Raw genomic sequence first — 112,133 nt, 5'->3', positions numbered from 1 at the left:
TCGTCCGCACGCGCGTCGACGGCGCGTGGCGGACCGTTCTCCTGGGCCGTGGGGAGTCGTCACAAAGGTGAGTACTTCTCATGTTTGGCCGGATGCGGCCAATCTGGGCTCGCCTCCGGCGCTGGACACCTGGACGTCCCCGCCGCCCACCACCGGGTCGTGACGGACCTGAGCGGAAGGTGTCCTCCACCGCCTGGGCGGAGGGGCGCGACAGTGGAGGCCCTGGAGCACACGGACGGTGTCCGGCGGCACCAGGAGACGGGGAACGACCCCAGTCCGCACGGCTGGCTGCCCGCACCTGCCGCCGAGCTCCGACCACCCGCCCTGGCCCGCGAGGGACGAACCCGTCCGCCCGTGCTGGCACACTGTGCGGGCGCCCGTGGCCCGGGGCGACGGATCCCGGCCGGGTTGGACACGAACGGGGAGAGCATGCGCGGGACCATGTGGACGGGGCGGATCCGGGGGGTGCGGCCGTGAGCTGGCCAGCGCGGAACGAGGGCGGGAACGGCGGGTACCCGCCCCAGGGGCACCCCGGCCAGTACGGTCACCAGCAGCCGCCGAGGCCTCCGTACCAGCAGCCGTACCAGGGCCACCCGCAGCACTTCCAGCAGCAACCCCAGGCCCATCACCCCCACGGATACCAGGGACACCACCCGCGTCCGGGCCACCAGCAGCACGTTCCGGTGGAGGGTCTGCCCCACGGGTGGACGCGCGCGCCGGGATGGGCCCTGCCGGGGGAGCCCGGGACCCTCACGGCCCGCCCTGTGGGCGACGTGGGCACCTACCTGCGCTACCTGCTGGCGTTCAGTCCGCTCCTGGGGGTGTTCTTCCTCGTCGTCCTGATCCTGGCGTCCATCTTCTTCGAGACGGCCAGCCCCGGGACCGGAGTGACCGGCGGCATCGTCGTCGGCGCCCTCGCCACGCTCTGCCTCGCCGTCCTCCCCGTCGTCAGGACCCGGCGCATGCTCGGGGGAACCGTCGTGGTGATCTCCCCGGCGGGCGTCGAGCTGCGCGACCACATCGGCTTCGAGGTGCGGCTGCGCTGGCGGGACGCCACCCAGGTCGGCAGGACCGTCGACCGCGTCGCCGCCGGTCCGGGCGTCGAGGTCGGCGGCCAGCAGGTGCAGGTCCGGGACCTGGAGTCTCGCGGCCTGGTGGGGTGGGGAGAACGCGTCATCCCCGACCAGGCCGCGCGTATGCGGTCCGTCCTGGCCTCGCAGCCCCGCCACCCCCGGACCGGCGCCGAACTGGTCGCCGTCTCCTTCCAGGCCGCCGGGGCCAGCGGCTGGGACAACCCGCTCGTCACCGAGGCCCGCCGCCACCGCCCCGACCTCTTCGGCTGACCCTCGATCACGCGTCCCCGGATCCGGCTCGGAAGGGATCTCGTCGGCGGCGGGCCCTGGCGCCGGGGGCGGTCGTGGTGTCCGGCCTCGCGGTGGGGGAGCGGGCTCACATTGTCGGTGTGGGCCCAGGGCCCCTGGACTGACTGGTTCGAGCGCCCTCCCAGATGGGGTAAAGTTTCACCTGTTGGCGGGGCGGAGACGCACCGCCCAGCGGCCGGGACGTAGCGCAGTTTGGTAGCGCACTTGACTGGGGGTCAAGGGGTCGTGGGTTCAAATCCCGCCGTCCCGACAGAGATGTGCAGGTCATAGAGGGGCCCACCTATGGTGGGCCCTTTTTGTGTCTCGGGTGGGGTGGGACCGGGGGTCGTGGGGACTTCCGGGTGTGTGGATGCCACGACGCGAGCACGAGACGTCGCCCACCCAGGGTCTTCGAGACGACTCGGAAGCATGATGCTGGTGTTTCTGCAGAGGCGGATGTAATCCCGAGTTGACCCACATCGAATATGGTCCAGTTATTACAATAGTTACGTTCCTGGGCTGCTCTTGTGGATCCCTGATGTCAATCGCATAATCACTCTGGAGCTGATCAACGGATAGCGCGTCAGGAGACTCTTTGTCTGATCTGGAAGCGACCCTGCGAAGTCTTGTGGATTCGTCGTCCGTGGTGGTGAGTTCGGGTGACCGTCTCGCTGGAAAAGTCGGATCAGCGATCACCCGGGGAGATCAACGCTACAAGGAAAAGCAAGAGGAACCACCGCGCCGGAAACCAGGACTCGCCCCCGTCTCTCAGATGAAGAACACATCCGTTGGTGTGGCTCCTCTGAGCGTCCTCCATGCGTTGGGAAGGGCGATCTCCCTGGACAGGCAGGGGTCGGTTCGAGGACTTGCCGAGCACTGGGGTTGTCTCAAGTACACGCTGGCACTGGATGGGAGCCAGCAGAAGGATATGAGTCTTTCCGAGGAGGGGCGTTCCACCCAGCACCAGCACAAGAATGTCCAGGCTCGTGAACTCGGCGTCGGCTTCGGGGTGGCGGCCGTCGAGCATCTCCTCCGCGAGCGCTATCCGGAGCACCGTGTCTCGATTATCCCAGCGGACCTCGTACTACGTGCCGGATGGCCCAAGACGCGCCTGTGGTATCGCCCTCGCTTCTTCGCCGAGGTTTGGCGGCCGGGAGAGCGGGCCGTGGTCTTGCCCGTCGTCTGCAAGGGACACCACGGTCGTCGGAGCTCTTCCTATCCGCAACTGGCCTCCGCCTCGGCCCACGTGGAGGCGGTGCACATCGGCCCCTGGAACAGGACACCCGCACTGGTTCTCAGTACGGAACTGAGCATGAAGGGGCCGATCGTCGTACACGCGCTCGCGGCCGACGGCGACGGCGGAGTCCTCCCGGCTCAGGAGGAGGAGTTGAACTCCGCGTCGCGTGACGTCTCCAGGTACCCGAAGATCATCAAACCCGCCCAGGGTGCCAGCCCAGAAGAAGGCCTGTCCGGCTTTCACGTGCTCCCGCGGCACGCCGGATGGTTCAGGACGGTCCTCGCGCGTACGGACGTCGCTGGACTTGTGGCTTTCACCGGTGACGGTAGCGTCACCGCGCCCTATCTGACCAATCAGCAGGGGCGTCGGTACTACACACAGCAGTCGCATGCCGCCGTCAGCAGTGTCCGCAACATAGAGGAGACTGTTCTCGGTACCCCCTGCGTCGGGACCGAACACGTGTTTCGCCTCAGCGGTGATCGTGTCGAGGCCTTTTCCGGTCTTGCTGAAGACCTGTTCGACATTCTCAAGCAGGGGAAAGTGGACAAGTACCGTCGTGAAGTCGATGCCCGGTACGCTCGCCTCCCCAAAGCGCAGTGGGACCGTTCATGGGGAGGTGCGGTCTCCGTTCGGCCGGACGGGTCCGTGCTGGCGATTCGGCGACTCAAAGCCCAGTGTTGTTGGTGACTGGGCAGCGAGGCTTGTAAAGGGGCTCTCGCTGTGGGGCGGTGGGCCGACCGTGACCGGCTTGGTTGCCCGTACCGCCTGATGCATGCCGCGCTCACCATCAGAGGTCCTACTCGCCAAGAGCAGACGCTCGCCGGGTGGGATGGACGTGGTGCGGGACCGAGGGCCCCGGGGTGGCCCTCAGCGACCGCCTCCTCCGTAGGGGGTTACGCTCCGCCGTCCCGACTGGCGAAGGGCGTTCACTCAGGTGGACGCCCTTTCTCATGTTCGAGAGCGGCCGGTGTGGGCGGCCACGAGCTCGGGTGTCCACTGGACGTACTCGACGGCGATGCCGTCCGCGTGGCGGGCGTACGCGAACCGGCCGGTGGGGCCGGTCGTCGGCGGGACCGTGACCACGGCTCCCGCCCGGTCCAGGTCCGCCAGGACGGCGTCCAGGTCGGACACGACGACGGTGGTGCTCGCGTGGGCGTAGCGCTCGCGCTCCTCGGCGGGACCGGCGATCACCAGGAAGTCACCGATCGCCGCCAGTTCCACGGACTCGAAGGCCAACCGCAGGTGCGGCCGTTCCCCGGTGATCCGCTCCAGGAGGGGGAGGGCCGCCTCGGCGTCGTCGCTCCACACACGGGCGTAGGTCCTCAGGACGGTCATGGCGCTCCCTCTGCTCGGGCGTTCCCGCTGGTCGGTCGCGGACGACGCTAGGGCACTAGGGTGACGCGCGACAGTACGCACCTTCTGTTGACTGGGGCACCGTATGGAAAGCGAACAGGTCAGGGGTTCGATCGACCAGGGGGATGTGACGCGCGCCAACTCGCTGGCTCGCAGTGTCTTCTCCGACATCGCGGACAAGTGGTCCCTGTTGGTGGTGAACGTGCTGGGCGACCGCACCCTGCGTTTCACCGAGCTGCACCGGTCGATCGAGGGTGTCAGCCTCAAGATGCTGACCCAGACCCTGCGACGCCTGGAGCGCAACGGGCTGGTCGAGCGGACGGTCCACCCGGTCGTGCCACCACAGGTCGACTACCGGCTGACGGAGGCCGGGCGGGACCTCAGGGACACCGTCAACGGCCTGTGCGGGTGGGCCCGCCGCCACCTCGACGTGATCGAGGAGGCGCGACGACTCCACGGGTGAGGCGGAGCGGATCGGCGGGCGGTGGGACCCTCCCGGCCTGGTGGCCCTTGGCCGCGCACGCTACCGTGAGCCGATGCCCTCATCGACACCCGCACCGTTCTCCGCCTTCACCGACATCGACGCCTTCACGCGGATCCCCAGGGTCACCGCCCTGGCGGCCGGGCCCGACGGTCGGGTTGTCGCCTCGATCGACGAGGTGGACGAACACGGGTCGAAACGCGTGTCGGCCCTGTGGGCGCTCGACCCGGAGGGTCTGCGACCGGCCCGGAGACTGACGTTCTCCCAGGACGGGGAGAGCACGCCGTGGTTCACTCCCGACGGGTCGCTGCTGTTCACCTCCCGTCGGCCGGACGACGGGGACGACGAGGGCGCGGCCGTCTGGCGCCTGCCCGAACACGGCGAGGCGACCGTCGTCGCGCGGCTCCCCGGCGGGCTGAGCGTCTCCGGTGTCGCGAAGGACGGCTCGATCCTCGCGAGGACGAGCGTGCTGGCGGGGGCCACCCTGGACGACGACGGCGAACGCCGTCGGGCCCGCAAGGACGCCAAACGGAGCACCATCTGGCACACCGGCATGCCGATCCGCCGTTGGGACCATGAGCTGGGCGACGTCAGCCCCCGCCTGGTGCTCGTCTCCCCTGACGGTGGGATCAGCGATCTGACCGAGGACGCCGACACCCTGGCGCTCGTGGGCGCGTCGGCCGACCTGTCGTCGGACGGCCGGACCGTCGCGGCGACCTGGACCGAACGGGTCGGGGGCGGGCAGACCCGGACCAGCGTCGTTCTGATCGACACCGACAGCCGCGAGCGCACCACCATGCTGGCCGCCGACGACGACCAGGAGTACGGTTCACCGCTGCTCTCTCCTGACGGAGCCCATCTCGCGGTCACGCGGACCACGATCTCCACGCCCTCCGACACCGGTTACGGCTTCCTGGAGATCCATCCGCTGTCGGGTGAGGAACCGGTCGGCGTCGACCTCGGGGACCTCACGGTCAACGAGTACGTGTGGAGCCCGGACGGAACCCTCGTGGTCTCCGGTGACCTGCACTCCTCGGGGGCCGTGCTCGCCGTCGACCCGCGCACCGGGGAGGCGCGGACCCTCGCGGACGCCGGTGTCTTCACCTCCCTGGCTCCGGCGCCGGACGGTTCCCTCCACGCGCTGCGTTCCGACATCGGCACCCCTCCGCGCCCGGTGCGGCTGACTCCCGGTGAGTGGACCGAACTCCCCGCCCCGGGGCGGGTCGACGGGCTGCCGGGAAGCCTGGAACGGGTGTGGACCGACGTCGACGGCGTGCGGGTCGGCGGATGGTTGTGCCTGCCCGACGGCGCCTCCGAGGCGGACCCGGCCCCGGTGATGCTGTGGATTCACGGTGGTCCGCACAGCTCCTTCAACACCTGGTCCTGGCGTTGGTGCCCGTGGCTGGCCGTCGCCCGGGGCTACGCCGTGCTGATGCCCGACCCCGCCATGTCCACCGGTTACGGGCACACGGGGTTGAACCGCGGCTGGCCCCGGCTGCCGGACGTGGTCTACCGGGAGTGCGAGGCGCTCCTCGACCTCGTGCTGGAGCGTCCGGTCCTGGACGGCGCGCGGACGGCGCTGCTCGGGGCGTCCTTCGGCGGCTTCATGGTGAGCTGGATCGCCGGTCACACCGACCGCTTCTCGGCGGTCGTCACCCACGCGGGGTCGTGGGCCATGGGCCAGCAGCACCGCACCACCGACGCGGCCGCGAAGAAGATGCGCGTGCACGGACACGAGGACGAGCAGCCCGAGTGGTACCGCGACCATTCTCCGCACCACGGCGCGTCGCGTGTGGTCACGCCCGTGCTGATCACCCACGGGAACCGGGACTACAGGGTGCCGATCAGCGAGGCCCTGCGGATGTGGTGGGACCTGGTCTCGGCCTGGGAGGGCTCACCGGAGACCATGCCGCACCGGTTCCTGCAACTGACCGGTGAGAACCACTGGGTGCTGACCCCGTCCAACAGCCGGGTGTGGAACGAGACCGTGCTGGCCTTCTGCGACCAGCACCTCGGGGGCGGCGACCCGATCCCCGAGACCCTGCCGTGGTGAGGGTGCCGCGGTCAGTCAGCCACGCGAACAACTGAGAGGACTGGACATCGTGTCGGACAGATCAACCTCGGGGAACGGGAGCGTGCGCCCCTGGCGGACGGGTTCCCGTATCGCCGCGTCGGCACTCGTGCTGGGCCCCGCCCTGGCGCTCGTGACCCCCGCGTACGCCGAGCGTGTGGACGGCTGCCTGGGTGAGGAGGGCGCGACCGTCGAGGAGGCGCGGGTCGAGCGGGAGGTCCCGCAGGAGATCCTGCGCGGGTCCGGGTTCGACGCCTCCGTGGACCGGTTCGAGGAGGAGCTGTGCGCGGCGTCCGACCTGGACGGTGCCAGCACGGTCGTCCGGAGTCACGGGGACGCGCTCTGGAGGGACGCGGTCCAGCGCGTCCAGGCCCCCGGGGAGGTCGAGGGGGACCTGAGCGCAGAGGACGACCGGCCGCTCTACTGGGCACGGCTCTCCATGACCTCCGCGCTCCACCGCTGGGAGCCCGGTTTCGCGCTGAGCGGGACCGAGCGCGCCGCACTCGTGGCCGACCTGGAACGGCGCTCCCGGGGCCAGGACGGCGAGGACTTCGCGGAGGCTCCCGGGGACGCCGACGTCAAGCACGTGGTCGTCACCGGGTTCGACCCGTTCCGCCTCGACAACGACATCCGCCAGGCCAATCCCTCCGGTGCCGCGGCCCTGGCCCTCGACGGGGCGGTCCTGGAGACCGCCGACGGCGTCGCGGTGGTCAAGGCGATGATGTACCCGGTGCGCTGGCGGGACTTCACCGACGGCATGGTCGAGCAGTCCCTTCTGCCCTACTACACCGGTGACCACCAGGCCGACGCGGTCATCACGGTCAGCCAGGGCTCGCCGGGGAGGTTCGACCTCGAGGCGCACAACGGCGCCTGGCGCGGAGGCTCCGAGGACAACGAGGCGCTCGGCACACCCGAGATCATCCCCGTTCCCGAGGGCGTTCCCACCGTCACCCCCCAACCCCAGTGGTCCGACTCCTCCCTGGACCGTCCCGCCATCGTCGAGGAGACCACCGGGTCCCCCTTCCCCGTGGTCGACAACACCCAGGTGACCGAGATCCCGGCCGGTGGGACCGAGCCCGTGGTGCGCCCGGACGGGCCCACCCCCGGCTCCGAGGCGCGGTCCGGCGGCGGGGGGAACTACCTCTCCAACGAGATCGCGTACCGCAACACCTTGCTGCGCGACGCCACCGGGAAGGACGTCCCCGCAGGTCACATCCACACCCCGGTGCTGAACCTCGGTACCGGTGGGGACGTCAGCGATCCGGACTTCGAGGCGGACCGCGAGGCGATCGTGCGCCAGGTCGAGGACATCGTCGCGGCCTCGATCCGCTAGGCCGCCCCTCGCCGGTCCGGAGCCCGTCCCCCCGGTCGGGTCCCGGACCGGCGGCCCCGTCCCCCCTTCCGGGATCAGACGACGACCTCCTGGCAGACCTCGATGAAGGCCCGGGTCCGCCGGATCGGCGCGCGGTCGGTGAGCTGGACGATCTCGATCCCGAGCCCCTCGGGCTCGACGTCCAGCCGCCGGGTGACGTAGGGCAGGTCCTCGTAGCTCCGTTCCAGCACGGTGCGCTGGGTGAGCAGCGCGTTGCCCAGGCCACGGGCGACCAGGGCCCGGACCATCTCGAAGCTGGTCGTGCGGAAGCGCACGTTCGGGGTCAGTCGGGCCCTGGTGAACAGGCCCAGGAAGTACTCTCCGCCGGGAGGCAGGTCGAACAGGATCAGCGGTTCGACCGCCAGATCGGCCAGGCTCGGCCGCTCCTTCGCGCTCACCGCACCGCCCACGGGCGCGAGGACGTACGGCGGGTCCGACCTCAGCGGGAGGGCCGTCACTCCGGTCGTGGTGCGCACCGAGGCCAGTTTGTAGTCGTAGGTGATGGCCAGGTCGATCCGCGTGTTGAGCAGGTCGTCCAGGAGCCTCTCGTGCGCCGCCTCGACGAAGGAGAGCTGGACGTGGGGGTGGCGGCGGGAGAACTCCGCGATCACCCTCGGCAGCAGGATCGGCGCGATGGTGGCGTAGCAGCCGATGGTGAGCGTGCCCTCGATCTGCTCCCGTTCCTGTCGGGCCGACTCCCGGAACTGGTCGAGGCCGGCCAGCACGTTGTCGGCGGCGGCGATGGCGCGCTGCCCCGACGTGGTGAGCCGCATCCCCTTCTGCGATCGCACGAACAGGGTGATGCCCAGGGTCGACTCCAGTTCGGCCAGGGCGGTGGAGACCGCCGACTGCGACACGAAGAGATCCCGCGCGGCGGCGGTCACCGAACCGTGCCTCGCGACGGCCGTCAGGTACTCCAGTTGGCGCAGGCTCACGTCCGACATGCCCGTCCCCCTCTCGGTTATTGGTTTTTCTGATGGATGGGTTCAGATCTATGTGTTGTACAGATCGTACTTCGCGCCCCGATACTCGTGACCCAGGCCACAGGCAGGGCGTCCCCCGGGCCCGTCCGTGCCTTGAGAACCGTCCCCAGGAGGCGTGATGACCGGTGCGAACCCGGAAACAGTGGACCGGAAGGACCTGCGACGCAGCGTCTTCGCCGGAGCGGTGGGCGTCTTCGTCCACTGGTTCGACTGGGCGGTGTACGCGTACCTGGCCACCACGATGGCCAAGGTCTTCTTCCCCGAACAGGACGGCACGACCGGGCTGCTCTCGGTGTTCGCGGTCTTCGCCGTGGCGTTCTTCGTCCGTCCGCTCGGCTCGGTGCTGTTCGGCCACCTCGGAGACCGGTTCGGGCGCAAGACCACCCTCTCGATCGTCATCATCTCGATGGCGGCGGGCACGCTCATGCTCGGGCTGCTGCCCACCTACGACTCCGTCGGCATCCTCGCGCCGATCCTGCTCGTCGTCGCCCGCGTCATCCAGGGGCTCGCGGCGGGCGGGGAGTTCGGCAGCGCCGCCGCCTTCCTCGCGGAGTTCTCGCCGCCCAAGCGCCGGGGCTTCGGCTGCTCGTGGATCGAGTTCGGCTCGGTCGCCGGATTCCTGTGCGCGTCGTTCGCCGTGTGGGCGCTCCACTCGGCCTTCCCCGCCGAGGTCGTCCTCGACTGGGCCTGGCGGATCCCCTTCCTGCTGACGGTGCCCATGGCGGCGGTCGGCCTCTACATCCGCCTGAAGATCGAGGACACCCCCGAGTACCGCGCGCTGGAGGACATGAACAACGTCCCGAGCCAGCCGGTCGTGGAGGTCTTCCGCTCCAACGGCAGGCAGTTCCTCCAGACGGTGGGCATCGAGACCTTCATGAACTCGACGTTCTACATCGTCCTCGTGTACCTGATCACCTACCAGGAGGAGATCGTGGGGGTGCCCGCCGACCGGGCCGCCCTGCTCTCCGCCGGGGCCTCGGTGGTCGCGATGGGCGTGATCCCGCTGTCCGGCATGATCTCCGACCGGGTGGGCCGCAAGCCGGTGCTGTACACCGCCGCCGGGGCGATGATCGTCGGCGCCGTGCCCCTCTTCCTGCTGATGCAGGCGAACACCTCGTGGGCCGCCTTCCTCGCGACCTTCGGACTCGCGGTGATCCTCGCGATCATCCTGGGCACGCACGCCTCGACCGTGGCGGAGCTCTTCCCGACCCGCACCCGCCAGAGCGGGCTGTCCATGGCCTACAGCGTGGCGGGAGCGTTCTTCGCGGGCACCCTGCCGTACCTGATGACCTGGCTGATCTCGCTCACGGGCAGCACCATGGTCCCCGGCTTCACGATGATCGTGATCGGCGTCATCGGCGCCCTCACCCTGCGGACCATGCCCGAGACCAGGGGCTCCGACCTTCTGCACGAGAGTGACCGCGCGCGGGTCTGACCCGCCACCGGCCTCGTGCCCGGGGCTCGCAAGGACGAGCCCCTCCGTACCTCGCAACCGTCCATGGGAGTGGAGAGCAGTATGTCCGTTGAGGAGACCGAGGTCGTCGTCGTCGGAGGAGGGCAGGCCGGGATCGCGATGAGCGAACACCTGCGTGCCCGCCGGGTTCCGCACGTCGTCCTCGAACGACACCGCGTCGCGGAGCGCTGGCGCTCGGAGCGGTGGGACTCGCTGGTCACCAACGGGCCCGTCTGGCACGACCGGTTCCCCGGGATGGAGTTCGACGGCCTCGGCCCCGAGGAGTTCGCCACGAAGGACCAGGTGGCGGACTACCTTGCCGCCTACGCGGAGAGGATCGGCGCGCCGCTGCGCTGCGGGGTCGAGGTGACCTCGGTGCGCGGGCACGAGGGCCGCAGGGGCTTTCGTGTGGAGACCTCCGACGGCGACTACGACGCGCGTTTCGTCGTGGCCGCCACCGGACCGTTCCAGCGCCCGGTGATCCCACCCATCGTCCCCGAGGGGGCGGTCCCGGTCCAGATCCACTCCAGCGGCTACCGGAACCCCGCCCAACTGCCCGAGGGCGGCGTCCTCGTGGTCGGGTCCGGATCGTCCGGCGTGCAGATCGCGGACGAACTCCGTGCCTCCGGTCGGCCGGTGTACCTCTCCGTCGGCCCCCATGACCGTCCTCCGCGCCGGTACCGGGGACACGACTTCGTCTGGTGGCTGGGTGTGCTCGGCAAGTGGGAGGCCGCGACCCCGCCCCAGGGCGCGGAACACGTGACGATCGCGGTCAGCGGTGCGCACGGCGGCCACACCGTGGACTTCCGCGCCCTGGCCGAGCGGGGCGTCACGCTGGTCGGTCGGACCGAGTCCTACGACGGCGGCACCTTGCGCTTCGCCCCCGACCTGCGGGACAACATCGACGGTGGTGACGCCAACTACCTGTCGCTGCTGGACGAGGCCGACGCCCATGTCGCCCGCAACGGCCTCGATCTGCCGGAGGAACCGGAGGCCAGGGTCCTGGGGGCGCTCCCGGACTCGGTGACCGACCCCGTCCTCGAACTCGACCTCGTCGCCGCCGGGATCACGTCCGTCGTGTGGGCCACCGGTTTCACGGCCGACTACGGATGGCTGCCCCCGGACGCCGTCGACGAGCAAGGCAGGCCCCGGCACCAGCGCGGGGTCTCCAGCGAGCCCGGCGTCTACTTCGTGGGGCTCCCCTGGCAGTCGCGCCGGGGGTCGAGCTTCCTCTGGGGCGCCTGGCACGACGCGAGCTACGTGGCCGACCAGATCTCCATCCAGAGGGGATACACACGACACGACGAAGCCCGCCCGCGCCCGACCCACGCCCAGAGGTGAGAGCACACATGACCACGCACACCCGCATCCGCACGTTCAACACCAGGGACACCTACCCCGAGCAGAACCTCGACAACGACCTCTGCCAGGCCGTCGTCGCCGGGGGAGTCGTCTACCTGCGCGGCCAGATCGGCCAGGACCTGGACACCCGCGAGTCCGTGGGCGTCGGCGACGTCCGGGCGCAGACCGAGAAGGCCATGGCCAACATCGACCTCCTCCTGCGTGAGGCGGGCAGCGGACTCCAGGACATCGTCAAGGTGACGGTCTACCTCGTCGACCCGCGCTACCGAGAGGACGTGTACCGGGAGATGGGGCGCTGGCTCAAGGGGGTCCACCCGGTCTCCACCGGGATCGTCGTCCAGGCGCTGGCCCGGCCGGAGTGGCTGGTGGAGATCGACGCCACCGCCGTCATCTCGGGAGGTGGGGCGTGACCTTCTCCATCGCGGCACACCAGGACGGCCGGTTCGGCGTCGCGGCGGTGTCCTCCTCACCGGCGGTCGCGGCGCGCGTGGTCCACCTGCGGGACTCCGTCGGCGCCGTCGCCTCGCAGAACATCACCGACCCCCGGCTGGGAGCGGCCCTGCTGGACCGGCTGGAAGCGGGAAGCGGCCCCGAGGCGGCGCTGGAGGAGGTCGTCGGCGGCGCGCCGAACGCCAACTTCCGTCAGCTCACCGTGGTGGACGCCTCGGGCGCGGCGGCGACGTTCAGCGGTGGCCTCACCCTGGGCGTGCACGGTGAGGCCACCGGGCCGCACTGCGCCGCCGCGGGGAACATGCTCTCCCGCGCGGACCTCCCCGCGATCATGTGCGCGGCCTTCGCCTCTGCCGGAGGTGAGCTGGAGGAGCGCCTGCTCACCTCGCTCTCGGCCGCTCTGGCCGCTGGCGGCGAGGCCGGTCCGGTGTACTCGGCGGGGCTGTCCACCGTGTCCGGCCACGGCTGGCGCGACACGGACCTCCGCGTGGACTGGCAGGACGAGCCGGTCGAGGCGCTGGGGCGACTGCTCGACGTCTGGCTGCCCCAGCGCGAGGACTACGTCCAGCGCGGCCTGGATCCGGCCGCCTCTCCCGGATACGGGGTGCCCGGCGATGACCGCTGAGACCCACCGCCCGCCGGAGGTCTCCGGCCTCATCGCCCGGCTGATCTCCTACTCCGAGGCGCTGCACGCGCACCCGGAGACCGCGTGGCGGGAACACCGGGCCGCCGCCTGGACGGCCGAACTGCTCGACGAGTTCGGCTTCGGGACGACCACCTCCTATCTCGGATTCCCCACGGCCGTGCACGCCTCCTACGGGTCGGGCACGCGCAGGGTCGGACTGGTCGTGGAGTACGACGCGCTGCCCGGACTCGGCCACGCGTGCGGGCACAACCTGATCGCCGCGATGTCGGCGGGCGCCGCGATCGCCCTCCGCCCGTGGGCGGACCAGCTCGACCTCACGATCGAGGTGGTCGGAGCCCCGGCCGAGGAGGGCGGCGGGGGCAAGGTCGAGCTGCTGGACGCAGGCGCCTTCCACGGCCTGGATCTGGCGCTCATGGCCCACCCGGGCCCGGTGGACGCGCCCAGGGCCGAGCCGTACGCGGTCGCCCACGATCACGTCCGGTTCACCGGGCGCACGGCCCACGCCGCCGCCTACCCGCACGAGGGCCGCAACGCCAACGACGCGTTCGTCATCTCCCAGGTCGCCCTCGGTCTGCTGCGGCAGCAGCTGCCGCCCGCCACCCGGGTCCACGGCATCCAGACCGTCGGTGGCGAGGCCCCCAACGCCATCCCCGGTGTCACGGAGGGCCGCTGGTACACGCGGGCCCGCACGCTGGCCGAGCTGGAACCGCTGCGCGCACGGGTGGAGCGGTGCTTCGAGGCGGGGGCGCTGGCCACCGACACCGAGCTGGAGTTCACGCCCGAGTCCCAGCCCTACTCCGAGTTCCGCACGGACGAACGCGCGCTGGAGATCTACACGCGCCACGCCCTGGCGATCGGTCGCAGGTTCGACGCCCCGGCGGAGCACCAGACGATGAACCGCGCCTCCACCGACATGGGCAACGTCTCCCAGCACGTGCCCGCCATCCACCCCTACATCGGCCTGGACTGCTTCCCGGTCAGCAACCACCAGCCGGAGTTCGCCGCCGTGTGCGTGGGGGAGGCCGCGAACCGGGTCATCGAGGACGGCGCCACCCTGCTCGCGCGGACCGCCCACGAGTACTTCTCCTAGGTACGGGCGGCCCGGGGCGGTTCGGTCAGTAGCGGGCCACCCCGGGTTTCCACAGGGTGGCCCGCTCCACCACGTACACCTCCAGGTTGCCGACGCTCGCGCCGCACGCGTCGTGGCGTTCGGTGGCGACCAGGGCCGAGGCGATCAACTCCGCGCGGTGCCGTTCCTCGGGCTCGCTGTCGCCCACCGGGATCACCTGGCGCACGTGGTGGCAGCGCGACCGGCCGTCAGCGTGCACCAGTCCCACGACGTAGGTGCGCCTCCAGCGCCGCAGGGCGGCCTGACGGGGGATCTCGTAGAGGTAGCGGCAGCGCACCCGGCCGCCGGAGGGCAGGTCGGCCTCGGCCTGGTAGGTGATCGACCACCAGTTCTCGGCCACGGGCACGACCGTCGCGCGCATGGTCCGCGCCCACGCCTCCAGGGTCGACCGGTCCTCGACCTCGATGACGGCGGCGTCGCTCACGACGCCCCCTCGCGCTGGTCGGGGATCTGACATGAGATCACTCTAGGTGTCCACGTGGGTTCGAAGGGTACAGTTTGTGCCCCTCGTGCCGAGGAGCCGCGCTCCGCTCACGTCAGCAGCCCGATCCGCTCAGCGAGACCGCCCGCCCCGTCACGGCGCCGGGGATCACGTGACTCCAGTTCCTCCAACACCATGCGGCGGGCGAACCCGTTGTACCGGACCGTCTCCGGGGCCGCCGCGTGTGCCGCCTCCAGCACCCGCAGCGCCTCGTCCCGCTGCCCGGCCAGGTGATGGGCGCGCGCCTGCTCGATCCGGTGCCGGGCCCCGCGTGGCCGCGACGGGATCGCCTCCGCCGGGGCCCGCCCGGCCTGGCGGACCGCCTCGTGCCCGCTGCGCAGCTCCACCGCCACGGTCACCGCGTGCGCGGCGATCACCGGACGGGAGAACGAGGTCATCGGGTGGAAGTAGGAGGCGGGCAGGCGTTCGGCGGCCTTCCGGGCCGTGTCCCAGTGGCGCCAGGCCGTCCCCGCCTGCCCTCGACGCGCCGCCGTGTACCCCGCCTCGAACCGCAGCGCGCCCCACACCGCGAGCACGTCGCGGTCACCGTCCGGCAGGTGGCGCACCAGGTGGCGGCTGGCGTCCTCGGTGACCGCGTCCGCCGCCTCCCAGTCACCCGCGTCCCGGTGCGCCTGCGCCAACAGCCAGGCCGCCACACCCAGGGCGTGCGGGTCCTCCGCCTCCTGGGCGGCGACCATGCCGCGTTCGGCCACCCGCCAGAGCAGGCTCTCGGCGGGCTGGTACGCGATGAAGAACTGCGCCAGCGAGCACACCTCCGACAGCACCGACCGCGCCGCGCGCCGGGCGGTCCCGTCCTCCGCCCGCCGAACCGCCCTCTGGGAGTCCTCGAAGAGCGCGGGAAGCAGCCGCCCCACCACGTCGCGGTGGTGGGACGCCGAGTGCCGGGCCCGCCAGGCCGCCGCCAGCCGGGCGCGCAGCCGCTCCACGGTGGGGGCGGGCCCGTCGTCGCCCAGCGTGAGGGCGTTGACCGACGCGCGGACCCTCGGCAGCCGCGTGTGTCCCGGGCCGGTGAACAGATCCACGGGTACGGACTGCTCCCCGGTGAGTTCGGCCAGGTCACGGATGCGCAGTGCCTCCACCAGGCGCAGGAGGATCGGGAGTTTGGGGGTGCCCAGCCGCCCGGTCTCCACGGCCTTGACCCACGACGCGGAACGGCCCACGAGGCCACCCAGCACGTCCCGGGTCAGCCCTCTTCTGGTGCGGTGCAGCTTGAGCCGGGTACCGAAGGGGATCTCGACCTCGTACGGGTCCGGGGTGCCGTCCACGGCCATCGCGTCGTCCTTCCCTGGGGAGTCGCGGAGACCAGGCTATGAGCCGGATCCCGACCCCAGGGCGGAAACCGGGCCACCTCCCCCGGTCGGGCCCCGGCGACCGGGTATGGCCCGGTCGGGCCCCCTCCGAACTGGCACGACGTCACTCAGTTCCGCGTGCCGAGGGAGGGTGGCGGCGCCACCTGGGGTCCGCCGGGGCTGCGCAGACGCTCGAGGACGAGGTCGAAGGTGAACCCGGCGGTGAAACCCACCGGGACCACGAAGAACAGCAGGCGCCGCGCGTCCAGCTCCACCAGCAGCTCCGGAACGGTCAGCAGCTGGGCCGCCACGTACAGCAGGACCGAGACCACGCCCGCGCCCAGCCCCCGCGCGCAGGCGCGCAGGGCGGAGGGGGTCCGTCCGAACGAGTCCCTGATCAGCGCACCCGAGACCGCCGCGCACATCGGACCGGCCAACAACAGGGACAGACTGGCCGGGTCGGCGGGGCCGGGACCTCCGGCCAGCACGATCGACGCCAACGCCGCGAGCAGCAGCAGGATCGCGGAGACCAGCCCGGCCGACTCACGCCAGCGCCCCCACCGCCGGTCCCTCTCCTCACGGCGGCGGCGTTCGGCACGGCGCTCCATCTGTCGGCGCAGCACCTCCGCCATTCGCCTGGCCGACCCGGACGACCAGGACTCTCCCAGGGCGCGTACGTCCTCCCGGTCCACGTGCTCACCGGCACCGTCCAGGTACACCCACACCTGCCGGGCGGCGCCGCCGAAGACCGCCAACGGCACCACCGGGACGCCGTGGGCCAGGGCGACGACCCCGGTGACCCGGGTGGACCGACCGCCCCCGGCCAGCACGATCCCGTCCACCTCGAACAGCGTCCGGTAGTACGGCACCTCCCACTCGGCGCCGGTGTCGCGGATCGTGGTGACACGCACCCGTGAGCCCTCGGGCAGAACGGGCGCGTAGTCCTGGTGCCGGGGCGGGTGGGCGATGATCCGTGAGTCGGGGGCGGAGGCCGCCGCGTACCCGCGCGCCACCAGCGTCTCGACGTAGTGCTCGTCGTCGGCGAAGACCACGAGGTCGTACCCGGCCAGGGCCAGTTCGCGGCCGAGGTCGTGGCAGGCTGCGCGCACCTGGTCGGTGGCGCTCAGGGGCGGTTCGTACTCGCGGGAGGCGTCGACGCTGCCGACCACGGCGATCCGTGGTCGTCTCGGCGGGGCGGGTGCCTGTTTCACGGGGCCTCCGTCACGGTGCGGGGAGGGTCGGTCGGGTGGTCCTCCGGAGCTGTTCGGCCCCGGGGGAGGAGGGCGCGCAGCGCCGCCGCCGCGTCGGGGTCACCGGCGGTCTCGGCGACGGCCCGGGCGAGCCAGGAGAGGGCGTGGGAGTCGGGGTGCTGGGCCCGCAGGTGGGCCACGAGGCGTTCGTGGCGTTCGGGGGCGGGAACGGTGACCCGCCAGTACAGAGGGTTGAGGGCCCGGTCCCGGCGGAGCTCCCCGAGCCGGCGCAGGAACGCCGCCCAGCAGGCGGGGTCGTCCAACGCCCGGACCGTGAGCAACACCCGGACGGCCCGCTCACCGACCGACCCGCGCGCGTCCGGGCCCTCGGGGCCCTCGGGAGGAGGGAGCTCCCCCTGATCGGAGGGAGCCCCGTCCGGGTCCGCGCCCTCCCTCCGGGCGACCGCGTCCCAGGCGGGGACGGCCTCCCGGGCGACGGCCTCGGGCAGGGGCGGAAGGGGGTCGGCCGCCGAACGTGCCACCAGGGCGCCGATCCGGTAGCAGAGGGCGCGGTAGGCGGTCGGGTCGGTGAGCATCAGCTCCAGGACCCCGGCGTCCGCGTGACCGGGCACGCCCACCCAGTCCAGCCGCTGGCGCTCCCGCACCACGCGGGGGAGCGGTCCGCTGAGCGGTTGCCACACCAGCGGCAGGATGTGGTGGGGCGGGGCACCGTGGTCCCGGAAACGCCGGACCCGTTCCTCGACGATCCACCACTCCCGGGCGCACCAGGCGCTGTTGAGGTGGGTCTCGCTCAACAGGACCACCAGGGTGCGGGTGGTGGCGCAGTGCCGGAGCAGTTCGGAGCGCCAGCCTCCGCCCGGTTCCAGGGTCGGCCCGGTCGCGCCGAAGGCGCGGTCGTCGGTGTGCAGCCGGACCATGGCCTCCAGATCGGAGTGGAAGCGCAGCACGTGCTCCCGGTCGGCCCTGCGCCCGCCGTAGCTCGTGAAGAAGGCGCTGGTCCCGCCCGCTCCGGTGTCCTCCGCCCCGGTGGCCTCCACCCCCGTCACCTCCACCTCGGACCTCCCGCCCGCCGCCCCGTTCCGTCACCGGTGTCCGCGCTCAGATCTCCGGCACCTCCAGGTCGATGTGCCCGCGTTCGCTGACCGAGTCGCCCATGTGCCGGGCGGTGCTGTTCAGGTAGTTCGCGTAGGCGAGCTCGTAGTGCGGGTGCTGGGTGCCGCACACCTGGTGCAGCTCCTCCTGGGTGCGCACGTCCAGCGCCACGGCCTCGGTGATCTCCCCCTTGGCCACCAGGGCGTTGGCCAGGTTCACCGCCGCGCCGAGTGCCAGGGGGTGCACCTCGCCCACCTGTGGGTCGGAGCACAGGCCCTCGTGCGCCCACCGGGCCTGGGTCTCCGCCTCCCCCACGTGACCGGTGCGGCAGGCGTAGGCGGCCAGGTTGGCCCTGGCCGCGAGGGTGAAGGGATGGTCCGGACCGAACACGCCCGTGTAGCCGTCGACGCACGTACGGGCCTGGTGGAGCGCCAGGTCGTAGCGGTCGGCGGCGGCCAGGCCGGCCGCCAGTGCCAAGGCCATCGCCAGGCTGCGGGGGTGCTCGTCTCCGTACTCGCCCCGGTGCTGTTCGTGCGTGCGGCGGATCCGTTCCAGCGCCTGCTCGGGGTCGCCCACCAGGCGTTCGTTCACCGCCAGCTCCTTGCGGGCGTGCAGCGTGTGCGAGGACAGCTCACCGATGGTGCGACGCAGCATCCCCGCGGCCTGGTGGATCTGCCGGTGCGCCATCACGTACTCGCCCGTACGACGGCGGTAGGTCGCCGTCGCCGAGGAGAGGATCCAGGTGTAGGGGTGACGGTGGCCCAGGATCTCCCGGGTGACCCGGTGCGCCCCCTCACCGACCCGCAGCGCCTCCGCGTAGTCCCCGGCCGCCGACAGGGACAGCGCCAGGTTGTGCTCGGCCAGCAGGGTGTGCTGGTGGTGGGGGCCTCGACCGGCCAGGTAGGCGGAGTAGGTCTCCCGATCGTGTTCGAGCGCCGACGCGAACCGTCCCAGGGCCCGCAGGTCCGCGCCCATGCCCCGCCGCGTCAACAGGGTGAACGGGTGGCGTTCGCCGAGGACCTCCCGCTGGAGTTCGAGGGTCCGGCTGTTCAGCCGCCCCGCCTCGCGGTGCTCGCCGCGCGAGCGGTGGACGTTGGCCAGCTGGGTGGCCAGGTGCAGGCGGAGCCGGTCGCGTTCACCGAAGGTGTCGGTCCAGGCGCTCAGCAGCGGTGTGCCCAGCTCCAGCGCGGCCTCCAGCTCTCCCTTGCGGTGGTGGTAGCGAACCTGGTTGACCAACCAGCGGCGCACCTCGTCGTCACCGCTCAGACTGGCCCCGGAGGGGACGATCTGCCAGCGCAGGTTCTGGTAGCGGTGATCGTGTCGGGGGTCGTCCGCCTCCTCGTCGTGCGGCGCGTAGGAGGCCAGCACCTGCCGCACCGACTCGCGGACCCGCGCGCGCTCCCCGGCGGGGATGCGGTCCCGGACCACCTCCTGCACCGCCGGGTGCACCGAGAACGTCTTCAGCTGCCGGTCGAAGTCCATCAGCAGGACCCGGGTGAGCTGGAAGTGGACGTGGTTGAAGTTGACCCGGCCGGTCCGGTACCGCGGGTCGGCCTCGGTGTACTCGCTGACGGCACGCGGTGAGCGGAGCAGGCCCTCGGGGACGCCGTCGGGGGACAGGTGCGCGGCCAGCCGGATCAGGCACAGGCTCGCCGGGTGGTACTGCTCCAGCTCGTCCAGGGCGAGGGAACTGCTCAGCCGCTCCTCGAAGGAACCCGCGCCCCGGACCACCGAGGGCTCGCGTTCGTCGAGCAGGCGTGTGTACTCCGCCACCGCCTCAGCGGCGCCGTCCAGCCGCTGGCCCGAGTTCAGCCACTCCAGGGCGCGGTGCAGCTGGGCGGGCAGGTGACCGAGCCGTCGGGAGAGGGCCAGCGCGGTCTCCGCGTCGATCTCCGAGAGGCGGTCCCGGAACAGCTCCACCACCTCGTCCTCACTGAAGGGGCCCACCTGGAGGCAGCGCCGGTGACCGTAGGCCTCCCAGTCCCGGTCGTAGGAGGTGATGATGACGTGCCCGTGGTCGTGGGGGATCAGCGCGTCCAGCGCGCCGGGCGGCCCCGCGTTGTCGTAGACCAGCAGCCACCGGTTGAGCGGACGGCCCGCCCGGAGCGCGGCCAGCACGGGGTCGGCCTCGGGCGAGCGGTGGTCCGGGAAGCGTTCGGCCAGGGTCGCCGCCAGTTCCTCCAGGGACGACTCGACCTTCTCCGGGCGGTCCGCGGAGATCCACCAGATCAGGTCGTAGTCACTGCGGAAGCGCCGGACGAACTCCCGGACGATCTCCGACTTCCCGCTGCCCTGCATCCCCACCAGCACCACCGGGGGCTTGTCCTCCATCCCCTGCCCGAGGAGGTCGCGCAGGCGCTCCAGGAACCCCTCGCGGCCGCTGAAGTTCTGGTTGCCGTGCGGGGCGTTGCTGATCAGCTCCGGGTTGGGTGCCCCCGGATAGCTGGGTCCCTGCCCGGGACCACGCGAACGGTGGCTGGGGAACCTCGGGTCGAAGCGGGCCAGCAGCGCGCCGCGCGCGTCCTCCTCCTCCCGGATGCGCAGGTTGATCCACTCGGCCTCCGGGAAGCCGTCGGGCGGCGCGCCCTCGTCGATCGTCACCCCCAGCACCCGGTGCGTGCCGTTGCCGCCCTGCTGCGGCGCGGTCTCCAGCAGACGGTGCAGGAGCCCGAACGCGGCGGACCCGTGCAGGTGGGCGGAGACCAGCACCATGATGATCCCGTGCCCGCCGGTGTCGGGCGGGGGAGCCTCGTCCGTCCTGGGCCGCGTCACCCGGATGCCGACCCACTCCAGCTGCGGCTGGACCCAGTCGGCCCACGAACGGTCGCGGGAGTCGGCCAGCAGGATCACCGAGGCGACCGCGCCGTGCCGGATCTGTTCGAAGACCAGCCTGACCTGCTCGCTCTGCTCCTGAGTGAGGTGGCGTCCCCGGGGAACCGCGCCGCCGGTGAGGATGGAGGTCAGCCGCTCGTAGGCGTGGAACAGGGAGCTGGGCATCCAGGTGCGTTCCAGGAAGGCCGCGAGGGTGAGCCGTTCCGCGATCCGGGCCTTGTACGGGATCTCCGCCCGGCCCCAGTACCGCCAGGGGTCGTCCTCGGAGGCCTCGACCCAGGGCGCGAACGTCTCGTACGCACGGTCACGGAGCTCGTCCAGGTTGGGGAGTTCCAGGTCCACGCGGGTCAGGATCGGCCGGACCGGCACGTGCGGGGCCTCGGTCCGCAGTTCGGCGGCGATCCGGGCCGACTTGTGGATGGCGGTGGTGTTGAGGGTGAGGCAGAGGGCGACCTGGTCGGCCAGGACCGCCGCGCAGCGCCGCCCCAGGAGCCCGTTGCCGGGGGCGGTGTCGACCAGGACGTGGTCGTAACCACTGTCCAGGAGCGCGGTCCGGAGTTCGCGGAGGAAACGGGTGGAGAGGGCGCCTCGGGCGAACCCGGAACCGTGGATCGTGTCCAGCTGGGTGAGCCGTGCGGTGTGGTGGGAGCCGGGTCCGAGGTAGCCGATCTCGCCCTCCGGGACACCGGGGATGACCGGCCATCGGCTGAGCTGTTCGACCTGGTCGCTGAGGTCGGCGCCGCGCGCGCACACCTCGGCGGGGTCGGCTCCCGGCACGTGGCAGCCCTCGATGACGTCGGTGATCATGTCGACCAGCCCCTGGGGGCGTCCGCCGCGGAGTCCGAACAGCGGGGAGAAGTACTCGCGCAGCTCGGGGGAGTGCAGGTTGAAGTCGACGAGCAGGACACTCCGACCGGTGCTGGCGATGTTCCAGGCCACGTTGGCCAGAGACGTGGTGCAGCTGCTTCCCGACAGGGGCGAATGGAACACGAGTATCTGTCCGGCGGAGTTCGTGTCCCCGATTTCTTTGCTGGTCAACGCGGCTCCGGGGGGATGGAGTTTCCTTTTCTCGTTCCTTCCGGCGGGCCCGTGCGTCCCGTGCGCACGCGCTTTCGGCTTGGGAGAGGGGATGTTCCCACTTTTCATGGAAAGGAACCCCGGGAAACCTGGGTGCGCGGAGCGGGAAAACGGCCGCTGTGAATTCAGGGACGGTTGTCGCCGTTGTTACCGAGGTCGGCCCGCGGAAGGACCGGCGACACGGCGAAGCCCCCGGGGCGGTCCTCACCGCGCCGGGGGCTCACGAGAACCCGCCGCCTCAGCCCCGGTACTCCGAGGCCCGCTCCTCCGCGGTCGCCACCATCCTGTCCTGGCGGTCGCGGACGGCAGGTCGTTCCGGAGCCGCCACACGGCCCAGCTCCCGGTGCCGACCGTGCCGACTGGACAGAGCCACCGCCGCCGACCGGCGCATGCCCAGCTCCTCGCCCTGTTCCGCCAGGGACTCCCGGACCCGGCGGCGGTGGGAGTGCCGCGCCACGACGTACACGGCCACCGCGCTCAGGAACACCACCAGCGTCTTGACCAGCACACCGAGGAGGCCGACCAGGACCGGGGCGTCGAAGAACCAGTGGACGCCCATCGCCAACAGGAAGAGGAGCAGCGCCCCCGTGGCGCGGCCCGCTCCGGGCCGCCACGCCACGGCGGCCAGCAGGCCGACCGCCGTACCCGCGATCGCGGACATCGCCCAGTGCGAACCCAGGCCGGTCAGGCCGACCCGCAGGAACAGCGTCTGGAGCACCGAGGCGACCCCGTCCGTGGCCCCCTGCATCATGATCGAGTTGAGCGCGTAGGTGAAGTCCTCCGCGAGCTGGAAGCCCAGGCCCACCAGGGCCCCCATGACGAAGCCGTCGACGGGACCCCGCACCACGCGCGGCGCGATCACGGCGATCAGCACCACCCCGATGGTCTTGAGCAGCTCCTCGTTGAGCGGCGCGGTCAGCGACGCGCCCCACGCCGAGCCGAAGTCGACGCCGCCCATCCGGGACCACGCCGACATCAGCTGGGAGTTCGAGAACAGGGCCAGCCCGATCGCCCCGGTCAGGCCCCAGAGCACGGCTACGAGCGAGAACGTCGGGCTCGGCGCCCGGACGGGGCGGATCCGGCGCAGGACCCAGAAGCCGATCACACCGGCCACGGCCAGCACGACGGCGGCGGCCAGCGTCTCGGTGGGGAAGACCCGCATCGCCCCGAAGAAGCTGGTCAGGGTGTAGACGAACCCGCCCAGGCAGACCACGGCCAGGGCCACCGTGGCGACCAGGGCGGGGACGCGCTGCGGACCGGGCGGTTCCTGGTGCGGTGGCGCGGCCGGGTGTTCGGACGCGTGTTCCCGACCGGGCCTTCGGGGCGTGGGGACCTGTCCGCTCACTGTGGACGGGACGTCGGGTTCGGGTCGTGCGTGACTCATGGGGTCCCTCCCGTGCTCCGGTCGAACCGGATCGACTGGACCATCCGCTCGGCCTCGACGAGGTCGGCCGCGCTGGCCTCGGCGCCGATCGCCTGGGTCTCCACCGCGAAACCGCCGTTCGGGGAGGGGAACACCGTCGCGATCCCGGTGTGCTCCTGCATGTGCAGGTCCCCGGTGAGGCCCTGGGCGCCTCCCTCGGAGGTGACCGGCTCGGGTTCTCCGAGGGTGGCCGAGGAGTCCCCGACCCTGACCGTCTCGCGCATGCCGTCCCAGAGCTGGGCGGCGTCGGCGCCCTCGGTCGGCTCCACCACGCTCACCTGGAGGTTGACCGGCCCCTTCGCGAAGAGGAACTGCTGGTCGGTGGTGCTGGAGCCGGTGTCGAGCTCCCAGCCCTCGTCGAAGGTCATCGACGCCCCGTAGCCCTCGCCCGAACCGAGGGTCATGCTCTGACCCGCGGGTACCGCCTCGGACGCGGGCAGCGCCGCGTTCACCAGAGCCCATCCGCCCGTCAGCACCACGACCACCCCGGCCGCGGCCCCGAGCGGGACCCAGTTGCTCCGTGGACCCGGCGACCCGGCGTGGCGTAGCTCCACGCGCTCATTCACCATCGTTCCCCCGTCCGTTCGTTCGTCCTGGAGACAGCGAAACACCCACAAAGGTGTCGAACGGAGAAAAGTGGGACACTTGGCGTGATTTTGCGGTTATTTCACCGGCAACGGGCGTGAGGGTGGACCGACGACCCGACTTCACCACCTGCGTCGTGGGGGTGATGTGGCCGCATGTGGCCCGACTTTCCGGCCCGCACCCCCTTGGCGAATCAGCCCTCCCGTGATGGGATGCCACCTTCAGCGTGACACCCACCGACGGAAGAGCACGGGCGACCGATGCCGAAGCAGAGCACAGACCAACTCAAGACGGACCGATCCTCCCTGGTCCACCGGATCCGCTACGCGCTTCGGAACCCGAGCCGGATAGCGCCCCACGTTCTGCGGTCCGCGCGAGACCTGCGTCTGCGCCTCACCCACCGGGATCACGTCTCCTACTACCGCGCGGTGATGGCCTCCGACGCCGCTCGCGATCCCAGGGCGGCGGTCGGCAGCCGCAACGAGGAGCGCTGGCTGGCGCTGGGCGAGATGCAGTTCGACTACCTCGTCGAGCACGGCCTCAAGCCCGGTCACCGGATGCTCGACATCGGCTGCGGCAACCTGCGGGCCGGGTGGCGGTTCATCGACCACCTCGACACCGGCGGCTACTACGGGATCGACATCTCCCCGGACATCCTGATCGCCGGTAAGAAGGTCCTGGCCGAGCGCGGACTCCAGCACAAGCTGCCGCACCTGACCCTCACCCAGGACCTGACCTTCGACTTCCTCCCCGACGACTCCTTCGACGTCGTCCACGCCCACAGCGTGTTCTCCCACTCGCCCGTCGAGGTCATCGACGAGTGCCTGCGCCACGTGGGCCGCGTGCTCGCCCCGGGCGGGTTCTTCGACTTCACCTTCGACCGCACGGAGGGTACCGAGCACCACGTGCTGCGCGAGGACTTCTACTACCGCACGGAGACCCTCGTCGCGCTCGCGGAGAAGCACGGACTGCGCGCCCGCTTCATGGAGGACTGGGAGGAGCGCCCGCACGGGCAGTCGAAGATCCGCGTCACCGTTCCGGAGTGAGCCGGGGTCACGGGAGAACGTCGTCGGGCGATGAGCGGTCGCGTCATCCGGGTGAGCGCCCGAGGGGTGATCGTTCCGACCTCAGGCAGCCACGGGGCGCGCCACCGAGGACCGTCCCTTCGCCACGTACACGACGCACCACCGAACGTCTCCGCGCCCTCGGTCCGACGCCCACGTGGGGAACGCCAACCCGCCCCGGCTCGGGCGACGAAGGAACACCACCTGGCCAGGATCGCGGTCCGTCGTGCCGTCCCGCTCTCCAACGAGCGCGGGCCGCGTGCCTTCGTAGTGGAGGACGGTGACCCGCCGGACCGCGTGGTGCGGCACTTCGTCGCGGCCTGATCCGCCTGATTCTGGGGGGACCCGTGTGACACGGGTCCCCTATCGTCTGTATTCATTATTCTCGGCTGGTTTGGCTTGATTGTCGTAAGTATTATGAATTCTTATAACAGAATAATAAAGCGGTGAATATTCCTTGAGGATGGGATTCCATGGTGCGAGGATCAGTCGTGTCCTTGATGCGGGAGAAAGGGAACTTTTGCCCAATCACGATCGTGAGTTTCGGCTGCTCGAACTGGTCCTCCACTGTGCGTCCTCGCCAGATCCGCGAAAAATCAACCTCGATCACCCGGTCATGCATGTCACCGGACCCGTCAACACTGGAAAATCGACCATGGTCGACGCGATCTCCTTCGCGTTGGGAATGAACGTCAAGTGGAAGCTCGCGGCGCGACGCGAACTCACCCAGGTGGAACTCACTCTTCGGATACGGGGGAACCTGCTGACCCTCCGGCGCTCCACCAGGCGTTCCGGATCGGTCGACCTGCTTGATGCTGAAGGGAGGCTCGAACGCTCCGTTCCGGTGGTTCGGCGGTCCGTGGACGAGAAGCCGACCCTGTCTGATGAACTCCTCGCCTGGAGCGGACTCAAGGAGATCCTCGCTCCCGAACAGGCGCGGAGCCTGGGGCAGAAAGGGTTCGCCTTCGACAAGGTGTGGCCGTATCTCTGCCGTTCCCAAGGAGGCATGGACCAGCACGTGGTCATGTCATCCAATACGGTCCGCAGGGACCTCTTCGAACTTCTGTTGGGGCTGAGTGAGCCGGTGAAACAGGTGCTCCAGGCCCGCATCAGAGAGAGTCGCAATCACCGTGAGCAGCGCGAACGGGAGTTGATCGCGATCAAGGACCACTTCGAGAACGTCGACGCACCCCTGCCCGGAGAGGCGCGGCGACTCCGGGAGAAGACCCGCGCCCAGATCGCCGGAGTGATCGCCGAACTCGAACCTCTTCGTGCCCGTGAAACCGAAATGCTTCGCGCGGCCAACGCGCTACGTCAGCTCGTGAAAGAGACGCATGCCCGCTTCGTCAGAGCTGCGATCAGCCACCGCGAAGCCTGTGCCGATGTTGGGAAGCTGGCTGACCGTATCGCTGAACTGAACCGTGATGCACATCTGTCTGGGACGGGCACCTGTCCTGCTTGCGGTCAGGGACTCGACAGGGTGGTTCCCGAAGGCCACTGCCACCTGTGTCTACAGGTTGCGGAATCAGTTCAGGAGCCGCCAGGCGGACCCGCTTTCCGAGCGGAGCTTGAACAAGCGCGCGGTGCCCTGTCCCGAGCGGAGGGACGGGCCGCGTCGGCATCCAGGACCGTCGATGCTACCGCTGAGCGCGCGAAGGAGGCCGAGGCGGAACTCTCACGCCACGACGGCGCGGAGCTGGCGCCGCTGCGAGCGAAGATCGCGGAACTCATCCGGACGCAGGCAGGTCTGGAGGAGCGGTTGCTCTCCCTCGGCCAGCTCCAGGCTCACTACGTTCGCTGGCAGGAACTGGAGTTCGACATCCAGACAGCGAGGGGAGAGATCGAGGACTTGGAGGCGGATCTGAAGGGCGTGGAGCAACAGATTGCCCAGCGTCGTTCGGAGATGGATGTCCTCGATGCTGAGTTTCTCGCCGCCATCGAAGGGTTCAAACCGCCCTGGTTCGCTGGTCAGGCCGAAGTGGACCGGAAGACCTACCTACCGGTTGTTGACGGCCAGAAGTTCGCCGATCTGGGTGGAGGCACGCTCGCTGCGGTCAACGCGGCCTACAGCCTCGCACTTGTCTCCTTCAGTCGCCTGGCGAGTGGGGCTGCACTACCCCAACTGCTCATCCTTGATTCACCCACGAAGAACATCGGCGGCAACGATCAGGACCAGGAGTTCACCAACCGGATCCTCGCGGGTGTGGTCCGGGTGGTGGATGCTTCGCGGGAGCAGAAGAGCCTGGGGCAGCCCACCTCACAGGTGATCATTCTGGACAATGACAAGCCCAAGGTGGACGGGATGCACCTCGTCGAATTGAGCAGGGAGGAACCCCTTCTGCCCGGGATCACGCACGAGGACACCGGGGAGAACCCCGACGCCACCTAGAGGAACGCGTCCCGCTCCCGGGGCCCGTCGACACGGGACCCCGGGAGCCGTGGTCTAGCCGAGGCGGCGGATGTCGCCTCTGACGCGGTAGAAGCCGCCGCTGCCCGAGGTGAGCACCTCGCTCACGACGTAGCGGGCTCCGGCGCGGCGGATGTCCTTGGGGAACTGCACCCGCAGGGTGGGGTCGAAGCCCTCCGAGACCACGCGGATCCGCAGGCGGCCGCCGTCGTCCACGCACTCGACGACGATCCCGTCGTCGGCCACGAGCTCGCTGGAGCGCACCGTCTCCAGCTCGGTGGCCGGGGTGACCGCGTCCCAGGAGGGGGCCTTGACGCTGACCGGCTCCGGGACGGTGCCGCGCTCGGCGGCCAGGATCGCCTCCTCGGAGGCGTCCACGCAGGCCAGGGAACCGTCGGTGGTGACGATGTACAGCCGGTCCTGGTGGAACTGCATCGAGTAGGCCGAACCGCATCCGGTGGCCAGCTTCCACAGACGGCGTCCGTCCCTGGAGAAGCAGTAGACCGAGGAGTGGTTGTCACCCGCGAACACGTAGCGGCCGTCCGGGGAGGCCGCGCAGGAGAAGACCGCCCCGTCGCAGCGGTAGGTGGAACGGTGCGCTCCGCCCTTGCTGATGCGGTCCACGGAGTTGCGGGCCGTGGCGGCGAAGACCTCGTCGCCCTCCTGCCAGCCGAACAGCACCGCGCCGCTGGTCGGCACCGTCCAGCGCTCGTCCCCGGTGCCCGCGTCGTACATGGTGACGCCCCGGGAGTGCCCGTGGTAGACGCCCGCCTCGTCGTGGCGGACCATCCACGCGGAGTCTCCCGAGCTGCGGCGGGACCACTGGAACTCGTCCTCGTGGTCGATCACGGTGATCCGCCCGGCCACGTCGGAGACGCCGAGCACCCCGTCGTGGATGTCCAGCCAGAAGATGTCCACGTCCTCGGAGATTTCGTACGCCACGTGCGGGATCTTCGCGCCCAGGTCGTAGACCTTGCCGTCGTCACACCCGGCGTAGATCCAGAAGTCGTCGGCCACGATGCACTTGACGCCGTCCGGGAGTCCGTAGCGGGCGGTGACGGTGCCCTGGTGGGAGAGGGTGTACACGTCTCCGCGCTCGTTGCCGACCCAGCAGCGCTCGTCGTCGACGAAGATGCCGAAGGCGGGGCTGCCCGAGCGGAACCGCCACAGCACCGGGGCGAGGTTGGCGGTCGAACGCTGGCTGACGATCGTCCTCCGGGTGACCGCGCGCCGCTTGCGGACCCCGACCACGGCGGGCTCGTACCCCTTGCGCCGCTTCTCCGCGATCTTCCGCGCCGCCGTGGCCTCGGCCTTCGCGACGGTGGGGTGGCTCGCGGTGCGCGCCTGGCCGGTCTCGCCGATCCGTCCGTACCGGATGGTGACGTCGGTGCCGTCGAGGGTGACCTCGTAGAACTTGTGCGCGCCGCCGCCCTCTTCCGAGAGCTCCAGGTAGGTGGTGCTGGTCATGGCAGGCCCTTCGACGATCGGATCCGGGCACACCGGAAGGGGGTGCCAGGCAGGGGAGAGAGGGGGCGCCTCCCGGGGGAGGCCGTGTCGACTGGTGGAGAATCTATCGGCGGGTACCGACAATTCGGGTCAGAGGGTGGTGGGCATCGGTCCGCCGTTCCACTCCACGGCGTCGGCCAGGGCCCGGGCGAGGTCCATCGGTACGCCGGCGCGGTCGGCCTGGGCGCGGTGCAGGTTCATGACGATTCGCTCCGCGTCCGCCCACGCGCCGAACTCACCGAGGTCGATGTCGCGCGCGGCCTCCAAGGGGGTGTGGCCCTTCCGGAGGGCCTCGTCGGCGGCTGCGAGGACGAACCGGTAGTACCGCTCGTGCACGGCCAGCACGGCGTCGAGCTCGGAGCCGGGCATCACCGGCCCGTGACCGGGCACCACGTGGTCCGGAGCGAAGGAACGGACCCACTCCAGGGAGCGCAGCGCGCCGTCGAGTGACCCCATGAGCAGCAGCGGTGTCAGCCCGTGGAAGATCAGGTCGCCGGTGAACAGGACCCGTTCCCGCGGGAGCCAGGCCACCACGTCCCCGACGGTGTGCGCGGTGTATCCCGGGTGGTGGAGGTCGACTCGGCGGCCGCCGCCCAGGTGGAGCGTGAGTGCGTGGTCGAAGGTGACGGAGGGCAGCCTCCGGGTGACGTCGCCCCAGTTCGGCACGGGTTCCCAGACCGGTGGCGGGTTCTCGAAGAGCGGGTCGGTGTCCAGCGCCTCGCGCATGCCGTTCTGGCCGATCAGCACGGTGGAGTCGGGCAGCAGGCTGTTGCCATAGGTGTGGTCGCCGTGCTGGTGGGTGTTGACCGCCCAGCGCACCGGCGCGCCCGCAGTGGCGGAGGCGAGCGCGCCCAGGAACCGGCGGGTGCGGGTCGCGGTGGCGCAGGTGTCCACGACCAGGAGTCCGTCGTCCCCCGCCACGGCGCCCGCGTTGTTCACCCACCAGGTGCCGTCCGGCTGCACCCACGCGTACACCCCGTCGACGACCTCGCCGAGCGCCCCGGCCTCCGGGCCGGTCCGTGCGTTCTCTCCCATGGCGATCCCCTTGTCTGGTGGCGGTTCGGGGCGTTGCCCCGACGCGCAGCGTAGGGGGTGGTCCCTGCCGTTCGGGGCCGCTCCGCCGAAGTCGCCACGTCGGTGGGCGGGCCGCGGTCGCTTCGCGACCCCGGTGGGCGGGCCGAGCCGGACGACCACCGGTCCGGGTCACGGGACCGTCGGAGGTCGGGGAGGTCTCGGGAGAGCGCCGACGGCACTCTGGCCAGCTCCGGCCTTCCGAGAATCCAGCTTGTGGATATCCGGACTTCGGTCTCCGCCGGGTGCTAGCGTCCCGAACATGGACACCCCTCGATACCTCACGGTCCTTCGCGAGAGCGGCACCCTCCTCGCCGACGCCGCCGAGGACCGCGCGCACGCGCACGTACCCACCTGCCCCGAGTGGAACGTCCTGGACCTGGTCTGGCACGTGGGCGAGACCCACCACTTCTGGAGGTCCATCGCCTCCGGGGAGATCAGGGACCCTGACGACGGGTACGCGCAGCCGGAGCGCCCCGACGACGAGGCGCTGCTGAGCTGGTACCGGGAGGGACTGGCCGAGACCCTGACCGTGCTCACCGCTCTGGACCCCGACGCGCCGCGCTGGACCTGGTCCCCGCAGAAGGACGGGGCGTTCATCCTCAGACGCATGGCGCAGGAGACCGCCGTGCACGCCTGGGACGTGCTGAACGCGGTCGACGGCGCGGCCGCGCTGCCCCGGGACGTCGCCGTGGACGGGGTGGACGAGTTCCTCACCTTCTTCCTCGGCCTGGCCGAGATGCTGGACCTGCCCCGCGAGCCGGTCGGACCGATGGGCGCGGTGCTGCTGACCGCCACCGACGCCGACCTCTCCTGGACGGTGGACCACACCGGCCAGCACTGGCGGGTCAGTCGCGGAGCGAACCGGGCCAGCGTCGCGGTGGAGGGCACCGCCTCCGACCTGCTGCTCACGCTGTGGAGACGGATCGGCCCCGAGTCGCTGGCGGTCACCGGAGACGCACAGGAACTCGCACGGTTCCTCAAGGTCGCGGAGACGGAGTGACCGACCGGCAGCGTCCGCTTCCCCGGGTCACCACGGGTCCCGGAGAACCGGGAACGCCCCGTGGAAAACGCCGTGCGCCACCCGAGGCCGGACTGTTAGCGTCGCTGCCATGCTGGACAGGCCCGTGGACTTCGACGACCACCAGATCAAAGACGCGCTGGCGGACTGGGGCATTCACGCGGAGGTGCTGACGCACGTTCCGCTGGGCTTCGGTGACCACCACTGGAGCGCCACCGACACCTCCGGGCGGCGGTGGTTCCTCACCCTGGTCGACCTCGAACACAAACCCTTCCTCGGCGGCGATCCCGACACCGCCCTGCGCAACCTGCGCCGGGCCATGGACACCGCCGCCGAGCTCCACGACGCGCACGGGCTCGGGTTCGTCGTGGCCCCGCTACGCGCCACCGGGGGCACCACCGCTCTGCGGATCGGTGACCGTTACGCACTCAGCGTCTTCCCGCACACGGAGGGCAGCCCCGGCGACTTCGGCCAGGAGCTCACACCGGACCAGCGGGCCCAGGTCCTGGACACTCTCGCCCGCCTGCACGGACGCACCCCGCCCGCCGAGATCCGACCCACCCCGCCGAGCCTGGCCGGGGCCGACCGGCTGGCGGAGCTCACCGTGGATCCCGGGAGGATCGGTGACCACGGCCCCTTCGCGGAACCGACCGCCGAGCTGCTCGCCGAGCACGGAGGCGCGCTGCGGGCCCGCCTGGACGAGTTCGGCCGCCGCGCCGACGAGGCCGACGCCTCGCGGGCGGTGCCCACCCACGGCGAACCGCACCCGGGGAACCTGCTGTGGCGCGAGTCCGGGCCGCTGTTCGTGGACTGGGACACGGTGGGCCTGGCCGTCCCCGAACGCGACCTGTGGCTGGTCACCGACGACCCCGACGAACTCGCGCGCTACGCGGAGGCCACCGGGCACCGGCCCGACCCGGCGCTTCTGTCCCTCTACGGGCTCCGCTGGGACCTCCAGGTCGTCGTGGAGTTCGTCGACTGGTTCGCCGCCCCGCACCAGCGCGGCACCGACACCGAACAGGCCTGGCGGGACCTGGGCGTCATCCTGCGCCGTCTGGAGCGCTGAGTCCGCCCGGGTCCCGCCGCGCTCAGCCGTGGACCAGCGGCACGAACACCCGCAACGCCGCCGGTCGCTTGCGGAAGACCACCTCGGCCGACCCCTCCACGACCTCGCCGTCCACGGCCAGGAGCCGGGGCTCGTCCGGGATGGCCAGGGTGAGCGACTCGGTCAGCCGCTCGGTGTAGCCGGCCCCGGACGTCGCCCCCGCGAACAGCACGTCCGCCAGGGCACGCAACCGGGGGAAGGGCGAACGCGCGCACAGCACCCGCACGTCCAGCCGCCCGTCGTCCAGGTGCTCCCGCAGAGCGGGCACCCGGGCGTGGGTCCGGTACCGGCAGTTGCCCACGAACGCCCACCACACCTTCACGGGCCGTCCGTCCACCAGAGCCGGGGTGGGTTGGACCTCCCGCAGGTCGCGCCAGAGGGCCAGGGCGAACGCGGGCCACTTACCGATCCGGTCCGCCCAGCGGTCGCGCCGCTCCACCATGCGCGGGTACGACCCGAACGACGACGTGTTGAGGAAGACGCGCCCGTCCACCTCGCCCACGTCCACCCGGGCCAGCCGACCGCCGGAGTAGGCGCGCAGGGCGATCTCCACCGAGGTCAGCCCCAGGGTACGGGCGAAGTTGTTCAGAGTGCCGTCCGGCAGCACCAGCAGCGGACGGTCGTGGGCGAGCGCCGCCGTGGCCCCGGCGTTGACGGTGCCGTCGCCACCAGCCACCGCGAGCACCGAGGAGTCGCGGGCCGCCTCGTCCATCACCGAGGCGACGTCGTCGTCGGCGGAGAGCGGGACGATCCGTGCCCGGGGCAGTTGGCGGGCCACCCGGGTGGTGGTGTCCGCGGTGGTCAGGGTGGGCACCCCGTTGTCGCCGCCGCGCGGGTTGACCACCACGGTCACCCCGGCGCCCTCCTGGTCCACGTCCGCCTCTCCCACGGGGGTCGTACTCGCCCCGAAGACGAGTTCCGGACGCGGTGGCAGGAGCGCGCGGGAGAGCAGGGCGGACACGGCGCCGATCGCGACTCCGCCGAGCACGTCACCCGGGTAGTGGACCCCGCTGTGCACGCGGGAGAAGCCCACGGCGCCCGCCATCGCGGACACCAGCAGGGACAGCGGCAGGGGCGCGTCGGAGACGACCCCGCCCGCGTAGCCCACCGCGGCGGCGGTGTGCCCGGAGGGGAACGAGGAACTGACGTAGGAACGGTAGGGGACCCGGGCCGCGGGAACCGCCGAGCTGTCCGGGCGGGGGCGGCGCGCCAGGTACTTGACCGCGGTGGCTCCGGCGTTGGCGATCCCGGCGGCGGCGATCGCCCGCAGCGCGGTGCGGCGCAGGCGCGGGCCGCCCGTGACGGCGAGCGTGGCCGAGACCAGGACCCACGGCGCCATGTTGTCGGTGCTCTGCACGAACTTCGGCGTGTACCCGTCCAGGTGGGGGGTCCCCACCCTGGTCACCCGGTCATAGAGGCGCTGGTCGAGGCGTTGGAGTCGAGGGAACAGTCTCATGGGCCCCAGCCTGGTGGTCACCGGATGAGTTGTCCATAAGGCGCGCTTCGCCCGTGATGCGGTCGGAGCCGGAATGGTGCCCGGGGGTGACGACTGGGGAAGGGCCGTCGCCCCCGGGCGCACGGCAGGCGGTTCGCGCACCGCCGGAACTCCCGTGGTCCCGTTCTGAGGCTAGCCGGTTCCGTTCGGCTTGGGGTGGGATCCCCGTCACTGTCCGAGGTCACCCCTGTATGGCCGGTTCCGGCCCGGGGGAGGACGTTTCGGAGGCGGGCCCGGAGAGTAGGTCTTCGGGCGTCCCCCCTTTGAGGAAAGGCGCCCATGTCCACCACTGAGACCCCCGACCAGATCCACGTCGTGGTCCTGCACTCGGAGCAGCCGCTCACCGTCGACCTCACCGAACTCCACCCTGACTGCCGGGTCACCGTGCTCACCGACGGCGCTCCGGGCGCGGTCGGCGAGGGGATCGACCCCCCGGACGTCGTGTCCATGCCCCGCGCGGAGTGGGCCGACCAGCTCGCCCGGTGGGCCCGGGGCGGCGAGGTGGACGTGGTCAGCAGGGACGCGTCCTGCCAGGACGTGTGCGCCGAACTACGCGCGGGGCTGGGGCTGGACGCCCGTCCCGCCGCCCCCGCCGACCACTGATCCCGCGTCCCGCGGGTCCCCGGGGCCCGGGGACCCGGGTGAGGCCTCCGCCGCCGCTGCTAGGTTGTCGTTCGCGCGACGGACGGTCGGGTCCGGGTACACGAGGCTGCGGACCGTGGCCGAGGAACGGGTGAGCGATGGACGAGCAGGCGGGCACCGCGCGCCCGCGTCGGCCGCCGCGCGTTCTCGGCCGCCGCCCTCCCGTCATCGTGGCCCTCTGCGGTGGCCTGGCCGTCGCACTCGTCGCGGTGCTGACCTGGGCGCTCACCCCTCCGCGCGTGATCCACGCGGTCGCCTCGGGCGACCCCGGCGCACCACCGGCCGTCCCCTCCGGAGTCGACCGTGTGGGATGGACCTGGAAGCCCCCGCCGGGCGTACGGGTGGAGCACGTGGCGGCCGGGCCGCACGGGCCGGTCCTCGTGCTGTCGGACGGGGTCGTGGCCCTCGACGGACCGAGCGGGGAGGAGCTGTGGACCTATCGCGATCCGCGCGGCTGGGACGCGGAGGTGCGCCTCTTCGAGGACGTCCTCCTTCTGACCCACGACCTCGGGGAGGGCGCCGTGACAGCCACCCCGCTGGACCCCGCGACCGGCGAGATCACGGGTGGTGGACGACGCCTGGAGGGGATGGCGGGGTACGCCCGGTCGACCACCCTCCACGCCTACCGCGACCGCGACGGGGCCGGGGGAGTCCGGGCGCGGGTGTTCGACCGGACGGCGACCGGCCCCGGCGGGACACGGTGGACCTTCGTTCCCCGGGGGAAGGGCCTGTTCTGCGAGTTCCAGCGTGACACGTGGCCGACGACCGATCCCGGCACGGGAGACGGTCGGGTCGTGGTCGCCCACACCTGCGCGGACGCGCGGGAGTACGAGGAGAGGACGCTCCAACCAGCCCGGCCGCGCGCTGCCGCTGACGGCTCCGACATCCTCGCCCACGGGGGAGGACTGGAGTCGGCGGTCGCCACCGTCACCGCCCTCGACCTCGCCAGCGGCGCGGAGGTGTGGCGGCACGAGCATCCGGTCCGCGACTCGTGGGCCCGCGTCGACCTCGGTCCCGTGGAGGGCGCGGCACTCCCCGAGGGTGCGGCGCGCGCCCTCGTCCTCCGGGCCGACGCCGAGCTGTACCTGCTCGATCCGCGCACCGGAGAACCCCTGGGCCACCCCGAGGAGGCTCGCGACTCCCAGGGGCGGTTCGGTCCCCGGGTGGAGCGGGTCCTCCGCGCCGACACCGGCGGCACGGTCATCGCCGTGGAGGGCCGCTACCCCGGGAGCGGGGAGCCCTTGGAGGTCCTCACCTCGGACCCCGAAGGCGCGGTGACCGCGCGGGTGACGCTCGACCTCGACGGCCCGACCCCCGCACTCCTCGACCTCGCGGTCGTCCTCGACGACGCGCTCCTGATCCCGTACGCGGACCGTGAGAACGGTCAGCGGGGTGTCCACTCCTTCGCGTTGGCCGCCGGTGACCTCGGTGGGGAACGCGTGGCAGTCGGTCCGCCCGCGAACGACGTGCCCGGGGAACACCGGCTGGTCGCCGTTCCCGGCGCCGTGGTCTCCTATGGCACCGGCGCGGCCGACGTCCACGGCCTGGTGCCCTGACCCCCGTCCATCCTCCAGAGAACAGCAGTGAGAAGAACCCGTGAGTACCACCTCCACGACGCAGGACTCCGCCCGCGCGGGCGCCGCACCAGACCAGGGAAACCGGACCGAGCGCCTGCGGGAGGTTGTGGGCTGGGCCGGGTTCGGGCTGCTCTTCGGAACCGTTCCGGCCGCCTTCCTCGTCCTGCGGCGGTTGGAGGGCAGCGGCTTCGGCCCGGAGCTGCTGGTCCCGGCGGAGGGGCGCGGCGTCTGGCAGATTCCGGTCCTGATCGCCGTCGTGGTGGCCGTCAGCCTCCTCCGCCGGGACCGTCGGGAGCCGAACCCGGACCCGGAGGGGCCGGTCACCCCCGGCTTCCCCTTCCTCCTCGGATCCGCCCTGGTGGTCCTGCTGCTCGTCCTCTGGACGCACCTGCCCCGGGCCTCGTTCGTGTTCACCGCCGGGCTCTTCGACGTGGGGTACGGCGTTCGACCGGCGGAGGCGGCGCTCTGGGGGATCGGTCTCCCGCCGCTGCTCGGCCTCGTCCTGCTGCTGGTCTCCCACCGTTGGCCCCGGACCCGCACACGATCCCGGCGCTGGTGGCTGACACCGCTCGCGGTCGGCGCGTCACTGGCGCTGCTCGCCGACCCCGCCGTGCGGGCGCTGTCCGAACACGTCCCCACCCGGCACTCCGTCCTGGACGGGGCCCCGGCGGACCCCGCCCCCTACCCCGCCTCCGTCGAACGGCTGGGCTGGGAGTGGCGGCCACCGGAGGGGACCGCGGTGGCCGACGTCGAACGCGGCCCGCTCGGACCCGTCGTCGCGACCACGGACGGCGTGTTCGGTCTGGACGGTGCCACCGGCGGGGAACTGTGGAGCTACCGGCGTCCGCGCGGCGACGTCCTGGTCACCCTGCATCCGGGCGCCGACCGCGCTCAGGTGATCCTGCGTTCGGAGGAGACACGGGTGTGGGACGAGGACGAGGACCTTTTCCGTGGTGGTGAGACGGTGCTCCTGGACACGTCCACGGGTGGCGTCGTCGACGAGTTCCAGTCCGAAACCATCGCCGACCAAGACGGGTCCCACCAGACCCTCCCCGGGCACGGACTGTCGATCACGGAGGGCTCGGGAGGCGTGGCCATCGGCGTGCGCGAGGCGGGGAGCGCCGACCACCGCTGGTGGTTCTCGATGGAGGACGAACCCGACGCAGTGGAGGAAGGCATGGTCTGCGGGGGCTTCGCGCCGCGCTTCCTCTCCCAGTCCTCGGGAATCGACGTCCTGGTCCAGGGTGACCAGCTGTTGGTCTCCTACCGGTGCTCCGACCCGTCCGGTTCCGAGGACGAACAGGAGTTACCGGCCATGCTGGAACAGGGGGCCGGTGGGTTCGTCGCCCACCTGCTCGCCCTGGACCTGAACTCCGGTGAGGAGAACTGGCGGCGTGCGTGGGACGTGCCCGACCGCGCGTGGTCCGGGGACGTGAGGCTGAGGGACGGTGGCCCGGCCATGAACCCGGGTGCGGGAAGGGCCGTACTGGTGGAGGACCTGTTCGAGGAACCGACCTTGGTCCTGGACTCGGCGGACGGTTCCGACATCATGACGGTCGACCGGGGCGGCACGTGGTTCCTGGTCGAGCACGCGGACACCGGGGGTGCGGTGATCTCCGGATCTGAGCGGGGTATCGACCAGGAGGAACAGGACAGGGACATCGTTCTGGAGCGCCTGGACGCCTCCGGTGAGGGCGTGGAGACGGTCCGTCTCCCCGTGGGGGCTCGGACGGGTGAGTACGACCGGCCTCCGAGCGGGCCGGTAGTGGCCCTGACGGGAGGGGTGGCCACGCCGATCGTGGATGCGCCCGAGGAGCGGGGGGCGGGAGCGTTCTCCCTGGTGACCGCGCCCTTCCGAGACGTCGACCCCGGGCTGGGCGGGACGACGCCCGGGGTGGACCTCCTGGTGGGAGGAGAGGAACGCTGGGAGCACCGCCTCCGCACGAGCTGGGGATGGCCCCGGGCGTTGGTGGTCCCCGGCGCGGTGGTCTCCTACCTGAGCGAGGAGGGCTCCGCCGTGTACGGCTGGCTTCCGTAACCCCCGGGTCGTGCCCTCTCGTATTCCGTGAATCTTTTTTTCCCAACTACCACCAATCCGCTCCGCGACCTGCTCCGAATCACCTGTGTCAGCCAGACACCTGATTCGCGAGAGGACGCATGAGCACACACCACCAGAGGCGTCGCGCGGTCGCGGTCATCGGCAGCGGCGTCTCCGGACTGACGGCCGCGTACGTCCTCGGCCAGCATGACGACGTCACGCTCTTCGAGGCCGACGACCGCCCGGGCGGCCACGCCCACACCCACCGACTCGCCGGGGACGACGGCGGCGAAGTGGGTGTGGACTCCGGGTTCATCGTGCACAACCGCCGCACCTACCCCCACCTCCTGCGGCTCTTCGGCGAACTGGGCGTGACCACCCGGCCCACCGAGATGAGTCTCTCGGTGAGCTGTGAGGGCTGCGGGTTGGAGTACGCGGGCGCGCGGGGCCCGCGCGCGCTGTGGCCGAACCGGTCCCGCCGCCGTGCCGACCACGTCCGTATGCTCCTCGACATCCCGCGCTTCCACAGCGCGGCCCGTCGCCTGACCGCGACGGCCCGGCGGGTCGACCCCGAGGGCACGGTGGTCGGTCCGACTCTGGGGGAGTTCGCGGACCGCCACGGCTTCTCCCCCTTCTTCACCGCGCACTTCCTCCTGCCGTTGGTGTCGGCGGTCTGGTCCTGCCCGGCCGGAACCGCCCTGGACTACCCGGCCCGCCACCTGTTCGGATTCCTGGAGCACCACGGCATGCTCGGGATCTGGGGGTCCCCGCGCTGGCGCACCGTGGAGGGCGGCTCCCACACCTACGTGGAACGGGTGCTGGCGGGCCTGCACTCCGTCCGCCTGGGCACACCCGTGCGGGCCCTCTCGCACGACGAGAACGGGGTGCGGCTGAGCACCGACACCGAGGTGCTGGAGTTCGACGCAGCCGTGATCGCCACCCACGCCGACCAGGCCCTGGCGCTCCTCGACCGCCCCTCCGCCGACGAACGGGAGATCCTGGGCGCCTTCACCTACACACGCAACCGCACCCTTCTGCACACCGACACCACGGTCCTGCCCTCGGACCGGGCCACCTGGGCGTCCTGGAACCACCGGCTGACCTCCTGCGACCCGGACGGTTCGCCCGTGCGGGTCAGCTACCACATGAACCGGCTCCAGGGCCTGCCCGACGGCACCGACTACGTGGTCACGCTCAACGCCGACGACGGTGTCACGCCCGACCGCGTGGTGGCGGCCATGGACTACTCCCACCCCGTCTTCACCCCGGAGTCGGTGGCGGCGCAGCGGAGACTGCGTTCCCTGGACACCCCCGTCCTCGCCTTCGCCGGGGCCCACCACGGCTGGGGCTTCCACGAGGACGGCTGCCGTTCCGGGGTCGAGGCGGCCGCCGCCCTGGGGAGGCGGTGGTGATCCCCGCCCTGTACGAGGCCACGGTGCGGCACGCCCGCGCCGAGCCGGTCCGACACGCCTTCGCGCACCGCACGTACTACTGGCTGATCGACCTCGACGCCCCGCCCCGCCTCCCGTGGCCGCTGCGCGCCCTGGCCGGGTTCCACCCCGCCGACCACGGCGACGGCCGTGCGGCGACGCTGCGCTCGGACATGGTCCTCTACCTGCGCGAACACGGGATCGATCTGCACGGCGGCCGGGTGGTCATGCTCGCGCACGCCCGGGTGTTCGGTCACGTCTTCAACCCGCTGACCGTCTACTGGTGCCACGACCCCGACGGTGCTCCGCGCGCGGTGGTCGCGGAGGTGCACAACACCTACGGCGACCGCCACCGCTACCTCCTCCACCCCGACCGGCGGGGGCGGGCCACGGTGCCCAAGGCCCTGTTCGTGTCCCCGTTCAACGGGGTCGACGGCGAGTACCGGCTCAGCCTGCCCGAACCGGACGAGCGGCTCGCGCTCACCGTCGCCCTCCACCGTGAGGGCCACCCTCCCTTCACGGCGTCCGTGCACGGGCGTCGCCGCCCCGCGACCCTCGCCCAACTGCTCCGCCTGTCCGCCCGCCACCCGTGGGCGCCGCTGGTCAACGCGGTCCGCATCCGGGTCCACGGGATCCGGCTCCACCTGCGCGGCCTCCCCTTCCGGCCACGCCCCGAACCCGTCGGACCCCGCACCGGGGAGCACGAGCCCTCCCCACCTGCCCCCGGTGCCCGACTCAGTCCCGGCAGTCCCCGAACACGAGGAACACGACCATGACCGCGACCAGTCCCCACCCGCCCGGTGCCGTCGACCCGCACCGGTGGCCCGACGTGGCCAGAGTCCCGCGCGGCCCGCTGCGCACCGCCGCGGCCCGCCTGCTCACCGCCCGCGCCGTCCCGGCGGTGGGGATCCGCACGCACGTCGGCCCCACGGCGCCGCCCGCCGAACTCACCGAGGGAGACGACCCCGTCCTGTGGCTGCGCGATCCCGACGCGTTCCACGCCCGCCTGGCCCACGACGGCCTCATCGGGTTCGGGGAGTCGTACATGGCGGGGGAGTGGGACTCCCCCGACCCCGTCGCCGTGCTCACCCGCTTCGCCCAGCACTACGAGGAACTGGTCCCCCGGCCGCTCCAACCGCTGCGCCACCTCACCCTGCCCCGCCGCCCCGCCTCGGACCGCAACACCCGTGCCGGGGCCCGTCGCCACATCAGCCACCACTACGACCTGTCCAACGACCTCTTCGCCCTCTTCCTCGACCGCACCATGACCTACTCCTCGGCGCTGTTCACCGACGACGACCCGCGTGACGCCGACGGCCTGGCCCGGGCCCAGGCGCGCAAGACCGACCGGCTCCTGGACGCCGCGGGAGTCGGGGAGGGCACCCGGCTGCTGGAGATCGGTACCGGCTGGGGTGAACTGGCCGTGCGCGCCGCACGCAGGGGCGCCCACGTCACGTCCCTCACCCTGTCCACCGAGCAGCGCGACCTCGCCCGTGAACGTGTGGCCGCCGAGGGGCTGTCCGACCGGGTCTCCATCGAGCTGCGCGACTACCGGGACGCCACCGGCACCCACGACGCGGTGGTCAGCTGCGAGATGGTCGAGGCGGTCGGTGAACGCTACTGGCCCGACTACTTCACCGCGCTGGACCGTCTGGTCCGGCCGGGCGGAAGGGTCGCCCTCCAGACCATCACCATGGAACACCGCCTCATGCGGGCCTCCCGGGGGTCCTACACCTGGATGCACAAGTACGTGTTCCCGGGCGGCCTCATCCCCTCGGTGACCGCCGTCAGCGAACAGCTCGCCGCCCGGACCAGCCTGCGGATCACCGACCGCCTCGCCTTCGGCCGCGACTACGCCGACACCCTGCGCGTGTGGCGCGAGACCTTCTCCGGAGCGGCGGAACAGGTGCGTTCGCTCGGCTTCGACGACACCTTCCGCCGCATGTGGACCTTCTACCTCTCCTACTGCGAGGCCGGGTTCCGGTCCGGCCTCATCGACGTCGAACAGATCGCCATGGAGCGTGCCGCATGACGACCACCCACCCGCGCCCCCGGGGCGTCGCCCACCTGCTCGGCCCCCTGGTCGCCGCCTTCCTCAACGGGGTCCTCCCGGTCCGGCTCCGCGCCTGGGACGGCAGCGAGACCGGGCCGCACGACGCGCCACGCGTCACCGTCCGCGACCGTGACGCGCTGAGGCACGTCCTGGCCCGCCCCGGCGAACTCGGGCTGTCCCGCGCCTACGTCACCGGAGGCATCGAGGTCGAGGGCGACCTCACCGACGCGCTGCGCCGTGTGTGGGCGTCGGTCGGGACGCACGGCACCTCGGTTCCCGGCCCGCGCACCTGGGCGAGGATCGCGCGCACCGCCGTGGTCCTAGGCGTGATGGGACCGCCGCCACCCCCTCCGGCCTCGGAGGCCCGCGTGAGGGGACGACGCCACTCCCGGGAGCGCGACGCCGCCGCGATCTCGCACCACTACGACGCGGGCAACGACCTCTACGAGCTGCTGCTCGACGAGACCATGGCCTACTCGTGCGCCCTGTGGGACGACGAGGACCCGGGACAGAGCCTCGCCGACGCCCAGCGCGCCAAACTCGACCTCATCTGCGACACCCTCCGTCTGCACAAGGGGGACCGGCTGCTCGACGTCGGGTGCGGCTGGGGGTCGCTCACCCTGCACGCCGCCCGGTGGTACGGGGCCCACGTCTCGGCGCTCACCCTGTCCGCACGGCAGCGGGACCACGTGCTCGCGCGTGCCGAGGAGGAGGGGCTCGAACAACTGGTCGACGTGCGCCTGCTGGACTACCGCGACGTCGAGCCCGACACCTTCGGTCCCGGCGGTTTCGACGCTGCCGCCTCCGTGGAGATGGGCGAGCACGTGGGCCGCGACGGCTACGCGCCGTTCGCCCGCCGACTCCACGACCTGCTGCGCCCCGGAGGCTCGCTCCTGGTCCAACAGATGTCCCGGCGCGGGCCCCACCCCGGCGGAGGCCCCTTCATCGAGCGCTACGTCGCGCCCGACATGCACATGCGCCCGCTCGGTGAGACCGTCGGCCTCCTGGAGGAGGCGGGTCTGGAGGTGCGGGGCGTCCGGGCGCTGCGGGAGCACTACGTGCGCACCGCCCGCGCCTGGTCGGACGAGCTGGAGCGCCGCACCGACGAGATGGTCGCCCTCGCCGGACCGGAGGCCGCCCGGGTGTGGCGTCTCTACCTGGCCGGTGGGTCACTGGCCTTCGAGGAGGGACGCATGGGCGTCGACCAGATCCTGGCGGTCCGGCCGGACCCGGTGGTCCGGAACGAGACCGGGACGGACCGCGGCGCCGGGGCGGTGCCGATCCGATGACGGACCTCACGGCCTTCCTGGCCAACCTCGCGGTGACCGCCGTCGTGGTGGGCGCGGTCATGCTCACCACCTTCGCGGTGGCGGTCCGTGTCGGCCGCCACGCCGTCGTGGACGTCGCCTGGGGGCTCGGCTTCGCCGGGGTGGCCGTGTCCACCGCCGCGGTCGCCACCGCCACGGGGACCGGTGACCCCCTGCGGAACTGGCTCCTGGCCGCCCTCACCTCGGTGTGGGGCGTACGCCTGGCCGTCCACATCGGTCTGCGCGGCCGTGGAAAGGGTGAGGACCCCCGGTACGCGCGGTTCCTCTCCCACGCCCCCGGCAACCGGAACCTCTACGCCCTGAGGGTGGTCTACCTGCTCCAAGGGTCGATCCTCCTGCTGGTCTCGCTCCCGTTGCAGGTCGCCGCCCACACCGCCGGTCCCCTGGGCTGGGTGGCGTTCCTGGGTGTGGTGGTCTGGCTCACCGGGTTCGCGTTCGAGTCCGTCGGCGACGCGCAGCTCTCCCGGTTCAAGGCCGACCCCGCCAACCGGGGCCGGATCATGGACCGGGGACTGTGGGCCTGGACCCGCCACCCGAACTACTTCGGCGACGCCGTCGTGTGGTGGGGCCTGTTCCTGGTCGCAGCCGGGTCCTGGTGGGTCCTGCTCACCCTGCCCGCGCCCCTGCTGATGACCTACCTGCTCACGCGGGGTTCGGGACAGCGACTGCTCGACGAGCACATGTCCGGCCGACCCGGCTGGTCGGAGTACGTCGCGCGGACGAGCGCCTTCGTTCCCCTGCCCCCGAGGAGGGCGACCGCACGGGAGTGAGCCCGACGCCAGGGACGATCGGGCTCGCCCGGGAACGCGGAACCCCCGGCCGGAAGGTGTGGAGTGGCTCCGGCCGGGGGCGGTGCGGACGACGGGCGGGTCAGGCGGACCCGTCGCGCGGGGTCTCGTCGACGGCGGGGGAGGGGCGGCCGTGTCCCGCCCCTCCCCGTGCGTACGGTCCCGGACTCAGACCGACGGGATCTGGCCGCCGTCGACCCGGACGACCGAACCGTTGACGTACGCGGCCTGCCTGCTGGCCAGGAACGCGGCCACCGCGCCGTACTCCTCCGGGTCGCCGTAGCGGCCCGCGGGGACCGTCGCCCGGCCCTTGGCCTGGGTCTCCTCCAGCGACAGGCCCTCCCGCTCGGCGCGGGCACGGTCCAGCGACTCCACGCGCGGAGTGGCGATCCGGCCGGGGACGATGACGTTGGCGGTCACCCCGTCGGCGGCCACCTCGTTCGCGACCGTCTTGGACCAGGAGTGCAGTGAGGCGCGCAGGGTGTTGGACACCCCCAGGTTCGGGATGGGGGTGATCGGTCCGCCCGACGTGCTGGTGATGATCCGGCCCCAGCCGCGCTCGCGCATGCCGCCGACGACGGCGTCGGTCAGCCTGATCACCGGGAGCACCATCGCCGCGTACATGTCCTCCCACAGCGCCGGGTCCTGACCGAGCGCGGGGGTGGGCGGCGGGCCGCCCGTGTTGTTGACCAGGATGTCGACCGGGCCGAGCGTGTCGACCACGTGGGCCGCGACCTCAGCGGCGCGCCCGTGGTCGGCCAGGTCCCAGACGACGCCCACCGCGTCCACCCCGTGGGCGCGGCACGCCTCGACCGTCGAGTCGAGACGCTCCTTGTCGCGGCCGGTCACGGCGACCCGGACCCCCTCGGCGGCCAGCGCGACGGCCATCGCGCGGCCCAGCCCGGAGCTGGCCGCGGTCACGAGCGCGACCTTGCCAGCGATTCCCAGATCCATGGTTCTCCTCAGACTTCCTACGTGTGCTGACGGCATCTTGGCAGCAAGGGGGAGACCTGGGACACGCGGGGGCCTGGTCAACGGGGGAGCGGTGGCCGTACCCGGTCCCGATACGCTGGCCGCAGAGATCCCTCCTCCGGCTGGCCCGGCAGGCCAGCCCGCTCCCAGAAGGGCGGCCTCCCATGAGTGAGCCGCAGGTCATCGAGGTACCCGACGCCCTGGTCGCCTCCCACACCAAGGCCGGTGACGAGTTGAGTCGCGCCTGGATCGCGGGTCTGCCCGCGCGGGTGACGGATCTGCTCGACCACTGGGATCTGGAGCGCGAGGGGAGCGTCGTCTCCGGCCAGGCCGCGCTGGTGGTGCCGGTGCGCCGCGCGGACGGCTCCCCAGCGGTGCTCAGGCTCCAGATGCCCCGGGAGGAGACGACCGCCGCGCTGATCGGTCTGCGGACGTGGAACGGTGACGGTGTCGTGCGGTTGCTCGACCGCGACCCGCAGGGCGGAGCTGTGCTGCTGGAACGCCTGGACGGCGCGCGTTCCCTGGCCTCCGTCGCGGACGACGACGAGGCCGTGCACATCCTGGCCGGGCTGATGGCCCGGCTGCACGCCGTCCCGGCGCCCGAGGGCCTGCGCGGCCTCGGCGAGGTCGCCCGGGACATGCTGGACTCCGTGCCCGCCGCGCTCCCCGCCCTGTCCGACCCCGGGGACCGGCGGCGGCTGCGCCGCTGGGCGGCGGCCGTCACCGAGCTGGTCGAGGAGCCCGGAGACCGGATGCTGCACTGGGACCTGCACTACGACAACGTGCTCGCCGCCGAGCGGGAACCGTGGCTCGTCATCGACCCCGAACCCCTCGTCGGTGATCCGGGCTTCGACCTGTGGCCCGCACTCAACACCGGCTGGGAGGGGTTCCACGCCGCCGACGTGCCCCGGCTGGTGCGGCGCCGCTTCGACCTCCTGACGGAGGCGCTCGGACTGGACCGCGAGCGCGCGGTCGGCTGGACCCTGGCCCGGTTGCTCCAGAACACGCTGTGGGACGTCGAGGACGGACGCACCGCCATCGACGCCTCCCAGACCACCGTGGCGGACGCACTGTCCCGTCCCCCGGGTTCGGTCATCGCGGAGGGAGGTCCGCGCGGTCGGGGGACCGCGCCTGGGCCGACCGCCGCCATTCACGGCTGATCCGCTCGCGGTGGGCGGCCAGGCGGGAGGTGCGGTTCACCGTCAGCGCTCCCACCACCCGCCGCCCCCGGTGGTAGGAGACCTCCAGCCGGTGGCGTTCCGGATCGTGTTCGTGGACCCGTGTCAGGTCACCGAGCTGGGGCAGCCCCACCGATCGGATACGCATCCCGAACTGGTCGGACCAGAAGGAGGGCACGGGTGCGTCCCCCGGGTCCTCCTGGCCGAGCAGCGCGGCGGCGACCGTGTCGGCGTGGTCGACGGCCTCGCTCCAGTGTCCGATGTCCAGGTGCGCAGGGGTCCCGTCGAGGGGCAGGGGGTTCGGCGCGGCCGACGCGTCGCCCAGCACCACCACGTCGGGGACGGGACCGCCGCCGACCGCCAGGGCCCGGCCCCGGCGGTCACGGACGACACCGCCGGAGGCCCCCTCGCGCAGCCGCAGCCCCGACCCTCGGAGCCAGCCTGTGCTCGGCCGCGCGCCCAGGGCCAGCAGAACCGTCCGGGCCCCGACCCGGCTTCCGTCGGAGAGGACGGCCCCCCGAATCGAGCGCTGACCGAGGAACCGCGTCACCGTCGTACCCAGCCGCAGGTCGACCCCGGCCGCTTGCTGGACGCCCGCGAGCACCGAGCCGACCACGGGGCCGACCGCACGCTCCATGGGGTGGCGGGCCGAACCCACCAGTGTCACCGGAACGTCCAGGGCCCGCGCCGCCGAGGCGACCTCGGACCCGAGGAAACCGGAGCCGACGACCAGGAGGGGGCCGCCCTCGACCAGGGCTCGGCGCAGCTCCAAGGCGTCCCCTCGGCCGCGCAGTACGTGGATCCCCGACTCGGGCACCGCGCCCGGTCCGGACCACGGGCGCGCGGTGGCCCCGGTGGCGATCACCAGCCCGTCGTAGTCCAGGACGGTCCCGTCGCTGAGACGCAGCCGTCGCCCGGTCCGGTCCAGGGCGAGCGCCCGGCGGCCGAGGAGCCACCGGGCCTCCAGGCCGGGCGGGACCGGCAGTGCGGTGTCGGTGACCGAGCGGTCGCCGGTCAGGACCTCCTTGGACAGGACGGGACGGTCGTAGGGGCCGTGGGGCTCCTCTCCCACCAGGGTGAGGTCACCGTCGAAGCCGCGTTCGCGTAGCGCGGTCGAGGCGCGGAGCCCGGCCAGTCCTGCCCCCACCACGACCACGGACCGTGGGCGGATCACGCGGTGCCGCCGTCGAGGGTGATGGCGCGGACCGGGCAGCTGACCACGGCGCGTCGGACCGCCGGTCGCCGCCCGGGGTCGGGGGAGGACTGGTACACCAGCTCCTCGTCGTCGTCGAACGCGAAGACGTCGGGCGCGGCGAAGACGCACTGGCCGTGGCTCTCGCACACCGTGGTGTCGACGTGAACCCGCATCGGAGGGCTCCCTTCACTGGGCCGGGGCGTCCGGCGGGTTGAACTTCGAGTACTGGGGCGGGGCGTCGGAGAGCAGACCCCCGGAGGAAACCGAGACGACGTGGTGGACGGTGAACTCGACCGTGCGGTCGCCGGGACCCGCTCCCCACAGCACACGGGCGGCCCCGGTGATCCGGAGCAGGCCGCCGCTCTCCCAGTCCGGGACGAGGAGGCCGGCCCGGGAATCCAGCCACAGGTTGCCCAGGGTGGTGAACATGGCGTTGCCGACGTAGTCGGGCCAGCTGAGCAGGGTGGGGGAGTGGACCCTCAGGAATCCGGGCGCCCCGCCCCGGTGGTTGGCGTCCGCGCCGGCGGAACCGTCGGTGGTGGCGACGAAGAAGGTGTCGGCACGACCGACCAGGTTCGCCTGGGCATCGGTCAGACCGTCTCCTTCGACGACGGCTCCGTCCGCGCACGGGGCCGGGGACGGTGAGCGTTTCTGGATGTACTTGGGGCAGTTGGCGAAGACCTGCGCGACCCGCAGGCGCCACCCGCTTCCGTTCGGGAGCGGGGAGGACGTGCCGTTGATCCTCATGCGCCGCCGGGTGGCGGGTTCGAGGGCGAGGGCGCCGATGGTCGCGGGGCCCCGGCCGAGCACGTCGGCCAAGGGGTCGTCGGGCGGGGGGAGTGCGTCGACGTCGAGTGTTCCTCTGTCGCGGACGCGCAGGAAGCCGGGCGCACCGGTGAGCAGGGAACACCACACGCGGCCCCGGGCGTCGGCCGTACCCGCGACGAGCCACCGCTGGGTGGCGAGGAAGTCCGCCGCGACGTCGGGGATCACCGTGTGGAGCGCCCCTTCCGCGACGGCGGCCCGCTCGGTGAGGGCGGCTCTGCGCTGGACCGTGAGCTCCCCCGAGTGGTAGGCGGCCATGCCGTTCTCCTGTCCGGGAACCGGCGCGGGGCCAAGAGGGCGCCGCGCCGGCTCCGAGGTGCGATCGGTGGGTGGGGAGAGGGGACCGGAAGGGAGGGTGGGGCCTAGAAGAAGCCGCAGGTGGGGGCGGAGGAGACGGGGGCCTTCGCGTCCCCGGCGCCGGTGGGGGCGTAGATCTCCAGCCGGATGCCGTCGGGGTCGTGGAAGAAGATCCCGCCGGAGGAGGAGTCCTCACCGTGGGGGACCACACCGTCATAGGCGAAGTCCACCCCGACCTCCCGGAGGTCGGCCTCGGCTCGACGGACCTCCTCGACCGTCTCCACCTGGAAGGACAGGTGGTGGAGCCCGGCGGCGTCCCTACGGAAGCCCTGGGTGCCCTGCTGCCAGAGGGTGAGGACCAACCGCCCCTCGCGGCCGAGGAAGACGAACTCGCGGCCCCTCTCCGTGCCCTCCCCCTGGACCTCGAACCCGAAGACGCGCACGTAGAAGTCGCGTGAGCGCCGGATGTCGGTGACGTTCAGGCCCACGTGGCCGGTCTGGAGCGTGGTCGGCGCCATGGCGCACCCCTCTCTCGGTCGGGGGCGTCGCCCCCTCTTTAACCCTTGAAATGGACTTTAGGGGTTAGTATGAAGATCGTCAACCGTTCAAGTGAACGTGAAAGGTTAGATGTGGTGCTTGGTAGTATCCCGTCCGACCCCTACGGCACAGCCGGGGACGACGAGGGAGAGGGGAAGCTATGCCGAACCGGACGCCCCGACGGCGCCCGCTCCTCAAGGAGCCCGTCTCCGTCGACCTGGTCAACACCCGGTGGATCGAGGACGGCGCGCACCAGGACCTCCTCGACAGCGCCGAGGGGCTCACCCAGTGGCTGGAGGAGAGCGGTCTCGCGGCCCGGTTCGAGGCGGGACCCGAAGCCCTCGACCACCTCCTGCGCGCCCGGGACGCCCTCGCCCGACTGCTGGAGGAGTCCCGGGACACCCACGCCACCGCCGACCTCAACGCGGTCCTGGCGCACGGCAGGGTGATCCGCAACCTCTCCGAGGGTCACGCCGCCAGCACCGTCGAGTTCGACGCCCCGGCGTGGGGTCCCGCCTGGACCGCCGCCGCCGACTTCCTCGACCTGCGCGCGCGCCCCGACCGCATCCGAGGTTGCGCCAACCCCGCGTGCGTCCTGCACTTCTTCGACACCTCGAAGAACGGCACCCGCCGCTGGTGCTCCATGGCGGGCTGCGGCAACCGCGCGAAGGCCGCCCGGCACCACGCCCGCGAACGGGCGGTCCGGACGGCCTGACCACGGTGCCCCCGCCCCGGGTGCGACGCCGGGGACGCGCGGCGAGGACTCAGCTCTCGTTGGGCACCACGACCGCGCGGCCGTCGATCTCGCCCGCCTCCAACCTCCGGTACGCCTCCAGGGCGTCCTCCAGGGAGAACAGCTCCACGTCCGGGCGGATCTGCCCCGCCCTGTACATGTCCACCACCTCCCACAGTTCCCCCACGGAACCCCAGTAGGTGTTGGTCAGGTACGACTCGTACGGGTTGGTGAAGAACGAGAACTCGTGGCTGCCGCCCCCGATACCCACGATGCTCACCCGGCCGCCCTGGGCCACGGAGGCCGCGGCCGCCGCCACGGTCGGCCCCGCGCCCACGAAGTCGAAGACCGCGTCCACGCCCCGGCCGCCGGTGAGCTCCCGGACCCGCTCCACCTGGCCCTCCCCGGCCTCGACCGTGATCGCCCCGTTGGCCTCCGCCCGGGCACGCGCCCTCTCCTTGACGTCCGTGGCGATCACCGTCGCCCCGCTGAGGGCCCGCAGGATCTGGACGCCGATCTGCCCGAGCCCGCCCAGGCCGATCACCAGCGCGGTCCGGCCCCCGCCCGCCAGGTGCGGAAGGGCGGCCCTGATCGCGTGGTACGGGGTCAGCCCGGCGTCGGCCAACGGAGCCGCGGCCACCGGGTCGGCGTCACCCAACGGGATGAGGTGGCGCTCGGGGACGGTCATGTACTCGGCCATCCCCCCGTCCCGGCCCAGACCCACGGCCAGGTAGGGCATGGTCGCCACGTTCTCGCAGTAGGTCTCCAGCCCCGCGGCGCACTTGCGACAGTGCTGACAGCCGATCGGCCCGTAGACCATGTAGGAGCCACCCACCTGGACACGGTCGCTCACCCCGCTCCCGACGGACTCCACCCAGCCCGCGTTCTCGTGCCCCAGGACGAACGGCGGCTTCTGCGCACCCGGCTGACCCTCCTTGAAGAGGCGGTACACGCTGATGTCGGAGTGGCACGCGCCCGCCCCCGCGACCCGGAGGAGGACCTCCCCGGGGCCTGGCTCCGGCTTGGGGACCTCCGTGAGTGAGGGGAACTCCCCGTAGTTCTCGAACACCACTGCGCGCATGTGCGGTCTCCCCCCGCGTGAGGCGCGGTGCCCGTGCGGGGGCACCGAGGACGGAGCACGCGCGGTGCTCCGGCAGTCCCCGCGAAGCTAACACCGGGCCGATTCCCGCGTCACCCAAGGGGCGTGCACGGAACCGTCCGCATTGTTTGACCCCGATCCACCGATCCCGCCGATGACTTCCGGGAACGACGCTGGTCAGTACGGGTGAGACACCACGACCTCCAGGGAGGACACCATGTTCGACAGCACGAGGGCCTTCGGGTCCTTCGCGGTCCCCGACGCCGAGACGGCCCGAGCCTTCTACCGCGACACGCTCGGCCTCACCGTCAGGGACGTCCCCGGCATGGAGGAGTACGGACTGCTGGAGATCGACCTCGGCAACGACCGCAGCATCCTCGTCTACCCGAAACCCGACCACCGGCCCGCCGTGTTCACCGTCCTCAACCTCACCGTGGACGACATCGACGCCGCCGTGGACGGGCTGGCCGACCGAGGGGTCACCATGCTCCGTTACGACGACTTCGACCAGGACGAGAAGGGGGTGGTCCGTGGCGGTCGCCCCCTCGTCGCCTGGTTCACCGACCCGGCCGGGAACGTCATCGGCCTCATCCAGGAGTAGGCCCCGGCAGACACGGCGAATCCACGGGGAGGGCGTCCGGGTACCATCGTCCGGATGCCCTCCCCCCGCGTCGACGGCGTCGGCGGACACCCCGGCTTCCGCCGCCTCTGGGCCGGTGCTGTGGTCAGTCAGTTCGGTTCGGCCGTCGGCATGGTGGCCCTGCCCGTCGTCGCCGTCGTCGTGCTGGACGTCAGCGCCTGGCGGGTCTCCCTCCTGGCCGGGATCACCGCGCTGGTCACCGCCCTGGTCTCCTTCCACGTCGGCCGTCTCGTGGAGTACACGCCCAAACGCCCGGTCATGATCGGCGGCGACCTCCTCCGGGCCGTCGCCCTGGCCAGCCTCCCCGCCGCGCACGCCCTCGGGACGCTCACCTACACCCACCTGTGCGTGGTGGCGGCCGTGAACGCGGTGTGCGCCGTCTCCTTCACCGGAGCCTCCCAGGCCCACCTGAGGTCCCTGGTCTCCCCGGCGGGGCTCATCGACGCCAACAGCCGCCTCGAATCCACGCGCTGGCTGAGTGTTTCCGTCGGCCCCGCCCTCGCCGGTGCCCTCATCGCGGCGCTGTCGGCCGCCGGAGCGCTGATCGCCACCAGCGCGGGCTACCTGCTCGGAGCCCTGGCCGTGCGCACCATCCGTGAACCCGAACCCGCACCACCCACACGCCACGCGGCCGGACCCGCACAGCGGGAGGTACGGCGGGAGGAGCTCTTCGCCGGGCTCGGTTTCGTCTGGCACCACCCCACCCTGCGGCCGATCCTGCTCGGCTGGGTCCTGTTCGCCGGGGCCTCCTCGATGGCGGCCCCGCTGACCGCCGTCTTCTACATGCGCGACCTCGGTTTCAGCGTCTTCGAGTACGGACTCCTGATGGGGGTGCCGTCGCTCGGTGGCCTCCTGGGCGCTCGTCTCGTGCCCCGGCTGGTCAGGAGGCTCGGCGTGCTGCGCACTTTGCGCTGGGCCTCGCTGTCGCGTGGACCCTGGTACTTCCTCATCCCCCTCGCGGTTCCCGGCCCCATGGGCCTGCTCATGTGCGGCCTGGGGTTCGGCCTGCTCCTGGTGTTCGCCGCCGCGGCCAACGCGGCCATGGCCGGATATCGGCAGCTGGAGACCCCGGACGCCCTGATGTCCCGGGTGGCCACGCTCTGGGCCTTCGCCACCACGGTCTCGCAGCCGGTGTTCATCGTGGTCGGGGGAGTGGTGGCCAGCCTGATGGACGCGCGGGCGGCGCTCCTGGCCGCCGCGGTGGTGATGGCCCTGGCCGGGTTTTTCCTGCCTCGTGGGGATCGGCCCGTCGACACCGCCTGAGCACCGTTCCGACGGCCGACCATGACCCGCGCGTGGGCGTGCGGGACCGCGGATCCGTGGAGGTCCGGACGCGGCCCCCTGCGCGCGGGGTTCGTTCGGAGAGAACGGGCGACCACTCCGGCCTCGTACGCGCGGGCGTGTGCACGAACGCTTCGCCGGGCCCGGCTGGCGGACACGTGGCCTCGGGCGTGCGGGCCCGACGGCCCAGCCTGGCCCGCACGTGCCGACGCCCCGAGCCGTGCGGCAGGCCGTGAAACCACCGGTGCCCGCCTGTCCGGCCGGAGCGATGGATGGGGTCGGCGATTTCCCTGATGGGCCCCACAGCTGCCGACAGCGGCTACGGACGTGGAGCACCGCTGGCGGCGCGCTCCGTCCCGCTACTCGACCGGTGCGTACCGGTCGATGGCGGCGAGCTCCTCAGCGGAGAACTCCAGGTTGCCGATGGCGGCCACGTTGTCCTCCAACTGCGCCACACTGCTCGCACCCACCACGGCGGAGGTCACCCGTCCGCCGCGCAACACCCAGGCCAGCGCCATCTGTGCCAGGGTCTGCCCGCGCCGGTCGGCGATCTCGTTCAGCCCTCTGACCCGGTCGAGGAGGCTCCCGGTGATCCCCTCACGGCTCAGGAAGGGGCTCGCGCCCGCGGCCCGCGAACCCTCCGGCACCCCGTTCAGGTACCGGTCGGTCAGCAGCCCCTGGGCCAACGGCGAGTACGCGATCGACCCCGCGCCCACCTCGTCCAGGACGTCCAGGAGCCCGTTCTCGACCCACCGGTTGAACATCGAGTACGAGGGCTGGTGGATCAGCAGAGGGGTGCCCATCTCGCGCAGGATGTGCGCGGCGTCCAGAGTCTGCTCGGGGGAGTAGTTGGAGACCCCGGCGTACAGCGCCTTGCCCTGGCGCACCGCCGTGTCCAACGCGCCCATGGTCTCCTCCAGGGGCGTGTCCGGATCGGGTCGGTGCGAGTAGAAGACGTCCACGTGGTCCAGGCCCATGCGTTCCAGGCTCTGGTCCAGGCTGGCCAGCAGCCCCTTGCGTGAACCCCACTCGCCGTACGGCCCCGGCCACATCAGGTGTCCGGCCTTGGTGGAGACGACGAACTCGTGCCGGTACCTTCGCAGGTCCGAGGCGACCACCCGGCCGAAGTTCTCCTCGGCGGCCCCGGGCGGCGGGCCGTAGTTGTTGGCCAGGTCGAAGTGGACGACGCCCAGGTCGAAGGCGCGCAACAGGATGTCGCGCTGCGTCTCCAGGCCACGGTCCCCGCCGAAGTTGTGCCACAGGCCCAGGGAGAGGGCGGGCAGGCGCAGACCGCTGCGGCCACAGCGTCGGTAGGGCATGGTGTCGTAGCGCGTGGGTGCGGCGACGTAGGTCATGGTGGTCCCTCGTGGCTGGTGGAAAAGGGTCACTGGGCCACAGTCTGGCATGTCCGGCACGCCCGGGACGGTTGTCCACAGGGCCCTTTACCAGTCGGGGACACCCCCGTAGCCCGGGCGACCCCGCCACCCGGCCGAGCGACGCGCCCTCTCCTCCGCCGACGGGCTCCGGTCCGGTCGGTCCCCGCACACGAAACGGAGCAGGTCGTTCTCCCTCAGACCAGGTGACGGGCCCCATGGACCCGGCCCCTCCCTCCGCCGTCCGGTGGAACCACGGCCACCGCGCGAGCGGTCCGGACCCCGGGACGCTCACCCCGCCCACACCGCCACTGCCTCCGGAGACGCGATGACTTTCCGGGCGAGTCCTGGTCGGTAAGGGTGAGGGAACACGACGACACCGCAGGGAGGACCAGATGAAGCGCCCCAATCTCGACAGCATGCTGCTCGCCAGCACCGACCCGGACCGCCTGCGCGACTGGTACGCCGCCGTCCTGGACCCCGTCGCCAACGACGACATGGACGGCTACCGTGTGCTCAGGTTCGGCACGTTCCACATGCTGATCGACCAGCGTGACGACGTCGGCGCGGAGGCGGCCGACCCCACCCGGATGATCCTCAACTTCGACGTCGGTGACGCCCGCGCCGTCGCCGCGCTCATGGACGAGCGGGGCACCGAGTGGGTGGCGCCGCTGGAGGACCGGGACGGGAGCCTGTTCGCGACCGCCAAGGACCCGGACGGCAACTACGTGCAGATCATCCAGATGAGCGAGGAGGCCCTCGCCGCCATGGAACGCGGTGACCTCGGCGGCTAGGTCTGGTCTCCGGGCGGGCCTCACGGTCCGCCCGGAGCCGAGGCGAAGAGTTCGCAAAGGAACGACACCGACCCGTGCCTACCGTCGTAGGCGGGGCGTACCGTGACGGCCGTGGCCGAACACACGACTGACCAGGACTTCGAGCGGCTCGTCGCGCCCTACCGGCGCGAACTGTACGCGCACTGCTACCGCATGCTCGGCTCGGCGCACGACGCCGAGGACCTGGTCCAGGAGACCTACCTGCGCGCCTGGAAGGGCTACGACCACTTCGAGGGCCGGTCCAGCCTGCGTACCTGGCTGCACCGGATCGCGACCACGGCCTGCCTCACCGCGTTGGACAGACGCGGCCGTCGCCCACTGCCCACGGGACTCGGCGGCCCGACGGACACCCCCGAGTCCGCGCTCGCGGAGCGCGCCGACCTGCCCTGGCTCGAACCGATGCCGGACGTCCTCGGCGGAGCGGACGACACCGTCGACCCCGGTGCGGTGGTGGCCGCCCGCGAGAGCGTGCGTCTCGCCCTCATCGCCGCGCTCCAGTACCTTCCGCCCCGCCAGCGCGGCGTGCTGATCCTGCGCGACGTCCTCCGGTTCAGCGCGGCGGAGGTCGCCCGGAGCCTGGACATCTCGGTCCCGGCGGTGAACAGCCTCCTGCAACGGGCCCGCGCCCAGCTGGGGCGGATCACCCCCGCGGAGGACACCGTCCCCGAGCCCCGCTCAGACCAGCGTGAGACGCTCGACCGCTACGTGGCCGCCTTCGAGTCCTATGACATCGGTGCCCTCACCGAGCTGTTCACGGCCGAGGCGTCGTTCGAGATGCCTCCCTTCGCCACCTGGGTGCGCGGCGCCGGGAACATCGGCCGGCTCATCGACACGCACTGCCCGGCCGAGCGGCCCGGAGATCTGGCCATGGTGCCGACCTCGGCCAACGGACAGCCCGCCTTCGGCATGTACCTGAGAGGTGAGGACGGCGCGTACCGAGCGTTCGGCATCCACGCCCTGACCCTGGTGGAGCAGGGGATCAGCCACTGCGCGGTCTTCTTCGACACAGGGCTGTTCCGCCTCTTCGGGCTGCCCGCCGTTCACGGTGCCGCGAGCTCGTGACCGGCCGCCTCCACGTCGGCGCGCACCTCTGAGGCGGCGCTCCGGAGAGTCCACGACACGCTCCCGACCGACTGGCTGGTCTCGGTCGTCATCGCCGTCGAACACGTCGAGGCCGGGGCCGAGGCGGAGACCCGCCAGGCGCGGCACACCGCGCTCCTCCGTGTCCTCGGCCACCAAGGACCCGTGTGACCAGGGGCCCAGCCCGATTCACCCCGATTCGCCCCGTCCACTGGCACAAAGGGCTCCCGAACGCGACTACCGTGCTGATGGGCCGTGTCAGTGCGCGGCCCTCCTTCTGACCATTTCTCCCACCCGCGGCAGCGGGCAGCCAGATGGGAACCGTGTGAACAGCACCCATGACCGATCGCCCCGGAACCTGCGCCTCATTGTGACCGGAGGGGGTACGGGCGGCCACACCTACCCCGCACTGACCGCGGTCAACGCTCTGCGGGCCCGTCTGGAGTCGACCGGCCACTCCCTCGAGGTGCTGTGGGTGGGCGCGGCGGACAGCCTCGAACAGCGCGTGGCCACCACCAACGGCATCGCCTTCGAGGCGGTGGCCACCGGCAAGATCCGCCGGTCCAAGAACCCGATCAAGATGGTCTCCCCGGCCAACGTCAAGGACATGACCAACGTCCCCCGAGGCGTGGCACAGGCCCGGTCACTGGTGTCCGACTTCGCGCCAGACGTGGTCCTGGCCACCGGCGGCTACGTCGCCGTGCCCGTCGGCCTCGCCGCGCGCATGTGCCGCCGCCCCCTCGTCGTGCACGAGCAGACCGTCCGCCTCGGCCTGGCCAACAAGGTCCTCGCCCGCGCCGGCGCCCAGATCGCCGTGTCCGCGCAGTCCTCCGTGGCACTCCTGCCCGAGGGCTCCCAGGGCACCGCCGTGGTGACGGGCAACCCCGTGCGCCCCGAGGTCCTCACGGGACAGCCGCAGCGCGCCGCCGAGGGCCTGGGCTTCACCGGTCACGACCCGGAGCTGCCCACCGTCTACGTGACCGGCGGCGCCCAGGGGTCGGCGCAGATCAACACCAACGTTCGCGACATCCTCCCGTGGCTGCTCACCAGGGCCAACGTCGTCCACCAGTGCGGTGCGAACAACGTCGACGCCCTCCGTGAGAGCGCCCAGGGACTGGACCCGGCCCTCGCCCAGCGGTACCACCTGACCGCCTTCGTCGGTCCGGAGCTCCCCGACGTGCTGGCCCTCGCCGACGTGGTCATCTCCCGCAGCGGTGCCGGTACGATCGCCGAACTCACCGCTCTCGGCAAGGCCGCCGTGTTCATCCCGCTGGCTTCCTCCGCGGGGAACGAGCAGGCGCACAACGCCCGTCACCTCCAGGAGTCGGGCGCCGCCGTGGCGCTCCTCGGCGAGGTCAACCCGGCCAACCTCCAGGCCGCCGTCGAGCCGCTCCTCGCTGACCCGGCCACCCGCGACGCCATCGCCTCCCAGGCCCGCTCGAAGGGCATGCCCGACGCCGCCGAACGCCTCGTGGACGTCCTTCTCACGGCCGCCAACTGACCCTCGGGTCGTTCCTACCAACATGCATGCAGTTATGCGCAAGAATCACGTTCGTCGATGGAAATCACCAGTGTCCAACTTTCGAGAAGTTGGAAAAACGACCCCTTGTCACTGGTAAGTTCCCTGTTCAAGAAGTCTGCTCCCCGCGCACGCGGGGATGGACCCGAAACTCCGTTCGAGCTGCTCACGCGCTACCGCTGCTCCCCGCGCACGCGGGGATGGACCCGCCTCGTCCGCGCCGCCGATCGCGGCCAGGGTCTGCTCCCCGCGACGCAGGGAGCAGCTGGCCGACTTCGCACCCGATACGTGCACGACACCTGCCGACTCGGCTTGGGGCACGGCCCCGTCGGGGTTTGCTGGATAGTCTAGCGTTGCTGGAGACGTCTTCTGGGAAGCGGGCACATGGCACCCAACATCGCCACCAACACCAAGGTCGACCTCGACGGGCTCCTGGAGTTCGTGCGGCCCCGGCACCGGGCGCTTCTGCTCACCCGGCGAGCGGACGGCGGTCCCCAGGCCTCGCCGGTGACCTGCGGGGTCGACACCGAGGGCCGGATCGTGGTCTCCACCTATCCGGAGCGGGCCAAGGCCCGTAACGCGAGCAGGGACCCACGGGTCAGCGTCGTCGTCCTCTCCGAGGACTTCGACGGGCCCTGGGTGCAGGTCGACGGCACGGCCGAGGTCATCGACGGCGAGGACGCCGTCGAACCCCTCGTGGAGTACTTCCGGGTCATCTCCGGGGAGCACCCCGACTGGGACGAGTACCGCGAGGCGATGCACCGCCAGGGCAAGGCGCTCGTGCGGGTCACGCCCGAGCGGTGGGGGCCCGTGGCCACGGGCGGGTTCCCGGCGGACCGGGTCTGATCAGGCGGCAGCCGCCTCGCTGAAGCCCCCACCGGGCCCGGCGGCTCCACGGTCGTGTCCCGGAGGGGGCCCTACCGGGCATTCCCCCTGGGGCGGACTCGGCCGCTATCTATAGTTTTCCTACTGGTATGATATGTTTTTGTCAGGTCAAGAGTTCCGCTGTCTGGCTCGGCAGGCGGGACAGCAACCCTCGTACGGCGGTGGGGTGCTCCCGAGCAAGACCGGGTGTCCGCGACCAGCGGGCGCAAGTGCTACCCGACGCGAGAGGGACCCCGCCCGGACCCGAGGTGACACCGGGTCCGAGGGTCGTCCCCGTCGGTCCCCGAGAGGAAGAACGTGTCCCACTCCACGACACCGGTACGTGCCCTGTCCCTGCTCGCGGCCGTCGGCCTGATGACCCTGACGGGCTGCGGTGCCTCCGCCTCCTCAGGAACGGGGGGCGACGGTGGGCCCGTCCCGGGAGGCACCCTCGTCTACCTGGAACACCAGGCCCACGACTCCCTCTATCCGCCGTCCGCGGGCTTCTACCCCAACGGCGGCCTGGTCAACAACGTCACCGACCGGCTGGTGTACCAGGACCCCGAGACCCTGGAGTTCGAGCCCTGGATCGCCACGGAGTGGGAGGTCAACGACGACGCCACCGAGTACACCTTCACACTCCGGGACGACGTCACCTTCTCCGACGGCTCCCCGCTGGACGCGGAGGTGGTCGCCAAGAACTTCGACCTCTACGGACAGGGCGACCAGGACCGCGCGCTGATCGTCTCCGAGGCGATCAACAACTACGGGGGCAGCGAGGTCCTGGACGAGACCACGGTCCGGTTCCACTTCGACGCCCCCTCACCCGGCTTCCTCCAGGCCACCTCCACCATCAACTCCGGCCTGCTCTCCGAGGACACGCTCGACCTTTCCCTGGAGGGCTTCGGCCCGGGCAACTCCACCGAGGTGATCGGCACGGGGCCCTTCACCATCACCGAGGAGGAGATCGGCACCTCCCTCACCCTCACCGCGCGGGAGGACTACGCCTGGGCGCCGCCGAGCCGGGAGAACCAGGGCCGCGCCCACCTGGACGAGGTCCAGGTCAGCGTCACCCCCGAGGACAGCGTCCGCGTGGGCTCGCTGATCGCCGGACAGGCCCACTTCGTCCGCTACGTCCAGGCCCAGGACGAGAGACAGGTCGAGGAGGCCGGGTTCACGGTCCACGCCCCGCAGACCAACGGGGTCAACAACAGCCTCAGCCTGCGCCTGGGCAACGAGATCCTCTCCGAACTCCCCGTGCGGCAGGCGCTGGTCGCCGGGATCGACCGGCAGGAGGTCGTGGACACCATCTACACGGATCACTACCCGCTGGCCACCTCCACCCTGAGCACCACCGCCCGGGGCTACGCCGACCAGTCCGAGCACCTGGAGTACGACCCCGAGCGGGCCGAGGAGCTCCTCGACGAAGCCGGCTGGGAGCTCGGTTCCGACGGGGTCCGCGAGAAGGACGGCACCCCGCTCACCCTCGTGGTCAACGAGGCGGCTCCGCAGCCTCGGTCGTTCGAGGCGCTGACGCTGATCAGTCAGCAGCTCGCCGGGATCGGCGTCGACCTCCGGATCCTCGCCGCCGACGCCGGTACCTACGCCGAGGCGATCAACGACCCCGACCAGGTGCAGATCTACCACTCCATGGTGGGTCGCGCCGACCACGACGTCATCAAGAGCCAGTACCACTCGCAGAACCGCAACACCCTGCTCAACCGTGACCCGGGCGACGACTCGGTCCAGGACGAGGAACTGGAGGAACTGCTGGAGGAGGTGGCCTCCGCCGCCGAGCCCGAGGACCGCGACGAGGCCAGCGCGGCCGTGCAGGCCCACCTGAGCGAGCAGGCCTACGTCATCCCGCTGTTCGAGGAGCCGCAGGTGTACGGCACCGCTCCCAGCGTGCACGGCGTGGCGTTCGAGTCGGTGGCCCGGCCCAGCTTCCACGAGGTCTGGCTGGACGAGTAGCGGGCCGGTGGGCGCCGCACGGCCCTGGTCGGTCGGTGCCCACCGTCCTCCGTCTCCGCCCCTCACCGTTCCGCTCCCGTCCCACCCGTCCCTGGAAGTCCACACCTCAGAGAGGTCGGATGAGCTACGTACTCCGACGGGTCGGGCAGGCCGTGGTGGTGTTGCTCGCCGCGTTCACAGCGGCGTTCGTGCTGCTCCAGGCCATGCCCGGCGACGCCGTCATGATCCGGTTCGAGAACCCCGAGCTCGGCCTGTCGCCCGAGCAGATCGCCGCCCTGCGCGCGACCTACGGGGTCGACGTCCCCGCCCACCAGCAGTACGCGCACACCCTGCTCGGGTTCCTGAGCGGCGACTTCGGACACTCCGTCCAGAGCGGCACCGCCGTGCGCCACCTGATCGCCGAGGCCCTGCCCGGTACCCTCCAGCTCGCCCTCCTCGGGTTCGTCACGGCGCTGGTCCTGGCGACGGCCGTGGCCTTCCTGTCCACCTATCCCCGGCTGGCCTGGATTCGCGGACTCCTGCGGTCACTGCCGTCGCTGTTCGTGTCGGTCCCGGTCTTCTGGCTCGGCATCCTGCTCATCCAGGTGTTCTCCTTCCGACTCGGCCTGGTCCCGGTGATCAACCCAGGCCCGGTGCAGGGGCTGGTCCTGCCGGTGCTCACCCTGGCCGTGCCGATCTCCGCCCCCCTGGCCCAGATCCTCACCCGCAGCATCGACGAGGTGTACACGCAGCCCTTCGTCACCGTGGTGCGGGCCAAGGGCGCCAGCCGCCACTGGGTGCTGTGGCGCAACGTCGCCAAGAACGCGCTCCTGCCGACCCTCACCATGGCCGGTGTGCTGTTCGGTGAGCTCATCGGCGGCGCCGTGGTCACCGAGACCGTGTTCGGCCGGGCCGGGATCGGCCGCCTCACCGAGCAGGCGGTCAGCAACCAGGACGTGGCCGTCCTCCAGGCCGTGGTTCTGCTCGCCGCGACCGTCTTCGTCCTGGTCAACCTGGTCGTGGACCTGCTCTACCCCGTGCTGGACCCGCGACTGAGGAACAAGTCGGGAGCCTCCGTATGAACCTCACCCCCTCCGTCGGCCCCAGCGCCGCGGAGACCGCCCCGGCCTCGGCCCCGGACCGCCCCAGCCTGTGGCGCCGCCCGCTCCGCCTGGAGATCAGCACTCTCCTGTCCTGCCTGGTCATCCTGTCGGTGGTGGCCTGGGCGCTGGTGCCGGGGTTCTTCACCTCGGCCAGTCCGGTCACCGGAGAGGCCGCCGACGCCCTCCAGGAGCCCAGCGCCCAGTACTGGTTCGGCACCGACGCCACCGGCCGCGACGTGTTCTCCCGGGTGGTGCACGGTTCGGTCCACTCGCTCTCCGGCGCCCTGGTCGCGGTCACCGTCGGCCTGGTGCTGGGCACCCTGCTCGGCGCGGTCGCGGGCGCCGTGGGCGGGCTGGTCGAGGACGCCCTGATGCGCGTGGTGGACGTCCTGCTGGCCGTGCCCTCGCTGCTGCTGTCCCTGAGCGTGGTCATCGTGCTCGGCTTCGGCACCGCGCAGATCGCCTTCGCGGTGGGTGTGGCCAGCGTCGCGGCCTTCGCCCGGTTGGCGCGCTCGGAGGTGGTCCGGGTGCGCGGCACGGACTACGTGGAGGCGGCCTACGCCAGCGGCGGCCGGTTCCACACGGTCCTGTGGCGGCACGTGCTGCCCAACTCCATGACGGCGGTGGCCGCGCTCGCCGCCCTCCAGTTCGGTACGGCCATCCTGGCCATCTCCACCCTGGGCTTCCTCGGGTACGGCTCTCCGCCGCCCACTCCGGAGTGGGGGCTGATGATCGCGGAGGGGCGCGACTACGTGGCCACCGCCTGGTGGCTGACCACACTCCCCGGCCTGGTCGTCGTCGCGGTCGTGCTGGCCGCGAACCGGATCAGTGCCTCGATCGCACGACGGGGGCGAGCATGACCCACACCCAACCCCAGAGCGGCACCGGATCCCGGACCCGGGGCGGCTCCCAGGACCGGACGGAGTCTCGGCCCCGGGACGGTTCCCAGCTCCAGGGCGCTTCCGGGGCCCAGAGCGAGACCTGGTCCGGGCCCCCCGGGACCAGCACCGCAGACCGTGCCGGGGAACACCCGGGGCGGGACGGCGCCACACCGGTCCTGTCCGTCAGCGACCTCCGTGTCTCCTACACCAGCCGGGGCACCCGGACCCGGGTGGTGCACGGCGTCTCCCTGGAGATCGGCCCCGGTGAGGTCGTCGCCGTGGTCGGGGAGTCCGGTTCGGGCAAGACCACCACGGCCCAGGCGGTGGTCGGCCTCCTGCCGGAGAACGGTCGTGTCACCGGGGGGAGCGTGGTGCTCAACGGTGTCGACATCACCGGCTGGAGCGACCGGAGGCTGGAGTCGGTGCGCGGCAGCCGGGTGGGGCTCGTCCCGCAGGACCCCAACAACTCCCTCAACCCGGTCAAGCGTGTCGGCGACGGCCTCGCCGAGGTGCTGCGCATCCATCGGTGGGCCGACCGGCGCCGGATCAGGGCCCGTGTACTCGAACTCCTGGAGCGCGTCGGTATCCCCGACCCCGCGCTGCGCGCCCGCCAGTACCCGCACGAGCTCTCCGGCGGCATGCGCCAGCGTGTCCTCATCGCCAGCGCGGTGGCCCTGCGGCCGGAGCTCGTCATCGCGGACGAGGCGACCAGCGCCCTGGACGTCACGGTGCAGAAGACCATCCTCGATCTGCTCGACGAGCTGCGGCGCGAGGACGGCACCGCCGTCCTGCTGGTCACCCACGACCTCGCCGTGGCAGCGGACCGAGCCGACCGGGTGGTGGTGCTCAAGGACGGCCGAGTCCAGGAGAGCGGGCCCACGGGCACCGTCCTGACCCGTCCGGCCAGCGACTACACCCGACAGCTCCTGAACGACGCCCCCTCGCTGGCCGGGGCGGGACGCGGAACCCCGGACCCGGCCCGCGTCCGCGAGGCCCGCACCAGCGGGAACGGGGCCGGGGAGGTCGCGGCCGACACGGATCGCTCCCGCTCGTGCCGGGGCCACGCCGACCGCGTCCGCGAAGACCGGGCCTCGGCTCTCCAGGCCTCGGGTATCCAGGTCCCGGCCAACGAGGTTCCCGCCATCCAGGTCCCGGCCATCGAGGTCCGTGACCTGGTCCAGGAGTTCGGCCCCCGGCGGCGCCGCTTCCGGGCCGTGGACGAGGTGTCGTTCACCGTGGCCTCCGGAACCACCCACGCGATCGTGGGGGAGTCCGGTTCGGGCAAGACCACCACGGCCCGCGCCGTCATGGGATTCCGCCGCCCCACTTCCGGCACCGTGGCCGTGAGCGGTCAGGACGTGGGCGCCCTGAGGGGACGGGACCTGCGGAACCTGCGCGGGCGGTTGCAGATGGTCTACCAGAATCCGTTCGGTTCGCTCGATCCCCGACAGAGCGTGGAGGCCATCGTCACCGAACCCCTGCTGAACTACGGCATCGGGGACCGGAGCGAGCGGGCGGCCACCGTCGCCGAGTTCCTCGACCGGGTCGCACTGCCCGCCACGGCCCTGCGGCGCCGCCCCCGGGAGCTCTCCGGTGGCCAGCGCCAGCGCGTCGCCATCGCGCGCGCCCTGGTGCTGCGCCCCGAGGTGGTGGTGCTCGACGAACCGGTCTCCGCGTTGGACGTCACCGTCCAGGCACAGATCCTCGACCTGCTCGAAGAGCTCCAGGACGAGCTCGGGCTCACCTACCTGTTCATCTCGCACGACCTCGCGGTGGTGCGCCGCCTGTCGCACACCCTGACGGTGATGAGCGAGGGCAGGGTCATGGAGTCGGGCCCGACCGGGGAGGTCTTCGCCTCACCCGGGCACGACTACACCAGGAGCCTCATCGAGGCCATCCCCGGGAAGCGCGCCACCGCGGCCGCCCGACCGGCCGCACGGCGACAGCCGTCCGCCCAGTGACGGCTACGGGTACGGCGGCAGCTGGCCGACCACCGACCGTTGACCACGCGGACCAGCCACGGGCGTCCGCGCGGTGCGGAGACCAGAGAAGAGAGCAGAGAACAGTGTCCAAGCAGCTTGGTTTCTTCACCCGTGTCCTGGACGACGGGTCCCCGCAGGAGCGCTACCGTTCGGCGACCGAACAGATCCGGCACGCCGAGGCCTTCGGTTTCGACAGCGCCTGGGTCGCCCAGCACCACTTCGACGGCGACGAGGGCGGACTCCCGTCGCCGCTGGTGTTCCTGGCCCAGGCCGCCGCGCGGACCGAGCGCATCCGGCTCGGCACCGGAGTCGTCACCCTGACCCTGGAGGACCCGGTGCGGTCGGCCGAGGACGCGGCCGTGCTCGACCTGCTCTCCGGCGGGCGCCTGGAGTTGGGGTTCAGCTCCGGCGGGACCCCGTCCGCCTTCCCGAGCTTCGGGGTGGAGTTCGAGCGGCGGCGCGAGGTCTTCGCCCGCAAGCGCGCCACCGTGCTGGCGGCACTGTCGGGAGAGCCCTTCGGGGACGGACCGAACCGGCTCCACCCGGCCCGGCCCGAGCTCCTGGACCGCCTCTGGCTGGCGACCTTCTCCGCCCCGCTCGCGGTGGCGGCGGCCGAGCGCGGCGACGGCCTGCTGCTCTCCCGCACCCAGCCGCCGCCCGTGGACGCGCCGGACACGCCGCTGTGGGACATCCAGAACCCCGTCATCGACGCCTACCTGGACAACCTCGCGCCGGGGGCCGAACCCCGGGTGAGCGTGGCGCGCACCCTGTTCGTCGCCGACGACCGGGAGGAGGCCCTGCGCCTGGCCGAGCGGGGTTACCGGAGCGCCGGGTTCGCCCGGTCCGTGCTCGGCGACGAGGTCGACCGGCTGCCGATCGAGGAACTGCTGGCGACCTTCGACGCACACGTCGGAACACCCGAGGACGTTCTGGAGTCTCTGTCCCGGGACACCGCCCTCCAACGCGCGACCCACATGTCCTTCCAGGTTCACTCGGTGGACCCGCCGCACGAGTACGTCCTGCGCTCCATCGAGCTCATCGCGGCCGAGGTCGCCCCCGAGCTCGGCTGGACCCCGGACCCGGCGTCCCTGATCGCGGCCGTGTAGCCGGGGCCCTCGCCCGGCACCGCTCCAGCGCACGGTCCGGTACCGGATGGCGGCACCCGACGCACCACGCTCCCCCTCCCACGTCACATCACCCACGCCCACACTGTCCACCGAACCGCCCACCAGGCAGGGAGATCACCATGGCGGACGACCTCGTCGACCGGCTCCTCGGCATCGCTCCGGGGAGTGTCCTGGACGGCGTCCGGGCCACCAGACCCGAGGCCAGGACCAACGCCCAGCGCAGCTACGAGAGCCTTCTCGAACCCGCCGATCCCGGCGGCGTCCCCCGGGCCACCCGGTTCCTTGTCGCGGCCTTCGTCGCCGGACTTCACCGGGCTCCGTTGCTCACCGAGCACTACACACGACTGGCCGCCGACCACGCGGGAGAGGAGGGCGTCCGCGTGGTGTCCGCACTCACCGAACGGGCCGCGACCTGCGGACCCTACGGCCGGTACCGGGAGCTCGGCCTGGTCAACGAGTCCACCGACGGGCCCCGGTACCGCACACCCGAGGCCGACCGGCCGGTGCTCGGCGCGGCGACCGCCTCGGCCCTGGACCACGCCCACCTGCTCGTCTTCCGCCCCCGGGAGGCCGAGCCCGCCGACCTGGGCCGCCTCGTCGACGCCGGTTGGACCACCACCGACATCGTCACCCTCTCCCAGCTCGTCTCCTTCCTGGCCTTCCAGATCCGGCTCGTGCACGGCCTGGAGGTCCTTTCACAGCGAACCGAGGACACCCGATCGTGAGCCGAACCGTCACCGAACAGCCGCACGCCCACCGTCCCGAGCACTTCACCAGCGACCAGGTGGGTTGGCTGCCCTGGCTCGCACCGCTCACCGAGGAGGAGCTCACCCCGCGCCACCGCGAGGCCCTCGTCAACGAGACGCGCGCCAGGATGCCGTACTTCGCGCTGCTGGTCCGCGACCCGGACGCCCTGGAAGCGCGCACCCGCACCGACTTCGACATCTTCCACAACACCGAGGGAGGGCTGTCCCGCGCCGAACGCGAACTCGCCGCCACCGCCGCCTCCCGGTTCAACGGCTGCGTCTTCTGCGCCTCCGTGCACGCCCGGTTCGCCACCCGCCTGGCAGCACGCGGCGAGGACGTCGAGCGGCTGCTCGCGGAGGGCGTGGAGACCGACACCGGCGACGCGCTGTGGAACGCGATCGTGCGCGCGGCGGTGGCCTTGTCGCGCACCCCGGTCGGGTTCGGGGCCGAGCACGTGGAGGAACTGCGCGCCAACGGGCTCTCGGACAGCGAGATCGGGGACGTCGTCAACAGCGCGTCCTTCTTCAACTGGGCCAACCGGCTCATGCTGTCGTTGGGAGAGCCGGAGCGCCCGGCCGAGAAGGAGAGGGTTCGATGAGTTTCCCGAGCAGGCTCGACCACCTCGTGTACGCCGTGCCCGACCTCGCCGCGGGGGCGGCGGACTTCGTCGAACGCACCGGGGTCGCACCGGCGCCGGGCGGCGTGCACCCGGTGGGATCGGCCAACGCCCTGGTGGCGCTGACCGTGAACGGAGAACGAGCGCCCCACTACCTGGAGATCGTCGGGCCCGACCCTCATCGGGAGGGATCTGGGCCGGTACCCGTGTTCGGTCTGGCCCACCTGGAGCGGCCCCACCTGGCCACCTTCGCCGTCCGGGTCGAGGACGGCCTGGCGACCGCCGTGGAGCGGGTCCGCGGGGTCGGACACGACCCCGGCGACGTCGAACCCTGGTCGCGCACCACCCCGGACGGAACGGTCCTGCGCTGGCTGCTCGCCAAACGGGAACCGGACGCCTACCCGGCGCCGGTGCCGTTCCTCATCGACTGGGGGCGGACCCCGCAGCCCGGCCTGGGCGACCTGCCCGCGCTCGAACTCCTGGGCCTACGCGCCGAACACCCCGACCCCGACTCCCTGGCCCCGGCCCTCACGGCGCTGGGCGTGGACCTGGAACTGGGGGCGGGGCCCGAGCCGCTGCTGGAGGCGCGACTGCGCGGACCCAAGGGAGAGTTCGTCCTGCGCTGACCGGCCCCGTGGGAGCCCCGCGCACGCGGACGTACCCACCCCACCCGGCTGCCCCCGGTGCGGGGGAGTGCTGATTGACTGGGTCGGTTGAACGGATGGGGGCTTTCGTGGGCGGTCGGGTGTGCTGGGTGGCGGGTCTCTCCCTGCTGCTGGCGGGGTGTGGCGTGCTGGGCGGGGAGGACGTGCTGCCGGAGGGCGGGGTCGACTACCAGCTGGGCGGCGCCTACCCGCCTCCGGACGGGGTCACCACCGTGGTGCGTGACTCCACGGCCGAACCCGCTCCGGGGATCTACTCCGTCTGTTATGTCAACGGGTTCCAGACCCAGCCCGGGGAGTCGGAGCCCTGGCTCGACGCCGATCTGGTCCTGCTGGACGAGGACGGGGAACCGGTCGCGGATCCGGGGTGGCCGGACGAGATGCTCCTGGACACCTCCACGGACACCAAGCGGGGGCGGATCGCGCAGGCCCTCGGGGAGACGATCGACCGCTGCTCCGAGGCGGGGTTCGACGCCGTGGAGTTCGACAACCTGGATTCCTACCTGAGGTCCGGAGACGCGCTGACCGTGGACGACAACCTGGCGCTGGCCGAGGAGATCGTCGCGCTGGCACACGAGGACGGGCTCGACGCCGGGCAGAAGAACGCGGCCGAGGTGGCCCAGCGGGCCAGGGACGAGGCCGGGTTCGACTTCGCGGTCACCGAGTCCTGCGCGGCGTGGGCGGAGTGTCCCGCCTACACGGAGGTCTACGGCAGCGACGTGATCGCCGTCGAGTACCCGGGGGACCTGGACGACGCCGGGACCAACTTCGACGTGGAGTGCGAGAATCCCGATGTGCCGTCCAGGTTCGTGCTGCGCGACCTCGACCTGGTCGAGCCCGGGCACCCCGAGTACGTGTACGCGGAGTGCTAGCCGAAGTCCGCGGCTGACCTGAGGGACTCGGCCGAGAAGACCACGTGGCCCACGGCCACGTGGTCGGGTACGTTCGCGCGTACGCGGGCCGCGGCCTCCAGGCTGAACCCCCCGCAGAGTTCGATCAGTCCCGCTCCCCGGGCGGCGAGGGTCGCGGCGACGGCGGGGGCCGACGCCTGGTCCGGTACGGGCACCAGGATCGAACGCTGACCTTCACGGTCGAGCTCGGTGCGGTCGGCCTCGGGGTCCGTCCCGGGGTGTTCGTACAGATAGGCCCAGATGATGCTCATGGTTTCCTCCTTGGGCCACCACGTTAGGAGCTGAAGTTTGGTTGAGGTCAAGGTCGTTCCGACGGGGAGGGCCGGATGAGTTTCCCCGGCACGCTGGACCACCTCGTGTACGCGGTGCCCGATCTCGCGGAGGCGGTCACCGACTTCGCCCAGCGGAGCGGGGTCACGCCCGAACGCGGCGGCTCCCATCCGGTGGGGTCGGCCAACGCCCTCGTGGCGCTGACCGTGGACGGTCGGTGCGCGCCCCACTACCTGGAGATCGTCGGGCCCGACCCCGAGCAGGCGGGGCCGGTGACCGTCTTCGGACTGGCCGACCTGGACCGTCCGCGGTTGGCGACCTTCGCCGTGCGCGTCGACGACGACCTGGGGACCGTCGTGGAACGGGCCCGTCAGGTCGGCCACGACCCCGGAGACGTGGAACCGTGGTCCAGGACCGCTCCGGACGGGACGGTGCTGCGGTGGCTCCTGGCCAAGCGGGAGCCCGACACCTATCCGGCGCCGGTGCCCTTCCTCATCGACTGGGAACGGACCCCGCAGCCCGGCCTGGGGGACCTGCCCGCGCTCGAACTGCTGGCCCTGCGCGCGGAGCACCCCGACCCGGAGTCGCTGCGGCCCGCCCTGGGCGCGTTGGGTGTCGACCTGGACCTCCGCTGGGGGCCGCGGCCCCTGCTGGAGGCCGACCTGCGCGGTCCGCGGGGTGACTTCGTCCTGTGCTGACCAACGAGGACTCCCGGATTCACCCATCTCTTCCCAGCCGTCGTTTTCGACCGACCCATGTCGGGTACCGCACTCCCACATCCCCCCGCCGCATCCGACGAACAGGGGAGCACATGCCGCAGGCCCAGCACACGCCCGCTGACCGCGAGGTCGCACGGTGAGCGGCTGGAAGGTGCCCCTCGCGCTGGCCGGGCTCCGGTGGGCGTGGTCCCACCGCGGGCGGGCCCCCGAACCCGAACCCCGCAACCCCGGGGAACTCCTGCTCTGGGGCGCGGCCGGGGCCGCTCTCGGCGTCGCCGCCTCCGCGCTGTCCGAGCGTCGCCGTTCGGGGCTGATGAACGGCAAGGTCGTGCTGATCACCGGCGGCTCCCGGGGGCTCGGCCTCCAGCTGGCCCGTGAGTTCGGGTTCGGCGGGGCCTCCGTGGTGATCTGCGCGCGCGGCAGGGAGGGCCTGGACCGCGCGGTCGCCGAGCTCTCCGGCCGGGGCGTGCGGGCACACGGTGTGGTCTGCGACATCACCGACCCGGACGCGATCGAGGACCTGCTGGACGAGGCCGAACGCCACTTCGGGCGGCTGGACGTGGTGGTGAACTCGGCCGGGATCATGCGGGTCGGTCCGCAGGAGACCCTCTCGGACGACCACTTCCGGCAGGCCATGGACGTCATGTTCTGGGGGCCGTTCCACCTGTCCCGCGCTGCGGTGGACCGCCTGCGTCCCACCCGGGGCACCATCGTCAACATCACCTCGATCGGCGCCTACCTGTCCGTGCCGCACATGCTGCCCTACTCCACGGCCAAGCACGCCTGGGCGGCGCTCTCGGAGGGCATGGCGGCGGAGACCGCCGGCACCGGCGTGCGGGTGACCACCGTGGTGCCCGGGCTCATGCGGACCGGGTCCCACCGGGGTGTGGTCTTCACCGGGGACCCCGAACGCGAGTACGCGTGGTTCGCGCTGGCCGCCGGGCTCCCCCTGGTGAGCGTGAGCGCCGAACACGCGGCCCGGCGCGTCGTGCGTGCCACGGCCGGTCGTCGGGGCTTCCTCGTGATCTCCCCGATGGCCCGGGCGGGCATGGCGGCGCACGGTGTGGCGCCAGGACTCACCCAGGGTGCGATGCGGTTGGTCGGCCGTCTGCTGCCCGACGCGCCCGGGGACGTGGAGGAGCGCCCCGGCTCGGAGGCGGGTCAGAGCAGGCTGGGACGCCTGGTCGGCGCCGTCACGGTGCTCAACGAGCGGGCGGGCCGTCGGATGAACCAGCGTTCCCGAGTCGAACGGATCTCCCAACGGAACGAGGAGGACACCCCATGAGCGAGAACCCCGCCCCGACACTGCGCCAACCCGACCCCATGCCGCCGGACCCCTTCCCCCCGGCCCCGATGCCGCCCGAGCCCGTGCCGCCGGAGCCGAGCCCGGACCCGACCCCGGTTCCGGAACCGGAGCCGGAGCGGCCCATGCCGGTTCCCGAGCCGCCGGGCCCCGAGCCGCAGCCCGAACCCGCCTGAGCGGCCGCTCCGGGGAGTGCCCGACCGGGTGCTCCCCGGAGTCCGTGATCACCATGGGTCACCACTCTTGACGCCTGAGCGACCGAAGCCTAGCTTCTTCAGGTAACACTCCTTCCGGATACCGGTCGCGTGAACCCCCTCGCGTGGCGCCGGTCCGCACCCCGCTGGAGGTCCTCCATGGCGCGTCACCGCTCCACCCCCCGCAGACACCCCTTCAGGACCCTCGGGATCACCGCTCTGGGAGCGCTCCTGATGGGAGCCGCCCTGTTCCCGGGCGGCTCCACGGACGAGGCCACCCCCGTCTCCGACGAGACCGCGCTCAACGCCGTCGACGAACACGGGCAGCTCCAGGTGTGCGGCCTCAAACTCTGCGACGAGAACGGCCAGCCGGTCCAGCTCACCGGCATGAGTTCGCACGGGCTCCAGTGGTACGACCAGTGTCTGACGGACGCCTCGCTGGACGCGTTGGCGCAGGACTGGCGTGCCGACGTGCTGCGGGTGTCCATGTACATCCAGGAGGGCGGTTACGAGACCGACCCGCGCGGCTTCACCGACCGGGTGCACGAGCTCATCGAGGAGGGCACCGCGCGCGGCCTCTATGTGATCGTCGACTGGCACATGCTCACGCCCGGAGACCCCAACCACAACACGGACCGCGCGAAGGAGTTCTTCGCCGAGATCGCCGCCGAGCACGCCGACAAGGACAACGTCCTCTACGAGATCGCCAACGAACCCAACGGGGTCTCCTGGAACGCGGTGAAGGGCTACTCGGAGGAGGTCATCCCGGTGATCCGGGCGCAGGACCCCGAGGCGGTCGTGCTCGTGGGCACCCGCGCCTGGTCCTCACTGGGCCTCTCGGAGGGCTCGGACCACTCCGAGATCGTCGCCGACCCGGTGGACGCCGACAACATCATGTACGTCTACCACTTCTACGCCGCCTCGCACGACGGCGTGCACTTCGACGTGTTCCGTGCGGCCGCACAGGAGCTGCCCCTGTTCGTGACCGAGTTCGGCACCCAGGAGCACACCGGCGACGGTCCCAACGACTTCGCCTCCGCCCAGGCCTACCTCGACTTCATGGCCGAGGAGCAGATCAGCTGGGTGAACTGGAACTTCTCGGACGACTTCCGCTCCGGCGCGGTCTTCGAGCCCGGCACCTGCGACGCGGGCGGGCCGTTCACCGGCACCGACTCGCTCAAGCCCGCGGGGGAGTGGATCCGCGACCAGATCCGCACCAGCGGCCTCTCCGCCTGACCGGCTGAGAGCCGGGTCCCGGGGCGCGACCCCCGGGACCCGGTGCGTCAGCTCGGTGGAACGGTGGACACGCTCAGCTGGTCCTCACCGTCCACGTCGACCACCACCTGGTCGCCGGGCAGCACCTGGCGGTCCAGCACCATGCGGGAGAGCCGGTTGCCGACGTTGCGCTGGATGGTCCGGGCCAGCGGGCGGGCACCGAACTCGGGCTGGTAGCCGCGGCGGGACAGCCAGTCGATCGCCTCGTCGGTGAAGCGCACCTGGATGTCCTGGGCGCGCAGGCGCCCCTCGGTCCCCTCCAGCATCAGCGTCGTGATCTGCCGGATCTCGTCCTCACCCAGCTGCTTGAAGACGATGATCTCGTCCACCCGGTTCAGGAACTCCGGGCGGAACTCCTCCTTCAGGCGGCGCATCACCCGGCGCTCCGTGTCGGGGTCCATCTGTCCGTCCGAGGTGAAGCCCATCGGGCCGCCGCCGGTGATGGCCTCCGATCCCAGGTTGCTGGTCATGATGACCACCGTGTTCCGGAAGTCCACGGTCCGGCCCTGGCCGTCGGTGAGCCGACCGTCGTCCAGGAGCTGCAACAACAGGTTGAACACGTCGGGGTGGGCCTTCTCGATCTCGTCGAGCAGCAGCACCGAGTACGGGTGCCGGCGGACCGCCTCGGTCAGCTGCCCCGCCTCCTCGTAGCCCACGAACCCGGGCGGCGCCCCAGTGAGCCTGCTGGTGGTGTGCCGTTCCTGGAACTCGCTCATGTCGATCCGGACCATGGCCTCCTCGGAACCGAACAGCGCCTCCGCCAGGGCCCGGGCCAGCTCCGTCTTGCCCACACCGGTCGGCCCCAGGAACAGGAAGCTGCCCACGGGCCGGTCCGGGTCCCCCAGTCCGGCCCGGTTGCGGCGGATCGCCTCCGAGACGGCGGTGACCGCTTCGTTCTGGCCGATCACGCGGTCGTGCAGCACCTCCTCCAGGTTGACCAGCCGGTCCCGCTCCTCCTGGGTCAGCTGGGCCACCGGGATGCCGGTGCTGCGCGAGACCACCTCCGCGATGTCGGCCGGGCCCACCTCGGGTACCGCCGACCCGGTGCCGCGCGCCTGGTGCACGTCGCTCCTGGACGCGTTGATCTCGTCGCGCAGCGCGGAGGCGCGCTCGTAGTCCTCCTCCTGCACCGCCCGTTCCTTGCGTTCCTCCAGGTCCTTGAGCTTGCGTTCCAGGTCCCGCAGGGCCGAGCTGGAGGTCTTCAGGCGCAGCCGGACCCGGGCCCCGGCCTGGTCGACGAGGTCGATGGCCTTGTCCGGCAGGAACCGGTCGGTGACGTAGCGGTCGGAGAGCTCCGCCGCCGCGACCAGGCTGTCGTCGCTGAACCTCACCTGGTGGTGCGCCTCGTAGCGGTCCCGGAGGCCGCGCAGGATCTCGACGGTGTCCTGGACGGAGGGCTCGGGCACCTGGATCGGCTGGAACCGGCGCTCCAGGGCCGCGTCCTTCTCGATGTTCTTGCGGTACTCGTCGACGGTGGTCGCGCCGATGATGTGCAGTTCACCCCGCGCCAGCGCGGGTTTGAGCATGTTCCCGGCGCTGGTCGAGCCCTCGGACGCGCCCGCTCCGACCAGGGTGTGGATCTCGTCGATGAAGATCAGAAGCTCGTCCGACCGCGCGCGGATCTCGTCCACGATGGCGTTGAGGCGTTCCTCGAAGTCCCCCCGGTACCGGGTGCCCGCGACGATTCCGGCCAGGTCGAGCTGGACCAGCCTCCGTCCCCGCAGGGTCTCCGGGACGTCGTCGTCGAAGATGCGCTGGGCGATGCCCTCCACGATGGCGGTCTTGCCCACACCCGGGTCACCGATGAGCACCGGGTTGTTCTTGCGCCGTCGCGCCAGCACCTCGATGCACTGTTCGACCTCGTCCTCGCGGCCGATCACCGGGTCCAGGCGCCCCTCCCGCGCGAGCGCGGTCATGTCGGTGCCGAACTCGTCCAGCTGCGGCGTGTCGGAGGGCGCGCTCTCGCCCTGTTCGCTCACCGGCACCGCTCCGGCGGCCTTCTGGAGCGACTGCGGTGTGACCCCGGAGTCGCGCAGGAGCTGCCCGACCGGCGCACCGGGGTTGACCGCCAGCGCGAACAGCAGGTGCGCGGGGCTGATGCTCGTGCTGCCGGTGGCGCGGGCGATCTGGAGGGAGTCGAGGAAGGCGCGCTTGGCGGCCGGTGTGAGCCGTGGGGAGGCGCCCCGCGCGGCCCGGGGCGTCTGGGCGACGGCCTGGTCGACCACGTCCTCCAGCGAGGCCAGGTCGATGTCGATCCGGCCCAGCAGCTCGCGGATCGGCGGGTAGCGCAGGAGCGACCACAGCAGGTGGACGGAGTCGACGTCGGCCCCGCCGTTCTCCAGCGTGCGCCGGACCGCGGAGTCGGCCACCCTCTGCGCCTCGGGATCCATCAGCTTGGAGAGGTCGACGCGGCGGACGGGCCCCCGGGACCCGCTGAGGAACCGCGCGAGGAACTCGTCGAAGGAGCCCGGGTCGTCACCCGGGCCGTCGGGAAGGTCGGTGCTCATGTCGTGTCGTCTCCCGTGGTGTTGAGGGACGGGCGCGGTGCCCCGTCGGAGTCGCACGATCACCCTAAGTGAAACCACCTGAATCGGTCGGTACCACCCGCGCGCGGGGAGGGTTCGGCTGATCCCTGGCCAGGGCTGGTGGGGGAGTGCTAGCCTCGCTCTGATTCCCTACTTTTCCAGTCGGCTTTATGTGCAAAGGGGCGTTCGTTGAGCACCGACACCACCCGGATCAGGTCCTGGTCCTTCGAGACCCAGCAGATCCACGCCGGGGCCGAGCCCGATCCGGCGACCCTCGCGCGGGCCACCCCGATCTACCAGACCACCTCGTACGTCTTCCGCGACAGCCAGCACGGCGCGGACCTGTTCAGCCTGGCCGAGCCGGGCAACATCTACACCCGCATCGGCAACCCCACCCAGGACGTCCTCGAACAGCGCGTCGCCGCCCTGGAGGGCGGCGTGGCGGCGGTCGCCTTCGCCTCCGGTTCGGCCGCCGTCACCTCGGCACTGCTCAACCTGGTCGGCGCCGGTGACCACCTGGTCTCCAGCTCGCTGCTCTACGGCGGTACCTACAACCTCCTCCACCACACGCTCCCCAAGCTCGGCGTCCAGGTGACCTTCGTCGAGGACCAGGACGACCCCGAGTCGTGGCGCGCCGCCACCCGGCCCGAGACGAGGCTCTACTTCGCCGAGACCCTCGCGAACCCCGGCGGCCATGTTCTGGACGTGCGTGCGGTGGCCGACGCCGCCCACGAGAGCGGCGTCCCGCTGATCGTGGACAACACCGTGCCCACCCCCTACCTGCTGCGTCCCATCGACTTCGGCGCCGACGTCGTCGTGCACTCCGCCACCAAGTACCTCGGCGGCCACGGCACCACCGTGGCCGGGGTGGTTGTGGACGCGGGCAGCTTCGACTTCGGCGCGCACGGGGACCGCTTCCCCGGCTTCGTGGAGCCCGATCCCAGCTACCACGGGCTCAGGTACTGGGAGGCGCTCGGCCCCGGCGCGTACGCCGCCAAGCTCCGCGTCCAGCTGCTGCGCGACACCGGCGCCGCCATCGCCCCGTTCAACTCCTTCCTGGTGCTGCAGGGCGTCGAGACCCTCTCACTGCGGATCGACCGCCACGTCGGCAACACCCGGGCGCTCGCCGCGTGGCTGGAGGGACGGGACGAGGTCGAGCGCGTCCACTACGCGGGCCTGCCCTCCAGCCCCCACCACGCGCTGGCCCAGAAGTACCTGCCCCGTGGTGCGGGAGCGGTCCTGTCCTTCGAACTGCGCGGGGGAGTGGACGCCGGACGGGCCTTCGTCGACGGCACCGAGCTGTTCAGCCAGCTCGTCAACATCGGAGACGTGCGCAGCCTCATCGTGCACCCGGCCAGCACCACCCACAGCCAGCTCGCCCCCGAGGAACAGGCCAGCGCCGGGGTCACCCCCGGTCTGGTGCGCCTGGCGGTGGGCCTGGAACACGTCGACGACCTGCGTGCCGACCTCGAACTCGGTTTCCGCGCCGCCAAGGCGCACCAGTGACCGGTAGTCCGCGACCGGTGGGTCCGGCCCGTCCGCGCCAGGACGGGCCGGACCCCGACCCGCGTGTTCCGGCCGCGCCCAGGCCCGCCCGGGGCGGCTGGCGCGAGGGCGACCCGGTCGGCCGACGTCGCTGGGTCCGATGGGACCGACCCCTGGAACTGGAGTCGGGGGAACACCTGCCCGAGGTCCGCCTGGCCTACCAGACCTGGGGGCGCCTCAACCCCGAGGGAACCAACGCGGTGCTGGTCCTGCACGCCCTCACCGGCGACGCCCACCTGGCCGGGCCAGCCGAACCCGGTCACCCCAGCCCCGGTTGGTGGGAGGGGATCGTCGGCCCCGGACGCGCCCTGGACACCGACCGCTACCTGGTGGTGGCCCCCAACGTCCTGGGCGGCTGCCAGGGCAGTACCGGACCGTCGTCCGACGCCCCCGACGGTCGTCCGTGGGGGAGCCGGTTCCCCCGGATCACCCTGCGCGACACCGTCCGCGCGGAGGAGGCGCTCGCCGACGCGCTCGGCGTGGACGCGTGGGCGGCGGTACTCGGCGGCTCCATGGGAGGGATGCGCGCCCTGGAGTGGGCCATCACCCTTCCCGAGCGGGTGCGCGGCGCGCTGGTCCTGGCCTGCCCCGCCGCCACGACGGCCTGGCAGATCGCCTGGGCCGCCCCGCAGCTGCACGCCGTACGAGCGGACCCGGACTGGTTCGGTGGCGACTACCACTCCACCGGCCGCACACCGGTGGACGGTCTCGGGGTGGCGCGCCGGATCGCCCACGTCACGTACCGAGGAGCGGGCGAGTTCGACGCGCGCTTCGGCCGGGCGGCGCAAAGGGGCGAGGACCCCGGCGCCGAGGGGCGGTACGCCGTGGAGTCCTACCTCGACCACCAGGCGTGGAAGCTGGCCCGCCGCTTCGACCCGGCCAGCTACGTGCTGCTCACCGAGGCGATGAACGGGCACGACGTCGGACGCGGGCGCGGAGGGGTGGCGGCGGCGCTGGCCACGCTGCCGGAGCGGACCCTCGTGGCGGGGGTCGACAGCGACCACCTCTACCCGCTCTCGCAACAGCGGGAGATCGCCCGCCACCTGCCCCGGCCCGGTCAGGTGCGGGTGATCGAGTCACCCCACGGCCACGACGGCTTCCTCGTCGAGACGGAGCAGGTCGCCGCCCTGGTCGCGGAGCTGCTCGCCGCCACCGGGTGAGCACGCGGGCTCCGGCCCGCGTGCCCACCCGGGTCGGACGGGGTCAGTTCGAGGCCGTGTCCAGGAGCTCGGTCTCCTCGGCGGTCAGTCGCAGGTCCGCCAGGGCCAGCAGCCCCTCCAACTGTCCCAGGTCACGGGCGCTGGAGAGCACCGAGGTCACCCCGGGGCGGTCGACCAGCCAGGCCAGGGCCACCGTCGCGGGCTCCGCCGACCGCGCGGCCGCGATCGTGTCCAGAGCCGACAGGACCCGCTCCCCTCGCGGGTGCTCCAGATAGGCGCGGGCGCTGGCGGCACGGGGGCTGGAGGCCTCCGTCGAGCCCGGGCGGTACTTGCCGGTGAGGAAGCCCCGCGCCAGACCGAAGTAGGGGAGCAGCGCCAGTCCCTCGTCCAGGGCCGCCGGCACCAGGTCCCGCTCGACGCCGCGTTCGACGAGGTTGTAGTGCGCCTGCACGCACACCGGGCGGTGCCACCCGTTCCGGTCACAGGCCGCCAGCCACTCCCGGACGCGCTCCGGAGCGTGGTTGGACAGGCCCACGTACCTGATCCTGCCCTCGTCGACCAGGGAGGAGAAGGCCTCGGCGCTCTCCGCCACGGGGGTGTCGGGGTCCTCGAAGTGCGCGTAGTAGAGGTCGATGGTCTCCACGCCGAGCCGTCGGAGCGAGGCCTCGGCGGCGGCCCGGACGTTCTCGGCGGACAGGCCGGGAAACCGGGGGTGCTGACTGACCTTGGTCGCGATCACCGTGTCGCCCGTGCCCCGGCTGGCCAGCCACCGGCCGATCACCCCCTCGGACTCGCCGCCGGTGTGTCCCTCGATCCAGGCCGAGTACGAGTCGGCCGTGTCGAGGAAGTTGCCCCCCGCCGCGCGGTAGGCGTCCAGGATCGCGAAGGAGGCGGCCTCGTCGGCGGTCCACCCGAAGACGTTTCCGCCCAGGTTCAGGGGGCTGACCCAGAGGTCGGAGGCGCCCAGACGGCGCAGCGGGGTGTCGTTCATGTTCACCGTTCCGTGTGTGCCCATTGGGAGGCGTGGGGTGTGCGCCCCACGCTAGGGCAGCGGGGCCCGGGGGTCACGGGCACGCTCCGAGCGGATGGCACATGAGGGGACCGAGGCCCTGATCCCGCCCGCGAGCACGTCGGAGCCCGTGGCCGGAGGCGGCCACCCGCGAGGACCCGGACGTGGCCGTCGCGCAGTTCCTCCGCCTCATGGGGGTTCCGGAGGCGGACGTTCCGGCCACCCCGGAACGGCGGTGGGAGATGCTGCACCGGAGCGCACGGTGGCGGAGCGGGGTCGCGGTGATGGTGGACGCGCCCCGCAGCATCACGGAGGCCCTTCCCTTCCTCGCGACCTCCCCGGGCAGCCTCACCGTGGTCACCGGCTCCCACCGGTTCGATCTGAGGACCCTGGGCCGGGAGGACCTGCGCCGGATCAGACACGTCGACTGGGAGGACGTCACACTGCAGGGGCTGTCGGACGCGGACGCCACCACGATGTTCCTCCAGCAGGCCAAGATCGCCGTGGACGGTGAACGGGACCGGGTCAGGGTGGCCGACTTCGTGTCCGCGGCGCGGGGCAATCCCGGGCTGATCGCCGACTACGCCTTCGACGTCGTCACCGAACGCCTCCTCAGAACCGGGGACCCGCTGGCCGCCGCGCACCGGCACACCTTCGGAGCGGCGGCCGTCCCCGGCCACCAGCCGCGTGACCGCGCTGACTTCGCCGGGCTGACGGGGGACCGGCGGGCGCTGGCGGTCCTGCTCGCGCAGCATCCCGACAGCGACTTCGGCGTGGACCTGGCCGTGTCGCTCCTCGGCCCCGGGACGGATCCGGTCGAGGTCCGCGCCCGGCTGGACGTGTTGGTCGAACGGGGGGTCCTGGTCCGGGGTGCCGGGGAGGGACCGCCCCGGTACCGGTTCCCGACGCGGAGCATGCGCTCGACCTTCCTTCCCGACCCGGAACAGGCCGGGGACACACCCGAACGCGTCCTCGCCCACTACTACGCGATCGCCTACGCCGCGCACCGGCGCCTGATGCCCGGTCGTTGGCTCCAGAGGGACCTCGACGGCTGGTCCGCCTTCCCGGACGGTGCCCGTGCGGCCCGCTCCTTCGCGACGGTCGAGGAGGCGCGGCGGGCGCTGTCCGTCGAACGCCGCACCCTGGTCCGGGTGGTCCTCGACGCCGTGGAGACCGGGCGCCACGCGATGGCGGCCGAACTGTGCGAGGTGCTGTGGGCCTCCTGGTTCCTCTCCGGCTCCTTCGCCGACGTGGTCGACGCCCAGGCGCCCCTGGTCAGGGCGACCGAGGGGACCCACCGCCTCGAACCGGCCCGGCTCTCCCGGCTCCACGTGCAGACGGCCATCGCCTACCGCCGGGACCGCAACGGGGCAGAGGCGCGCCGTGAGGCCGCACTCGCCCTGGAACTCGCGGAGGACGCGCACCCGCTCGTGCGGCTCACCGCGCTTGACGCCCTCGCGGACGTCGAGGCGGACGAGGGCCGGTACGACGCCGCGAGCGGGCACTTCGCCGCCGCGACCCGGATCGCCGAGGGCATGGACCCGGTGGACCCGAGGGCGCTGCACATCATGGTGCGCAAGGAGGGCCTGGCCCATCTGGGAGCCGGGCGGCTGCCGGAGGCCGAACGGCTCATCCTCCGTGCCTTGGGCCTGCTGCCAGAGGACGACCACCAGAACCGGGCCCGCACCCACAAGGCCCTGGCCGACCTGAGGGTGCACCAGGGGCGGGTCGACGAGGCGCTGGAGGAGTACGACGGGGCGGTCGCCTCGCACCGCCTGCTCGGAGACCAGCGCCGGGTCGGAGACGTGTACGTGGCGCGCGCCGACGCCGTCGCGGACCGTGACCCGGACGCCGCCCGCGCGGAACTGGGCCGGGCGCTGGAGGCGTACGAGGCCGCCGAGGCCGTGCGGGAGGCCGCCGAGGTCCGGGCACGGATCGGCGCCTGACCCTGCCCCGGGTCACTCGCCTCGCGGGCGGTGGACGGTGAAGGCGAGTCGGTGCTCTCCGAGGAGCACCGCAAGGTCCCGCTCGGGTGCCCGTCCGTCGACCCACAGGTGCCAGTAGGCGGAGGCGGCGGCGGTGGGGTCGGCCCGGTGGTGGCGGGAGTCCGCCACGAGGCGTACCCGCGCCCCGTCGCGGTCGACGACCAGGCAGTCGGGTCCGTCCGCCGCCACCGCCAGGTGGGCGCGGGGGTGGTCGGTCAGCCGTGCCCGCAGACGCTCCCAGGAGGCGGCCTCCCGGGGACCCTCCGAGCCGGGGCCGCAGAGGAGGAGGCAGGCCGCCTCGAACCAACGGGCCTGGGTCTCGTCCGCGTGGGCGGCCAGGTGGGGCCGGTCCAGCGGCAGCCGTCCGGCGTCGACGGCCTCCGCGGGGAGTCGACGGACCCGGAGCCCGTCCTCCTCCTCCAGGACCGTGCACCACAGCGGTGCCGTGTCCGCGGCGTCGGGCCATCCGCGTCGGTGGGGGATCGGCGGGTCCGGCGGGAGCACGCGCGGGGCGTGTTCGGGCTCGGGCAGGTTCAGGAACCCGTAGAGGGTCGCGCGCAGGATCCGCCCGGAGCGCCCGGGCACGGAGTTGAGCAGGTCGGTGTGGGCGGAGAACCGGTCGGGCTTGTGCCCGGCGGCGTCAGCGAGCATCTGGGGCAGCAGGGGCCGGTCCGCGCGCAACCGGGTGGCGGCCCGGCCGAACGCGGCGACGGGGGAGTCGTCGGCCATCTCGTGGTGGGGGAAGGCGGCCAGCATGGTGTGGGTGCCCCGGGCGGCGCCGTAGAAGGTGACCGAACCGTGGTCACCGATCACGTGGTCGGCCGCGACCAGCGCCGCCTGCCAGCCCTGCCGGGGCGGCAGCACGCGGAGTCCGGAGCGCTCGGCCGTCGCCAGCCAGGACCGCACCTGCCAGGCGCCGTGGCCGTGCCAGACGTTGGGGTGCAGGGCGAGGACCACGCGGTACTCGTCCACGGGGAGTTCGCTGAGGAGGGTGTCGAGGAAGCCGGGCCACGCACCCAGGAGGGAGGTGGGCCCCCAGGTGGAACTGACCAGGACCAGCCTGCGCGCGCCCGTCTCCAGGTGGTCGCGGTAGCGCTCGCGCCAGGGGAGTCCGGCCAGGATGCGGTCGTGGGTGGGGTCCCCGGCGACGACGGCGGAGTCGACCGCCTCGGGGCAGGCGGCGCGGAGCCGGTCGAGTTGTTCGGTGTGGGAGAGCACGAGGGCCGCGGGGACCAGCTCCCCGTCCCGCAGCAGAGTCGGGGCGGCCAGACCGAACACCGCTTCGTCTTCCCGGGAATCCGTCACGTCACGGTTTCCGGTTTCCGGTTTCCGGTTTCCGGTTTCCGGTTTCCGGTTTCCGGTTTCCGGTTTCCGGTTTCATCAGTTTATTGTACCCGGCCCCATGGGAGAAGACGATCAGAGGAGCCCTGATCAGGTGCAGGTCATCGCCGTGGCTCGCGGCGATGGCGAGATCGAATTCCTCCTCCACGGCCTGTTCCCATGGTGCGACGACGGCGCCGATGTCACCGAGGAACTCGGTGACGCCCTCGCGGAAATTGGACGTGCGCGCGCGGGTGAAGACGATCTGGATCCGGGGATCGGACTCGAGCAGCGGGAGAATGTCGAGCAGGCGCGTGAGGGTGGTGACGGTGTGCGCCACGACCAGCACGCGGCGGCAGTCGGGCGCCGTCGACCAGCCGGGGGCCGATCCGATGGGTACCCTCAGCCGCTCCTCGACCGACATGTGCTCTCCCGCCACTCGTGTCCGTTCTGCCCGGTCCGCGACGGAACAGGGTACCGAATCCCCGCTCCGTGGCGGGGGCCGGTCAGACCCCGTGGGTGGCGCGGCGGTGCTCGGCGTAGCGTTCACGCACCCGCAGGCCCACGTCGGGGGCGTGGCTGGACTCCTCCTCCGGCGCGCCCAGGGGCCACACCGGGGGTTCGGCGGTTCCGGCGAGGGTCCAGGCGGCCTGACGGGCCGCGCCGATGGCCACGTACTCGGCGGCGGGCGGCACCACGATCGGCGCGCCCAGCACGAGCGGCGCCACGGCCCGCACGGCCGCGGACCGGGCACCGCCGCCGACGAGCAGGACACGCTCGACCGGGACCCCGCTCGCGGTCATCGCGGCCAGGCCGTCGGCCAGTCCGCAGAGCATGCCCTCGACGGCGGCGCGCGCGATGTTCTCCGGACGCATGTTGTCGCGCGTCAGTCCGTGCAGTGAGCCCGTCGCGTGCGGAAGCTCCGGGGTCCGCTCCCCGTCCAGGTAGGGCAGCAGGACGACCCCGCCGGCGCCGGGTTCGGCGTTCAGCGCGAGGGCGTCCAGCCCGGCCAGGCCGGTGCCGAGCATCGCGGCGGTGGCGCTGAGCACCCGCGCCGCGTTCAGGGTGCAGGCCAGCGGCAGGAACCCGCCCGTGGCGTCCGCGAACCCGCAGACGGTGCCGGTGGGGTCGTGGGCGGGCCGGTCGTGCGCCGCGAACACGGTCCCGCTGGTGCCGAGCGAGACCACGGCGTCACCGGGCCGCAGGCCCAGCCCCAGCGCGGTGCCCATGTTGTCGCCGGTGCCGGGGCCGATGACGGCTCCCTCGGGGGTGTGACCCACCGGTTCCGAGGGAGCCGCCACCCGGGGCAGGTCGAGTTCGCGGCCGAAGGCGCGGACGAGCAGGTCGGTGCGGTAGGCGCCCTCGGAGGGCGACCAGTACCCGGTGCCCGAGGCGTCGCCCCGGTCGGTGGTCGGCGCGGTGCGGGCCCCGCCCAGCCGCCAGGTCAGCCAGTCGTGGGGGAGCATCACCCCGCGCGTCCGGGCGGCGTGGTCCGGTTCGTTCTGGGCGAGCCAGCGGAGTTTGGTGACCGTCAGACTGGCCACCGGCACGTTGCTCACCGCGTCCGCCCAGGCCCCGGGGCCGCCGAGCTCCTCGACCAGGTCGCGCGCGGCCCCGGCGGAGCGGGCGTCGTTCCACAGCAGGGCGGGCCGCACCACCCGGCCGTCCTCGTCCACCACCACCATGCCGTGCTGCTGTCCGGCCACGGACACGGCCGCGACGCCGTCGAGCAGCCCCGAGGAGGCCGTCGTCAGCGCCGTCCACCAGTGCGCGGGATCGGTCTCGGTTCCGTCGGGGTGCGGCGCGCGGCCCTCGCGCACCACCTTTCCGGTGGTGGCGTCGCAGACCACGATCTTGCAGGACTGGGTCGAACTGTCGATTCCGGCAACCAGCGTCATGTGTGCTCCGTGTGAGTGAGGGGTCGAAGCGTGCGTGGAGGTCAGTTCATCGCTGACTCGAGGAGGATGCGTGCCGTCGTGGTGTCGGTGACCAGTGAGGAGATCACCCCGGTCTTGAGGGTGGAGTGGATGGCCTGGGCCTTGCCCGAGCCCCCGGCCACGGCGATGACCTCGGGGACCGCGCGGAGCTGGTCCAGGGTGATGGCGATGACGCGGGAGGTCAGTTCCGGCGCGATGGGGGTGCCGTGCACGTCCACGGTGCGCGCGCACACCTCGGCCTGGACGCCCTCGCGTTCGAGGGCGGCCCCCTCGGCGGGGGAGAGGGCGTCGCGCACCAGGGAGAGCGTGGGAGACCACGAACCGATGGCGACCACGGCCTTGTCGAGTTCGCCGTAGCGCTGCATGGCGTCGGCCACCTGGGGCTGGCTGCGCAGCGCCTCCGCCGTGCCGGGGTCCGACACGACCAGTGGGGCGTAGACGGGGAAGGCCGGGCCGCGCGCGAGGCTGGCCACCCTCCGCACGAGTTCCACCGAGTTCTCCTCCACGCCGCCGGGCAGTACGCCGGTGAGCTGCACGACCGTGCACCGGGGCAGGTCGCCCAGGGCCAGAGTCATCGCGTTGAGGGTACGGGAACAGGCGAGCCCGAGGGTGTCGCCCTCCTCGAGGATCTCGGTCAGGTACTCGGCGGCGATGCGCCCGAGGCTGCGGTGCAGCGCCTCGCCCTCTCCGGCGTGGGCGACCACCACCGCCTGCTTGAGGCCGTAGGCGGTGCTCAGCCGCTGGGAGAGGTCGGTGTCCACCTCGGTGGGTTCCGCGATCTCGATGCGGACGATCCCCACGTCGCGGGCCTCCTCCAGGATGCGTGCGACCTTGAACCTGCTGATCCCGAAGTCCTCGGCGATGCGGATCTTGGAGTCGCCCGCCAGGTAGTACCTGCGGGCGACCGCGGTGGCGCGGATCAGTTCCGCGGGTCGGAACGCGTGCTTCATCTACGCCCTCCAGTGGTGACGCTCAAATGAGCGGAGTATCGCCCATTATTGCACCACGGGTTGACCGGTGACACCCGTCACAACTTAAATGAGGCCCGGGCCGCTCATGTGTTAGCAACAACGCTCATATGAGCGGCTGGTGCTCGGAGGAGACCGCACGGCCATCCCCCGCGTGTGATGCCGCGGTCCTCGCCTGCCTACCCCCAGGAGGAAGTCATGTTCACGAACGCACCGCGAGGCGTGCCGCTGGTGGCGGCGGCCACCGGACTGGCCCTGGTCGCCACCGGCTGCTCGGGGGCCGGGGGCGCCGGGGCGGACGGCGACCGGATCGTCACCGTCGCCACGGTCTCCAACCCGCAGATGGAGGACATCGAGGCGCTCGCGTCGGAGTTCAACGACGCGCACCCCGACATCACGGTCGAGTTCGTGGTCCTGCCCGAGAACCAGCTCCGCGACCGGGTGACCCAGGACATCGCCACCCAGGGCGGCCAGTACGACGTCGTCACCATCGGCACCTACGAGGTGCCCATCTGGGCCGAGAACCAGTGGATCCTCAGCCTCGACGAGTACGCCGCCGATCCGGACTACGAGATCGACGACATCATCCCCACCGTCCGCTCCGCCCTCTCCCACGAGGACCAGATGTACGGGGCACCCTTCTACGGCGAGTCCTCCTTCCTCATGTACCGCGAGGACCTCTTCGAGGAGGCCGGCCTGGACATGCCGGAGCGGCCCACCTGGGAGGAGGTCGAGGAGCTCGCGGCCGAGCTGGACGACCCGGACACCGGCACCGCCGGGATCTGCCTGCGAGGGGTGCCGGGCTGGGGCGAACTCCTGGCGCCGCTGAACTCGGTGATCCTCACCTACGGCGGCCAGTGGTACGACGAGGACTGGAACGCCCACCTCGACTCACCCGAGGTGGAGGAGGCCGTCACGACGTACGTGGACCTCGTCCGCGACCACGGACAGTCGGGCGCCCCCAACGCGGGCTTCACCGAGTGCCTCACCACCATGGCCCAGGGCGACGCCGCCATGCTCTACGACTCCACCGTCGCGGCGGGCAGCCTGGAGGACCCGGACTCCAGCAGCGTCGTCGGTGACATCGGCTACGTCGCCGCGCCGACCATGGAGACCGAGCACGCGGGCTGGCTGTGGGCCTGGGCCCTGTCGATCCCCTCCACCTCCACCGACCCCGAGGCCGCGTGGGAGTTCGTCTCCTGGGCGACCTCCAAGGAGTACCACCAGCTCGTCGGTGAGGAACTGGGGTGGGAGCGCGTCCCGCCCGGCGCGCGCGTCTCGACCTACGACATCCCCGAGTACCAGGAGGCCGCCGAGGCCTTCGCCGGTCCCACCTACGACGCCATCGACAACGTCGACGTGGAACAGCCCGGGGTGCACCCGCAGCCCTGGACCGGGGTCCAGTACGTGTCCATCCCCGAGTTCCAGGACCTCGGCACCCTCGTCTCCCAGGAGATCTCCGCCGCCATCGCCGGCCAGCAGACCGTGGAGGAGGCCCTGGCCAAGTCGCAGGAGTACGCGGACCAGACCGCCGTGTCCGGCGGCTACCGCGACTGAGAACCCCCGGTGCCGGACACCGAACCCGGCACCGGCACCGGAGACCTCCCCACCCCGACTCCCGCAAGGAGGGCCATGACCGCTCAGACCCCGCCGGAGACGGCGCGGCGCGGGCCCCGGACCCGGGACCTGACCCGGGCGGAGCGATGGCTCCGGCGCGGTCCGCTGCTGCCGGGACTGCTGTTCGTCATCGCGATGACCCAGATCCCGTTCCTGTTCACCGTCTACTACAGCTTCCAGAGCAGCAACCTGCTGCGCCCCGACTCCGACTCCTTCGCCGGGTTCGCCAACTACGGCAGCGTCCTGGGCGACCCGCTCTTCCACAACGCCGTGGCCAACACCGTCCTGCTGACCGTCGGCGCCGTCCTGGCCTCGCTGGTCCTCGGGCTGGGCCTGGCCCTCCTCCTCGACCGCGCCTTCCTCGGCCGGGGGATCGTCCGGACCCTGATGATCACCCCGTTCCTGGTCATGCCGGTCGCCGCCGCGCTGCTGTGGAAGACCTCCATGTACCACCCGGTGTACGGCCTGCTCAACTGGGTGCTGTCGCCGTTCGGGGTCCAGGCGGACTGGGTCAACGACTTCCCGCTGCTGTCCATCGTCATGGTGCTGACCTGGCAGTGGACCCCGTTCATGATGCTCATCATGCTCGCCGGGCTCCAGAGCCAGTCACCCGAGGTGCTGGAGGCCGCGCGGGTGGACGGCGCCGGACCCCTCGCGGTCTTCCGACGGATCACCTTCCCGCACCTGCGCCGCTTCGTGGAGCTGGCGATCCTGCTCGGCACGATCTACATCGTGCAGACCTTCGACGCGATCTACATGATCACCCAGGGCGGCCCGGGACAGTCGACCACCAACCTGCCCTACTTCATCTACCTTCAGGCCTTCCGCTCCTTCGACGTGGGGGAGGCGGCCGCCGCCGGAGTGATCGTGGTCGTCGCGACCCTGGTCGTCGCCATGTTCGCCCTGCGCGTGGTCTCCAGCCTGTTCGAGGAGGAGTCGTGACCCCCGTGACCGCACCTCCGGCCGCCCCGTCGGGGACGACCGCGCCCCGGCCCGGCTCGGTCCGGCGTCGACGTCGGCGCCGACCCGTACGCCCCCTGCCGGGCCTCCTCGCGTGGGCGCTGGGACTGCTGTTCTTCTTCCCCGTGCTGTGGATGTTCCTCACCGGCTTCAAGCAGGAGTCCCAGGCCTCCACCAACCCGCCCACCTTCTTCTTCCAACCGACCCTGGACCAGTACTCGGCGGTGATCGGGCGCGACTTCGTCCCCTACCTGCTGAACTCCGTCCAGGCGTCGGTACTGTCGACGATCCTCGCCATCGTCCTGGGCCTGCCCGCCGCCTACGCGCTCTCCCTGGTGCGCGTCCCGGCGTGGCGCGACTCTCTGTTCTTCTTCCTGTCCACCAAGCTCCTGCCGCCGGTGGCCATGATCCTGCCGCTGTACGTCATCGCCAGGAACCTCGGCGCGCTGGACGACGCCCGCACGCTCACCCTCGTGTACACGGCCATGAACCTGCCGATCGCGATCTGGATGATCCGGTCGTTCCTCGTCGAGCTACCGAAGGAGGTCCTCGAAGCCGCCCGGATGGACGGAGCGCGCCGGTTCACGGAGATGCGGCGCGTCATCCTGCCGATGATCGCCCCCGGACTGGCCGCCACCGCCCTGATCTGCTTCATCTTCGCCTGGAACGAGTTCTTCTTCGCGGTCAACCTGACCGCGTCCCAGGCCTCCACCGTCCCGGTCTTCCTCGTCGGCTTCATCAGCGGCGAGGGCCTGTACTGGGCCCGACTCTCGGCCGCCTCCACCATGGCGGCCCTGCCCGTGATCCTCGCCGGATGGGCCGCCCAACGGTGGCTGGTCCGCGGCCTGTCCCTAGGAGCCGTGAAGTAATGCGCGCACTCGTCGTCAGCGAACCCGGAAGCTACTCCGTCCAGCAGGTGGACGACCCCAAGCCCGGCCCCGGGCACGTGGTCGTCGCCCCGGCCGCCGTGGGCATCTGCGGAACCGACCTGCACATCATCGACGGGGAGTTCGCACCCACCCCGTACCCCATCGTCCCCGGGCACGAGTTCGCCGGAACCGTGGTCGCGGTCGGCTCGGAGGTCACCGACGTGGCCGTCGACGACCGGGTCGCGGTCGACCCCTCCCTGTTCTGTGGTGAGTGCGCCAAGTGCCTGGTGGGTCGGGGCAACCTGTGCGCGCGGTGGAACGCGGTGGGCGTGACCCGGCCCGGCGCCAGCGCCGAGTTCGTCTCGGTGCCGGCGGCCTCCTGCTACCGCATCCCCGACGCCATGCCCTTCGAGCACGCCGCGCTCATCGAGCCCCTCTCCTGCGCCGTGCACGGGTTCGACCTGCTGCCGGGCCGGGTGGGCGAGCACTACCTGGTCTACGGGGCGGGGACCATGGGCCTGCTCATGGCCCAGCTGGCCGCCTCCGCCGGGGCCGCCAGCGTGTCCGTGGTCGACCCCAACACCGACCGCCTCGCGGTGGCCGCCTCCCTGGCGGCGGACGCGGTGGCCGTCGGCGCCGACGCGCTCGACCGCTCCGGCTGGGAGGTGGTCATCGACTGCACCGGCGTGGTCCCGGCGATCGAGGACGGCCTGACCAGGGTGGCGCGGGGCGGCACCTTCCAGGTGTTCGGGGTGGCCCCGGCCGAGGCCACCGCGACCTTCTCGCCGTTCCGTATCTACAACGACGAGATCACCGTGGTCGGCTCCATGGCCGTGCTGCACAGCTACGGGCGTGCCGTGGACATCATGGCCAAGGGGGTCGTGGACGCCGAGACCATGGTCACCGACTCCTTCGGCCTCGACGACTACGGTCTCGCCGTCGAGGCCTTCCGCGCCGGTCGCGGCCGCAAGCTCCAGGTCAACCCGCAGCTGTAGAGGAGTGATGCCACGTGGCATCGGTCAGTTTCGAGAAGGCCACCCACTTCTACCCGGGCTCGGACGCGCCCGCCGTGGACGAGCTGAGCCTGGAGATCGAGGACGGGGAGTTCCTGGTCCTGGTCGGACCGTCCGGCTGCGGGAAGTCCACGTCACTGCGCATGCTCGCCGGACTGGAGGAGGTGGACCACGGGACCATCCGCATCGGGGACACCGACGTCACCGACCTCAGCCCCATGGACCGCGACATCGCGATGGTGTTCCAGTCCTACGCGCTCTATCCGCACATGACCGTGGGGCAGAACATGGGCTTCGCCCTGGAGATGGCCAGGGTCGGAAAGGAGGAGCGGACGCGCCGGGTGGCCGAGGCCGCCGAGCTTCTGGACCTGACCCCGCTGCTCGACCGCAGGCCCAAGGCGCTCTCCGGCGGCCAGCGTCAACGCGTGGCGATGGGCCGTGCGATCGTGCGCGAGCCCCGGGTCTTCCTGATGGACGAGCCGCTGTCCAACCTGGACGCCAAGCTCCGGGTGTCCACCCGTACCCAGATCGCCGAACTCCAGCGCAGGCTGGGCGTCACCACCGTCTACGTCACCCATGACCAGGTCGAGGCCATGACCATGGGCGACCGGGTCGCGGTGCTCAAGGACGGGCTGCTCCAGCAGTGCGACACCCCGCTCGGGCTCTACGAGCGCCCGGCCAACGCCTTCGTCGCCGGGTTCATGGGCTCGCCCGCGATGAACCTGCGCGCGTTCCCGGTCACGGGTGAGGCGGTGCGGGTGGGCGGTCACGACCTTCCGCTGAGCCCGGGACAACGGGCGCGTCTGGCCCGGGAGGGCGCGGACTCGGTCCTGTTGGGCTTCCGGCCCGAGGCGGTGGACCTGGTGGGCGACGGGGACGGCTTCCCGATGGAGGTCGGCCTGGTCGAGAACCTGGGCGCGGACTGCTACCTGTACGGGGGGATCCCGGGGCACCCGGCCGACAGCGACCTGGTGGTGAGGGTGGCCCCGGACCGCGCCCCGAGCAGCGGGCAGGTCGTCCACCTGCGGGTCCGGCCGGGACAGGTGCACGTCTTCTCGCCGGGGTCGGGGGAGCGCCTGGACGCGTGACCGCCGCCATGGCCGTGTCGGACACTTCTCCCTTGCCCTCGTGAGGGTGCGTCAATAAACTTGAGCGCAGACAACTCAAGGACGAGGGGAAGTGGTCCGATGCGCGTCACGGATGTCTTCGCGGGTACCGACGAGCGGATCGACGAGCACCTGTGGGCCCAGTTCGAGGCCGAGCCCGTGGCCCGGGTGGACAGCGGCCGCTTCGGCGGCGACCTCGTGGTCGAGGTCGAGCTCGCCCCGGGCGTCGACCCCCGAGGGGTGGTCGTCCTGCGCGAGGGCGACACCCTCGTCCTCGCCCGGAGCGCGGACCGCGCGCCCCTGTGCCGCGTGGACCTGGACGCCCCGATCGGCCGCCCGACCCTGCGTCGCGGCACGGGCGGGCTCACCGTCACCGCGCCCCTCACCGCACCCGCACCGGTGGCCGTCCTCCCGGGGCTGCGCCCCGTCTCCCGCTCCACCGGCGTGCGTGCCGCCCTGGCCCGTCTCGCCGCCCGCCTCCGGGCCCCGTTCACGCGCTGACCCGCGATCCTCCGCCCCACCCGGGCCTCACACGTGCGCCCGGCGTCACGGTGCGGATCCACGAGGCACGGACCGCACGGCGGAGGGGAGCCCCCGTCAGTTCGGGGCCCCTCCGCCCAGGCGAGGGGGCTCGCGGAGCGGTGCCTACTCCGTCGGAGTCACCGTGGTGAACCCGCCCCGGTGGTAGAGGAGCGGCGGCCGCGGGTCCGTCAGGACCAGCGTGTGGGTCACCTCCCCGACGACCAGCCAGTGGTCACCGATCAGCCGGGTGTCGAAACGCGTGCAGACCAGGTGCGCCACCGCCCCGTCCAGCAGCGGCACCCCGTCCGGGCCCGGTCGCCAGGCCGTGGGCGGTGCGAAGCGGTCGACGTCCCTGCTCGCGAACCGCGCGGCCACGTCCGCCTGCTCCTCGCTCAGCAGCTGCACCCCGAACTCGCCCGCGCGGCGCAGTGTCGGCCAGGTGGTGGACGTGTCGGCCACGTAGAAGGACACGAGCGGTGGATCCAGGCTCACGCTGGTGAAGGACGTGGCGGTCAGTCCCACCGGCCTTCCTCCGACGCTCGCGGTGATGACGACCACCCCGGCCGGGTGGTGGCGCATCGTCGCGCGGAACCGGTCGGCCTCGGCCCGGGTCCGGCCCGGGGACGAGGTCTCGGTGACACTCAACGGACTCTCCCTTCTGGCGGTCAGACGGTGGTGGTCCGGGATCGGACGGCGGCGCGCAGGGCCGAGGCGGACCGGTGGGCCCACGGCTCCAGGACCGCGTCCAGCCGTAGGCCGGGGTCGTCATCGGTGGGCACGGTGTCCTGGAGCAGGGCCAGCCCCGAGGTGGGAACCGTGGCCCCGAGTTCCAGGAGCAGCGGGCGCAGGTGCACGTCCACGGCCAGGGTGTGCGCGGGGGAGGCCATCACCAGGACGGGGACGGCCGTGACGCCCTCCAGGCCACCGGACGGCAGCAGGTCCAGGAAGACCTTCAGCAGTCCGGTGTAGGTCGCCTTGTAGGTGGGGCTGGCCACCACCAGGAGATCGGATCCGCTCACCTGTTCCAGGGCCGACCGCACGTCCAGGGTGGGTCCGGGGGTGAGCAGCAGGGGCGAGAGGTCCGCCAGTTCCAGGACCTCCTGCTCCGGAGGCAGCCCGGCGGCGCGTGCGGCGTGGTGGGCCACGGCCTGGGCGGCGGTGGCGGTGCGGGAACCCGGGCGCGGGTTCCCGACGAGGACGGTCGTGGTCATGACGGCTCCGGAACGGAAGGAAGGGGCGGACTCAGGTGGTGGCGGGCTCCGCCACGGCGAAGGGGACGAGGGCGCGGCCCCCGGTGGCCTCACCGCCGTCCGGATGCCGCCACAGGCCGCGTTCCCGGAGCAGGGGCAGCACACCCTCACCGAACCAGTACGCCTCCTCCAGGTGCGGGTAGCCCGACAGGACGAACTCGCTGATGCCCACCCGGTGGTACTCCTCGATCAGGTTCGCGACCTGTTCGTGGCTGCCGACCATCGCCGTACCCGCCCCGCCGCGCGCCAGCCCCACACCGGCCCACAGGTGGGGGTGGATCTCCAGGTCGTCGGCCCGGCCGCCGTGCAGGTCCAGCATGCGCCGCTGCCCCTCGGACTCGCTCCGGCGCAGACCGCTCTGCACCTGGGCGACGGTCTCGGGGGAGATCCCGTCGAGCAGACGCCGGGCCTGCGCCCACGCCTCCTCCTCGGTGTCGCGGCTGATCACGTGCAGCCTGATCCCGTACTCCAGGGTCCGACCCCGTTCGGCGGCCAGCGCGGAGACCCGGCCGATCTTCTCCGCGACGGCGGCCGGAGGCTCACCCCAGGTCAGGTAGGTGTCCACGTGCGAGGCGGCCACCTCCAGAGCGGCGGGGGAGGAACCGCCGAAGTACACGGGCGGGCGCGGGGAGGGCGTCCGCTGGAGGGCGGCCCCCTCGACGGTGACGTGCTCGCCCCGGTGGTCCACGGTCTCGCCGCGCCACAGGGCGTCCACCACACGCAGGAACTCGCCGGTGCGCCGGTACCGGGCGTCCTTGTCGAGGAAGTCGCCGTGCTGGCGCTGCTCGGCGGACTCGCCGCCGGTCACCACGTTCAGCAGCAGGCGGCCCCCGCTGAGCCGCTGGTAGGTGCTGGCCATCTGCGCGGCCAGGGTGGGTGAGAGCAGGCCGGGACGGAAGGCCACCAGGAACCTGAGCCGCCTCGTGCCCCCGACCAGCATCGCCGTGGTCAGCCAGGCGTCCTCGCACCACGATCCGGTGGGGGTGAGGACACCCTCGAACCCCAGCCGTTCGGCGGCCTGGGCGATCTGGCCGAGGTACTCCAGGGAGGGTTCGCGCGTGCGCCAGGCGGGGGAGGACACGACGTCCGCGCCGTGGCCTCCGCCGACGACGCCTCTGCTGTCTCCCTGCGTGGGCAGGAACCAGTGGAAGGTCAGGGGCATGAGGGTGTCAGTCCTTGCTCTCGGGGCGCTAGATCTGTCCGTGCCGGGGAGGCCGGCGACGGTTGAGGGAGTACTCCCCGACGTGCTGGACCTTCCAGCGCACCGGGTCGTGGACGGTGTGGGTGCGGGCGTCGCGCCAGTGGCGGTGCAGGTTGGCCTCGTCCGCCGTGGCGCGGGTGCCCGCCGCCTCGAACAGGGCGGAGGAGACCTCCACGGCGGCTCGGCCGCCGACGACCTTGGCGGCGGCGACCGCGACGGAGGCCTCGGCTGTGGCGTCCTCCGCGCCGGGGGCTCCCCCGGCCAGGAGCGCGTCGGCCGCCTCCACACGGTCGGCGGCGGTGCTGATCAGGGCCTCGGCGGAGCGGACCTGGATCTCCAGCTCTCCGAAGCTCTGGACGAGCAGGAGGTCCTCGGTCGCGGTCTCGACGCCGCTCTCGAACCAGGGGCGGCTCTTGGTGCGTACGAACTCCGAGGCCTCCTCCAGTGCCCCGCGCGCGGCGCCGACGTCGATGGCGGCGTGCAGCAGCTGGGCCAGGGCTCCGTAGGTGGTGGGGCCCTCGAAGGTCCGGTACTGCTCCAGGACCAGCTCGGGCGAGACCGTCACCCCGGACAGGTGCACGGTGCCGCTGGCGGTGGTGCGCTGGCCCATGCCCGCCCAGTCGTCCTCGATCCGGACCCCGGGGTGGTCGGCGGGGACGAACGCCAGGTGCGGGCGGGGGCCGCCCGGGGTGGCGGCGGGCGCGACCACGGCGAGCCAGTCAGCGAACAGGGATCCGGTGGCGTAGTACTTCGTGCCGTCGATCCGGTACGCCTCTCCGTCACGTTCGATCCGGGTGGCGTGGGTGTGCGCGTTCCGGCCGGAGCGCTCAGCCTGCGCGTTGCTGACCAGGGCGCCCGCGAGGACGTCGGAGTACACGCGGCGCCGGGCCTCGGGGCCGCCACGCAGGCGCAGGGCGTTGAGGAAGGCGAAGTGCGGCTGGAGGATCTGGGCGAGGCTCAGGTCGGCGGTGCCGAGCAACCGCAGGACCTCCGCGACGGTGGCGGCTCCCACAGCCGCCCCGCCGAGGTCGCGGGGGACGGTCACCCCCAGCAGACCGGAGCGGGAGAGCGCACGGAGGACGTCGTGGGGCAGACAGCGGTCCCTGTCGCGGGTGGAGGCTTCGCGCGCGACCAGGGGGACCAGGGAACGGGCCACGCGGACGGCTTCGGCGGCGGAGGTCAACACGGGAACCGGGGTGGCGTCGGGGGGCGTGTCGGGGGTGGTTCCGGTGATGGTCTCGGACAAGGGGAGCCTCCTGAGCTGGGGCGCGACCGACACGCCCGGTAATCCTGAATGCCTACTGGAATTACCCGGAATCAAAGCACGTGTGGAGCGGGTCGGTCGTGAGGCACCGATCGTCGGTGTGGCGCGGTGGTTCTGTGGGTGTCCGGGCCGAGGGTCGGGCGGCTCCGCGCATGGCAGCCCCCTCGGCCCGGAACGTGGACCGGCCTCGCGCTCGTGATGTCCGTCCGGCGGGGTGGCCCGGGCGGCGCGAGGTTCGGCGGGTCCGCGCCGACCGGCTCCGCGATTCCGGTCGGCGTGGTGTCCACTGTGGTCGCCGGAACCCGATTTTGTCAACCAATAAAGTAGGGATTTATCGAAGCGCGAGGTCAGGGGTGGTGATGGGTGGGTGGCGCGTGGTGCTGGCGGGGCGGGTGGGGCCGGAGGCGGCGCGCCACTACCGACTAAACCTGTAGGGAATATGGTTTACTGGCGAGCATGGCAGTCAGCGCATCACCACACCTCCGGCCCTGGTGGCGACCGCTCACCTTCGACGAACGCTGTCAGTGACACCGTCCCGCACGACCACTGACACCGCCCGGAGAGAAGCACGAAGCCCCATGACCGTCGACGACACCGCCGCACGCGCCGCCGCGCCCACACCGCTCACCCTGGACCGCCTGTCCGAGCTGACCGCGCAGGTCGCGGAGGAGGTCCGCCAGGGAATCCACGAGATCCGCTTCGACGCCGAGAACCGCTGGTCCGTCCGGCTCCACGCCGACGACTACACCGACGTCTGGCTCATCTCCTGGACCCCCGACCAGTCCACCCGGCTGCACGACCACGCGGGCTCCCTCGGTGCCCTGACCGTCGTCACCGGGGAGCTGGTCGAGCACTACTGGGACGGGGAGCTGCGCGAACGCGTCCTCGCGGAGCGCGGGGGAGGGCGCTTTCCCCTCGGTCACGTGCACGACGTCACCAACACCTCGGACCGTCCGGCCGTGAGCGTGCACGCGTACTCGCCACCGTTGACCGCCATGCACTACTACGAGGTCACCGGAGACGACGCGCTGCGCCGGACCGGCAGCATCCTCACCACCGACCCCGAGCCCGACGTCCCCACGCTGGAGTCCGTGCCCGCCGCCGAGGGGGTGGGCCGGTGAGCCACGTCGAACGCCTCCTGAACAGCAGGCGCGCCCACCTGGAGCGTCTCACGCCCGCCGAGGCGATGGACGCCCAGCGCGAGGGCGCGCTCCTGGTCGACACCCGGCCGGTCGTCAACCGCGCGGCGGAGGGAGGGATCCCCGGTGCCCTGGTGATCGACCGCAACGTCCTGGAGTGGCGGCTCGACCCCACCAGTCCGGACCGGGTGGCCGAGGCCGACTCGCCGGACCGGCACGTGGTGCTGTTCTGCAACGAGGGCTACGCTTCCAGCCTGGCCGCCGCCCAGCTCCAGGAACTGGGGCTGGCACGCGCCACCGACCTGGTCGGTGGTTTCCGGGCCTGGCGCGAGGCCGGGCTGCCCGTGACCGAGCCCGAGCGGGAGTCCGCTCCCGCCTCCTGACCCTGTCCCGGGCGGCCCCGACCCCGCCGCCAGGGTTCCGCGGCTCCGCGTGTCCCTTATTCATACTAAATAAGTAGGTTTAATGAGGAAGGGTCGCCGGCCCCGCGACCCTTCGCAGTACCCCCCCGCTCCGTCCCCCGACCCAGGGCGCCCCGAGTGCCCGGAGGAGAAGCGTCATGAGTGAGACACCCTCCAGACCGACACCCACCACCCCCGCGCGGACCGGACCCAGGATCAGCGAGGACTGGGCCGCCACCCTCACGGGCCTCCTACTGCTCGGCCTGTGCCTGCTCGGTGTGATCCCCGAGGGGCTGATCCCGTGAGCACCGGAACCCCCGATCCCCGCGCTCCCCACGGCGCCCCGGAGGAGGGTCCTCCCTCGGAGGCCGCCCCGTCCACCGCCGCCGAGCCCCCCGCTCCGGAGGCCTCCCCGCCCGGCACGCCACCGCCCGCCTCCCGGGGCTGGACCGCCCTCGGCCTGCTCGTCGTGCTGGCACTGGCCGCCGCCACCCGGTTCCTGGAGTCCTGGGTCCCCGAGGCAGCCGAGGGCACCGCACTGTCCGGGTTCGCCAGCGCGGTCGAGTACCCCGTCTACGCGATCCTCCTCGGTCTGGCGGGAAACCTCGTCCTGTCCCTGACCGGACTCCTCGATCGTCTCTCCCCGGCCTTCCGGACCGAGTTCCTGATCAAGACCGGGCTGGTGCTCCTGGGCTCCACGGTCCTGTTCGACGTCATCATCCGCGCGGCCGGACCGGCCGTCCTCCAGGCCCTGGTACTGGTCACCTCGGTCTTCCTGTTCACCTGGTGGCTCGGGGGCAGGCTCGGGCTCGACGACCGCCTGCGGGCCCTGCTGGCCTCGTCGGTCTCCATCTGCGGCGTCAGCGCCGCGATCGCGGCGGCCGGAGCCGTGCAGGCGAGGAAGGAGCAGCTGGCCTACACGGCGAGCCTGGTCATCCTCTTCGCGGTCCCCTCGATCTTCCTGCTTCCCTGGCTGGTCCAGGTGATCGGGCTCAGCGACGCCCAGGCGGGCGCGTGGATCGGCGGCAACATCGACACCACCGCCGCGGTCGCGGCCTCGGGGGCGATCGTGGGCGAGGACGCGCTCCAGATCGCCTCCATCGTCAAGGCCACCCAGAACGTCCTGATGGGTGTGGTCGCGGTACTGCTCACGGCCTACTTCGCCTTCCGGGTGGCCGCCACGGACGGAGCGGCCGCCGAAGGGCGCCCGGGGCTGCGCACCCTGTGGGACCGCTTCCCCAAGTTCGTGCTGGGCTTCCTGGTCGCCTCGGTGGTGGCCACGTTGTGGGCCAACAACGCCGCCGAGGACGCCCAGGCGGGTCTGGACACCGCCAAGGCGCTGCGGGACTGGTTCCTCATCGCGGCCTTCACCAGCATCGGGCTGGAGTTCCGGCTCGGCTCCCTGCGCGAGGCGGGGTGGCGTCCGATCGGTGTCTTCGGCGCCGCCACCGCGTTCAACCTGCTGGTGGGACTGCTGCTGGCGATGCTGCTGTTCCGGGGGTTCTCCTTCTGACCCGGACGAGGGAGGGGCGCGGCACCGTGTGGGTGCCGCGCCCCTCGTCGTGCGCGCGGGCTCGGAACGGTCGCTCCGCCCGAGCGCTCCGATCTGTGGCCCGGTCGGTCAGTCCTCCCGCCCCGGGGCCGACGTCGAGGGGCCGTGGTAGATGTAGCCGACCTTGCGCACGGTGGCGATGCGGCCTCCGGCCCGGCCGAGCTTGCGGCGGAGGCGGTGGATGTGCACGTCGATGGTGCGGGAGTGGAGTTCGCGACTGGAGCCCCAGACCCGTTCCATGAGCTCGCCCCGGGTGACCGCGCGGCCGGGGGAGGCGGTCAGGCACTCCAGGAGCTCGTACTCCTGGAACGTCAGCTCGACCTCGGTGCCCTGGGCCCACACACGGCGGGAGCCCCGGTCCAGGAGCAGGTCGCCGCCGGTCTCCGGCGCGGGGCGGACCCCGGGGTGCGGTTCGTCCACGACGACCCCGTACACCAGCATGTACCGGCCGCTCTCGGGGAGGGGGAGCACACCGAGGAGGGAGTGCTCGCCCCCCGGGGCCTCGGCGGTGGGTGGGGAGGCGGGTCCGGGCACGGCGGTCAGGGCCGGGTGACTCCGCGTCGGGGTGGTGCGGGCGTCGGCTCGGGGAGGTGCGGTGTGTGCGCTGAGCATGTACCCATGATGCTTCCAGTTCCCTTTAAAAGCTACCGGATTAGTAGGTAATTTGTCCCGCTGTGGGGAAGGCCACGATGGGCTCGCGGCAAAACGGATTTTTCCTACCAAGAAGGTGGTCTAGTCTCTGGTATCAGCGTGCCCGGGTCCCACGAGGACACCGGGCCGTCCCGGCGCCGGTCCCACCGTCGCCGGACACCCCCCGCCATCCTCCGTCCCACGACCACGAAGGAGTGCACCATGCGCACGACCTCGACCCTCATCGGCGCGGCCGCCATGGCTCTGACCCTCGCCGCCTGCGGTTCCCCCAGTGAGCAGGCCTCCGGGTCCGCCGACGCCGAGGCCGGGGAGGGGCCGCTCCGGGTCGGAGTCAGCCCGGTGCCGCACGGTGACATCCTCGCCTTCATCGACGAGAACCTCGCGGAGGAGGCCGGGCTGGAGCTGGAGATCGAGGAGATCGCCGACTACAACACGCCCAACGCCGGGCTCGTCAACGGTGACCTGGACGCCAACTACTTCCAGCACCGCTCGTTCCTGAACGAGTGGGTGGAGAACGGCCCCGACGCGGACCTGACCTACGTCACCGACGTCCACATCGAGCGGCTGGGGCTCTACTCCGAGACCTACGAGGGCGCGGACGACCTGCCCACGGGCGCCAAGGTCGCGGTCCCCAACGACCCGGCCAACCTCTACCGCGCGCTGACGATCCTGGAGACCGAGGGTCTGATCACCGTGGACCCCGACGCCGGTGAGACCGCCACCGAGAAGGACGTCGTCGACAACCCGAAGGACCTGGTCATCACGCCGCTGGAGGCCGCGCAGCTGCCGCGTTCCATCGCCGACGTCGACGCCGCGGTCATCAACGGCAACTACGCCATCGAGGCCGGGGTCACCGAGGACGCCAACGTCCTGGCCTGGGAGCCCGAGGGCGACGACTACGTCGAGAAGTACGCCAACGGCCTGGTGGCCCTGGAGGAGAACGTCGACGACGAGCGCGTCCAGCTGCTGGCCGAGCTGCTGCACGACGAGCGGGTCCTGGAGTACATCCAGGAGACCTGGCAGGGCGTGGTGCTGGCGGTCGACGCCGACGGCTCCGTCGCGGAGTAGCGTCCGCGGGCCCGCCGCGCCCTCGGGCGCCCTTCCACCCCCTCGGGGCGGTGGAGCCTCCGGCTCCGCCGCCCCTTTCGTGTTCCCTGGTGGGTGGTGGTGTGGTCACCCTTCGTGGTCGGGCGTGAGTAAGGTGTCCTGAGTCACAGGAAACCTCCGCGCCTCCTGTTCCACAAAACCTACTTATTAAGTAGAGTTTGGCCCGTTCGTCCCTCTGATCACCCGAAAAGGACCCTCATGAGCCTGCGCAAGACCGTGCTTTCGGCCGCCGCCACGGTACTGGCGATCGGGATGGTCGCGACCGCCTGCGGTGGGTCGGCCGACGGTGACGGGGGCGGGGACGCCGACACCCTGACCCTCGGCTACTTCCCGAACATCACCCACGCGCCCGCCCTGGTCGGTGTGGAGAACGGCACCTTCGCCGAGGCCCTGGGCGACGTCGCACTGGACACCCAGACGTTCAACGCGGGCCCGGACGCCATCAACGCGCTGTTCGCCGGTGAGGTCGACGCCACCTTCATCGGACCCAACCCGGCCATCAACGGGTGGTCCCAGTCCGACGGTACGGCCCTGCGCGTCATCGCGGGTTCCACCTCGCGCGGCGCGGGCCTCGTGGTCCGTCCCGGGATCGACTCCGTGGACGACCTGCCCGGCACCACGCTGTCCACGCCGCAACTGGCCAACACCCAGGACGTGGCGCTGCGCTGGTTCGCCCAGGAGCAGGGTTGGGACGTCGACACCGAGGGCGGCGGCGACCTCTCGATCATCCCGCAGGACAACTCCGACATCATCAACGCCTTCGAGCTCGGGGAGATCGACGGCGCCTGGGTCCCCGAGCCGCACCTGAGCCGCCTCCTGGTGGAGCTCGACGGGGAACTGCTGGTGGACGAGACGGACCTCTGGGAGGAGACCGGAGGCGAGTTCGTCACCACGCACCTGATCGTCAGCGCCGAGTTCCTGGAGGCCCACCCCGACGTGGTGGAGGACCTGCTGCGCGGCCACATCGAGACCGTCGACTGGATCAACGACAACCCCGAGGAGGCGCAGGCGGCCGCCATCGCCCACCTGGGGTCGGTCTCCGGCAGCGGGCCCAGCCCCGAGGTGGTCGCCTCGGCCTTCGAGAACACCAGCTTCACCGTGGACCCGATCGCCCCCTCGCTCCGGGGCGGAGCCGAGCACGCCGAGGGCGTGGGCCTGCTCGAGCCGGTCGACCTGGAGGGCATCTACGCCCTGGACCCGCTCAACAAGCTCCTCTCCGAGGGCGGCGGCGAGGCGGTCGCGGGGCTGTAGCGGCCCCCTCGACACGGGGTGGCGGGTCCGAACGGGGGCCGCCACCCCGGCTCGCGCCACCCCGGTGCTTTCACAAAACCTACTTATTAAGTAGAGTTTTTCCCGTCCCTCCGCAGACACCCGACAAGGACCCCTGAGATGCGCGTTTCCCCGACCCCGCTGAGAACCATCGCGGCCACCCTGGCCCTGGGGCTGGCCGCCACCGGGTGCGGGGGAGACGGGGACGGTGGCTCCGCCGACACCCTGACCCTCGGCTACTTCCCCAACATCACCCACGCTCCGGCCCTCGTGGGAGTGGAGCGGGGCATCCTCGACGAGGCCCTGGGCGACGTCGAGTTCGCCACCCAGACCTTCCACAACGGACCCGACGCGGTCAACGCGGTCTTCTCCGGAGAGATCGACGCGGCCTTCCTCGGCCCCAACCCCGCCGTCAACGGCTGGTCGCAGTCCGAGGGCGAGGCCCTGCACGTCATCGCGGGGGCGGCCACCCAGGGCACCGGCCTGGTGGTCCGCGACGACATCGAGACCACCGACGACCTGCCCGGACACACGTTCTCCACACCGATGCTCGGGGGAACCCAGGACGTGGCGCTGCGCTGGTTCGCCCAGGAGCAGGGCTGGGAGGTCGACACGGCGGGCGGCGGCGACCTCTCGATCATCCCCCAGGACAACCCCGACACCGTGGACGCCTTCCGGCTCGGGGAGATCGACGGCGCCTGGATCCCGGAGCCCCACCTGAGCCGGGTCCTGGCCGAGGACGACGCCCACCTGCTCATCGACGAACCCGAGCTGTGGGAGGAGACCGACGGCCAGTACGTCACCACCCTCCTCGTCGTCAGCGCCGAGTTCCTGGAGAGCGACCCCGGGGCCGTGGCCGACCTGCTGCGCGGCCACGTCACGTCGGTCGACTGGATCAACGACCACCCGGAGGAGGCGGCCGAGACCTCCCGCACCCACCTGGAGGCCCTCACCGGCGGTGAACTCGACCCCGAGCTCACCACAGCGGCCTTCGAGAACGTCACCTTCACCGTCGACCCGGTCGCGCCGTCGCTCCTGGTCCAGGCGGAGCAGGCCGAGGCCATCGGACTCCTGGACCCGGTCGACCTCAACGGAATCTACGCCCTCGACCCGCTCAACGACGTCCTGGCCGAGGCCGGACACGAGCTGGTCGCCGGGCTGGAAGGGTAAGGGCACCATGACCGCCATCACCGAACCCCGGACGACCGGGACGAACGCCGTGGAGATCGACGCCATCTCCAAGGTCTTCGGCCGGGGCAGGGGCGCCGTGACCGCCATCGACGGCATGTCGATCAGCGTCGGCACCGGAGAGTTCCTGTCCATCGTCGGCGCCTCGGGCTGCGGCAAGAGCACCCTGCTGTCGCTGGTCGCCGGGCTGGAGGAGCCCACCACGGGGGCCGTGGACGTCGGGGACCACCGCGTGGCCATGATGTTCCAGGAGGCCGCGCTGTTCCCGTGGCTCACCGTGGGGGCCAACATCGAGGTCCCCATGAAGGTGAACCGGGTCCCCGCGGCCGAGCGCCGCAGGCGCGCCATGGAGCTCCTGGACCTGGTCCGTCTGACCGGTTTCGAACGCAAGCGCCCCCACGAGCTCTCCGGCGGCATGCGCCAGCGCGTGGCCCTGGCCCGCGCCCTGGCCCAGGACGCCGACGTCCTGCTCATGGACGAGCCCTTCGGGGCGCTGGACGCGATGACCCGCGACATCCTCCACGACGAACTGGAACGGATCTGGCGGGAGAGGTCCCTGACCGTCCTGTTCGTCACCCACAACGTCCGGGAGGCCGTGCGCCTGGGCGACCGGGTCGTGCTCCTGTCCAGCCGTCCCGGCCGAGTCATCGAGGAGTTCACGGTGGACGGCGAACGCCCCCGCCGGATCGACTCCGTACCCATCGCGGAGCAGGCCGCCGCCATCACCGACCGACTGCGTGAGGAGGTCTCGCGCCATGCCTGAGACCGACGTGCGGGACCGCCAGGTCCAGGGGCTCGACGCCCTCGAACTCCAGCCCCGACGCGGTGTCGAGGAACGCGGCGCGGGGGAGATCGCGCGGGGCGTCTGGGCCGCCACCTGGCCCAAGCTGGCCGCCGTGGTCATCGTGCTCGCCGCCTGGCAGGCGGTCGTGTGGTCCGGGTGGCGCACGGAGTTCGTGTTCCCCGGCCCGGACCGGGTCCTGCCCACGCTGTTCAACGAGGTGACCAGCCCCGAGTTCTGGACCGCCGTCCAGGTCACCATGCGCCGCGCCTTCGTCGGGTTCGCGCTGGCCCTCGCCGTGGGAGTGGTCGTCGGACTGGCGGTGTCGCAGTTCAAGCCGCTGCGGGCGGCGATCGGCTCGCTGATCACCGGCCTCCAGACCATGCCGTCGATCGTGTGGTTCCCGTTCGCGATGCTCCTGTACGGGATCAGCGAGTCGGCGATCATGTTCGTGATCATCCTGGGCGCGGCCCCCTCGATCGCGGGCGGACTGACGTCGGGCATCGACTACGTGTCCCCCTCGCTCCTGCGCGCGGGCAAGGTCATGGGTCTGCGCGGGGTCCAGCGCTACACGCTGCTCGTCATCCCGGCGGCGCTGCCGATGTTCGTCACCGGACTCAAGCAGGGTTGGGCGTTCGCCTGGCGTTCGCTGATGGCCGGGGAACTGCTGGTCATCATCAACCAGCAGAACTCGATCGGCTGGGCGCTGAGCCAGGCCCGCCAGCTCAACGACGCCGAGCGGCTGCTCAGCTACATCATCATCGTGCTCGTCATCGGCATCATGATCGATGTCTTCTTCAGCTGGGCGGACCGCTCCCTGCGTCGCCGCTGGGGGATCACCCAGTAGCCGACACGAGGGGGTGGGGGCCGCGCGTTCGAGGGGACGCGCGGCCCCGCCGCGTCCCGGCCGGGAGCTCCCCGGTCAGGCCAGCAGGCCCGCCAGGTACGCGACCCCGGTGAGCGACACCAGTCCGCCGAGCAGGAACCGCAGAGGCCGTTCACCCAGACGGCGTCCGAGGGTGACTCCCACCAGCGCGCCCAGCGCGCCGCCCGCTCCCAGAGCGAGGCCCACGCCCCAGTCCGGGGCGGCCGGGGCCGCGCCGAAACCGATCCGGTCGAACACGGCGTAGGCGCCCAGCCCCGCCGCCGAGGTGACCAGGGAGGTGGTCAGGCCCACCAGTGCCGCCCGGGAGGTGTACCAGCCGCCCACGGCGATCAGCAGCGGGGCCAGGAGCGAGCCCCCGCCGATCCCCACGGCGGAACCGAGGAGCGCCGCACCTCCGGCCGCGAGGGCGAGCGGGACGGTGCGCGCGCGGCCTCCCCCCGCCACGGGTGCGGGCCGGGCCCGTGCCCGTGTGACCAGCAGCCGGACGCCCATGCCGAGCATGAGCACCGCGAGCAGACCCCGGAACAGCGCCGGGTCCGACAGCCACGTCACACGGACCGCGGCCCCGGCGACCGCGCAGGGGACCGCGGCCCCGGCGGCGACCAGCGCCCCCGTACCGTGACCACGCACGGAGCGGGCCAGGCGGCTCAGTCCGAGCGGGGTGGCCACGACGTTGTAGAGCAGGTTGGTGGCGCTGACCGCGGGACCGTGCAGGCCCAGCACGCTGAGCTGGACGGGCAGGAGCAGCACGGCCCCGGAGACCCCCACCGGTGTGGTGACGGCGGCGACGGAGAATCCGGCCAGGACAGCGAGGAACAGGGTCACCCGAAAACCCTACTGTAATAGTAGGGATAAGGTGGTGATCCTCGGATCACCCGTACACGGCGTGGTACAGCTCCACGATCTCCTCGGCCCCGGGCACCCGCGGGTTGTTCCCGGGCGACCCGGAGGCCAGCGCCTGCTCCGCCATCAGCGGGGCCAGTTCCCACCAGGGCTCGGGACCGATCCCGTACTCGCGCGGGGTCGGCACCTCCAGCTCCTGGTTGAGCAGGCGCAGCTCCCAGACCAGGGCGCCCGTGGCCTCACCGGTCGTGCTGTCCGGGGCGGCCAACCCCATCGCGCGTGCGCAGTCGGCGTAGCGGTCGGGCGCGGAGGGCACCGAGAACTCCGTGACGGCGGGCAGGAGCATGGCGTTGGACAGTCCGTGCGCCACCCCGAAGTGCGCGCCGATCGGCCGGCTCATCCCGTGCACCAGGGCGACGCTGGAGTTGGAGAAGGCCATCCCCGCCTGGGTGGCGCCCACCATCACCGCCTCGCGTGCGGCCCGGTCGTCCGGGTCGGCGTACACGGTCCGCAGGTGGGCGAAGATCGTGCGCATCGCCTCGCGCGCGAACCCGTCCGAGACCGGGTTGGCCCGCGCGCTCACGTACGCCTCGATCGCGTGGGTCAGGGCGTCCACCCCGGTGTCCGCGGTCAGACGCGCAGGCATGCCCAGTGTGAGCTCGAAGTCCACCAGAGCCGCCCGGGGCAGCATCGCCAACCCCGCGCAGAGCATCTTCTCGCCGGTCTCCGCGTCGGTGATGATGCTGTAGCGCGTGCACTCCGAGCCGCTGCCCGCCGTGGTCGGCACCGCCACCACGGGCAGGGCGGGCGCGTCAGTGACCACGGGTGACCGGTAGTCGCGCATCCGCCCACCGTGCGCGCCCAGCAGGGCGACGGCCTTGGCGGTGTCGATGGGGCTGCCGCCGCCCACACCCACCAGGGAGTCGAAACGGCCCTCCTCCAGCGCCCGCACCCCCGCGTCCACCACGGTGGTCGTGGGATCGGGGACGGTGTCGGCGAACACTCCGGGAGTGAGACCCGCCCCCTCCAGGTCGGCCAGGAGCCGCAGGAAGAACGGCTGTCGCGCGACGAAGGGGTCGGTCACCAGCAGCGGACGGGACAGGCCGAGGGCGTCCAGGGTCCCGGCCAGTTCGGCCGAGGCCCCCGCGCCCACGCGGATGACCTGGGGCAGGACGATGGAAGCGGACACTGGGGGTACCTCCGGGGGCGGGAGCACGGGCTCGGTCGGGTGCCCCCGGGTGCCGGGGGTCGCGACGCCCGGTACCTACCCCCCTCTCCGGTTCGACTCCTCCCGGGCCGTACCGATTTCGTACCGACTCCGTCACGCACCGTCCCGGCGCGGACGGAGGGCCGGGCGCGTGGCCCGGCCCTCCCGCACGGTACGACGGCTGGCGGAGCGGGTCAGGCGTGCACGAGCGGGGTGTCCACCAGGTGCTCGGCCACGAACCAGGCCTGCAGCTCGTTGGTGCGGATCACGTCCGAGACCAGCACGTCGTTGGAGCCGTCGTCGCCCTGCTCCTGCACGCGCGCGGCGGCCTCGTGGGACTCCTCCAGGATCGACTCGTGCGCCTCCAGGAGCCGCGAGAGCATCGCCGGGACCTCCTCCACGCCGTTCGGCGGGCGCGGGATGCGGGTGAGCTCCGCGACGTGCCTCGGGTCTCCCACCGCCACCCCGCCCAGGGTCTGGACGCGCTCCGCCACGGTGTCGATCAGCTCCGTCAGCTCACCGGCGTGCTTGTCCATCAGCAGGTGCAGCTGGTAGAAGGTGTGCCCGCGCATGAGCCAGTGGTGCTTCTTGTACAGGTCGTGCAGGATACGGAGATCCGACAGCACCTGGTTGAGCCGCTGACACGAGTACATGCGCGCGTCGTAGGACAGACCGACCGGCAGCTGACGGACCGTCCCGAACTTCTGAATCTCCTCGCCCCTCTGGTGGAGCCACGGCTGGCTGTTGCGCGGCTTGGGTGTCTGGCTCGAACTCTGGTCGGCGGTGGTCACTGCGCGTCCCCCTCCGGGTCGGTGTGCTGCGTGGAACAGGAAGCTCCGCCAGCCAGTCTTGGTCACGGACCGTTGTCGGGAGAGAAAACGCACGCCATGTGGTGGCAAGGATTCAGACGGCACCCCGGTCGAAGGTCACGGGCAGCGCGAACAGACCGTGCATGATCATGCTCGGCCACCACCGCAGCTCGCTCTCGTCGACGGCCAGCCGCACGCCGGGCAGTCGTTCGAGGACGGCGGTGACCGCCAGCCGGGCCTCCACCCGGGCCAGCCGTGCCCCCACACAGAAGTGCGCGCCGTGACCGAAGGAGAGGTGCGATGCCTCGCGCCGTGGGTCGAAGACGTCCGGGGCCTCGTACCTTCGCGGGTCGCGCCCGGCGGCCAGCAGCGACACCAGGACCGGTTCGCCCGCCTCCAGCCGGACCCCGCCCACGGTCGTGGCCTCCGCAGGGAAGCGCCAGGTCGCGTTCTGGAGCGGGCTCTCCAACCGCAGCGCCTCCTCGATCGCCGGTCCCACCAGCGCCGGGTCCTCGCGCAGCCGCGCCAGCTCCTCGGGTTCGCGGAGCAGGAGCAGGAGCATGTTGCCGATCAGCGCGACCGTCGTCTCGTGCCCCGCGACCAGCAGCAGGAACGCCGTCGAGGTCACCTCGTCGCGCGTGAGCCCACCGGCGCGGTGGGCTTCCACCAGGTCGCCCAGGAGGTCGTCGGAAGGTGTGCGCAGCCGGGCCTCCACCAGCTCACCCAGGTAGGCGTCGAACCAGTCCGTGGCCGCGCCGATCGCCTCGTGCTCGTCCGGCGAGGAGGAGTCGATCACCGCCGCCTGGCGGTGGAACTCGGGCCGGTCCGGCTCCGGCACCCCGAGGATGTCGCAGATGATCGCGATGGGCAGCGGGTAGGCCAGGTCGCGCACCAGGTCCGGTTCCGCCTCCTTCGCCAGCGCGGTCACGAGTTCACCCGCGATCCGTTCGGCGCTCTCCTCCAGCGCCCGCACCCGGCGCGGGCTGAACGCCGCGCTGGTCGCCCTCCGGAGCCGGGAGTGGTCGGGGGCGTCCACGTTGACCATGCTGCGCACGAGGCTGGGCCGGTGGTCGAAGGGCAGACCCAGACCGGCGCGGTACCAGGTCTCGTCGGCGCGGCGGGGGTCCTTGAGCATGGTGGGGTCGGCCAGCACCGAGCGGGCGTCGTCGTACCGGGTCACCAGCCACGCCCAGGCGCCGCCGGGGAGGTCGACGCGGTGGACGGGGTCGTGCTCGCGGAGCCACCGGTAGGCCGGGTGGGGGTCCGCCTCGAACTCGGGTCCGTGCAGGGCGGGGGGTGTGGGGGGCATACGCCGGTCCCTCCTCGTGGGTGCGGTTCCCCCGTCTCCTACCCACCCGAGCGCCGCGGTGGCGCGGGGGCGGTCAGGGGGACACGGCGCAGGCCGTCTCCAGCACGAACCTCGGCCAGGGGCGGTGCGGGTCGTGGCCGGTCAGTTCACGGACCCGCCGCAGTCGGTACCGCAGGGTCTGGGCGTGGACGTGCAGCGACTCCGCCGCCGTCGTCGCCGCGCCGGTACGGAAGTAGGCGCGCAGCGTGTCCAGCAGGTGCCGGTTGTCGTGGGCCAGCAGCGGCCCCAGGACCACCCGGCGCACGGTCGTCGGCGCGACCCCTCCTCCGTTGAGCAGTGCCAGCACGTGGGCGTCGGAGTCCCGCAGTAGCCCGTCCGCGCCGAAGGCGTGCGGGGGAGCGGTCTCCACGGCGCCGTCCGCCAGCCGGTACGCGGCGGACAGGTCGGCGAGCCCGCGCGGTTCCAGGGCACAGCCCCGCCACCCCCGGGCCACCAGCGCCGCCGTGACCCGCTCGGAGTCCCTGGGAGCGGCCAGGACGACCACCCGTCCCGAACGGGTCGTCACCAGGGGGTCCGTGCCGCCCGCTGACGCCTCCGCCACCAGTTCGAGACCGACCGCCACCGTGACGTCCTCCGGGCGCGCGGGCTCGGCGACCACCAGCACTGCCGGGTCGGGCGGTGCGATGCCCAGGGTGCGCGCCCGGTCCCGGATGGCGCCCTGGGAGGCCTGGCGGCCGATCAGCAGATCGTCGAGGAGAGCGCGCCGGGCGCGTTCCCGGTCCGCGTCCAGACGTTCGGCGGCCTCGGCGTGGCCGGTCTCCAGACTCTCGGAGATCTGGTCGAGGGAGGTCAACCACAGTTCGCTCAGAGCGAACACGTCGGCGGCGTCGAGCCTCGCGCCCGCCCGCTCGCGCAGCGACCGCACAGCCGTGGCCGAACCGACCCGGTGCGCACGGACCACGGCACCGATCGAACGCCCGTCGGCGGCCCGGGCCCGCCCGATCCCACGGAGCCGCTCCACGTCCTCCGGAGGCAGCCGGAGGGCGCCGCCCACCCACAGCTCCAGGGACCGGGTGACCAGCCAGCCGGTGATCGCCCGGACCTCGGCCAACTGGGAGCCGTGCAGCGCCCGGTACGCGGGGACCTCCGCGTAGACCTCGGAGACGATCCGCTCGACCAGTCCGGCCCGGTCGCGCTCCAGCTCGGCGCTGACCCGCGCGCGCTCCTCACGCCCCATGCCCCTCCTCCGACCCCCTCCGCCGTCCCCCGGCCCGCGGCCGCGTCCCTGGCGTGGGCGGGCAGCCTATCGCCCCCTCCGGCGCCCGACCCAGACCGACCATCCGGGTAAAAACCGTGCACATGCGCGGCGCAGCCTCAGAGCCCGACCTCCGCTGACATGGCAGTATGCGCACACAGGCCCGGGAGAGAGCACGAGTCCAACACCGAGCGTCGGCGTGCCGGGCGCGCCGGTCACACACCGGTCGGCCGGGGGAACGGCCGGGCCGGACGGGGAGTACGGGGGATGAGGACGATGACGGTTCCCGGCATCGCGCTGAACAACGGGCTGCAAATGCCGCAGCTGGGTTTCGGCGTGTGGCAGGTGCCCGACGACGCCGTGGGCGAGGCGGTCTCGCACGCCCTCGAGACGGGCTACCGCAGTATCGACACCGCCGCCGCGTACGGCAACGAGGAGGGGGTGGGCGAGGCGCTGCGCCGGTCGGGGCTCCAGCGGGAGGACGTGTTCGTCACCACCAAGCTCGCCAACTCCGACCAGGGCTACGACGCCGCCCTGCGCGCCTTCGACGCCAGCTCGGAGCGGCTCGGCGTGGACGTGGTGGACCTCTACCTCATCCACTGGCCGCTGCCCGAACGCGACCTCTACGTGCCCACCTGGAAGGCGCTGGAGCGCCTGTACGCGGAGGGCCGTGCCCGCGCCATCGGCGTGTGCAACTTCAAGCAGCCGCATCTGGAACGGGTCATGGAGGAGGGCGGGATCGCTCCCATGGTCAACCAGATCGAGCTGCACCCGCTGCTCTCCCAGGAGAAGACGCGGGCCTTCGACGCCGACCACAACATCGCCACGGAGGCCTGGAGCCCGTTGGGGCAGGGCGAACTCCTCCGTCACCCGCTCATCACGGAGATCGCCGAGGAACTCGAACGCACGCCCGCGCAGGTGCTGCTGCGGTGGCACGTCCAGCTGGGCAACGTGGTCATCCCGAAGTCGGTGACGCCCGAGCGCATCACATCCAACTTCGAGATCTTCGACTTCGAGCTCTCGGAGGAGGACATGGCGCGGATCAACGGCCTCGACGAGGGGCACCGGTTCGGACCGGACCCGGACGCCTTCGACGGCGACTGAGCCGCGCGGCCGACCGGTGGCCGGTGGCGGCGCGGCCCAGAGCGGCTAGCGCAGCTCGCGGAGCCTGCGGGCACCGGCCAGGGTGGCGTCGATGCCGTCGCGGCGCACACGGGCGACGTACACGCCGCCGCCGACGAAGATCGCGAGGAAGAGCCCGACCACAGCGGTCAGGGCCAGGACGGACAGCACGGAAGAGATCATGCGGTCATGGTAGCCGCATGTCGGACGACGCTCTCCCCGGGGGAGTCCCGGGTGCGCGCCGAGCGAGACGGAGGGTCCGCCGATGGACCAGACACCGCACGAGATCATCAACCCGCTCTCCCTTCCCGACCCCGTGGGCTACGCACACGCCCTCGTGGTGACCCCGGGCCGCACCGTGTACGTGGGCGGACAGACCGCCCTGCGTTCCGACGGGGCGCTGACCGGCGACTCGCTGGTGCAGCAGTTCGACCACGCGCTCGCCAACGTGGTGGAGGCGCTGCGGACGGCGGGCGCCGAGCCCGCCCACGTGGTGAGCATGCGCGTCTACACCACCTCCATCGGTGTCTACCGGGTCAACCTCAGGACGCTCGGTTCCGTCTACCGACGGCACATGGGCCGCTACTACCCGCCGATGGCCGTCCTGGGCGTCACCGAGCTCCTGAAGGAGGGCGCGCAGGTCGAGTTCGAGTGCGTCGCGGTGATCCCGGACCCGCGTGACAGCGCCGAGCTGGCCGGGGAGGGACCCATCGGTCTCGTGGAGGAGGTCGACGACCCCTTCGTGGACGGCCCCGGAACCGACGAGCCCGGGGAACCCGAGAGCGCGCGACACTGACCCGCGCCGGGCCGCGCCCCGACCACCAGGGTCGGGGACGCGCCCGCCCGGTCACCGTTCCGGGGACCGCACCAGGAGCACCGCCACCACGCACACCCCCATCCCGGCGAGGGCACCCGCGCCCACCGGCTCCCCGAACATCAGCCACGTCCACACGAGTGTGGTGGGTGGCGTCAGGTAGAGCAGCGCCGACACCCGCGCCACGCTGGTCCGGGCCAGGTTGACCCAGTACAGCCCGTAGCCGCCCAGCGTGGACAGCAGGACCACCCACGCCACCGCGGCCCAGAACCCCGGAGCGGCGGGCGGGGCCAGGGTCCCCGTCGCGGCGGCCAGCCCGGTGAACAGGACCGCGCTCACCGCGCACTGCACGGCCAGCGCCTCCACCAGGCTTCCGCCGGGACGTGTGCGCCGTTCCACCAGGGTGGCGGCCACCAGCGAGAGCATGGCGCCGAACGGGAGCGCGTACGCCCACCAGGGGGCGGATCCGGTTCTGAGCAGGTCCGCGCCGACCACCATGGCCACGCCGACCAGGCCCACCAGAAGCCCGAGCACCTGGCGTCCGCGCACCCGCTCCCCGAGCAGGGGGAGGGCGAGCGCGGTGGCCACCATCGGTTGGAGGGCGGCGACCAGAGCACTGGTCCCGGCGGCCACTCCCGCCTCGGCGGCGGCCACCACCCCGTACAGGTACCCGGCCTGGGCCAGCACTCCGAGCACCGCGTGCAGGGCCAGGTCGCGGCCGCCCATCCGGGTTCCCCGCCACAGGCACCAGGCCACGAGCAGCCCGCCGACGACGAGGAAACGCCAGGCGAGCAGGGTGGTGGCCGGGGCCTGTCGGGTGCCCAGCTCGGCCCCGACGAACCCCGAGCTCCACATCACGACGAGTCCGGCGGCCAGCAGGAAGGGGATCAGGGGGCGGGAGGTCGTTCGGGTCCGTGTGCGCTCAGCGGTGATCTGCATGCCGCACACGTAAACACACCGGTCGGTATACTCACAATGTAGTCACCGAACCCAGGAGGAAACGATGACCGGCATCACCGAGGCACCCCGGCTCACCCCCGCCGCGCGCCGCGTCCTGGACGTGGCCACCGAGCTCTTCTACACGCGGGGGATCAACACCGTGGGCATGGAACTGGTAGCCGAGCGCGCCGGGGTCACCAAGAAGACCATCTACGACCGGTTCGGTTCCAAACAGCGGCTGGTCGTCGCCTACCTGCGCGCACGTGACGCCCGCTGGCGCGACTTCCTCGCCGCGCACCAGGACCCGGACGCCTCACCGCGTGCCCGGATCGGGGCGACCTTCGAGGCCCTGGACGCGTGGATGCGGCAGGAGAACCAGCGCGGCTGCGCCATGGTCAACGCCTACGCCGAGCTCTCCGACCCCGAGCACCCCGGCCGCGCCGTGGCCGAGGAACAGAAGGGGTGGCTGCGGGACCTGTACACCGACCTCGCCCGGGAGTGCGGGGCGACCGCCCCCGGGACGCTGGGCTCCGTCCTGGCGATGCTGCACGAGGGAGCCGTCGTCGCGCGCAACGTCACGGGGGAGGCCGACGCCGCCCTGACGGCGCGCGCGGCCGCCGACACCCTCCTCACCGCCCACGGGGTCCCGGACGCCTAGAGGTACCCCAGCCGGGAGAGTTCGTGGCGGGCCACCTCGTGCACGTCACCGTGGTCCCCGCGGGTCAACCGCTCCCGCCACGACCCCACGCGCCACGAGTGGTCGGTCAGGAGTTCGCTGGCCGGGACCCGGGCGCCGGTGAACTCCAGGAGGCGCTCGGCGGTCTCGATCTCCTGCCCGTGCACGTCCTCGTAGCGCAGGGTCATCAGCTGCTCCGGGCCGATCTCCTTGCGCAGTCGCGCGGACATGCGCACCGCGCCCCGCCAGCGCATCGCGCACTTGGTCGCCACCGACCCGTCGGTGAAGTCACCCAGATCCGACTCCTCCTCCAACCCGAAGAAGTGGTTGGGGA

At 71.9% G+C, this 112,133-nt stretch carries 103 protein-coding genes, 1 tRNA gene and 1 riboswitch (1 of these 105 only partly in view); of the genes, 65 read left to right on the top strand and 39 right to left on the bottom strand.

From position 1 onward, the window contains the following. The first annotated feature begins 473 nt into the window (after nucleotides 1-473). The 3 genes from ACFW3L_RS18395 (at nucleotide 474) to ACFW3L_RS18385 (ending at nucleotide 3,285) form a co-directional block, all read left to right on the top strand. On the top strand, nucleotides 474-1,343 hold the full coding sequence (locus ACFW3L_RS18395) for a hypothetical protein (RefSeq protein WP_378741976.1): 870 nt from the start codon (nucleotides 474-476) through the stop codon (nucleotides 1,341-1,343). Between the two features lie 215 nt (nucleotides 1,344-1,558). After that, nucleotides 1,559-1,632 (top strand) — tRNA-Pro (locus tag ACFW3L_RS18390). Nucleotides 1,633-2,133: 501 nt separating this feature from the next. Further along, nucleotides 2,134-3,285: a hypothetical protein gene (locus ACFW3L_RS18385; protein WP_378741974.1), complete on the top strand. Its 1,152-nt coding sequence runs from the start codon at nucleotides 2,134-2,136 to the stop codon at nucleotides 3,283-3,285. Between the two features lie 261 nt (nucleotides 3,286-3,546). Here ACFW3L_RS18385 and ACFW3L_RS18380 read toward each other — a convergent pair whose 3' ends face one another. Next, on the bottom strand, nucleotides 3,547-3,933 hold the full coding sequence (locus tag ACFW3L_RS18380) for a VOC family protein (RefSeq protein WP_378741972.1): 387 nt from the start codon (nucleotides 3,931-3,933) through the stop codon (nucleotides 3,547-3,549). 103 nt (nucleotides 3,934-4,036) lie between these two features. Between ACFW3L_RS18380 and ACFW3L_RS18375 the strand changes: the two genes are divergently transcribed. The 3 genes from ACFW3L_RS18375 to ACFW3L_RS18365 all read left to right on the top strand — a co-directional run bounded on the left by ACFW3L_RS18375 (nucleotide 4,037) and on the right by ACFW3L_RS18365 (nucleotide 7,836). Then, a complete protein-coding gene (locus tag ACFW3L_RS18375) occupies nucleotides 4,037-4,414 on the top strand; it encodes a winged helix-turn-helix transcriptional regulator (protein WP_378741970.1) in 378 nt (125 codons plus the stop codon). A 73-nt stretch (nucleotides 4,415-4,487) separates the two neighbouring features. After that, nucleotides 4,488-6,485 carry a prolyl oligopeptidase family serine peptidase gene (locus ACFW3L_RS18370; protein ID WP_378741968.1) on the top strand — a complete coding sequence of 666 codons (1,998 nt, stop codon included), beginning with the start codon at nucleotides 4,488-4,490 and terminating at the stop codon, nucleotides 6,483-6,485. Between the two features lie 49 nt (nucleotides 6,486-6,534). Next, nucleotides 6,535-7,836: a pyroglutamyl peptidase gene (locus ACFW3L_RS18365; RefSeq protein WP_378741966.1), complete on the top strand. Its 1,302-nt coding sequence runs from the start codon at nucleotides 6,535-6,537 to the stop codon at nucleotides 7,834-7,836. Between the two features lie 74 nt (nucleotides 7,837-7,910). Here ACFW3L_RS18365 and ACFW3L_RS18360 read toward each other — a convergent pair whose 3' ends face one another. Beyond that, nucleotides 7,911-8,819 carry a LysR substrate-binding domain-containing protein gene (locus ACFW3L_RS18360; RefSeq protein WP_378741964.1) on the bottom strand — a complete coding sequence of 303 codons (909 nt, stop codon included), beginning with the start codon at nucleotides 8,817-8,819 and terminating at the stop codon, nucleotides 7,911-7,913. Between the two features lie 157 nt (nucleotides 8,820-8,976). Here ACFW3L_RS18360 and ACFW3L_RS18355 point away from each other — a divergent pair, with 157 nt between their 5' ends. The 5 genes from ACFW3L_RS18355 (at nucleotide 8,977) to ACFW3L_RS18335 (ending at nucleotide 13,859) form a co-directional block, all read left to right on the top strand. Beyond that, on the top strand, nucleotides 8,977-10,293 hold the full coding sequence (locus tag ACFW3L_RS18355; RefSeq protein ID WP_378741962.1) for an MFS transporter: 1,317 nt from the start codon (nucleotides 8,977-8,979) through the stop codon (nucleotides 10,291-10,293). 81 nt (nucleotides 10,294-10,374) lie between these two features. Next, nucleotides 10,375-11,652 carry a flavin-containing monooxygenase gene (locus tag ACFW3L_RS18350; protein WP_378741960.1) on the top strand — a complete coding sequence of 426 codons (1,278 nt, stop codon included), beginning with the start codon at nucleotides 10,375-10,377 and terminating at the stop codon, nucleotides 11,650-11,652. Nucleotides 11,653-11,660: 8 nt separating this feature from the next. Further along, complete coding sequence (locus tag ACFW3L_RS18345) at nucleotides 11,661-12,083, top strand: RidA family protein (protein WP_378741958.1); 423 nt, start codon at nucleotides 11,661-11,663, stop codon at nucleotides 12,081-12,083. Then, entirely contained in the window at nucleotides 12,080-12,748 is a 669-nt protein-coding gene (locus tag ACFW3L_RS18340) for a DUF1028 domain-containing protein (protein WP_378741955.1), read from the top strand. The genes ACFW3L_RS18345 and ACFW3L_RS18340 overlap by 4 nt, the downstream gene beginning before the upstream one ends. Beyond that, nucleotides 12,738-13,859 carry a M20 family metallopeptidase gene (locus ACFW3L_RS18335; RefSeq protein WP_378741953.1) on the top strand — a complete coding sequence of 374 codons (1,122 nt, stop codon included), beginning with the start codon at nucleotides 12,738-12,740 and terminating at the stop codon, nucleotides 13,857-13,859. The genes ACFW3L_RS18340 and ACFW3L_RS18335 overlap by 11 nt, the downstream gene beginning before the upstream one ends. 25 nt (nucleotides 13,860-13,884) lie before the next feature. Here ACFW3L_RS18335 and ACFW3L_RS18330 read toward each other — a convergent pair whose 3' ends face one another. The 7 genes from ACFW3L_RS18330 to ACFW3L_RS18300 form a co-directional block, all read right to left on the bottom strand. Further along, complete coding sequence (locus tag ACFW3L_RS18330; protein ID WP_378741951.1) at nucleotides 13,885-14,322, bottom strand: hypothetical protein; 438 nt, start codon at nucleotides 14,320-14,322, stop codon at nucleotides 13,885-13,887. Nucleotides 14,323-14,429: 107 nt separating this feature from the next. Then, entirely contained in the window at nucleotides 14,430-15,671 is a 1,242-nt protein-coding gene (locus ACFW3L_RS18325; protein WP_378741949.1) for a helix-turn-helix domain-containing protein, read from the bottom strand. Between the two features lie 146 nt (nucleotides 15,672-15,817). Next, nucleotides 15,818-16,900, bottom strand: coding sequence for a hypothetical protein (locus ACFW3L_RS18320; protein WP_378741947.1), 1,083 nt, complete (start codon nucleotides 16,898-16,900; stop codon nucleotides 15,818-15,820). Further along, complete coding sequence (locus ACFW3L_RS18315; protein ID WP_378741945.1) at nucleotides 16,897-17,937, bottom strand: TIR domain-containing protein; 1,041 nt, start codon at nucleotides 17,935-17,937, stop codon at nucleotides 16,897-16,899. Before ACFW3L_RS18315 ends, ACFW3L_RS18320 begins: the two co-directional genes overlap by 4 nt. A gap of 61 nt (nucleotides 17,938-17,998) precedes the next feature. After that, nucleotides 17,999-21,862 carry an FxSxx-COOH system tetratricopeptide repeat protein gene (fxsT, locus tag ACFW3L_RS18310; protein ID WP_378741943.1) on the bottom strand — a complete coding sequence of 1,288 codons (3,864 nt, stop codon included), beginning with the start codon at nucleotides 21,860-21,862 and terminating at the stop codon, nucleotides 17,999-18,001. A gap of 277 nt (nucleotides 21,863-22,139) precedes the next feature. Further along, nucleotides 22,140-23,285 (bottom strand): PrsW family glutamic-type intramembrane protease, encoded by a 1,146-nt coding sequence (locus ACFW3L_RS18305; RefSeq protein WP_378741941.1) that lies wholly within the window; start codon nucleotides 23,283-23,285, stop codon nucleotides 22,140-22,142. Then, nucleotides 23,282-23,893 (bottom strand): hypothetical protein, encoded by a 612-nt coding sequence (locus ACFW3L_RS18300; protein ID WP_378741939.1) that lies wholly within the window; start codon nucleotides 23,891-23,893, stop codon nucleotides 23,282-23,284. Before ACFW3L_RS18300 ends, ACFW3L_RS18305 begins: the two co-directional genes overlap by 4 nt. A 276-nt stretch (nucleotides 23,894-24,169) precedes the next feature. Here ACFW3L_RS18300 and ACFW3L_RS18295 point away from each other — a divergent pair, with 276 nt between their 5' ends. Together ACFW3L_RS18295 and ACFW3L_RS18290 are read left to right on the top strand one after the other, a co-directional pair. After that, nucleotides 24,170-24,955, top strand: a complete 786-nt coding sequence (locus ACFW3L_RS18295; RefSeq protein ID WP_378741937.1) for a class I SAM-dependent methyltransferase — start codon at nucleotides 24,170-24,172, stop codon at nucleotides 24,953-24,955. 538 nt (nucleotides 24,956-25,493) lie between these two features. Further along, entirely contained in the window at nucleotides 25,494-27,362 is a 1,869-nt protein-coding gene (locus ACFW3L_RS18290; protein WP_378741935.1) for a hypothetical protein, read from the top strand. Between the two features lie 54 nt (nucleotides 27,363-27,416). Here the strand turns inward: ACFW3L_RS18290 and ACFW3L_RS18285 are convergent, their stop codons facing one another. Next, nucleotides 27,417-28,847, bottom strand: a complete 1,431-nt coding sequence (locus ACFW3L_RS18285; protein WP_378741933.1) for a WGR domain-containing protein — start codon at nucleotides 28,845-28,847, stop codon at nucleotides 27,417-27,419. Between the two features lie 129 nt (nucleotides 28,848-28,976). Beyond that, entirely contained in the window at nucleotides 28,977-29,921 is a 945-nt protein-coding gene (locus ACFW3L_RS18280) for an MBL fold metallo-hydrolase (protein WP_378741931.1), read from the bottom strand. Nucleotides 29,922-30,219: 298 nt separating this feature from the next. On the opposite strand from ACFW3L_RS18280, the gene ACFW3L_RS18275 reads away from it, so the two are divergent. Together ACFW3L_RS18275 and ACFW3L_RS18270 are read left to right on the top strand one after the other, a co-directional pair. Beyond that, entirely contained in the window at nucleotides 30,220-30,960 is a 741-nt protein-coding gene (locus ACFW3L_RS18275) for a maleylpyruvate isomerase family mycothiol-dependent enzyme (protein WP_378741929.1), read from the top strand. A gap of 109 nt (nucleotides 30,961-31,069) precedes the next feature. Then, the gene (locus ACFW3L_RS18270; protein WP_378741927.1) at nucleotides 31,070-32,044 is read left to right on the top strand and encodes a phosphotransferase; all 975 of its coding nucleotides are present in this window, start codon (nucleotides 31,070-31,072) and stop codon (nucleotides 32,042-32,044) included. A gap of 22 nt (nucleotides 32,045-32,066) precedes the next feature. Here ACFW3L_RS18270 and ACFW3L_RS18265 read toward each other — a convergent pair whose 3' ends face one another. Continuing rightward, on the bottom strand, nucleotides 32,067-33,539 hold the full coding sequence (locus ACFW3L_RS18265) for a bifunctional phosphatase PAP2/diacylglycerol kinase family protein (RefSeq protein WP_378741924.1): 1,473 nt from the start codon (nucleotides 33,537-33,539) through the stop codon (nucleotides 32,067-32,069). Nucleotides 33,540-33,857: 318 nt separating this feature from the next. Here ACFW3L_RS18265 and ACFW3L_RS18260 point away from each other — a divergent pair, with 318 nt between their 5' ends. From ACFW3L_RS18260 to ACFW3L_RS18225, 8 genes are all read left to right on the top strand, one after another. Further along, a complete protein-coding gene (locus ACFW3L_RS18260; protein ID WP_378741922.1) occupies nucleotides 33,858-34,181 on the top strand; it encodes a hypothetical protein in 324 nt (107 codons plus the stop codon). A gap of 137 nt (nucleotides 34,182-34,318) precedes the next feature. Continuing rightward, nucleotides 34,319-35,776 carry a hypothetical protein gene (locus tag ACFW3L_RS18255; RefSeq protein ID WP_378741919.1) on the top strand — a complete coding sequence of 486 codons (1,458 nt, stop codon included), beginning with the start codon at nucleotides 34,319-34,321 and terminating at the stop codon, nucleotides 35,774-35,776. Nucleotides 35,777-35,816: 40 nt separating this feature from the next. Continuing rightward, nucleotides 35,817-37,835, top strand: a complete 2,019-nt coding sequence (locus ACFW3L_RS18250; RefSeq protein ID WP_378741917.1) for a hypothetical protein — start codon at nucleotides 35,817-35,819, stop codon at nucleotides 37,833-37,835. A gap of 119 nt (nucleotides 37,836-37,954) precedes the next feature. Beyond that, a complete protein-coding gene (locus ACFW3L_RS18245) occupies nucleotides 37,955-39,247 on the top strand; it encodes an NAD(P)/FAD-dependent oxidoreductase (RefSeq protein ID WP_378741914.1) in 1,293 nt (430 codons plus the stop codon). Continuing rightward, the gene (locus tag ACFW3L_RS18240; protein WP_378741911.1) at nucleotides 39,241-40,041 is read left to right on the top strand and encodes a DUF1365 domain-containing protein; all 801 of its coding nucleotides are present in this window, start codon (nucleotides 39,241-39,243) and stop codon (nucleotides 40,039-40,041) included. Before ACFW3L_RS18245 ends, ACFW3L_RS18240 begins: the two co-directional genes overlap by 7 nt. Then, complete coding sequence (locus ACFW3L_RS18235) at nucleotides 40,038-41,297, top strand: class I SAM-dependent methyltransferase (RefSeq protein ID WP_378741909.1); 1,260 nt, start codon at nucleotides 40,038-40,040, stop codon at nucleotides 41,295-41,297. The genes ACFW3L_RS18240 and ACFW3L_RS18235 overlap by 4 nt, the downstream gene beginning before the upstream one ends. Continuing rightward, entirely contained in the window at nucleotides 41,294-42,607 is a 1,314-nt protein-coding gene (locus ACFW3L_RS18230; RefSeq protein ID WP_378741907.1) for a class I SAM-dependent methyltransferase, read from the top strand. The genes ACFW3L_RS18235 and ACFW3L_RS18230 overlap by 4 nt, the downstream gene beginning before the upstream one ends. Continuing rightward, nucleotides 42,604-43,416 (top strand): DUF1295 domain-containing protein, encoded by an 813-nt coding sequence (locus ACFW3L_RS18225; RefSeq protein WP_378741905.1) that lies wholly within the window; start codon nucleotides 42,604-42,606, stop codon nucleotides 43,414-43,416. The genes ACFW3L_RS18230 and ACFW3L_RS18225 overlap by 4 nt, the downstream gene beginning before the upstream one ends. A 186-nt stretch (nucleotides 43,417-43,602) precedes the next feature. On the opposite strand, the gene ACFW3L_RS18220 is transcribed toward ACFW3L_RS18225, so the two are convergent. Beyond that, nucleotides 43,603-44,388: an SDR family oxidoreductase gene (locus ACFW3L_RS18220; RefSeq protein WP_378741903.1), complete on the bottom strand. Its 786-nt coding sequence runs from the start codon at nucleotides 44,386-44,388 to the stop codon at nucleotides 43,603-43,605. A 182-nt stretch (nucleotides 44,389-44,570) separates the two neighbouring features. Between ACFW3L_RS18220 and ACFW3L_RS18215 the strand changes: the two genes are divergently transcribed. Further along, the gene (locus tag ACFW3L_RS18215; RefSeq protein ID WP_378741901.1) at nucleotides 44,571-45,566 is read left to right on the top strand and encodes an aminoglycoside phosphotransferase family protein; all 996 of its coding nucleotides are present in this window, start codon (nucleotides 44,571-44,573) and stop codon (nucleotides 45,564-45,566) included. Here the strand turns inward: ACFW3L_RS18215 and ACFW3L_RS18210 are convergent. The 4 genes from ACFW3L_RS18210 to ACFW3L_RS18195 form a co-directional block, all read right to left on the bottom strand. Further along, entirely contained in the window at nucleotides 45,499-46,734 is a 1,236-nt protein-coding gene (locus ACFW3L_RS18210) for an NAD(P)/FAD-dependent oxidoreductase (RefSeq protein WP_378741899.1), read from the bottom strand. The two genes, ACFW3L_RS18215 and ACFW3L_RS18210, sit on opposite strands and share 68 nt — an antisense overlap. 20 nt (nucleotides 46,735-46,754) lie before the next feature. Continuing rightward, nucleotides 46,755-46,952 carry a ferredoxin gene (locus tag ACFW3L_RS18205; RefSeq protein WP_378741897.1) on the bottom strand — a complete coding sequence of 66 codons (198 nt, stop codon included), beginning with the start codon at nucleotides 46,950-46,952 and terminating at the stop codon, nucleotides 46,755-46,757. Between the two features lie 13 nt (nucleotides 46,953-46,965). Next, nucleotides 46,966-47,862, bottom strand: coding sequence for a pyridoxamine 5'-phosphate oxidase family protein (locus tag ACFW3L_RS18200; RefSeq protein WP_378741894.1), 897 nt, complete (start codon nucleotides 47,860-47,862; stop codon nucleotides 46,966-46,968). Nucleotides 47,863-47,966: 104 nt separating this feature from the next. Then, the gene (locus ACFW3L_RS18195) at nucleotides 47,967-48,419 is read right to left on the bottom strand and encodes a VOC family protein (RefSeq protein WP_378741892.1); all 453 of its coding nucleotides are present in this window, start codon (nucleotides 48,417-48,419) and stop codon (nucleotides 47,967-47,969) included. A gap of 179 nt (nucleotides 48,420-48,598) precedes the next feature. Here ACFW3L_RS18195 and ACFW3L_RS18190 point away from each other — a divergent pair, with 179 nt between their 5' ends. After that, nucleotides 48,599-49,153, top strand: a complete 555-nt coding sequence (locus ACFW3L_RS18190; RefSeq protein ID WP_378741890.1) for a CGNR zinc finger domain-containing protein — start codon at nucleotides 48,599-48,601, stop codon at nucleotides 49,151-49,153. Between the two features lie 49 nt (nucleotides 49,154-49,202). Here the strand turns inward: ACFW3L_RS18190 and ACFW3L_RS18185 are convergent, their stop codons facing one another. Further along, nucleotides 49,203-50,252, bottom strand: a complete 1,050-nt coding sequence (locus tag ACFW3L_RS18185; RefSeq protein ID WP_378741888.1) for an NAD(P)-dependent alcohol dehydrogenase — start codon at nucleotides 50,250-50,252, stop codon at nucleotides 49,203-49,205. A 235-nt stretch (nucleotides 50,253-50,487) separates the two neighbouring features. Between ACFW3L_RS18185 and ACFW3L_RS18180 the strand changes: the two genes are divergently transcribed. Continuing rightward, the gene (locus tag ACFW3L_RS18180; protein WP_378741886.1) at nucleotides 50,488-50,871 is read left to right on the top strand and encodes a VOC family protein; all 384 of its coding nucleotides are present in this window, start codon (nucleotides 50,488-50,490) and stop codon (nucleotides 50,869-50,871) included. A gap of 54 nt (nucleotides 50,872-50,925) precedes the next feature. Next, nucleotides 50,926-52,173 (top strand): MFS transporter, encoded by a 1,248-nt coding sequence (locus ACFW3L_RS18175; protein WP_378741884.1) that lies wholly within the window; start codon nucleotides 50,926-50,928, stop codon nucleotides 52,171-52,173. Between the two features lie 377 nt (nucleotides 52,174-52,550). Here the strand turns inward: ACFW3L_RS18175 and mgrA are convergent, their stop codons facing one another. After that, nucleotides 52,551-53,546, bottom strand: coding sequence for an L-glyceraldehyde 3-phosphate reductase (mgrA, locus tag ACFW3L_RS18170; protein WP_378741882.1), 996 nt, complete (start codon nucleotides 53,544-53,546; stop codon nucleotides 52,551-52,553). A gap of 413 nt (nucleotides 53,547-53,959) precedes the next feature. Here mgrA and ACFW3L_RS18165 point away from each other — a divergent pair, with 413 nt between their 5' ends. The 13 genes from ACFW3L_RS18165 to ACFW3L_RS18105 all read left to right on the top strand — a co-directional run bounded on the left by ACFW3L_RS18165 (nucleotide 53,960) and on the right by ACFW3L_RS18105 (nucleotide 67,800). Further along, nucleotides 53,960-54,358 (top strand): VOC family protein, encoded by a 399-nt coding sequence (locus tag ACFW3L_RS18165; protein WP_378741880.1) that lies wholly within the window; start codon nucleotides 53,960-53,962, stop codon nucleotides 54,356-54,358. 102 nt (nucleotides 54,359-54,460) lie between these two features. Next, the gene (locus ACFW3L_RS18160) at nucleotides 54,461-55,459 is read left to right on the top strand and encodes a sigma-70 family RNA polymerase sigma factor (protein WP_378741878.1); all 999 of its coding nucleotides are present in this window, start codon (nucleotides 54,461-54,463) and stop codon (nucleotides 55,457-55,459) included. A 343-nt stretch (nucleotides 55,460-55,802) separates the two neighbouring features. Further along, on the top strand, nucleotides 55,803-56,978 hold the full coding sequence (locus ACFW3L_RS18155; RefSeq protein WP_378741876.1) for a glycosyltransferase: 1,176 nt from the start codon (nucleotides 55,803-55,805) through the stop codon (nucleotides 56,976-56,978). A 402-nt stretch (nucleotides 56,979-57,380) separates the two neighbouring features. Beyond that, complete coding sequence (locus ACFW3L_RS18150) at nucleotides 57,381-57,842, top strand: PPOX class F420-dependent oxidoreductase (RefSeq protein ID WP_378741874.1); 462 nt, start codon at nucleotides 57,381-57,383, stop codon at nucleotides 57,840-57,842. Nucleotides 57,843-57,987: 145 nt separating this feature from the next. Continuing rightward, nucleotides 57,988-58,099: riboswitch (SAM riboswitch) on the top strand. 79 nt (nucleotides 58,100-58,178) lie between these two features. Further along, nucleotides 58,179-59,831: a TIGR04028 family ABC transporter substrate-binding protein gene (locus ACFW3L_RS18145; protein WP_378741871.1), complete on the top strand. Its 1,653-nt coding sequence runs from the start codon at nucleotides 58,179-58,181 to the stop codon at nucleotides 59,829-59,831. Between the two features lie 119 nt (nucleotides 59,832-59,950). After that, nucleotides 59,951-60,892, top strand: coding sequence for an ABC transporter permease (locus ACFW3L_RS18140; RefSeq protein WP_378741869.1), 942 nt, complete (start codon nucleotides 59,951-59,953; stop codon nucleotides 60,890-60,892). Beyond that, on the top strand, nucleotides 60,889-61,773 hold the full coding sequence (locus tag ACFW3L_RS18135; RefSeq protein ID WP_378741867.1) for an ABC transporter permease: 885 nt from the start codon (nucleotides 60,889-60,891) through the stop codon (nucleotides 61,771-61,773). The genes ACFW3L_RS18140 and ACFW3L_RS18135 overlap by 4 nt, the downstream gene beginning before the upstream one ends. Further along, nucleotides 61,770-63,755: a dipeptide ABC transporter ATP-binding protein gene (locus tag ACFW3L_RS18130; RefSeq protein ID WP_378741865.1), complete on the top strand. Its 1,986-nt coding sequence runs from the start codon at nucleotides 61,770-61,772 to the stop codon at nucleotides 63,753-63,755. The genes ACFW3L_RS18135 and ACFW3L_RS18130 overlap by 4 nt, the downstream gene beginning before the upstream one ends. A gap of 104 nt (nucleotides 63,756-63,859) precedes the next feature. Then, nucleotides 63,860-64,882: a putative FMN-dependent luciferase-like monooxygenase gene (locus ACFW3L_RS18125; RefSeq protein ID WP_378741862.1), complete on the top strand. Its 1,023-nt coding sequence runs from the start codon at nucleotides 63,860-63,862 to the stop codon at nucleotides 64,880-64,882. A 140-nt stretch (nucleotides 64,883-65,022) separates the two neighbouring features. Continuing rightward, nucleotides 65,023-65,628: a CMD domain protein gene (locus ACFW3L_RS18120; protein WP_378741860.1), complete on the top strand. Its 606-nt coding sequence runs from the start codon at nucleotides 65,023-65,025 to the stop codon at nucleotides 65,626-65,628. Further along, entirely contained in the window at nucleotides 65,625-66,248 is a 624-nt protein-coding gene (locus tag ACFW3L_RS18115) for an alkylhydroperoxidase domain protein (protein WP_378741858.1), read from the top strand. The genes ACFW3L_RS18120 and ACFW3L_RS18115 overlap by 4 nt, the downstream gene beginning before the upstream one ends. Then, nucleotides 66,245-66,892: a VOC family protein gene (locus ACFW3L_RS18110; protein ID WP_378741855.1), complete on the top strand. Its 648-nt coding sequence runs from the start codon at nucleotides 66,245-66,247 to the stop codon at nucleotides 66,890-66,892. The genes ACFW3L_RS18115 and ACFW3L_RS18110 overlap by 4 nt, the downstream gene beginning before the upstream one ends. Before the next feature lie 95 nt (nucleotides 66,893-66,987). Further along, nucleotides 66,988-67,800 (top strand): endo alpha-1,4 polygalactosaminidase, encoded by an 813-nt coding sequence (locus ACFW3L_RS18105; RefSeq protein WP_378741853.1) that lies wholly within the window; start codon nucleotides 66,988-66,990, stop codon nucleotides 67,798-67,800. Here the strand turns inward: ACFW3L_RS18105 and ACFW3L_RS18100 are convergent. Beyond that, nucleotides 67,797-68,090: a DUF6506 family protein gene (locus ACFW3L_RS18100; protein WP_378741850.1), complete on the bottom strand. Its 294-nt coding sequence runs from the start codon at nucleotides 68,088-68,090 to the stop codon at nucleotides 67,797-67,799. The genes ACFW3L_RS18105 and ACFW3L_RS18100 overlap by 4 nt on opposite strands. Before the next feature lie 75 nt (nucleotides 68,091-68,165). Here ACFW3L_RS18100 and ACFW3L_RS18095 point away from each other — a divergent pair, with 75 nt between their 5' ends. From ACFW3L_RS18095 to ACFW3L_RS18080, 4 genes are all read left to right on the top strand, one after another. After that, nucleotides 68,166-68,807: a VOC family protein gene (locus tag ACFW3L_RS18095; RefSeq protein WP_378741847.1), complete on the top strand. Its 642-nt coding sequence runs from the start codon at nucleotides 68,166-68,168 to the stop codon at nucleotides 68,805-68,807. 157 nt (nucleotides 68,808-68,964) lie between these two features. After that, a complete protein-coding gene (locus ACFW3L_RS18090) occupies nucleotides 68,965-70,113 on the top strand; it encodes an SDR family NAD(P)-dependent oxidoreductase (RefSeq protein WP_378741845.1) in 1,149 nt (382 codons plus the stop codon). After that, on the top strand, nucleotides 70,110-70,307 hold the full coding sequence (locus ACFW3L_RS18085; RefSeq protein WP_378741843.1) for a hypothetical protein: 198 nt from the start codon (nucleotides 70,110-70,112) through the stop codon (nucleotides 70,305-70,307). Before ACFW3L_RS18090 ends, ACFW3L_RS18085 begins: the two co-directional genes overlap by 4 nt. A 177-nt stretch (nucleotides 70,308-70,484) precedes the next feature. Next, nucleotides 70,485-71,561, top strand: coding sequence for a glycoside hydrolase family 5 protein (locus ACFW3L_RS18080; RefSeq protein ID WP_378741841.1), 1,077 nt, complete (start codon nucleotides 70,485-70,487; stop codon nucleotides 71,559-71,561). Between the two features lie 47 nt (nucleotides 71,562-71,608). Here the strand turns inward: ACFW3L_RS18080 and ACFW3L_RS18075 are convergent, their stop codons facing one another. After that, a complete protein-coding gene (locus ACFW3L_RS18075) occupies nucleotides 71,609-74,107 on the bottom strand; it encodes an ATP-dependent Clp protease ATP-binding subunit (protein ID WP_378741839.1) in 2,499 nt (832 codons plus the stop codon). A 207-nt stretch (nucleotides 74,108-74,314) separates the two neighbouring features. Between ACFW3L_RS18075 and ACFW3L_RS18070 the strand changes: the two genes are divergently transcribed. After that, on the top strand, nucleotides 74,315-75,631 hold the full coding sequence (locus tag ACFW3L_RS18070; protein WP_378741837.1) for a bifunctional o-acetylhomoserine/o-acetylserine sulfhydrylase: 1,317 nt from the start codon (nucleotides 74,315-74,317) through the stop codon (nucleotides 75,629-75,631). Nucleotides 75,632-75,648: 17 nt separating this feature from the next. Continuing rightward, complete coding sequence (locus ACFW3L_RS18065) at nucleotides 75,649-76,830, top strand: homoserine O-acetyltransferase (RefSeq protein WP_378742077.1); 1,182 nt, start codon at nucleotides 75,649-75,651, stop codon at nucleotides 76,828-76,830. Nucleotides 76,831-76,873: 43 nt separating this feature from the next. Here the strand turns inward: ACFW3L_RS18065 and ACFW3L_RS18060 are convergent, their stop codons facing one another. Beyond that, on the bottom strand, nucleotides 76,874-77,821 hold the full coding sequence (locus ACFW3L_RS18060; protein ID WP_378741835.1) for an aldo/keto reductase: 948 nt from the start codon (nucleotides 77,819-77,821) through the stop codon (nucleotides 76,874-76,876). A 182-nt stretch (nucleotides 77,822-78,003) separates the two neighbouring features. Between ACFW3L_RS18060 and ACFW3L_RS18055 the strand changes: the two genes are divergently transcribed. Next, nucleotides 78,004-79,785, top strand: a complete 1,782-nt coding sequence (locus tag ACFW3L_RS18055; protein ID WP_378741833.1) for a tetratricopeptide repeat protein — start codon at nucleotides 78,004-78,006, stop codon at nucleotides 79,783-79,785. A 12-nt stretch (nucleotides 79,786-79,797) separates the two neighbouring features. Here ACFW3L_RS18055 and ACFW3L_RS18050 read toward each other — a convergent pair whose 3' ends face one another. The 4 genes from ACFW3L_RS18050 to ACFW3L_RS18035 form a co-directional block, all read right to left on the bottom strand. Further along, the gene (locus ACFW3L_RS18050) at nucleotides 79,798-81,129 is read right to left on the bottom strand and encodes a hypothetical protein (RefSeq protein ID WP_378741831.1); all 1,332 of its coding nucleotides are present in this window, start codon (nucleotides 81,127-81,129) and stop codon (nucleotides 79,798-79,800) included. Between the two features lies 1 nt (nucleotide 81,130). Beyond that, nucleotides 81,131-81,568 (bottom strand): hypothetical protein, encoded by a 438-nt coding sequence (locus ACFW3L_RS18045; RefSeq protein ID WP_378741829.1) that lies wholly within the window; start codon nucleotides 81,566-81,568, stop codon nucleotides 81,131-81,133. An 82-nt stretch (nucleotides 81,569-81,650) separates the two neighbouring features. Further along, nucleotides 81,651-83,042 carry a xylulokinase gene (xylB, locus tag ACFW3L_RS18040; RefSeq protein WP_378741827.1) on the bottom strand — a complete coding sequence of 464 codons (1,392 nt, stop codon included), beginning with the start codon at nucleotides 83,040-83,042 and terminating at the stop codon, nucleotides 81,651-81,653. Nucleotides 83,043-83,083: 41 nt separating this feature from the next. Then, nucleotides 83,084-84,031, bottom strand: coding sequence for a sugar-binding transcriptional regulator (locus tag ACFW3L_RS18035; RefSeq protein WP_378741825.1), 948 nt, complete (start codon nucleotides 84,029-84,031; stop codon nucleotides 83,084-83,086). Nucleotides 84,032-84,247: 216 nt separating this feature from the next. On the opposite strand from ACFW3L_RS18035, the gene ACFW3L_RS18030 reads away from it, so the two are divergent. The 6 genes from ACFW3L_RS18030 to ACFW3L_RS18005 all read left to right on the top strand — a co-directional run bounded on the left by ACFW3L_RS18030 (nucleotide 84,248) and on the right by ACFW3L_RS18005 (nucleotide 90,115). Further along, nucleotides 84,248-85,606, top strand: a complete 1,359-nt coding sequence (locus ACFW3L_RS18030) for an ABC transporter substrate-binding protein (RefSeq protein ID WP_378741823.1) — start codon at nucleotides 84,248-84,250, stop codon at nucleotides 85,604-85,606. 75 nt (nucleotides 85,607-85,681) lie between these two features. Further along, nucleotides 85,682-86,608 carry a carbohydrate ABC transporter permease gene (locus ACFW3L_RS18025; RefSeq protein WP_378741821.1) on the top strand — a complete coding sequence of 309 codons (927 nt, stop codon included), beginning with the start codon at nucleotides 85,682-85,684 and terminating at the stop codon, nucleotides 86,606-86,608. Beyond that, the gene (locus tag ACFW3L_RS18020) at nucleotides 86,605-87,495 is read left to right on the top strand and encodes a carbohydrate ABC transporter permease (RefSeq protein WP_378741819.1); all 891 of its coding nucleotides are present in this window, start codon (nucleotides 86,605-86,607) and stop codon (nucleotides 87,493-87,495) included. The genes ACFW3L_RS18025 and ACFW3L_RS18020 overlap by 4 nt, the downstream gene beginning before the upstream one ends. Continuing rightward, nucleotides 87,495-88,490 carry a zinc-dependent alcohol dehydrogenase family protein gene (locus ACFW3L_RS18015; RefSeq protein ID WP_378741817.1) on the top strand — a complete coding sequence of 332 codons (996 nt, stop codon included), beginning with the start codon at nucleotides 87,495-87,497 and terminating at the stop codon, nucleotides 88,488-88,490. Before ACFW3L_RS18020 ends, ACFW3L_RS18015 begins: the two co-directional genes overlap by 1 nt. Before the next feature lie 14 nt (nucleotides 88,491-88,504). Then, nucleotides 88,505-89,596: an ABC transporter ATP-binding protein gene (locus tag ACFW3L_RS18010; protein WP_378741815.1), complete on the top strand. Its 1,092-nt coding sequence runs from the start codon at nucleotides 88,505-88,507 to the stop codon at nucleotides 89,594-89,596. A gap of 99 nt (nucleotides 89,597-89,695) precedes the next feature. Then, nucleotides 89,696-90,115, top strand: coding sequence for a hypothetical protein (locus ACFW3L_RS18005; protein WP_378741813.1), 420 nt, complete (start codon nucleotides 89,696-89,698; stop codon nucleotides 90,113-90,115). 144 nt (nucleotides 90,116-90,259) lie between these two features. On the opposite strand, the gene ACFW3L_RS18000 is transcribed toward ACFW3L_RS18005, so the two are convergent. The 4 genes from ACFW3L_RS18000 to ACFW3L_RS17985 are packed head-to-tail and all read right to left on the bottom strand — an operon-like array spanning nucleotide 90,260 to nucleotide 93,833. After that, on the bottom strand, nucleotides 90,260-90,781 hold the full coding sequence (locus tag ACFW3L_RS18000) for a flavin reductase family protein (protein WP_378741810.1): 522 nt from the start codon (nucleotides 90,779-90,781) through the stop codon (nucleotides 90,260-90,262). 20 nt (nucleotides 90,782-90,801) lie between these two features. Then, nucleotides 90,802-91,347, bottom strand: a complete 546-nt coding sequence (locus ACFW3L_RS17995) for an NAD(P)H-dependent oxidoreductase (protein ID WP_378741808.1) — start codon at nucleotides 91,345-91,347, stop codon at nucleotides 90,802-90,804. Nucleotides 91,348-91,378: 31 nt separating this feature from the next. Continuing rightward, the gene (locus ACFW3L_RS17990; RefSeq protein WP_378741806.1) at nucleotides 91,379-92,548 is read right to left on the bottom strand and encodes an LLM class flavin-dependent oxidoreductase; all 1,170 of its coding nucleotides are present in this window, start codon (nucleotides 92,546-92,548) and stop codon (nucleotides 91,379-91,381) included. A gap of 28 nt (nucleotides 92,549-92,576) precedes the next feature. Next, entirely contained in the window at nucleotides 92,577-93,833 is a 1,257-nt protein-coding gene (locus ACFW3L_RS17985; protein ID WP_378741804.1) for an SfnB family sulfur acquisition oxidoreductase, read from the bottom strand. Between the two features lie 596 nt (nucleotides 93,834-94,429). On the opposite strand from ACFW3L_RS17985, the gene ACFW3L_RS17980 reads away from it, so the two are divergent. From ACFW3L_RS17980 to ACFW3L_RS17965, 4 genes are all read left to right on the top strand, one after another. Further along, nucleotides 94,430-94,972 (top strand): cysteine dioxygenase, encoded by a 543-nt coding sequence (locus tag ACFW3L_RS17980; protein ID WP_378741802.1) that lies wholly within the window; start codon nucleotides 94,430-94,432, stop codon nucleotides 94,970-94,972. Next, entirely contained in the window at nucleotides 94,969-95,373 is a 405-nt protein-coding gene (locus ACFW3L_RS17975) for a rhodanese-like domain-containing protein (protein ID WP_378741799.1), read from the top strand. The genes ACFW3L_RS17980 and ACFW3L_RS17975 overlap by 4 nt, the downstream gene beginning before the upstream one ends. 176 nt (nucleotides 95,374-95,549) lie before the next feature. Then, entirely contained in the window at nucleotides 95,550-95,696 is a 147-nt protein-coding gene (locus ACFW3L_RS17970; RefSeq protein ID WP_378741796.1) for a hypothetical protein, read from the top strand. Beyond that, complete coding sequence (locus ACFW3L_RS17965) at nucleotides 95,693-96,904, top strand: YeiH family protein (protein ID WP_378741794.1); 1,212 nt, start codon at nucleotides 95,693-95,695, stop codon at nucleotides 96,902-96,904. The genes ACFW3L_RS17970 and ACFW3L_RS17965 overlap by 4 nt, the downstream gene beginning before the upstream one ends. Nucleotides 96,905-97,012: 108 nt before the next feature. Here the strand turns inward: ACFW3L_RS17965 and ACFW3L_RS17960 are convergent, their stop codons facing one another. Continuing rightward, nucleotides 97,013-97,555, bottom strand: a complete 543-nt coding sequence (locus ACFW3L_RS17960) for a winged helix-turn-helix domain-containing protein (RefSeq protein WP_378741793.1) — start codon at nucleotides 97,553-97,555, stop codon at nucleotides 97,013-97,015. Between the two features lie 240 nt (nucleotides 97,556-97,795). On the opposite strand from ACFW3L_RS17960, the gene ACFW3L_RS17955 reads away from it, so the two are divergent. The 5 genes from ACFW3L_RS17955 (at nucleotide 97,796) to ACFW3L_RS17935 (ending at nucleotide 102,786) form a co-directional block, all read left to right on the top strand. Then, nucleotides 97,796-98,662, top strand: coding sequence for a MetQ/NlpA family ABC transporter substrate-binding protein (locus ACFW3L_RS17955; RefSeq protein WP_378741791.1), 867 nt, complete (start codon nucleotides 97,796-97,798; stop codon nucleotides 98,660-98,662). Nucleotides 98,663-98,899: 237 nt separating this feature from the next. Next, nucleotides 98,900-99,952, top strand: a complete 1,053-nt coding sequence (locus tag ACFW3L_RS17950) for an ABC transporter substrate-binding protein (RefSeq protein WP_378741788.1) — start codon at nucleotides 98,900-98,902, stop codon at nucleotides 99,950-99,952. 138 nt (nucleotides 99,953-100,090) lie between these two features. Then, nucleotides 100,091-101,140, top strand: coding sequence for an ABC transporter substrate-binding protein (locus ACFW3L_RS17945; protein ID WP_378741786.1), 1,050 nt, complete (start codon nucleotides 100,091-100,093; stop codon nucleotides 101,138-101,140). 7 nt (nucleotides 101,141-101,147) lie between these two features. Then, complete coding sequence (locus ACFW3L_RS17940; RefSeq protein ID WP_378741784.1) at nucleotides 101,148-101,921, top strand: ABC transporter ATP-binding protein; 774 nt, start codon at nucleotides 101,148-101,150, stop codon at nucleotides 101,919-101,921. Continuing rightward, on the top strand, nucleotides 101,914-102,786 hold the full coding sequence (locus ACFW3L_RS17935) for an ABC transporter permease (protein WP_378741782.1): 873 nt from the start codon (nucleotides 101,914-101,916) through the stop codon (nucleotides 102,784-102,786). The genes ACFW3L_RS17940 and ACFW3L_RS17935 overlap by 8 nt, the downstream gene beginning before the upstream one ends. Before the next feature lie 75 nt (nucleotides 102,787-102,861). On the opposite strand, the gene ACFW3L_RS17930 is transcribed toward ACFW3L_RS17935, so the two are convergent. From ACFW3L_RS17930 to ACFW3L_RS17910, 5 genes are all read right to left on the bottom strand, one after another. Further along, nucleotides 102,862-103,650, bottom strand: coding sequence for a TSUP family transporter (locus tag ACFW3L_RS17930; protein WP_378741779.1), 789 nt, complete (start codon nucleotides 103,648-103,650; stop codon nucleotides 102,862-102,864). 46 nt (nucleotides 103,651-103,696) lie between these two features. Continuing rightward, a complete protein-coding gene (locus tag ACFW3L_RS17925; protein ID WP_378741777.1) occupies nucleotides 103,697-104,857 on the bottom strand; it encodes an iron-containing alcohol dehydrogenase in 1,161 nt (386 codons plus the stop codon). 212 nt (nucleotides 104,858-105,069) lie between these two features. Next, nucleotides 105,070-105,666, bottom strand: coding sequence for a Dps family protein (locus ACFW3L_RS17920; RefSeq protein WP_378741775.1), 597 nt, complete (start codon nucleotides 105,664-105,666; stop codon nucleotides 105,070-105,072). Nucleotides 105,667-105,778: 112 nt separating this feature from the next. After that, nucleotides 105,779-106,993 carry a cytochrome P450 gene (locus tag ACFW3L_RS17915; RefSeq protein WP_378741773.1) on the bottom strand — a complete coding sequence of 405 codons (1,215 nt, stop codon included), beginning with the start codon at nucleotides 106,991-106,993 and terminating at the stop codon, nucleotides 105,779-105,781. A gap of 73 nt (nucleotides 106,994-107,066) precedes the next feature. Continuing rightward, the gene (locus ACFW3L_RS17910; RefSeq protein WP_378741771.1) at nucleotides 107,067-108,230 is read right to left on the bottom strand and encodes a PucR family transcriptional regulator; all 1,164 of its coding nucleotides are present in this window, start codon (nucleotides 108,228-108,230) and stop codon (nucleotides 107,067-107,069) included. Between the two features lie 294 nt (nucleotides 108,231-108,524). On the opposite strand from ACFW3L_RS17910, the gene ACFW3L_RS17905 reads away from it, so the two are divergent. Continuing rightward, entirely contained in the window at nucleotides 108,525-109,352 is an 828-nt protein-coding gene (locus ACFW3L_RS17905; RefSeq protein WP_378742075.1) for an aldo/keto reductase, read from the top strand. Between the two features lie 45 nt (nucleotides 109,353-109,397). On the opposite strand, the gene ACFW3L_RS17900 is transcribed toward ACFW3L_RS17905, so the two are convergent. Continuing rightward, nucleotides 109,398-109,553: a hypothetical protein gene (locus ACFW3L_RS17900; RefSeq protein ID WP_352388736.1), complete on the bottom strand. Its 156-nt coding sequence runs from the start codon at nucleotides 109,551-109,553 to the stop codon at nucleotides 109,398-109,400. 82 nt (nucleotides 109,554-109,635) lie between these two features. Here ACFW3L_RS17900 and ACFW3L_RS17895 point away from each other — a divergent pair, with 82 nt between their 5' ends. Then, a complete protein-coding gene (locus tag ACFW3L_RS17895; RefSeq protein WP_378741769.1) occupies nucleotides 109,636-110,166 on the top strand; it encodes a RidA family protein in 531 nt (176 codons plus the stop codon). A gap of 51 nt (nucleotides 110,167-110,217) precedes the next feature. Here ACFW3L_RS17895 and ACFW3L_RS17890 read toward each other — a convergent pair whose 3' ends face one another. Next, the gene (locus tag ACFW3L_RS17890; protein ID WP_378741767.1) at nucleotides 110,218-111,123 is read right to left on the bottom strand and encodes a DMT family transporter; all 906 of its coding nucleotides are present in this window, start codon (nucleotides 111,121-111,123) and stop codon (nucleotides 110,218-110,220) included. 64 nt (nucleotides 111,124-111,187) lie between these two features. Here ACFW3L_RS17890 and ACFW3L_RS17885 point away from each other — a divergent pair, with 64 nt between their 5' ends. Continuing rightward, complete coding sequence (locus ACFW3L_RS17885; protein WP_378741765.1) at nucleotides 111,188-111,781, top strand: TetR/AcrR family transcriptional regulator; 594 nt, start codon at nucleotides 111,188-111,190, stop codon at nucleotides 111,779-111,781. On the opposite strand, the gene ACFW3L_RS17880 is transcribed toward ACFW3L_RS17885, so the two are convergent. After that, nucleotides 111,778-112,133 carry the 3' end of a sulfotransferase family protein gene (locus tag ACFW3L_RS17880; protein WP_378741763.1) on the bottom strand. 529 nt of this gene lie beyond the right edge of the window, so the window shows 356 of its 885 coding nt (coding positions 530-885); its start codon lies off the right edge, out of view; it ends in the stop codon at nucleotides 111,778-111,780. The two genes, ACFW3L_RS17885 and ACFW3L_RS17880, sit on opposite strands and share 4 nt — an antisense overlap.

Source organism: Nocardiopsis sp. NPDC058789 (genome assembly GCF_042745575.1).
In the GTDB taxonomy this organism is placed as follows: Bacteria; Actinomycetota; Actinomycetes; order Streptosporangiales; family Streptosporangiaceae; genus Nocardiopsis; species Nocardiopsis eucommiae.
The sequence above is the reverse complement of the archived record's forward strand: the minus strand, read 5'-3'. Positions and strand labels throughout refer to the sequence as shown.

Excerpts from the sequence above, each read along its gene's own strand:
- ACFW3L_RS18385 (WP_378741974.1), top strand. The coding sequence starts at position 2,134 with ATGAAGAACACATCCGTTGGTGTGGCTCCTCTGAGCGTCCTCCATGCG.
- ACFW3L_RS18380 (WP_378741972.1), bottom strand. The coding sequence starts at position 3,933 with ATGACCGTCCTGAGGACCTACGCCCGTGTGTGGAGCGACGACGCCGAG.
- ACFW3L_RS18375 (WP_378741970.1), top strand. The coding sequence starts at position 4,037 with ATGGAAAGCGAACAGGTCAGGGGTTCGATCGACCAGGGGGATGTGACG.
- ACFW3L_RS18370 (WP_378741968.1), top strand. The coding sequence starts at position 4,488 with ATGCCCTCATCGACACCCGCACCGTTCTCCGCCTTCACCGACATCGAC.
- ACFW3L_RS18360 (WP_378741964.1), bottom strand. The coding sequence starts at position 8,819 with ATGTCGGACGTGAGCCTGCGCCAACTGGAGTACCTGACGGCCGTCGCG.
- ACFW3L_RS18355 (WP_378741962.1), top strand. The coding sequence starts at position 8,977 with ATGACCGGTGCGAACCCGGAAACAGTGGACCGGAAGGACCTGCGACGC.
- ACFW3L_RS18350 (WP_378741960.1), top strand. The coding sequence starts at position 10,375 with ATGTCCGTTGAGGAGACCGAGGTCGTCGTCGTCGGAGGAGGGCAGGCC.
- ACFW3L_RS18345 (WP_378741958.1), top strand. The coding sequence starts at position 11,661 with ATGACCACGCACACCCGCATCCGCACGTTCAACACCAGGGACACCTAC.
- ACFW3L_RS18335 (WP_378741953.1), top strand. The coding sequence starts at position 12,738 with ATGACCGCTGAGACCCACCGCCCGCCGGAGGTCTCCGGCCTCATCGCC.
- ACFW3L_RS18325 (WP_378741949.1), bottom strand. The coding sequence starts at position 15,671 with ATGGCCGTGGACGGCACCCCGGACCCGTACGAGGTCGAGATCCCCTTC.
- ACFW3L_RS18305 (WP_378741941.1), bottom strand. The coding sequence starts at position 23,285 with ATGAGTCACGCACGACCCGAACCCGACGTCCCGTCCACAGTGAGCGGA.
- ACFW3L_RS18300 (WP_378741939.1), bottom strand. The coding sequence starts at position 23,893 with ATGGTGAATGAGCGCGTGGAGCTACGCCACGCCGGGTCGCCGGGTCCA.
- ACFW3L_RS18295 (WP_378741937.1), top strand. The coding sequence starts at position 24,170 with ATGCCGAAGCAGAGCACAGACCAACTCAAGACGGACCGATCCTCCCTG.
- ACFW3L_RS18285 (WP_378741933.1), bottom strand. The coding sequence starts at position 28,847 with ATGACCAGCACCACCTACCTGGAGCTCTCGGAAGAGGGCGGCGGCGCG.
- ACFW3L_RS18280 (WP_378741931.1), bottom strand. The coding sequence starts at position 29,921 with ATGGGAGAGAACGCACGGACCGGCCCGGAGGCCGGGGCGCTCGGCGAG.
- ACFW3L_RS18275 (WP_378741929.1), top strand. The coding sequence starts at position 30,220 with ATGGACACCCCTCGATACCTCACGGTCCTTCGCGAGAGCGGCACCCTC.
- ACFW3L_RS18270 (WP_378741927.1), top strand. The coding sequence starts at position 31,070 with ATGCTGGACAGGCCCGTGGACTTCGACGACCACCAGATCAAAGACGCG.
- ACFW3L_RS18265 (WP_378741924.1), bottom strand. The coding sequence starts at position 33,539 with ATGAGACTGTTCCCTCGACTCCAACGCCTCGACCAGCGCCTCTATGAC.
- ACFW3L_RS18260 (WP_378741922.1), top strand. The coding sequence starts at position 33,858 with ATGTCCACCACTGAGACCCCCGACCAGATCCACGTCGTGGTCCTGCAC.
- ACFW3L_RS18255 (WP_378741919.1), top strand. The coding sequence starts at position 34,319 with ATGGACGAGCAGGCGGGCACCGCGCGCCCGCGTCGGCCGCCGCGCGTT.
- ACFW3L_RS18245 (WP_378741914.1), top strand. The coding sequence starts at position 37,955 with ATGAGCACACACCACCAGAGGCGTCGCGCGGTCGCGGTCATCGGCAGC.
- ACFW3L_RS18235 (WP_378741909.1), top strand. The coding sequence starts at position 40,038 with ATGACCGCGACCAGTCCCCACCCGCCCGGTGCCGTCGACCCGCACCGG.
- ACFW3L_RS18230 (WP_378741907.1), top strand. The coding sequence starts at position 41,294 with ATGACGACCACCCACCCGCGCCCCCGGGGCGTCGCCCACCTGCTCGGC.
- ACFW3L_RS18225 (WP_378741905.1), top strand. The coding sequence starts at position 42,604 with ATGACGGACCTCACGGCCTTCCTGGCCAACCTCGCGGTGACCGCCGTC.
- ACFW3L_RS18220 (WP_378741903.1), bottom strand. The coding sequence starts at position 44,388 with ATGGATCTGGGAATCGCTGGCAAGGTCGCGCTCGTGACCGCGGCCAGC.
- ACFW3L_RS18215 (WP_378741901.1), top strand. The coding sequence starts at position 44,571 with ATGAGTGAGCCGCAGGTCATCGAGGTACCCGACGCCCTGGTCGCCTCC.
- ACFW3L_RS18205 (WP_378741897.1), bottom strand. The coding sequence starts at position 46,952 with ATGCGGGTTCACGTCGACACCACGGTGTGCGAGAGCCACGGCCAGTGC.
- ACFW3L_RS18200 (WP_378741894.1), bottom strand. The coding sequence starts at position 47,862 with ATGGCCGCCTACCACTCGGGGGAGCTCACGGTCCAGCGCAGAGCCGCC.
- ACFW3L_RS18195 (WP_378741892.1), bottom strand. The coding sequence starts at position 48,419 with ATGGCGCCGACCACGCTCCAGACCGGCCACGTGGGCCTGAACGTCACC.
- ACFW3L_RS18190 (WP_378741890.1), top strand. The coding sequence starts at position 48,599 with ATGCCGAACCGGACGCCCCGACGGCGCCCGCTCCTCAAGGAGCCCGTC.
- ACFW3L_RS18185 (WP_378741888.1), bottom strand. The coding sequence starts at position 50,252 with ATGCGCGCAGTGGTGTTCGAGAACTACGGGGAGTTCCCCTCACTCACG.
- ACFW3L_RS18180 (WP_378741886.1), top strand. The coding sequence starts at position 50,488 with ATGTTCGACAGCACGAGGGCCTTCGGGTCCTTCGCGGTCCCCGACGCC.
- ACFW3L_RS18175 (WP_378741884.1), top strand. The coding sequence starts at position 50,926 with ATGCCCTCCCCCCGCGTCGACGGCGTCGGCGGACACCCCGGCTTCCGC.
- mgrA (WP_378741882.1), bottom strand. The coding sequence starts at position 53,546 with ATGACCTACGTCGCCGCACCCACGCGCTACGACACCATGCCCTACCGA.
- ACFW3L_RS18165 (WP_378741880.1), top strand. The coding sequence starts at position 53,960 with ATGAAGCGCCCCAATCTCGACAGCATGCTGCTCGCCAGCACCGACCCG.
- ACFW3L_RS18150 (WP_378741874.1), top strand. The coding sequence starts at position 57,381 with ATGGCACCCAACATCGCCACCAACACCAAGGTCGACCTCGACGGGCTC.
- ACFW3L_RS18140 (WP_378741869.1), top strand. The coding sequence starts at position 59,951 with ATGAGCTACGTACTCCGACGGGTCGGGCAGGCCGTGGTGGTGTTGCTC.
- ACFW3L_RS18135 (WP_378741867.1), top strand. The coding sequence starts at position 60,889 with ATGAACCTCACCCCCTCCGTCGGCCCCAGCGCCGCGGAGACCGCCCCG.
- ACFW3L_RS18130 (WP_378741865.1), top strand. The coding sequence starts at position 61,770 with ATGACCCACACCCAACCCCAGAGCGGCACCGGATCCCGGACCCGGGGC.
- ACFW3L_RS18120 (WP_378741860.1), top strand. The coding sequence starts at position 65,023 with ATGGCGGACGACCTCGTCGACCGGCTCCTCGGCATCGCTCCGGGGAGT.
- ACFW3L_RS18110 (WP_378741855.1), top strand. The coding sequence starts at position 66,245 with ATGAGTTTCCCGAGCAGGCTCGACCACCTCGTGTACGCCGTGCCCGAC.
- ACFW3L_RS18105 (WP_378741853.1), top strand. The coding sequence starts at position 66,988 with ATGGGGGCTTTCGTGGGCGGTCGGGTGTGCTGGGTGGCGGGTCTCTCC.
- ACFW3L_RS18100 (WP_378741850.1), bottom strand. The coding sequence starts at position 68,090 with ATGAGCATCATCTGGGCCTATCTGTACGAACACCCCGGGACGGACCCC.
- ACFW3L_RS18095 (WP_378741847.1), top strand. The coding sequence starts at position 68,166 with ATGAGTTTCCCCGGCACGCTGGACCACCTCGTGTACGCGGTGCCCGAT.
- ACFW3L_RS18085 (WP_378741843.1), top strand. The coding sequence starts at position 70,110 with ATGAGCGAGAACCCCGCCCCGACACTGCGCCAACCCGACCCCATGCCG.
- ACFW3L_RS18080 (WP_378741841.1), top strand. The coding sequence starts at position 70,485 with ATGGCGCGTCACCGCTCCACCCCCCGCAGACACCCCTTCAGGACCCTC.
- ACFW3L_RS18075 (WP_378741839.1), bottom strand. The coding sequence starts at position 74,107 with ATGAGCACCGACCTTCCCGACGGCCCGGGTGACGACCCGGGCTCCTTC.
- ACFW3L_RS18060 (WP_378741835.1), bottom strand. The coding sequence starts at position 77,821 with ATGAACGACACCCCGCTGCGCCGTCTGGGCGCCTCCGACCTCTGGGTC.
- ACFW3L_RS18045 (WP_378741829.1), bottom strand. The coding sequence starts at position 81,568 with ATGTCGGTCGAGGAGCGGCTGAGGGTACCCATCGGATCGGCCCCCGGC.
- xylB (WP_378741827.1), bottom strand. The coding sequence starts at position 83,042 with ATGACGCTGGTTGCCGGAATCGACAGTTCGACCCAGTCCTGCAAGATC.
- ACFW3L_RS18035 (WP_378741825.1), bottom strand. The coding sequence starts at position 84,031 with ATGAAGCACGCGTTCCGACCCGCGGAACTGATCCGCGCCACCGCGGTC.
- ACFW3L_RS18030 (WP_378741823.1), top strand. The coding sequence starts at position 84,248 with ATGTTCACGAACGCACCGCGAGGCGTGCCGCTGGTGGCGGCGGCCACC.
- ACFW3L_RS18025 (WP_378741821.1), top strand. The coding sequence starts at position 85,682 with ATGACCGCTCAGACCCCGCCGGAGACGGCGCGGCGCGGGCCCCGGACC.
- ACFW3L_RS18015 (WP_378741817.1), top strand. The coding sequence starts at position 87,495 with ATGCGCGCACTCGTCGTCAGCGAACCCGGAAGCTACTCCGTCCAGCAG.
- ACFW3L_RS18005 (WP_378741813.1), top strand. The coding sequence starts at position 89,696 with ATGCGCGTCACGGATGTCTTCGCGGGTACCGACGAGCGGATCGACGAG.
- ACFW3L_RS17995 (WP_378741808.1), bottom strand. The coding sequence starts at position 91,347 with ATGACCACGACCGTCCTCGTCGGGAACCCGCGCCCGGGTTCCCGCACC.
- ACFW3L_RS17990 (WP_378741806.1), bottom strand. The coding sequence starts at position 92,548 with ATGCCCCTGACCTTCCACTGGTTCCTGCCCACGCAGGGAGACAGCAGA.
- ACFW3L_RS17980 (WP_378741802.1), top strand. The coding sequence starts at position 94,430 with ATGACCGTCGACGACACCGCCGCACGCGCCGCCGCGCCCACACCGCTC.
- ACFW3L_RS17970 (WP_378741796.1), top strand. The coding sequence starts at position 95,550 with ATGAGTGAGACACCCTCCAGACCGACACCCACCACCCCCGCGCGGACC.
- ACFW3L_RS17960 (WP_378741793.1), bottom strand. The coding sequence starts at position 97,555 with ATGCTCAGCGCACACACCGCACCTCCCCGAGCCGACGCCCGCACCACC.
- ACFW3L_RS17955 (WP_378741791.1), top strand. The coding sequence starts at position 97,796 with ATGCGCACGACCTCGACCCTCATCGGCGCGGCCGCCATGGCTCTGACC.
- ACFW3L_RS17950 (WP_378741788.1), top strand. The coding sequence starts at position 98,900 with ATGAGCCTGCGCAAGACCGTGCTTTCGGCCGCCGCCACGGTACTGGCG.
- ACFW3L_RS17945 (WP_378741786.1), top strand. The coding sequence starts at position 100,091 with ATGCGCGTTTCCCCGACCCCGCTGAGAACCATCGCGGCCACCCTGGCC.
- ACFW3L_RS17940 (WP_378741784.1), top strand. The coding sequence starts at position 101,148 with ATGACCGCCATCACCGAACCCCGGACGACCGGGACGAACGCCGTGGAG.
- ACFW3L_RS17935 (WP_378741782.1), top strand. The coding sequence starts at position 101,914 with ATGCCTGAGACCGACGTGCGGGACCGCCAGGTCCAGGGGCTCGACGCC.
- ACFW3L_RS17915 (WP_378741773.1), bottom strand. The coding sequence starts at position 106,993 with ATGCCCCCCACACCCCCCGCCCTGCACGGACCCGAGTTCGAGGCGGAC.
- ACFW3L_RS17910 (WP_378741771.1), bottom strand. The coding sequence starts at position 108,230 with ATGGGGCGTGAGGAGCGCGCGCGGGTCAGCGCCGAGCTGGAGCGCGAC.
- ACFW3L_RS17905 (WP_378742075.1), top strand. The coding sequence starts at position 108,525 with ATGACGGTTCCCGGCATCGCGCTGAACAACGGGCTGCAAATGCCGCAG.
- ACFW3L_RS17900 (WP_352388736.1), bottom strand. The coding sequence starts at position 109,553 with ATGATCTCTTCCGTGCTGTCCGTCCTGGCCCTGACCGCTGTGGTCGGG.
- ACFW3L_RS17895 (WP_378741769.1), top strand. The coding sequence starts at position 109,636 with ATGGACCAGACACCGCACGAGATCATCAACCCGCTCTCCCTTCCCGAC.
- ACFW3L_RS17890 (WP_378741767.1), bottom strand. The coding sequence starts at position 111,123 with ATGCAGATCACCGCTGAGCGCACACGGACCCGAACGACCTCCCGCCCC.
- ACFW3L_RS17885 (WP_378741765.1), top strand. The coding sequence starts at position 111,188 with ATGACCGGCATCACCGAGGCACCCCGGCTCACCCCCGCCGCGCGCCGC.